Below are 113,620 nucleotides of genomic sequence, written 5' to 3'. Positions count from 1 at the left end.
CGCGCGACTCACCGACAAGATCGAGGAGTTCTCCGGCGTCCGCCCGGCACTCGGCTCGCTCGACATCACCCTCTATCGCGACGATCTACGCAGCCGCCCGCACCGCCCGCTCGAGCGCACCTCGGTGCCCGAGGGCGGCATCGAGGACGCACTCGTGGTCCTGGTCGACGACGTGCTCTTCTCCGGCCGCACCGTGCGCTCCGCCCTCGACGGTCTGCGCGATCTGGGCCGCCCCCGCGCCGTCCAACTCGCGGTGCTCATCGACCGCGGCCATCGCGAACTCCCGATCCGCGCGGATTTCGTCGGCAAGAACGTGCCGACCTCCCGCAGCGAGGACATCTCTGTATTGCTCACCGAACACGACGGACGCGACGGCGTCTACTTGCATCAGGAGGAAGCGCAGTGAACCGGCTCGCCGGAGCGAGTGCCAACGAGGTGCGGTTGTGAGACACCTTTTGACGGTGACCGACCTCGATCGTGCCACCGCCACCGAACTGCTCGACGAGGCCGAACGCTTCGAACAGGCGCTGCTGGGCCGCGAGGTGAAGAAGCTGCCGACGCTGCGCGGCCGCACCGTGATGACCGTCTTCTACGAGAACTCGACTCGCACCCGGGTCTCGTTCGAGGTCGCGGGCAAGTGGATGAGCGCCGATGTGATCAATGTCAGCGCGAGCAGCTCCTCGGTATCCAAGGGCGAATCCCTGCGCGACACCGCGCTGACTCTGCACGCTGCGGGCGCCGATGCGCTCATCGTCCGGCACCCGGCCTCCGGTGCGGCGCATCAGATCGCGCGCTGGATGGATGGCTGGGCGGTCGCCGAGGGGCGGCAGGGCCCGGCCATCATCAACGCCGGTGACGGTACCCACCAGCATCCGACGCAGGCGCTGCTGGACGCGCTGACCCTGCGTCAGCGGCTCGGCGATATCGAGGGCAAGCGGATCGTCATCGTCGGCGATATCCTGCACAGCCGGGTCGCGCGCTCGAATGTCTTCCTGCTCAATACTCTTGGCGCCGAGGTGGTACTGGTCGCGCCGCGCACGCTGCTGCCGGTGGGCGCCGACCTGTGGCCCGCCCGGATCTCGCCTTCGCTGGACGCCGAATTGCCCGGCGCCGATGCGGTGCTGATGCTGCGGGTGCAGCAGGAGCGGATGAACGGCGGTTTCTTCCCGTCTGCGCGCGAATATTCGGTCAACTACGGACTTTCCGAGCGCAGGCTCGCACTGCTCGACGAGAACGCGGTCGTCCTGCACCCGGGGCCGATGCTGCGCGGCATGGAAATCGCCTCGCCGGTGGCGGATTCCCCGCAGGCGGCGATCCTGCAACAGGTGACGAACGGAGTGCATATGCGGATGGCCGTGCTGTTCCGGCTGCTGGTCGGTACCCAGGAGGCAGTGGCATGAGCGAACGAAGTGAGCGAATCATGTGCCAGCGCGCATCGCGCATGCCGGGGCCGAGCGCCAGCGAGGTGAAGGCATGAGCCTGCTGCTCGAGGGTGTTCGGCCGTACGGGGAGGGCGAGCCGGTCGACGTACTCGTGCGCGACGGTGTAATCGCCGCCATCGGAACCGATCTCGGCATTATCGACGCCGAGGTCATCGACGCGCAGGGGCAGATCCTGCTGCCCGGCTTCGTCGATCTGCACACCCATCTGCGCGAACCCGGCCGCGAGGACACCGAGACCATCGAAACCGGTTCCGCCGCAGCGGCACTCGGCGGTTACACCGCCGTGTTCGCCATGGCCAATACCAACCCGGTCGCCGACTCGGTGGTCGTCACCGATCACGTGTGGCGGCGCGGTCAGGAAGTCGGCCTGGTCGACGTGTACCCGGTGGGGGCGGTCACGGTCGGGCTGGAAGGCAAGCAGCTCGCCGAAATGGGCACGATGGCCGCCGGAGTCGGCGCGGTGCGCATGTTCTCCGACGACGGCCACTGCGTCTACGACCCGCTGCTGATGCGCCGCGCACTGGAGTACTCGAACTCGCTCGGCGTCTTGATCGCACAGCATGCCGAAGAGCCGCGCCTGACCAAAGGCGCTGTCGCGCACGAAGGTCCGACCGCGGCTCGTCTGGGGCTGGCCGGTTGGCCGCGCGCCGCGGAAGAGTCGATCGTGGCTCGCGACGCACTGCTGGCCCGCGACGCAGATGCCCGCGTGCACATCTGCCACGCCTCCACCGCCGGTACCGTCGAGCTGGTGAAATGGGCAAAGGCCCAGGGTATTTCGATTACCGCCGAGGTCACCCCGCACCATCTGCTGCTCGACGACTCGCGCCTGGAGACCTACGACGCGGTCAATAAGGTGAACCCGCCGCTGCGCGAGGTCGCCGACACCATCGCGCTGCGGCAGGCACTGGCCGAGGGCATCCTCGACTGCGTCGCCACCGATCACGCCCCGCATGCCGAACAGGACAAGTGCTGCGAATTCGCCGCCGCCCGCCCCGGCATGCTCGGCCTGGAGACCGCGCTGTCGATCATCGTGCAGACCATGGTCGAACCCGGCCTGCTGGACTGGCGCGGTGTCGCCCGCGTGATGAGCGAGCGTCCGGCCGAAATCGTCGGACTCGACGGCCACGGCCGCCCGATCGAGGTCGGCGAACCGGCCAATCTCACGCTGGTCGACCCGGATGCGAGCTGGACGGTGCGGGCCGCCGAACTCGCCAGCATTTCGAACAACACGCCGTTCGAGGACATGACGTTCCCGGCTCGGGTGACAACGACGTTGCTCCGAGGCCGGGTAACCGCCCGTGAGGGCAAGGCGGTGGAGGTTCGTAAATGAGAGTGCTGTTGGTGGTCGGGCTGATCGCACTGTTCGTTCTGTGCGTCTGGCTGATGTACCGGGGCTGGCAGAACCGAGCGGCGCGCCAGGAGGCGCGCATCGGCGAACTACCGCATGTGCCGGGTGATCTCGGCGCTCAGGTGCTCGAGCCGACCACCGGACTGTATCTCGGCAGCACCATCGCGCCGAGCTGGCAGGACCGGATCGCGGTGGGCGACTTGGGTTTCCGGGCCACCGCGGAACTCACGCGGTTCGAACGGGGGATTCTGCTCGAGCGCGACGGTGCGACGGTGATCTGGATTCCGCAGGAATCCATTACCGCCGTGCGGACCGAACGCGGACATGCGGGCAAGGTGATGACGGAAGATGGTGTGCTGGTAATTCGCTGGAAGCTGCCGACCGGAACCGAGATAGATACCGGTTTCCGCGGTGACGACAAGACGGTGTACCCGGCGTGGGCCAGGGCGATGACGGGAGACGACGAGGGATGACACAAGAAGCTGCTGCATTGGTGCTGGAGGACGGCCGGGTTTTCCGCGGCACGGCCTTCGGCGCCGTGGGCGAAACACTCGGTGAGGCGGTGTTCTGCACCGCGATGACCGGGTACCAGGAGACCCTCACCGACCCCAGCTACCACCGCCAGATCGTGGTGGCCACGGCCCCGCAGATCGGCAATACCGGCTGGAACGACGAGGACGACGAATCCGGCAAGATCTGGGTCGCCGGATACGCGGTCCGCGACGCCTCGCGCGTCGCGTCGAACTGGCGCTCGACCGGCACCCTGCAGGACCAGCTGGACCGCCAGCAGATCGTCGGCATCGCGGGCATCGACACCCGCGCGCTGGTGCGCCACCTACGCACCCGCGGTTCGATGAAAGCGGGCATCTTCTCCGGCTCGGCGCTCGCCGACGCAGACGAACTGCTGGGCCGGGTCAACGGACAGGCCTCGATGCTGGGCGCGGATCTGGCCGAGGAGGTCAGCACCGACGCGCTGTACACGATCGAACCGAACGGCGACCCGCGCTTCACCGTCGTCGCGGTCGACCTCGGCATCAAGACCAACACCCCGCGCATGTTCGCCCAGCGCGGCATGCGGGTGCATGTGGTGCCGTCGACCGTCTCGCTGGATCAGATCCTGGAGCTGAAGCCGGACGGCGTCTTCCTGTCCAACGGTCCGGGTGACCCGGCCACCCAGGACGGCGCGGTCGCCATCACCCAGGGCGTGCTGGAAAAGGGGCTGCCGCTGTTCGGCATCTGCTTCGGCAATCAGATCCTGGGCCGCGCCTTCGGCCGCAAGACCTACAAGATGAAGTTCGGCCACCGCGGCATCAATATCCCGGTCGTCGAACACGAAACCGGCCGGATCTCGATCACCGCGCAGAACCACGGCTTCGCGCTGGAGGGCGAACAGGGCGAACAATTCGACACCCCGTTCGGCAAGGCCGAGGTCAGCCACGTGTGCGCCAATGACGGCACCGTCGAGGGCGTGCGCCTGGTCGACGGTCGCGCATTCTCGGTGCAGTACCACCCGGAAGCCGCCGCCGGACCCCATGACGCCGCCTATCTCTTCGACCGTTTCGCCGGTCTCATGGAAGGAGCCTGATGCCTCGCCGCGAGGATCTGAAGCACATCCTGGTGATCGGCTCCGGTCCGATCGTTATCGGCCAGGCCTGCGAATTCGACTACTCCGGTACCCAGGCGTGCCGGGTGCTGCGGGCCGAGGGCCTGCGGGTATCGCTGGTGAACTCCAACCCGGCAACCATCATGACCGATCCGGAATTCGCCGATTCGACCTATGTGGAACCGATTACGCCGGAATTCGTCGAGAAGGTCATCGAAAAGGAGCGCCCCGACGCCATTCTCGCCACCCTCGGTGGGCAGACCGCGCTGAATACCGCCGTCGCCCTGCACGAGCGCGGTGTGCTGCAGAAATACAACGTCGAGCTGATCGGCGCCGATTTCGAGGCCATCCAGCGCGGTGAGGACCGGCAGAAGTTCAAGGACATCGTCGCCAAGGTCGGTGGTGAGAGCGCGCGCTCGCGCGTGTGCCACACCATGGACGAGGTCCGCGAAACCGTCACTGAACTGGGCTTTCCGGTGGTCGTGCGGCCGTCGTTCACCATGGGCGGCCTCGGCTCCGGCATGGCCTACAACGACGAGGACCTCGATCGCATCGCGGGCGGCGGTTTGGCCGCCTCGCCGACCGCCAATGTGCTCATCGAGGAATCCATCCTGGGTTGGAAGGAATACGAACTCGAGCTGATGCGCGACGGCCGCGACAACGTCGTGGTGGTCTGCTCGATCGAGAATGTGGACCCGATGGGTGTGCACACCGGTGATTCGGTCACCGTCGCACCCGCCATGACCCTCACCGACCGCGAATACCAGCGGTTGCGCGACCTGGGCATCGACATCCTGCGCGAGGTCGGCGTCGATACCGGTGGCTGCAACATCCAGTTCGCGGTCAATCCGGCCGACGGACGCCTGATCGTCATCGAGATGAACCCGCGCGTCTCGCGCTCGTCCGCATTGGCTTCCAAGGCAACGGGTTTCCCGATCGCCAAGATCGCCGCCAAGCTGGCCATCGGCTACACCCTGGATGAGATCGTCAACGACATCACCAAGGAAACCCCGGCCTGTTTCGAGCCGACCCTGGACTATGTGGTCGTCAAGGCGCCGCGCTTCGCGTTCGAGAAGTTCCCCGGCGCCGACGCCACGCTGACCACCACTATGAAGTCGGTCGGCGAGGCTATGTCGCTGGGTCGTAACTTCGCCGAGGCACTCGGCAAGGTGCTGCGCTCGCTGGAGACCAAGGCCGCCGGCTTCTGGACCCAGGGCGACGGCAACTGGACCGATACCGAAGCCATCCTCGAAGATCTGCGCACGCCGACCGAGGGGCGCATCTACCAGGTCGAGCGGGCGCTGCGGCTGGGCGCGAGCATCGAGGACGTCGCCGCGGCCTCCGGCATCGACCCCTGGTTCGTCGCCGAGGTGGCCGGACTGGTCGAGCTGCGCCGAGAGGTCATCGACGCACCCGTACTCGACGAGCCGCTGCTGCGCCGCGCCAAGCACTATGGCCTCTCCGATCGCCAGATCGCCGCGCTGCGACCGGAATTGGCGGGTGAGACCGGCGTGCGCGCACTGCGTCATCGGCTCGGTATCCGTCCGGTCTTCAAGACCGTCGACACCTGCGCCGCGGAGTTCGAGGCCAAAACCCCGTATCACTACTCGACCTACGAGCTCGATCCCGCAGCCGAGTCGGAGGTCTCGCCGCAGCGTGAGCGCGAGAAGGTGATCATCCTGGGTTCCGGCCCGAACCGGATCGGCCAGGGCATCGAGTTCGATTACTCGTGTGTCCATGCGGCGCAGACGCTTTCGCGGGCCGGATACGAGACCGTCATGGTCAACTGCAACCCGGAAACCGTCTCCACCGACTACGACACCGCCGACCGGCTCTACTTCGAGCCGCTGACCTTCGAGGATGTGCTCGAGGTCTACCACGCCGAAACCGAGTCCGGCACCGTCGCCGGGGTAATCGTGCAGCTCGGCGGCCAGACCCCGCTGGGGCTGGCGCAGCGCCTCACCGACGCCGGTGTGCCGGTGGTCGGCACCAGCGCCGCCGCCATCGACCTGGCCGAGGATCGCGGCGAATTCGGCGACGTCCTGGTCGCCGCGGGCCTGCCCGCACCGAAGTACGGCACCGCGACCACCTTCGCGCAGGCCAAGAAGATCGCCGCAGGCATCGGCTACCCGGTGCTGGTGCGCCCGTCCTACGTGCTCGGCGGTCGCGGTATGGAGATCGTCTACGACGAGGACTCGCTGGAGGGCTACATCTCCCGGGCCACCGAACTCAGCCCGGAACATCCGGTGCTGGTCGACCGGTTCCTGGAAGACGCCATCGAGATCGACGTCGACGCGCTCTGCGACGGTGACGAGGTCTACCTCGGCGGTGTGATGGAGCACATCGAAGAGGCGGGCATCCACTCCGGCGACTCCGCCTGCGCACTGCCGCCGATCACCCTGGGCCGCAGCGATATCGAGGCGGTGCGCCGCTCCACCATCGCGCTGGCCAAGGGCATCGGCGTCAAGGGCCTGCTCAATGTGCAGTACGCGCTCAAGGACGATGTGCTCTACGTACTCGAGGCGAATCCGCGGGCGAGCCGCACGGTTCCGTTCGTCTCCAAGGCCACCGCGGTGCCGCTGGCCAAGGCGGCCGCACGGATCACCATGGGCACCACCATCGCCGAACTGCGCAAGGAGGGCATGCTGCCCGCCGAGGGCGACGGCGGCCATGTGCCGCTCGACGCACCCGTCGCGGTGAAGGAGGCGGTGCTGCCGTTCCACCGGTTCCGCAAGGCCGACGGCAGCGGTGTGGATTCGCTGCTCTCGCCGGAGATGAAGTCCACCGGTGAGGTCATGGGCATCGACGCCGATTTCGGCACCGCCTTCGCCAAGAGCCAGGCCGCGGCCTACGGTTCGCTGCCGACCGAGGGCACCGTCTTCGTCTCGATCGCCAACCGGGACAAGCGTGCCATGGTGTTCCCGGTCAAACGCCTCAACGACCTCGGCTTCCGCATCCTGGCCACCGAGGGCACCGCGGAAATGCTGCGCCGCAACGGAATTCCGTGCGAACAGGTGCGTAAACACTCCGAGGAGGGGCCGGCCGACCAGCCGACCATCGTGGAGCAGATCCGCGACGGCGAGGTCGATATGGTGTTCAACACCCCCTACGGCAACTCCGGGCCGCGCGTGGACGGTTACGAGATCCGCACGGCGGCGGTCGGTGTGAACATCCCGTGCATCACCACGGTGCAGGGTGCGGCCGCGGCCGTGCAGGGCATCGAGGCGAGCATCAACGGCGGCATCGGGGTGCGCTCGCTGCAGGAACTGCATTCGGTGCTGCGTGGCTGACGAAGGAGACGGTGCGATGAAGACCTTCGGTGCCCGGTTGCAGCACGCCATGCGGCATCTCGGGCCACTGTGCGTCGGCATCGATCCGCATCCCGGCCTGCTCGGATCGTGGGGTCTCACCGATGATGTCGACGGTGTCGAGGCCTTCGCCGAGATCTGCGTCGAGGCCTTCGACGGCCGGGTCGCGCTGATCAAACCGCAGGTCGCCTTCTTCGAGGCCTACGGTTCCGGCGGAATCGCGGTGCTCGAGCGCACCATCGAAGTGCTGCGCGCCTCGGGCACCCTGGTGCTCGCCGATGCCAAGCGCGGCGATATCGGCTCGACCATGGATGCCTACGCGCGGACCTGGCTCGCCGACGGCACCCTCGGCTCCGATGCGGTGACGGTCTCGCCGTATCTCGGATTCGGTTCCCTCGCACCGGCTTTGACGCTCGCGGAGGCGAACGGGCGCGGTGTCTTCGTACTCGCCGCCACCTCGAATCCCGAAGGTGCACAGGTGCAGCGGGCGGTGACGGCGGACGGTCGCACGATCGCGCAGACCATGGTCGATGCGGCGGCGCAGTGCAATGCGGGCCAGGAATTCGGCTCGGTCGGCATTGTGCTCGGCGCCACCCTCACCGAAGCGCCGGATCTCTCGGAGCTCAACGGCCCGATCCTGATGCCGGGCGTCGGCGCGCAGGGTGGCGGTCCGGAAACCGTGCGTGAGCTGGTGCCGGAACAGTTGTTGCACGCCGCGGTGCCGACCGTTTCGCGCGAGGTGCTCGGCGCCGGTCCGTCCGTGTCGGCACTGCGTGCCAAGGTGGGCGCGCTGCAGGAGGAGTTCGCCTTCCTGCGGCGTTGACGCGTGACGATCGCGATGGACCGACGCTTCGGCGTCGGTCCATTTCGCGTTTCGGGCCGGGGAGGGCACGTTGATCGGGGATGACATGTCATATCGAACAGCTGTGCGGCCCGCTGCGCCGATTTCCCCGCCATCCGGCACACCGGTGGCCGAGGCGGCGTCCTGATCGATCACGGAGCCAACTGGACCGGCACAGAGTGCCGTTCGCTCTCGCCGCGCTGCGGTCCAGGCGAATGCCAGGATTTTGTGACGATCCGCGAGTCCGGTGCCGGTTCGGGAGGTACGGAACCCTGAAATCGGTCATTTCGAGCCTCCGACACGCGCAAGAACAACGCGACACGCGGAAAAATCCTAGAAAATTCCAGGTCGGACACGTGACCGGTTGCTGGTCCGATGCGGGTTGGCGCCGCAACCACTCCGCTAACCCACTTTCGGTATGAAAAAGCCCTGCTAGCGGGGCATTTCGGGATTTCGGCGGTAGGATCACCGCAGCGATCGACGCGCTGTGCGCATCCCGCCGGGCCCACCCTTACGACATCGGCGAATCATGCGCTGACCTGGGGGGTGGGTTCGCAATCGGGCAACGTCGTGGGTACGGTCGCTGAGACTGCTGGGTTACCGGCAGGAGTTGATGCAATGAACGATGAGACGGAGGAACCGTGGCCCTTCCCCAGCTGACTGACGAGCAGCGCGCCGCTGCTTTGGAGAAGGCGGCTGCCGCTCGCCGTGCTCGGGCGGAGCTCAAGGAGCGCCTGAAGCGTGGCGGCACCGACCTGAAGCAGGTCCTCACCGACGCCGAAACCGACGAGATCCTCGGCAAGATGAAGGTGTCGGCGCTGCTGGAGGCCCTGCCCAAGGTGGGCAAGGTCAAGGCGGCGGAAATCATGAGCGAGCTGGAGATCGCCCCCACCCGGCGTCTGCGCGGACTGGGTGATCGGCAGCGCAAGGCGCTGCTCGCCCGATTCGACTTCGCCTGACCACCAAGGTGGTCGAACACACGCGGAAGGGTCGACTGGTAGTACTGGTCGGCCCCTCGGCCGTGGGCAAGTCGACCGTGGTCCGCTGCGTCCGCGAGCGACTGCCCCAACTGGTCTTCAGCGTGTCGGCGACAACCCGGGCCCCCCGGCCCGGGGAGGTCGACGGCCGCGACTACCGGTTCGTGTCCCGGGAGGAGTTCGACGCCATGATCGCGGCGGGCGAACTCCTCGAGTGGGCAGACATCCACGGGGGACTGCAGCGCTCGGGTACTCCGGCGAAACCGGTGCGTGACGCACTCGCCGCCAGCCTGCCGGTGCTCGTCGAGGTGGACCTCGAGGGCGCGCGGTCGGTGCGCAAGGCCATGCCGGAGGCGCTGCTGGTATTTCTCGCCCCGCCCAGCTGGGAGGAACTGGTTTCCAGGCTGACCGCGCGGGGTACCGAATCACCCGAGGTGATCGACCGCAGGTTGGAGACCGCCAGGACGGAATTGGCGGCCTGTGACGAGTTCGACATCGTCATAGTGAACGACGAGGTGACCAGCGCCTGTGAGCAGTTGGTATCGTTGTTCGTTAGCACAAATTCGAGTTCGTGACCCGCACTCTCGGAAAACCACCCAGCCCGAAGAACCGATCCCCGCAGGAGCCCTCTCAGTGAGCAGTACGGACATCAAGCCCGCGCCCGCATACGACACTCCGGTCGGCCTCACCAACCCGCCGATCGACGAATTGCTCGAGCGCACCTCGTCCAAGTACGCGCTGGTGATCTACGCGGCCAAGCGGGCCCGTCAGATCAACGACTACTACAACCAGCTCGGCGACGGCATCCTCGAATACGTCGGCCCGCTGGTCGAGCCGGGTCTGCAGGAGAAGCCGCTCTCGGTCGCGATGCGTGAGATCCACTCCGACCTGCTCGAGCACTCCGAAGGCGAGTAACAACCACATCTAGGCCGGAGGCGTAGTGACCACACGGATCGTCGTCGGCGTCGGCGGAGGGATCGCCGCCTATAAAGCCTGTTCGATCGTGCGCCGGTTCACCGAGACCGGGCACCAGGTACGGGTGATCCCCACCGAGTCGGCGCTGCAGTTCGTCGGTAAGGCAACCTTCGAGGCGCTGTCCGGGAATCCGGTGCACACCGATGTGTTCACCGATGTCCCCGAGGTGCCGCATGTGCGGTTGGGCCAGGAGGCGGACCTTGTGGTCATCGCCCCGGCGACCGCCGATCTTATGGCGCGTGCCGCACAGGGCCGCGCCGACGATCTACTCACCGCGACCTTGCTGACGGCCCGATGTCCGGTGTTGTTCGCGCCCGCGATGCATACCGAGATGTGGGAGCACCCGGCGACTGTCGCCAATGTGGCGACGCTGCGCGCGCACGGTGCGATCGTCATGGAACCCGCGTCGGGCCGGTTGACCGGTACCGACACGGGGCCCGGCCGGTTGCCCGAGCCCGAGGAGATCTTCGGGCTGGCGACGCTGCTGCTGGAACGCGCCGATGCCATCCCGCGTGATCTGGCGGGCCGCCGCGTGGTGATCACCGCGGGCGGCACCAGGGAACCGCTGGATCCGGTGCGTTTCCTCGGCAATCGCAGCTCCGGCAAGCAGGGCTACGCATTGGCCAGGGTCGCGGCGCAGCGCGGCGCCCACGTCACGTTGATCGCGGGCAACACGATCGAGATGGCCGCACCCGCTGCCGTCGATCTCGTGCACATCACCACCGCCGAACAGCTCAAGACCGCCGTCGAGAAGCATGCGCTCGGTGCGGACGCGGTGATCATGGCCGCGGCCGTCGCCGACTTCCGGCCGACCACCGTGGCCGCGGCCAAGATCAAGAAGGGCGCGCACGAGCCCGACGTGATCCCGCTGACCAAGACCGACGATATTCTCGCTGGACTCGTTCAATTGCGAGGCGATGGTCAGCTACCCGGAACCGCGATCGTCGGGTTCGCCGCCGAGACCGGTGACGAGCACGGCGATGTGCTCACGCACGCGCGGGCCAAACTGGCGCGTAAGGGCTGTGATCTGCTGGTCGTCAACGCGGTCGGCGAGGGCAAGGCGTTCGAGGTCGACACCAACGACGGCTGGCTGCTCGGTGCCGATGGCACCGAACAGGCGCTCGACCACGGATCGAAGGCATTGCTCGCGAGCCGGGTGCTGGACGCACTCGGTCCGCTGCTGCGCTGAGACCCGTTGCGGCGCTTGGTTTGTGCTGTGCATCGAGGATGTCCGGTGGATACACCGCCGCGTGATGGTTAGGCTGTTGTCGACCGCAACCCGGACTGGTCGATGTGTTGGAGGCTGGAGCCCCGGCCCGACATATCGACGGATTTCAATAGTCTGAGACAGTTGCCTGTCGTCAACCCCGTCGCGTCGGTGGTTTGGAATAGTCTGAATGAAGGGTTGTGCGGTGGCCACATCGCGTTACCGTCGCAATCCGATACGAGTAACCCGTTGAGGGAGAGGGAAGAACTGTGCCCACGTCTGGCAGCCGCCTTTTCACCAGTGAGTCCGTGACCGAAGGTCATCCGGACAAGATCTGTGACGCCATCAGCGATTCCATCCTCGACGCCCTGCTCGCGGCGGATCCGCGCAGCCGGGTCGCGGTGGAAACTCTCGTGACCACCGGCCAGGTGCACGTCGCGGGTGAGGTAACCACGTCGGCTTATGCGGATATTCCGAAAATCGTCCGCGAAAAGGTTCTTGAAATCGGATACGACTCGTCCGCAAAGGGGTTCGACGGAAATTCCTGCGGTGTGAATATTGCGATCGGCGCACAGTCGCCGGATATCGCACAGGGCGTCGACACCTCACACGAGGCGCGTACCGCCGGATCGGATGACGAGATCGAGCGGCAGGGCGCCGGCGACCAGGGCCTGATGTTCGGCTACGCCAACACCGACACACCTGAGCTGATGCCGCTGCCGATCGCGCTCGCGCACCGGCTCTCGCGTCGGCTGACCGAGGTTCGCAAGTCGGGTGTACTGCCGTACCTGCGTCCCGACGGTAAGACCCAGGTCACCATCGAATACGACGGCGACCGTCCGGTCCGCCTGGATACGGTCGTGATCTCCACGCAGCACGCCGCCGATATCGACCTGGACAACTTGCTGGCACCCGATATCCGCGAGAAGGTCGTCGACGTGGTGCTCGCCGATCTTGATCTGCCCGCGCCGCTGGATGTCTCCGATATTCGGCTGCTGGTGAACCCGACCGGCAAGTTCGTTCTCGGTGGTCCGATGGGTGATGCGGGCCTGACCGGCCGCAAGATCATTGTCGACACCTACGGCGGCATGGCTCGTCACGGTGGTGGCGCGTTCTCCGGTAAGGATCCGTCGAAGGTGGACCGCTCGGCCGCCTACGCCATGCGCTGGGTCGCCAAGAACGTCGTCGCGGCCGGACTCGCCGAACGGGTCGAGGTCCAGGTCGCCTACGCCATCGGCAAGGCCGCACCGGTGGGTCTGTTCGTCGAAACCTTCGGCACCGAGAAGGTCGATCCGGCGCGCATCGCCACGGCCATCACCGAGGTCTTCGATCTGCGCCCCGGCGCGATCATCCGCGACCTGGACCTGCTGCGCCCGATCTACGCGCCGACCGCCGCGTACGGCCACTTCGGCCGCACCGACGTCGACCTGCCCTGGGAGCACACCGACCGCGCCGACAAGCTGCGCGCGGCCGTCGGCCTGTAGGAAGTAGCCGATATGGACACGCCGACCGGCCACCTGCCCTGGGAGGCCCTGCCTGATGCGCGCGGACAAGCTGCGCGCGGTGGTCGGCCTGTAGGAGTAGCCGATATGGATACGCCGACCTGCCCTGGGAGGCCCCGCCTGATGCGCGCGGACAAGCTGCGCGCGGCCGTCGGCCTGTAGGCATATCGGGGCCCGCGTGCACGAACCCACAGCGGACCTCACCGCCGTGGCTTCCGCAGGCGCGGGAGCCACGGCGACGCACGATTCGACAGCAGCGGGACACCCGATCGCCCGGGTACTCCCGCTGCTGTCGCCTGCTCACCTGGACCGCGACTTCGATTATTTGGTTCCTCCTGAGCTGGACGAAATAGCCCAACCCGGCGTCCGAGTCCGCGTCCGTTTCGCGGGGCGACTCGTCGACGGGTATCTGCTGGCCCGTCTGTCGCACAGCGACCACACCGGGAAAATGGTCAAACTCGAACGCGTGGTCTCCGCCGAACGCGTCCTGACCCCGGAAATCCTGAAGCTGGCCACCGCCGTGGCGGCCCGCTACGCAGGTACCCGCGCGGATGTCCTGCGGCTCGCGATCCCGCCCCGGCATGCACGCACCGAGAACGGGGGCTCGAAGAAGGCGGCAGCATTGGCTGCTGACGCTGTCGGGCCAGCTGGAACTCCGAATGCCGCAGCGGCGGTGGCGGATTCGCGTGACCTGCCGACGGTACGTGATTCGGCGACTGGGGTCGACTCTGTCGAATCCGATGCGTCCGAAGATGCGGTCGCGGCGCTCGAGCATTCCGTCGATGTGCCAACGGAGGGTGGCGAGAACGAGGCGGTCGACGTTCGCGATCGGTTCGGTACTGCTCCGGTGCCCTCGCGCTCGGCCGATCATGTGACGGCTGCTGGTGTTGGATGGGAATCGGTGTCGGCGGATTCGATCGAATCGGTGGTGGATTCTGGCGCCGTGACGTCGGCGGGGCAAGACGGTGCCGCTGTCGCCGACGGAGTAGGGGACACGGAGTTCGAGGACGCCGACGCGCTGGTGGGTGAGCGCGCTGTCGTTGCTGCCGCGGCGAATGTTGTTGCGGTGCTGGCTGATTCGGGCGGCACGGGGATACCGGACGGTGTGGAACTGCGGCCGTGGGAGCGGTACGTCCATGGGGCGGCGTTTGTGTCGGCGCTGGGGCAGGGGAAAGGGGTGCGCGCGGGGTGGCAGGCGGTGCCTGGGGAGGATTGGGCGCGGCGGTTGGCGGAATTGGCGGCGGTTGTCGTCGGGCGGGGGCGCAGTGCGATTCTGATGGTTCCGGATCAGCGGGATCTGGATCGGGTGCTGGCGGAATGTGTGCGGCTGGTGGGGGATTCGGCGGTCGGGTTGGCTGCGGGGTTGGGGCCGGCCGCGCGGTATCGGCGGTGGTTGGCGGCATTGCGGGGGACCGCGCGGGTGATTGTCGGGACGCGCAGTGCGGTGTTCGCTCCTGCGGTTGATCTCGGGTTGATCGCGATCTGGGACGACGGCGACGACACCTATGCCGAACCTCGGGCGCCGTATCCGCATGCGCGCGAGGTCGCGATGCTGCGGGCGCATGACAGCGGGGCGGCATTCGTAGCGGCCGGATTCGCGCGGACGGCGGAGATCCAGGCAGTGGTCGATTCGGGGTGGGCGCACGATCTGGTCGCCGATCGTGCCGTGGTGCGCAAATTTTCCCCGCGCATCAGCGCACCGGGTGACTCCGATATCGCGATGGAGCGTGACCCGGTCGCGCGCGCGGTCCGCATTCCCGCCGTTGGATACGCTGCCGCGCGATCCGCGCTGAAGGAAGGTGCCGCGGTGCTGGTGCAGGTGCCGCGGCGTGGATACATTCCGGCGCTGGCCTGCGCGAAATGCCGTACGCCCGCACGATGTCGGCACTGCAATGGCCCACTTTCCTTGCCGGATGGGCGAGCTGGGCATCGCGGCGAGACCGCGCACAGTCCAGCCTGCCGCTGGTGCGGTATCACCGAGGCCGCCTTCCGCTGTCCGGCTTGTGCTTCCAGAGCGCTACGTGCGGTGGTGATCGGTGCGGCCCGTACTGCTGAGGAACTCGGTCGGGCCTTTCCAGGCGTACCGATTCGCGGATCCAGCGGCGGCGCGGTACTCGACACGGTGGAACCGGGACCGCAGGTGATCGTGGCGACCGTCGGCGCCGAACCGGTGCTGCGCGGCGGCTACGGTGTCGCACTGCTGCTCGACGGTTGGGCGCTGCTGAGCCGCGCGGACCTGCGCGCCGCCGAGGACACCCTGCGCCGCTGGATGTCGGCGGCCACCCTGGTGCGCAATCACGGCCAGGTCATCGTGATGGCCGAACCTTCGCTGCCGACCGTCCAGGCGCTACTGCGCTGGGACCCGGTCGGCCACGCCCGCGCCGAGGTCGCTGGCCGCGCCGAGGTCGGCTTTCCACCTGCCGTCCGCATGGCCGCCATCGACGGCACCTCCGGCTCCATCGCCGAATTGCTCTCCGCCGCAAAGCTTCCCGACAATGTCGACCTCCTCGGCCCGGTACCCCTCCCACCCGGCGCCCGCAAACCCTTCGACAGCGGCGATACCCCCGCCGAAGTCGAACGCATGCTTCTGCGCGTGCACCGCACCTCCGGTGCCGCTCTCGCCCGCGCCCTCACGGCCGCCCAGGCCGTCCGCAGCACCCACCGCTCCGACGCCCCCCTCCGCGTCCAAATCGACCCTGTCGACATCGGCTGATCCCCCCGACGAGACCGTGGCGCTCAGCGTCGCCGACGACCACGCCCAACTCGCCCCAGAGAACGAGCGCGAACAGTAAGAGCGCGGTCTGTGAACTTGTAAGCCGTCCGTGCAGGCTCGGCCGAGGGCGCTCCGTGCTGCGATGAATTTCGGCCGGTGGCGCGACTGTTCTGGTGAGCGTCCTAGGACGTCGTACGACGCTGCGCGACACTGGACCACGGAGGGACACATGACGACCACGCCGAACGACCCGACCACCGCGCTGCCCGGCTGCCCGCCCGTGGTTGAGACCACGGGCCGACGAGGTGGCTGCCTACGTCGAGTTCATGGGCTACACCTAAGCCTGGTACTCGGTGCGCGACATGGACGAGCCGGTCGGCGGCAGCATGCCTACCTCACCTACGTCCTTCGCGTCGGGATCGCGAGTTAGTCACCTACTCCACGACGGGCTGTGGCAACGAGCGGGTCAACGGGTCCTTGGGCCTGCTCGGCATGACGCCCCACGGCTGCGGCGAGGCGTGGGCGGACGCGGACGGGAACGCCACCTGGGGCCCGGCCAGCTCCCCCCGTACCGCACTCGCCCCGCCGCGACCCCCGTCCAGACCCTCGGCAGGCACGACCACCACCACGGACACGCCTTTGTCAGCGGCATCGGCACAAGGTGTGCCGGTACTCGTCATGCCCAGCTCGCGGCCAGGTGCGGTGATCGTCTCTTACGGCGGCACCTCTACCTCGACGACAAGCTGCTCGCCCTCGGCGTCGATGTGCGAGATCGCAAGGGCGAGCAGCAGATTCGAGTTGTTGGCAGGGGTTAGCCGAAGATGGCGCGATTGCGTTGCGCCCATTCGGCATACGATGTCGCGGGCCGTCCGAGCACCCGCTCGACATCGGTGCTGACCTGCTGCTCGGCAGGTGTCGGCGTGCCGAGGATGTCGAGCGTGCCATCCGCCACATCCTCCGGCATGAATCGCAACATGCCGGAACGCGCCTGTTCGCGGGTCAATTCGGCGAACCGCAGCGAAATTCCCAACGCATCTTCGACGGCTTGGGCCTGCTGGCGCGGACTGATCGCGGCGGGACCGGTCAGTTCATAGGTGCGTCCGGAGTGGCCGTCCGTGCGCAATATGGTTGCGGCGACCTCGGCGATGTCTTCGGGATCGATGGCGGGCAGTGCGGTATCGGCGAAGGGGGCGGCAATCACCTGTTCGGCCCGGATCGACTCGATCCACGCGTAGGTGTTGGAGAAGAATCCGGTGGGCCGCAGAATCGTCCAGTCGAACTCCGATCGCTGCAGCGCGGACTCGAACGCATGCAGTCGCGCATGTGAGGCCAGTCCGGGCCGGGTGCCCGTCGCCTGCGACGACAGCAGCACCACCTTCTTGACCCCGCCCGCCGCGGCGACCTCGACGAACCGCGCCGGATCGGGTCCGGTCACCAACTGCGGCCCGGTCAGCAACAGGAAGAGCGCATCCGCGTTTTCGACTGCGGGGGAGAGGCTTTCGGGATCGGCGAGATCGGCCCGCCGATGCCGCACGCCGTCGGGCACGGCGATGTCCTGATTCCCGCGGGATACGGCGGTCACCTGCTCACCGGCGGCGGCGAGGTGGCGCACGAGGGTGCGTCCGATATTGCCGGTCGCTCCGGTCACTACGATCACATTCACTCCTGAGTTAGTTGACTGACTTAAATGAAGGTAGCCGATGGACCCAACGCTTGTCTATAGTTAGTTGTATGACTAACTCAGTCGAAGGCCGGCGCGCGACGCCCAAGGCGGGCAAGCGTGAACGTCTCGCCGCCGCGGCCGCCCAGGTATTCCACGAGCAGGGCGTCGAGAAGACGACCATCGCCGATATCGCGCGGGTCGCCGAGGTTCCGCTCGGCAATGTGTACTACTACTTCAAGACCAAGGATCAGCTGGTCGAGGCGGCACTCGGCGCGCATGTGCAGACGCTGCGGGAGCTGATCACCGTGCTCGAGCAGTACGACGAGCCGCAAGACCGGCTGAAGGCGCTGGTCCGCGGCTGGGTCGACCAGCGTGACCGCGCCGTGCAATTCGGTTGCCCCACTGGAACTTTGGCCTCGGAGCTGGGTAAACGTGGCGACGGCCTGGAGTTGGCATCGGCGGCGAGCATTCGCACGCTGCTCGACTGGATCGAACAGCAGTTCACGGCAATGGGCCGCGTGGATGCGCGGGACCTCGCGGTTGCGCTGTTCGCCGCCTACCAGGGGATCTCGTTGCTGACCAATACCTTCCGCGATCCGGAACTCATGGTGACCGAGGGGCAGCGGCTCCAGCGCTGGATCGATTCGCTTGCGCCATAGTGGAGTTGCCTCGGGTCGATGAGCGGCTGGTCGGCAACTGGCGATCCTCGACGCGGCGACGCCGGAGACGATGGCGAGTGTCCGACTGCCACACCGTGTTCCGTCGGGCTTCCACGGAAATTGGGTGCCGACCGCCACTCAGTGCTTCGACCTTCCATGCGATTCGGTGGTGACTTGCTCCACGGGGCAACCCCTTGAATTGACAAGTCCTTACGCGGGCCGCGCATCGACCGATGTGCGGCCCATTCCTCGTTTCGGGACGCCCGGTCGGTTCGTGTCGCCGATCACCCTTGCGTGCGATGCATTGCCGATATATCGTCGATAGCGTGAGATATACACGAGAGCCCAAGGAGGCTGACATGGAGAACATCGAATACGGAGAATTCAGAGGTCGTGGTCGCTGGCGGAAGCCTGGTCACGACGAGGGCGACGCCGGTCGTCGCCAGCATCGCCGCGGTGGGCGGCACGGTTTCGGACCCGAGTTCGGACCGGGCTTCGGTCCTGGTTTCGGGCCCGGCTTCGGTCCGGGATTCGGACGCGGGCGCGGCCGCGGTGGCCGGGGCAGGCGCGGTGACGTGCGTGCCGCGGTGTTGTTGCTGCTCACCGAGCGTCCGATGCACGGTTACGAGCTGATCCAGCAGATCAGGGAGCGCAGCGACGATGTCTGGCGCCCGAGCCCGGGATCCATCTACCCGGCGCTCGCGCAGCTCGAGGACGAGGGTCTGGTGCTCATCGAGAAGGTCGCCGGTCGCAAGACCGCGAAGCTCACCGACGCGGGCGAGACCTACGTCGCCGAGCATCGGGACGAACTCGGCGATCCCTGGGCCGATGTCAAGGAGGACGTCGGCACTCAGGCGATGGATCTGCGCGCGCTGATCGGACAGCTGATGGGTGCGGCCGCTCAGGTCGCGGCGGCGGGTACTCCGCAGCAGGCGGCTCGGGCCGCGGAGGTGCTCACCGAGGCGCGTAAATCGCTATACCGCATTCTCGCCGAGGACGACGCCCCCGAAAAGTAATGGCAGTGTGAAACGCCGCCTGAGCGTGCACTTTTCGAGCGGATCGGGTACATCATTGTGATATGGAACAGCCGAGTGGTCAGTGGGGTTGGGGAGTATCACAGTTCAGGCGAGTGGTGTCTGCCGGTGTTTTGGCCGGAGCCGTCATCTTCGGCTCCGGCGCGGCACCCATAGCAAGTGCCGAACCAGCTGATCCAGCGCCCGTGAGTGCGCAGATCGCCGGATATCGCCCGCCGGATGTACCCACCCAAATCGGTCCGTCCCAATCGGACCACCTGGCCGCGGCGGTGTATCAGAAGGCGCACAAGAACGTGGCCCCGGCTGGTACCAACAACTTCGACTGCAAGCCGACCGCCGAGCATCCCCGCCCGGTCGTCCTGGCGCACGGCACCGATTCCTCGGCGTACTCCGACTGGGCGGCCATCGGCCCGCAGATCTCGGCGCTCGGCTTCTGTGTCTTCGCACTCAACTACGGCGGTGCACCCGGCAAAGACACCTGGGGTACCGAGGACATGTGGGTGAGCGCCTATCAGTTCGGCGCATTCGTCGACCAGGTTCTGGCTGCCACCAATGCCACCCAGGTCGATATCGTCGGATTTTCCCAGGGCGCCAACGTCACTCGCTACTACGTGAACAAGCTCGGGGGCGCGCCGAAGGTCGGTCAGTGGATCGGCCTCGCATCGCCGAGCTACGGCGGGGTGATGTACGGACTGGTGCCGGTAGCACAGTCGATTCCGGGTGCGCTGCAGGCCTTCGCGCAGGTCACCTCGCTCGCGGCGGTGCAGCAGGTGCAGGGCTCGCCGCTGATGGTCGAACTCAATGCGGGCGGTGACACCGTGCCCGGCCCGCACTATGTGACGATCGGCAGCCGAGTCGACGAGATGATCCAGCCGTTCAGCAATATCGCACTGCACGGCCCGAACGTCGAGAACATCGCACTGCAGGACGAATGCGCGATCGACCAGACCGGTCACTTCCACATGGTCTACGACCCATTCGTGCAGGAACTGTTGCTGCGGACGCTGGATCCGGTCCACGCACCGGCTCCGACATGTCGAGAGGTGCCGCTCGGCACCGGCATTCCCGAGGTCATCATCGCCGGACATTCCTGACGGCCGCGGTTCGGGCGACCGGGCGGAGGTGTCGACCCTCCGCCCGGCTCAGCTGTCCATGCCGGACTTACGCCGTATGGGAGGATGCGTAAGTGGCGGCCGAAGTCGAGTCTCGAATCCCATTGAGCCGGATGCGAGTACTTTCCACGGCGATCGACGTCGCTGACACGAGTGGTATCGAAGCGCTGACGATGCGTCGGTTGGCGGAACTGCTCGGGGTCGAGGCGATGTCGCTGTATCACCACGTGGCCAACAAGGAAGACGTGCTGGACGGCGTCGTCGACGTCATCGCGGGGGAGATCAACGAGGTCGTTGCCGACATCGATGTGCCCGCTGCCGGCGCCGCGTGGAAGCAGGCCGTGCGGCAGCGGATTCTGTCCGCACGCGAGGTGCTGCTCCGACATCCGTGGGCGCCCGGTGTTTTCCAGACACGGACCAATACCAGCCAGGTAGTGCTGCGCTACTACGACGGCCTGCTCGGGCTGATGCGCGAAGGTGGCTTCTCCTACGACCAGACCCACCACGCGATGCATGTGCTCGGTAGTCGGGCACTGGGTTTCACCCAGGAGTTGTTCGATCCCGGCGACGGACCGATGGATGCCGAAGCTATGGCCGCGCTCGACGGAATGGCCGAGGCGCTCCCGAATCTGGTCGGGATGCTGCGGGAGGTCGCCCACGACGATCCGGACTCGACGCTGGGTTGGTGTGATGACCAATTCGAATTCGAATTCGCGCTCGATCTGATTCTCGACGGTCTCGACCGTCTGCGTGAGACTGCTTGATCCATAACGACTTCGGTCGGCATGGCTCGCGGCAGCCATTGACGAGCCTTACAACGTAAGGGTACCTTACGTTGTAAGGCTCATGAGCGCGGGTGGCGTCTCGGTGCCGAGATCTGAGGAGAACATGATGAAGGCCTATGTCCTTCGCGCATTCGGACCACCGGAACAGCTGACTCTCACCGATATCGACCAGCCGGTACCCGCGGCCGACGAGGTGTTGGTTCGGGTGCGTGCCACCTCGGTGCAGCCCTATGACTGGCACTTCCTGCGCGGCGAGCCGTATGTCGCGCGACTGATGGGTGGCGGCGTCGGATTGCGCAAGCCGTCCATCGCCATCCTTGGCGCGGACGTGGCGGGGCTGGTCGAAGCTGTCGGCAAGGCGGTGACCGGATTCCAGCCCGGCGACGAGGTATTCGCGATGCTCAAAGGGGGAGGCTTCGCCGAGTACGTATGTGTCCGGGAAAGTGAATTGGCGCCGAAGCCGAAGAACCTGTCATTCGAGCAGGCGGCCGCGGTACCGCTGGCGGCCAATACCGCGCTGGTGGCCCTTCGTGACGAGGGACGGATCCAACCCGGGCAGCGGGTATTGATCAACGGCGCGTCGGGAGGTGTCGGCACATTCGCCGTACAACTCGCGCATGCGTTCGGCGCGGTGGTCACCGGTATCTGTGGCACGCGGAACATGGAGCTGATCCGCTCGCTCGGCGCGGATGCGGTAATCGACTACACCGCAGCGGATTTCACGCGCAACGGGCAGCGCTACGACCTTTTGGTGGACATCGCGGGAAGCCGCTCGATGTCGGCATGTCGCCGTGTGCTGACCGCCAAGGGCACCTATGTCGCGGTCGGCGGGCCGGCGGGTCGTTGGGTGCAACCCGCCGGGCGGATGTTCGCCGCGTTGGCGCTCGCGCCGTTCATCTCGCAGCGAGTCGCGCTGGCGGAGGTGACCCGATGCACTCGGAACAGGGAAAACCTCATGGCGCTTACCGAACTCATCGAGGACGGAAAGATCACCCCGGTCATCGACCGGACCTATCCGTTCACCGAAATACCTGCGGCCGTGCGCTACCAGGAGGAAGGCCACGCCACGGGAAAGGTGGTCGTGGTCGACGACTAGCGGATCAACCGCGCCTGCCGTGCAGGTAGTCGCTGACCACCGCGGCGCCGAGTCCGTCCAGGTCCGGGGCGACGACGCGACCGCCGCTGCGGCGGGCCACCAAATCGACGAATGCGGCCAGGCTCGGGTCCTCGCCGAGCATGAAGACGGTGACCGATGCCCCGAGCTTTGCCAGGGCGTCGACCTGGGCCATTGTCACGGCCAAGGTGCGCGGTGCCGTCGGCCAATTGAAGTACGCCGCACCGCTCGGTTCCAGGTGCGCGGTCGGCTCGCCATCGGTCACGACGAGCACGACGGGCACCGCGTCCGGATGTCTGCGCAAATGGCGTGCGGCCAGCAGCAATGCGTGGTGCAGGTTGGTGCCCTGTTCCCAAACACCTTCCAGCGCAGTCAGTTCGCCGATATCGACGGTGGTGGCGTGCCGGCCGAAGGTGATCAGGCTCAGTGCGTCGGAGCGGAACCGGGTGCTGATCAGCTGATGTACCGCGAGGGCAGTGCGCTTCATCGGTAGCCATCTGCCCTCTTGCACCATCGACCACGAGGTGTCGACGCAGAGCGCAACGGCGGCCCGGGAGCGCTGTTCGGTTTCCATGATCTCGACATCGGACACGTCGAGCGTGACGCCGCGACGGCCGACCGACATCGACCGCAGCACCGCATTGCGCACGGTCCTCGGTACGTCCCACGGTTCGGTATCGCCGAACTGCCATGCCCGGGTGGCGCCGGTCGGCTCGCCCGCCGCACCGGCCAATCGGGTATCCCGCTCGCCGCGTCGGGACCGCAACTGCCCGATGACATCGCGCAGCGCGGTCTCGCCGAGCCGTCGTAAAGCCTTGGGTGTCAACCGAAGTGAGCCGTCCGGTGCCCGTTCGAATACGCCCTGTCTGCGCAGTTCGCGTTCCAGTTCGGCCAACCGGGCGGCATCCACGCTCGCGCCGTCGCCGAGTTGGCGGGCCAGGGCGTCCAGATCGATATCCTCGAGGCTGGCGCCCGGATAGGACTGGCTGAGCTGTTCGGCGAGCGCGTCGAGTTCGGCGAGATCCTGCAGGGCTTGGGTGCCCGCGCCCAGGCCCAATGGATCGTTGCCGCGAAACCGCTGGGCGGAGTCCCAGTCCTCGCCCGGCCGCAGCGCCCGCAGCGCGGCGTCGAGGGCGGCGACCTGCTGGGCAATGCGCGGATCGCCGAACGCCTGCCCGATCAGCTCGGCCAGTTCGGCTTGCTGCTCGGCGGACATCGAATTCAACATGCGTTGTGCGGCGGCGGACCTGGCTGCGAGCGCGTCGATCAGCTCGTCGGTATTGCGCGGATTCTCCGGGAAGAATTCGCCGTGCTCGGCCATGAACTCGGCGAATTGCTGTTCGGTGTCCTCGCCTCTCGCATGCGCCGCGAGCAGGTCGTTCAGATCGGACAGCATCCGTCCGACGCGCTCGACATCCTCGGGAGTGGTGTTCTCCAGGGCCTGTTTCATGCCCTGGAACCGGGATTCGAGCAGCTCCTGACCGAGCAGGTCCCGAATCTTCTGGTAGTTCTCCTTACCGGTCTCGGATCGCCACTGGTATTCGGCGAGCTCGTTGACGGCGGCCGCGGTGCTCGGCGGCAAAGCGTCCAGCTGTGCCTCGGCGAACCTGGCGTCGTCGGAGGGATCCGGAAACAGTTCGCGGCGTTCGGCTTTCAGGGCCTGTTCCAGCAGTTCACGGACCTGTTGCAGGGTGCCGTCGAGCCGGTGTCTGCTACTGATCTCGGCGCGGCGCTGCCACACCTGCCGGGTGAGCTCATCGAGCCCCCGCATTTCGCGCATACCGCGACGCAACAACTCCTCCAGTGCGGTGCGGGGGGAGCTGCCCTCCATCACGTCGCGCCCGATCTGGTCCAGCGCCTCGCGCAGATCGAGCGGAGGCGCCAGTGGGTCGGGTCCGTCGTGATAGGGCCCGTAGGCGTAGCGGTCGGGCGCGGTCATGAGCCGTACACCGCGACGCCGTCGTCGGAATCCTTGGCTATCTGACGAGCCAGATAAAGGGCTTCCAGCGCGAATTCGACCGCAGCCGCGATGCGGGCCGGCGGTTCGTCGGCGCCGACGCCGAGCCGACGCGCGACCTCGTGCAGGACAGGCAGCTCCGGCAACGCGGAGAGCACATCCTTGCCCGGGACGCGTTCACCGGTGGTGACCAGATGGCCGTCGCCGACCGCCTCCGCCAACGGTCGCAGATTCAGCCCACCGAGCAGCGCACTCCCGGCCTCGGCGAACGAACGCCGCATCAGGTGCGTGAGATGTTCCTGCTCACGGCCTTCCTCCCCGGACTCGAATTCCAGCTTGCCGCGCAATACCGCTGGCACGGATTCGAGGTCGACGGGCCGCGCGACGGCGGGACGCTCGCCGGTGAGCGCCGATCTGCGCAGTGCGGCAGCGGCCACCGTCTCGGCGGCGGCCACCGCGAATCGCGCGGATACGCCGGAGCGCTGGTCGATCGCGGACGATTCGCGCAGGTGCCGCACGAATCGGGCGAGCACCTCGATCAGCGGGTCCCCGACCTCGGCCACCAATTCGGCCTCCTGCCGGACCAGCGCCACCTCGGCCGGCACGCTCAGCGGGTAGTGGGTGCGGATCTCCGCGCCGAACCGGTCCTTCAGCGGGGTGATGATCCGGCCGCGGTTGGTGTAGTCCTCTGGGTTGGCGGTGGCGACGAGCAGCACGTCGAGAGGTAGTCGCAGGGTGTAACCGCGGACCTGGATATCGCGCTCCTCCATCACATTCAGCAGCGCGACCTGGATGCGTTCGGCGAGATCGGGCAATTCGTTGATGGCGACGATGCCGCGGTGCGCGCGCGGTACGAGCCCGAAGTGGATGGTCTCGGGATCGCCGAGGCTGCGGCCCTCGGCCACCTTGACCGGGTCGACATCGCCGATCAGGTCACCGACCGAGGTGTCCGGAGTTGCGAGCTTCTCTGCGTAACGCTCGGAGCGGTGCCGCCAGGTGACCGGCAGGTCGTCGCCCAACTCCTCGGCCAATCGGCGACCGGCCGGGCTGATCGGCGCGAGCGGATGCTCGCCCAGTTCGGTACCCGCGATGACGGGTGTCCACTCGTCGAGCAGGCCGATCATGGTGCGCAGCAGCCGGGTCTTGCCCTGGCCGCGCTCACCGAGCAGTACGACATCGTGGCCGGCCAGCAGCGCACGTTCCAGCTGCGGCAGGACGGTCCGATCGAAGCCGACGATGCCCGGCCACGGATCGTCGCCGGAACCCAACCGGGACAACAGGTTCTCGCGAATCTCGGACTTCACGCTGCGCGGCAGATGGCCGCCCGCGCGCAACTCGCCGACGGTGGTCGGCAGGTGCTCAGGAACAATCACCCCATCGACGCTACGTCGGTTCGGCGACGCGGTCGACGTTCAGCGTGCTTGGAAACAAGCCGGAAATAAGCTTGACAAGCACAGGCGGCCGGGCGGAGGGGTGAACACCCCGCCCGGACCGCACTGGAGTTCTACCAGCTTTTTCCCGTTCGGTCGGGGAGATCGGTGTGAACGGTGTCTCTCTCTAGAATGAATCGACCGTGTTCATCGTTTTGGGGAGCCGCCGCCGTGACCATTCAGCCCGTTCGCCTCTTCGGCGATCCCATCCTGCGATCACGTGCGGCGGAGGTCACCGAATTCGATCGTGAGCTGCGGCAGTTGGTCACCGACCTGACCGAGACCATGCACGATGACGGCGGGGTCGGGATGGCCGCGCCGCAGATCGGCGTCGGGCTGCGGGTTTTCGTCTACGACACCGAGGACGCCAGGGGGCATCTGATCAATCCGACCTACGAGGTAGTGGGGGCGGAGGAGCAGGTCGGGCCCGAGGGCTGCCTGTCGATCCCCGGGCTGCGCTATGACACGCGCCGAGCGCTGCGGGTGCGGGCCGCCGGTGTCGATGTGAACGGTAAGCCGGTGGAATTCGCGGCCGAGGGCCTGCTGGCCCGCTGCGTACAGCACGAGACCGATCATTTGGACGGTGTGCTGTTCATCGATCGTCTCGATCCCGCGCAGCGCAAGGAGGCGATGCGCACCATTCGCGAATCCGATTGGTTCAGCGCGGGTATCACCGTGCGCAGTTCGCGTGCGCTCGGCTCGACCGAGGCCGGACCGTTCGGACGGGGTCGCTGATGCGCATTGTCTTCGCGGGCACACCGGAACCGGCGGTCCCGTCGCTGCAGCGTTTCATCGATTCGGAGCGGCACGAGGTGCTCGCCGTGCTGACCCGCCCCGATGCCATCGCGGGGCGCGGACGCAAGGTGCAGCGGTCGCCGGTCGGGCGGCTCGCCGATGAGCACGGCATTCCCGTGCTGACGCCGCGGCGCCCGGCCGAGCCCGAATTCATCGAGCAGCTCACCGAACTGGCGCCCGACTGCTGTCCGGTCGTGGCCTACGGTGCGCTGCTGCCGCAGCAGGTGCTCGATATTCCGCGCTTCGGCTGGATCAACCTGCACTTCTCGCTGCTGCCCGCATGGCGCGGCGCGGCTCCGGTGCAGGCGGCGATCGATGCGGGCGACGAGATCACCGGCGCGTCCACGTTCCAGATCGAGGCGGGCCTGGACACCGGCCCGGTCTTCGGCGTGGTGACCGAGAAGGTCGCGGTGACCGATACCGCGGGCGCGCTGCTCGACCGGCTCGCGAGTACCGGGGCGGTGCTGCTGGAGAAGACGCTGGACGGCGTGGAAGACGGGACGCTGCAAGCGGTTCCACAAGCGCATGACGGAGTTTCCTACGCACCCAAGTTGCCGGTCGAGGCCGGGCATATCCGCTGGGATCAGCCCGCGCTGGCGATCAACCGCCGCATTCGCTCGGTTACTCCCGCACCCGGTGCCTGGACCGAGGTGAACGGCACTCGCCTGAAGGTCGGTCCCGTCGAGATGGTCGAGGAAGTCCTGCCGGAACGGACGATCGAGGTCCGCAAGTCCGGCGTCTTCGTCGGCACCGCAACCACCGCGGTCCGCCTCGATCAGGTTCAGCCGCAAGGCAAACGCATGATGTCGGCCCTCGACTGGGCCCGCGGTGCGCGCCTGCAGGCCGGCGCGGTGGTCGAGTGACCACGCCGAATCGCAAGTCCGCCGTCGACGCTGGTTGGCTCGCCCGCGCGACGTCAGCGAAAAGTGGTGCACAACAGAAGAATGCGCAGTCCATACGGCGCGACGACGAAGCCCGGCCGTGGCGCACCGACCAGCTCCGCGGCGATGCGCCGCGGACCCAATCAGAGCGGCGGAATATGACCGATCAGCGCAAGTCCGCATCACCGGGGGACGGTTCGTCGCGGCATAAAGGTTCGACTTCGGCGCAGGGCAAAGACGCGGTGCGAGGTGGATGGCAGGGCGGTACCGCGCGGGTCGATCGGGAAGGTACCGCTGCCGGACAAGGGGATCGGGCGAAGCGCGGTGATGCGTCGAAACGATCCGCACAGGGGAATGACAGCCCCCGGAACACCGAAGCGAGGCAGTCCGGCGGTGTCCGCCGCGGGGCCTCGTCGGCCCCGGCAGGACGGCGCGGGAGTTCGGCGGCCTCGCCAGACCAGAGTGCGCACTCGCGGGACAGCGCTGCGGGATCCGGCGGGCAGCGACGGGGTAATCGCTCGGATGCTGCGAAGTCCGGTTCGGCGGGAGGAATCCAAGGGCGGCCGGGGAAGCGGTCTGCGGGCAGTGATGAGCGACGGTCGAATCGTGCGGGGAGTTCGGCCGCGACCGCAGGTGGTACTTCGGATCGGCGTGCAGATGCGCCGAAAGGTCGTCCTGGGCGGCAAAAGGATTCGGTAGCACACGGCGATCCGGTGCGGCTGGTGGCGCGGGATGTGTTGCGGGCGGTGCGGGAGCGGGACGCTTACGCGAATCTGGTGCTGCCAGGGCTGCTGCGCGACCGGCGGATTTCGGGGCGGGATGCGGCGTTGGCGACTGAACTGACCTACGGGGCCTGCCGTTCGCTCGGACTGCTGGATGCGGTGATCGCGGCGGGTGCTGGGCGGCCGGTTGCGGAGATCGATGGGCCGCTGCTGGATGTGCTGCGGCTCGGGGTGTATCAGTTGCTGCGCACCCGGATCGGGGCGCATGCGGCGGTGGATACCTCGGTGGCATTGGCCCGCACGGAGTTCGGTGCGGGTAAAGCGGGTTTCGTCAATGCGGTGCTGCGGCGGGCGGGGGAGAAGTCCGTCGACGAGTGGGTGAATGAACTCGCGCCGCGAGATCCGGTGGGCCGGTTGGCATTCGAATTCGCGCATCCGGTGTGGATCGCGCAGGCATTCGCGGACGCGCTCGGCGCGCGGGCCGGGGAGCTGCGGGACGTGCTGGCAGCCGACGATGCTCGTCCGATCGTGCACCTGGTGGCTCGTCCCGGCGATATCACCGCCGAGGAGCTGGCCCTGGTGACGGGCGGCGAAGAGGGTAGGTGGTCGCCGTACGCGGTCTACCTCGACGGCGGCGGCGATCCCGGCAAGCTGGAGCCGGTCCGCGAAGGCATGGCGGCAGTACAGGACGAGGGCAGTCAACTCGTCGCACTCGCGCTGACCCGAGCGGAACTGGAAGGTCCGGACAACGGCCGCTGGCTCGACCTGTGCGCCGGACCCGGTGGCAAGGCGGCACTGCTCGGCGCGATCGCCGCAATCGACGGTCATCGCGTCGACGCGGTCGAACCTGCAGAACATCGCGCCGAACTCGTCCGCAAGACCGTCCGCGACCTACCCGTCGACGTGCACGTCGCCGACGGCCGCAACAGCGGCCTCACTCCTGGCTACGACCGCATCCTCGTCGACGCACCGTGCACCGGTCTCGGCGCACTGCGTCGCCGCCCGGAGGCCCGCTGGCGGCGCACGCCCGCCGACGTCGCCGAACTGGTCGTCCTGCAACGCGAACTCCTCGCCGCCGCATGGGATCTCCTGCGCCCCGGCGGCGTAGTCCTCTACTCGACCTGCTCCCCACACCTGCTGGAGACGGTCGCTGTTGTCGCCGACGCCGCCCGCCGCACCGGCGGTGTCCAACTCGACACCCGCGACCTCCTCCCCGGCGTCACCGATATCGGCGACGGCCCAGGCGTCCAACTCTGGCCGCACCGCCACGGCACCGACGCCATGTTCCTGGCCGCCTTGCGTAAGCCTCTGGAGTAGCACCTGATCGGAGGCGCGACCAGCGGCCTGCGGCATTCGGCTCGGCAATAGAGCGGCGACGGGTCGCAAGTTCGTGCCAGGTGCGGCACGTGATCCGCACCGCCGGGTGGCGACGCCATGTTCGTGGCCGTGCTGCGTAAGCCTGTCGAGTAGCACCTGATCCGAGGCACCTCTGGGCTCGCTGCATCGCCGCACGCGTGCCGCATCAACATCGGCGGGCCTTGCATCGCTCGGCCTGGAAAGACCATAGAAGGTCCACCCTCGGAGGCGACATTCGTCCAAGTCGTAGCTGAGTCGGCGGCGCAGACTGATCGCATGGCGATGACATGGGAGCAGGTGGTGGCGCTGGCGATCGCACTGCCCGAGGTGGCGGAATCGACGTGGTGGCGCAGTCCCGCGCTGAAGGTGAGCGGTAAGGGGTTCGCGCGGTTGCGGTCGGAGGCCGAGGGTGGACTCGTGCTGCTGTGCGAGATGGCGGAGAAGGAGGCCATGCTCACCTCCGGTGACCCGGCCTTCTACACCACCCCGCACTATGACGGATATCCCTACATCCTCATCGACCTCGACCGGATCGAGCCCGATCAACTCCGCGAGCTGCTCGACGCCGCCTGGTGGTTGTCGGCGCCCGCGAAACTCCGCAAACAGCGGGCACGCTGACTCTGCTCAGTCGCGGGCCGACTGTTCGCGCAGGCGGGCAAGGGTTTTCGCGAGAATGCGCGAGACGTGCATCTGTGAGATACCCATGCGCTGGGCGATCTGGGTCTGCGTCATCGATTCGAAGAACCGCATGGTGAGGATGCGGCGTTCGCGTTCCGGGAGTCCGGCCAGCAGCGGACGGATCGCGACATACTCCTCGACCCGGTCGAATTGAGATTCCTCCTCGCCGAGAGTGTCCAGCAGCGATGCCTCGGTATCGCGCCCGAGTGAGGCGGCATCGATGGAGCTCGGCTGATAGGCGTTGCCCGCGATGACGGCTTGGGTCACCTCGTCGGGATCCACATCGAGTTCGGCCGCAATCTCTTTCGCGGTCGGGGAGCGGCCGAGGGATTGCGAGAGCGCGTCGATGGCCGCGCCGATGCGCAGATGGGTCTCCTTCACCCGTCTCGGTACCCGCATGGCCCAGGTGTTGTCGCGGAAATAGCGACGCACCTCACCCATGATCGTCGGCACCGCGAAGGACAGGAAGTTCGAGCCGCGCGAAATATCGAAACGGTCCACCGCGTGCACCAGACCGACCCGCGCCACCTGCGTGAGATCGTCGAACGGCTCACCGCGCCCACTGAATTTGCGGGCGATGTGATCCGCGAGCGGAATGCACCGGCCGATCAGCTCGGCACGCAGTGCGGTATGCCGCGCGGTACCCGGTGTACTGGCGGCGAGCTGCTCGAAAAGCGCGCCGACATCGTCGTACCCCGCGCCGGACGCCTTGAGGGTTTCGACTTCCTCGGCGGCCTCTTCGGTCAGCACGGGTTCGGCCTCGTCGTCTCGCGCGGCGTCGGACACGGTGTTCTCGTCCGCCACTACGCTTTCCCCCGGACCCGACGGAACTCCACCGTCGTCGGATATCCGGATGCGGCCGAGTCGAATGGGTCCTGTGTCGCTTGTACTTCATCTGTGAGGGTGCGCAGCACATGCCAGCCGAAGCTGCGCTGATCCGGCAGCCCCTCCGTCCCGGCGAGGCCGGTGACCTTGACGAGCAATTCGGTGTCACCCACGGTGAACCGGCAGTGCAGGCTGGTCGCCGGTGCTGCGACCGCGATCAGCGTCGAGCACACCTCGTCCACGGCCAGCCGGATGTCGGCCACCTCGTCGAGGGTGAAATCGCTGAGCAGCACCAGTGTTTCGGCGAGCCCGCGCACGATCGGCAGCTGCGTCACCGACGCAGCCACCCGAATCTCCACCGGGGTGCTGTAGAGCCCCTGTTCCGCCGAAATGTTGATCACCCTATGCAGGCTACCCACTCCCGGCCGGAGCAACCCTAGGTACCGGTAAGCTCCCGCGATGTGTCCTCTTCGACGTTTACGCGCCCGACCACGCCGATGATCGCCCCGTCCATCCTCTCCGCCGACTTCGCACGCCTCGCGGATGAGGCGAATGCAGTGCATGGCGCGGATTGGTTGCATGTCGATGTGATGGACGCACACTTCGTGCCGAATCTCACTCTCGGACTCCCGGTGGTCGAAAGCCTGTTGAAGGCCACCGATATTCCGCTCGACTGCCATCTGATGATCGACGATCCGGCGCGCTGGGCTCCGCCCTACGCGGAGGCGGGTGCGTACAACGTCACCTTCCATGCCGAGGCGACCGACGATCCGATCGCGGTCGCGCGCGATATTCGCGCGGCCGGCGCCAAGGCCGGTCTTTCGGTGAAGCCGAATACGCCGATCGAGCCGTATCTGGAAATCCTGCGCGACTTCGACACACTGCTGGTGATGAGCGTGGAGCCGGGCTTCGGTGGCCAGTCGTTCATCACGCATGTGCTGGAAAAGGCGCGCATCGTGCGTCGACTGGTGGACGCGGGCGAACTGCGGTTGATCGTGGAAATCGACGGTGGCATCAATGCCGATACGATCGAGGCCGCAGCGGAGGCGGGCATCGATTGTTTCGTCGCCGGATCCGCGGTCTACAACACCACCGATCCGGGTGCGGCCGTGGAAAAGCTGCGGCAGCAGGCTGCGGCGCTGCGCAACTCCTAGGTCGCGAATCTCCTAGCGGGCAGGCACTTTCCGGCTGCCGATGGCGCGCGTCGCCTCGATCACCGCGCCGAGCGGTGGCAGGGTCGTCGCGTTCTCCGGCGGCTGGATCCAAGTGCGATAGCCGGTTCGCTCGTCATCCGGTGAGGGCAGCACGACCTGGCTCCCGGTGCAGGCGACGGTCGCGTAGAGCCGGAACAGCTCCGCGGAGATGGCCGCGCTGAGGGTATCGGGCCGGGTGGGGCCGGTGATGAAGGTCCAGCGCCTGGCTCGCGGATGGTGCACCACCGGTGCCGGGATCTGCGCCTGGGTGAGCTGCTGCTGCACCTGTTCGCCCAGCTCTGCGGGCATCGTTATAGCGCCGTAATGGGTGCCGATATGGAGCAGGATGCGGCGTGACGTCGGGTCGATCGATGCCGGCATATGGAATTCGCGCCGATACTGCACACAGCGAACTTCCAGCGTCGAATCGACAAGAGTGGTCACGCAGCACCCCCATTGGTGTCGAACCTGATTTGACCCACTGCTGTCTCTGGCTTCCTCGAGTGGTGGATTTCCCTGGGTCGAACTCGCCGGACCGCGTCGGACCGGGTTGAACCGTTCCGCACTGCACTGCTCGGGTCGAAGTTGAACGATAGGAATCAACAACATAACAATCTTGCGACCGTTTTCGGCCCCGCGCAAGGTTTTGGTGTAATCGTGTCTCCGCTGGGTATTAAGAACCGTTCGACACTATGCGCCACAGATAAAATCCATTCGTGTGGTTCCGGAAATAGGAATAAATAATTGTCGTCGCCGGAGAAACGACGATATTTCCGCACGGATGCGTACTATTTCGCTTCGAAAAATAACTGCCGCTGGTTCGGTGCCGCTCGCGCTGCCCTGCGGTCCGCTTCCCGGGGGACTTGCCGAACCGCGGTATCGACCGACCGCTGGTTGGAACCGCGATGTCGTCTACGACCCGGCGTCGTTAGGCTGAGGTGAGATCGGCGTACCGGCGGGAATAGTCGCCGGATCCCGGCTGTTCGGCAACCGTAGAAACGACGCGACAGGGAGTCAAGGCATGTTCACAGGCATCGTCGAGGAACTCGGCGAGATCGTCGCCACCGAAGAGCTGGCCGATGCCGCTCGGCTGACGATCCGGGGCAAGCTGGTCACTTCCGATGCCGGACACGGTGATTCGATCGCCGTCAATGGCGTCTGTCTGACCGTTGTCGACGTGGTCGACGGCGATTCGTTCACCGTGGACGTGATGAAGGAGACGCTGAACCGCTCCAGCATCGGCGGACTCGGCACGGGTTCGCGGGTGAATCTCGAGCGCGCGGCCGCGCTGAACAGCAGGCTCGGCGGCCATCTGGTGCAGGGCCACGTCGACGGCACCGGCACCGTGCTCGCGCGCACGCCCTCGGAGAACTGGGAGGTCGTGCGGATCTCGCTGCCCGATGCGATCGCCCGCTATGTAGTGGAGAAGGGGTCGATCACCGTCGACGGCATCTCACTGACCGTCTCGGGTCTCGGCATCGCCGACGTGCCCGCCGCGGACGGAAACCGCGACTGGTTCGAGGTCTCGCTGATCCCGACCACCCTGTCCATGACGAACCTCGGTGCTGCCGCCGTCGGCACCAAGGTGAACCTGGAAGTCGATGTCATCGCCAAATACGTCGAACGCCTCCAGCAGCGCGGCTGATCCGGCCGGGCGGCGGCGACTCGCGATCGACGCCGTACTGTATGGGGGCACCTATTTCGAGATGGAGCACAACAGACGTGACCAGGTTCGACACCATCGAGCGCGCAGTCGCCGATATCGCTGCCGGTAAGGCGGTTGTCGTCGTCGACGACGAGGACCGCGAGAACGAGGGCGACCTCATCTTCGCGGCGGAAAAGGCGACCCCCGAGCTGGTCGCCTTCATGATTCGCTACACCTCGGGTTATATCTGTGTGCCGCTCACGGGTGAGGACTGCGATCGGCTCGGCCTGCCGCCGATGTACGCGCAGAACCAGGACAAGCACGGCACCGCCTACACCGTTTCGGTCGATGCCAGGGAGGGCATCACCACCGGTATCTCCGGCGCCGACCGTGCCACCACCATGCGACTACTCGCCGATCCGAACGCCAAGGCCGACGATCTGACCCGGCCAGGTCACGTGGTTCCGTTGCGCGCCAAGGAGGGCGGCGTGCTGCGCCGTCCCGGGCACACCGAGGCCGCGGTCGATCTGTCGCGGATGGCCGGATTGCAGCCGGCCGGTGTCATCTGCGAGATCGTCAGCCAGAAGGACGAGGGCCATATGGCCCGCACCGAGGAACTGCGCGTCTTCGCCGACGAGCACAACTTGGCGCTGATCTCCATCGCGGAAATGATCGCCTGGCGGCGCAAGCACGAGAAGCAGGTCATTCGGGTCGCCGAGGCCAGGATCCCCACAGCGCACGGCGAATTCAAGGCCGTCGGCTATCAGAGCATTTACGACGATGTCGAACATGTCGCGCTGGTCCGCGGCGATATCGATGACGGCGACGATGTGCTGGTGCGGGTGCATTCCGAATGCCTCACCGGTGACGTCTTCGGTTCGCTGCGCTGCGACTGCGGTCCGCAGCTGGACGCCGCACTGGAGATGGTGGCCCAGGAGGGCCGCGGTGTCGTGCTCTACATGCGCGGACACGAGGGTCGCGGCATCGGGCTGATGCACAAGTTGCAGGCCTACCAGCTGCAGGATTCGGGGCACGACACCGTCGACGCGAATTTGGAGCTCGGTCTGCCCGCCGACGCACGCGACTACGGCACCGGCGCACAGATCCTGGTGGATCTCGGGATTCGGTCGATGCGCCTGCTCACCAACAATCCGGCCAAGCGCGTCGGACTGGACGGGTACGGGCTGAAGATCACCGAGCGGGTGCCGATGCCGTTGCGCGCCAACGCCGAGAACCTGCGGTACCTGCGCACCAAGCGGGACCGGATGGGTCACGACCTGATCGGGCTGGACGAACTCGATCTCGGCGAGACCGCCCAGTGATTTCTCACCTCGACGCAGCCTGGAAAGGACACCGATGAGCGAGCGCAGCGAGCGAACCATGTCACAGCGTGCTTCGCGCATGCCGGAGTTGAGCGCCAGCGAGGCGCAGGCATGAGTGGCACTGGCGTACCCAGCTTCGAGCTGTCGGATGCCAAGGATCTGAAGCTCGGCATCGTCGCCTCGCGCTGGCACACCCAGATCTGCGACACGCTGGTCGCGAATGCCGAGCAGGTGGCCAAGGATGCGGGCGTCGAGCACATCACCGTGGTCCGGTGCGCGGGTGCGATGGAACTTCCGGTGGTCGCTCAGGAATTGGCCCGCTCACATGACGCGGTGGTCGCGCTCGGTGTGGTGATCCGCGGTGGCACACCGCATTTCGAATACGTCTGTGATGCGGTGACCGCCGGTCTTACGCGGGTGTCGCTCGATGCGGGTACGCCCGTGGCCAACGGTGTACTGACCACCAATAACGAGGCGGAGGCGCTGGACAGGGCCGGATTGCCGGGCTCCGCCGAGAACAAGGGCGAACAGGCCGCTGCGGCAGCGCTCGATGCCGCGCTGACGCTGCGCGCGCTGCGGCCGTAGACCATGCCGGTCGTTCGCATCTGGCGTAGAGGCCCGGCAGCGGCTGCCGAATCGGGCTCCGGCGAGTGGGAGCTCGAGGTGCGGCCGCATCGCGCGGTGCGGACCGCATGGACCGTGGCGGTGCTGCTCGTCGCTGGTTTCACTGCGGGCGGCATCCTGTTGCGCCACGGTTCGACCGGTGTGAACTTCCGCCTCGCGGACCAATTCGCGATGATCGGTATCGGCGTGCTCGGTGCGGCGGCGGTACTCCTGCTGACCCGGCCGCGCGTCCGTGTCGGCAAGCGCGGCATCTCGGTGCGGAACATCCTGGGGGACACCGAATTCCCCTGGGAATACATTCGCGGCGTCTCCTTCCCGGACCGAAAGTCCTGGGCCCGCCTCGAGCTCGTCGACGACGACTACGTCCCCCTCATGGCAATCCGCTCCAACGATAAGCAACGCGCCGTCGAGGCCTTGGACAAGCTGCGCGCACTCGGTGCGAAATACACCACCGCCGAGGAGTAGTCGGCAGCCGGATGTCAGCGTGTCGCCGAGGCATTCGCTGATGATCCGCTCATGACCTCCTTCCGGCCGAAATGCGTTTCGCCGTCGAAATGTGTTACCGCTGTTCTGGGATTCATGCAGGGCGAGCTGGCGCTCGACGACGGCCGGGTGCTCTATCCGATGCCGCAGACCGGATAGAGCAACCGCAGGTCAGCGGGTGTCGCCGAGGACGGCGCCTTCGCGTCTGGGATCCGCGCCGCCGATCCAGCCTTCGGCACCGTCGCGTTGCAGTGCGCTGAGGCCGCTGGATTGGGGAGCGACCGAGACCTGGTGGCCGAGTTCGCGCAGGCGTAGGACCAGTGGGTCGTGATCGCCGTTGTCGGTCGCGTTGATGGCGGGATGTTCGCCGCCAACGCCGGTCGCCGGACTGTTTCCGGCGCCGAACGCGACCGCGGAGACCGCCTGCTGCGGGTCCAGGCCCCAATCCAGCACGCCGACAAGGGCTTTCACAACGAACTGGATGATCACCGAACCGCCGGGAGAGCCGGCGACCTGGGTCAGATCGCCACGTGAGCCGTCGGCATTGTGGTCGAAGACCAGGGTCGGGCTCATCGAGCTGCGGGGCCGCTTACCTGGCTGCACACGATTGGCGACGGGGGCGCCGTCGGTGCCGAGCGGATCGGCGGAGAAGTCGGTGAGCTGGTTGTTCAGCACGAATCCGTCGACGAGATGGAATGACCCGAAGGCCGATTCGACCGTGGTGGTCATCGAGGCGGCATTGCCGTACTTATCGACGACCGAGATATGGCTGGTGCCGTGCTCGGGCGGCTGCGGACCGACACCGAGTGGCACCGGGCCGAAATCGCCCGGCTGCGCGGTGCCCATGCTGTGGCCGGGATCGATGAGACCGGCGCGCTGCTTCAGATAGTCCCTGTTCAGCAGGGTCTGCGGTGAATTACCCGGCAGCGGAATGAAATCCGTATCGGCGACGTACTTGTTCCGGTCGGCATAGGCGAGCCGCTCGGCCTCCGAGATCAGATGCACCGCTTCGGCCTTCGGCTTGCCGCCGTTGCGGTCGATATTGTCCGGCTTCAGCGCGGACAGATCGAAGTTCTCCAGAATGCCGAGGGTGGCCGCGACAGTGATGCCGCCCGAGGACGGGCTCGGCATACCGCAGATCTCGTGCGTGCGGTAGGTCGTGCAGAGCGCGGTCCGCTTCTTGGCCTGATATCCGGCGAGGTCGTTGGCGGTGATGAGGCTCGGGGTTCGCCCGCCAGCGGTGGATCCGGCCGCATCGACGATGTCGTGGGCGACAGCGCCGGTGTAGAACGCATTCGCGCCGTCGGTGGCAATGGCGTTCAACGTCTTCGACATTGCCGGGTTGGTCAGTACGGTGTCGGCCCGTTTCGGGGTGCCGTCCGGATTGAGGAAGTAGGCCTTCGCGGACTCGTCCACCGCGAGATCCTTGGCGGATTCGGCGATCTGACCGGCCAGGCGCGGACTGATCGGGAAGCCGCGATCGGCCAGTCCGATGGCCGGATCGAACAGGTCCCGCCAAGCGGTCTTGCCGTGGTCGCGATGCGCCAGTTCCAGCATGCGCAAGACGCCTGGCACGCCGATCGAGCGTCCACTCGCACGGGCACTCGGCTTCGGCTCGGTGCGATCGGTATCGCTGACCCAGCGCAGATAGTTCTCGGTCGCCGCCCCGGGGGCGATCTCCCGACCGTCGTATGCTTCGACGCTCTTGCTGGCCGCGTCGTAATAGAGCATGAACGAGCCACCGCCGATGCCGGAGGCCTGCGGCTCCACCAACCCGAGCACCATCTGCGCCGCGATGAGTGCATCCGCGGCCGTGCCGCCGTTGCTCAGCACCTCGCAGGCGGCTCTGGTGGAGACCGGGTTGGCCGTCGACACTGCGTAGGTCTTGGTGCGCACCGCCGTCATATCGGACCGGTAGCCGGTCGCGATCTCGGGATTGGTGCTCAGATCCTTGGTCGCGCCTGGAGCCGCACCCGCTGAGGTCGCGACCACCGGGGTCCCGTTCGGCGTCGCACTACACGCCGCGTTCGCCGGTGTGTCGTCGGATGAACATCCGCTGACAACGCCGACGATGAGCGTGAGCGCCGCCGCGGCGCTGACCCAGGTTCTTCGCGTGCCACTCATGGACGGCACTGTATCGCCGATCGCCGAGCGTCGCGGCAAATCCGGCGCTGTGGGCTCCCAGTACTGGTAAGTTCAGCGAAAATGGTTAGCGGGCAATTGCATTGAGCGCCCATTCGGACGCGATTTCAGTGAAATCGCGGAGGAATAGGCGCTGAGGCCAATTCCGCTCGCCCCCAATGACAACCGTCGTCATCGGTAGGCTGTCCCAGTGGCGATCGAGGCAGTTCTCTTCGACTTCTCCGGCACGCTGTTCCGGCTGGAACCCGATGAAACCTGGGCCGATATGGCCGGGGCCGATGGCAAACCCCTGGACCGGTCGCAGCAGGACGCGATCCTGGATCGGATGACGAGGCCGGTCGGTGACGGTGCGGTCTTCGACGCCGAGGGGCGGCTCGCATGGGAGCGGCGAGATCTGGATCCGGCCATGCATCGCACGGCCTACCGCGAGGTGATGCGACAAGCCGGGGTACCGACACCGGCGCTGGTCGCGCGACTCTACGACTGGATGCTCGACCCGCTCGCGTGGACGCCGTATCCGGACACCGGTGCCGTGCTGAAAACCTTGGCGGCACAGGGCATCCCGGTCGCCGTCGTCAGCAATATCGCCTTCGATATCCGTCCGGCGTTCGCCGCCAACGGTTGGGATCGGCTCGTCGCCGCGCACACGCTGTCGTTCGAAGTCGGTGCGGTGAAGCCGGATCCGCGGATCTTCCTGGCCGCGGTGGAACAGCTCGGTGTGCGTCCCGAGTCGGCGCTCATGGTCGGCGACAGTGCCGAGGCCGATGGCGGCGCGGTCGCGGCGGGCTGCGGTTTCGCGCTGGTCGATCCATTGCCGACGGTGGAGCGTGCCGAAGGTCTGCTCGAGGTATTGCGGCGGCACGAACTGGCCTAGCGCCCAGTATGTGATCTGCGACACACTCTGCTGGTCCTGAATGTCGATGTCCTCGAACTGAATTAGCTTGCTGTGACGCCCACCACATCGCGGTGCGCAAGCTCGACGGGGAGTGGCCATGGATGATGCCGAGGCATATTTCGAATCGTCGGTCGTGCGGACGGCGCGGCCGGTCGACCTGCCCGAATCGGTCCGCGAGGCCAGAGAGGCCGCATTGGGACTTGCGGGCTTCGGCCTCGCATATCCGGTTGTGATGGGTCTGATCGCCGGGGACGAGGCGGCCGGCTCCGCGGCACTGCAATTCGGCTGCAGTTGGGTGCTCGGTCTCGCGGTCCTGGTCCTCGGCCGTGGGCCGCGGGTGCGTCGCGTCGCGATCGTTTCGGTCATGCTGCAGTCCGTCGCGGTACTGCGGATTCACGTCGAGGCTGTCCCGGACTCGGCCCGGCTGGTCGTCGTCTTCTTCACGCTGGGCGCGTCGGCGACGATCCTGTACCAGCTTTCGCGACCGGAAGCCAAGGCGTGGTTCGACAACCGGGTCGCCGACGCCGAGTGGTGAACAGCTCGGATCAGGCGGGTTGTACGGATGGCTCGGCTGTCGGGAGATCGGACTGTGCTGATCGCGTGTAGCGCTGAGCGAGCACGGTGCAGGTCAATAGCTGGATCTGGTGGAAGACCATGAGCGGCAACACGATCAAACCGACCTGATGTCCCGCGAACAGGACCGAGGCCATAGGGAGACCGGTGGCCAAGCTCTTCTTCGAACCGCAGAATACGGTGACGATCTGATCGGGGCGGGCGAAGCCGAGGAGGCGACTGCCGACGGTGGTAATCGTCAGGACTACCGCGAGAATGCCTGCGCAAACCGCGACGATCGCCAGAAGCGCCCGCGGCGAGATGCCGCTCCAGATGTGTTCCACCATGCCCGCGCTGAAGGCGGCATAGACGACGAGGTAGACCGAGCCACGATCGACGGCCTTGGTCACCGTGGCATGCCGCAGCAGCCAGGTCATCCTGGGGCGCAAGAGCTGGCCCGCCAGGAACGGCAGCAGCAACTGAACGACGATCGCGAGGATCGCGGTAGGGGAGACGGTCGCATTGCCGGTGGTGTCCATCAGCAGCATGACCAGTAACGGGGTCGCGAAGACGCCGATCAGATTCGACAGCGAGGCACTGACCACCGCGCCCGCCACATTCCCGCGGGCAATCGAGGTGAAGGCGATCGATGACTGCACGGTCGACGGCACCAGACACAGGAACAGCACGCCGGTGTAGAGATCGTCGGTCAGCACCGATGGCACCAGCACATGCAACGCCAGCCCGATCAGCGGGAAGATCAGATACGTCACCGCCAGCACCGTCGAATGCAACCGCCAATGCCGCAACCCGGCGAGCGCCTCACGAGGCTCGAGCCGGGCGCCATAGAGCAGGAACAGCACACCGATCGCGATCTTGGTTATCCAGTCGAGCGCATCGGCCGCGACGCCCCGCGCGGGCAACAGCGCGGCCACCGCGACGCTGGCCAGGATGCCGAGCATGAACGCATCGATCCGGAGTTTGGCGAGGAACTTCACCGGTCGACCGTACGACTCGGCCAATTGAACGCGAAAGGCGTTCAGAACGATATCTGTAAACGCAAATAGTGATAATTGGGGGTGTGTTCGAACCCGAACTGCTACGCACCTTCCTTGCCGTCGAGCGCGCGGGCGGATTCACCGCCGCCGGTCGCATCCTCGGCCTGCGCCAGTCCACCATCAGCGGCCACATCGCCCGATTGGAGAAGGCCGCGGGTCGCGAATTGTTCCGCCGCGATACCCGCAATCTCGCGCTGACCGCCGACGGTGCGGCCATGGTCGGCTTCGCCCGGACCATCCTCGACGCGCAGGGCCAGGCCGAGCGCTACTTCTCCGACTCCACCCTCACCGGCCTGATCCGGCTGGGCGCTTCCGATGATGTGATGGCCCGCGAACTCCCCGACGTACTCCTGGAATTCCAGCGCACCCATCCGGGGGTCGACCTGGAACTCACCGTCGGCCTGAGTGAAAACCTCAAAACCCGCATGGAGACCGGTGAACTCGACCTGGTCGTCGGCAAACGCCTGCCCGGTGAACGGCACGGCGAACTGCTCTGGCGCGACCGCCTGGTGTGGGCGGGCCGTTCGGTCACAACGGAATTCGACGATCCGGTCCCGCTGGTGACCTATCCGCCGCCCAGCCTCACCCGCCGCATCGCATTGCAGGCGCTCGAACGCGACGCCCGCACCTGGCGCGTGACCTGTACGAGCGACAGCCAGCTCGGCTTGCGCGCTGCGGTCCTCGCCGGTCTCGGCGTCATCGTGCATGCCGAAACCCTGATCCCGGACGGTCTGCGCGTGCTCGCCGACCCGCGGCTTCCGGTGCTCGGCGACCTCGAATTCGTGCTGATCCGGCGGCGTACGACCCTGTCCGCGCCGGAGCAGGCGCTGTGCGACGCGATCGTCGCCAGTGCCCGCCGCTTCGGCTGAGCCGCGCCCGTGCGGATGTGTCGGAGCCGGTCGATAGGCTTGGATTCGTGGCAGATCCCGCGACCTACCGGCCGAAGCCGGGCACGATTCCCGTTGAACCCGGTGTCTACAAATTCCGGGACGCGCACGGGCGTGTGATCTATGTCGGCAAGGCGAAGAGCCTGCGCAGCAGGTTGAATTCGTACTTCGCCGATGTGGCGTCGCTGCATCCGCGGACCAAGCAGATGGTCACGACGGCGGCAGGCGTCGAATGGACCGTGGTCTCCACCGAGGTGGAAGCCCTTCAACTGGAATACAACTGGATCAAGGAGTTCGATCCGCGATTCAACGTGCGGTACCGGGACGACAAGTCCTATCCGGTGCTGGCGGTCACCTTGAACGAGGAGTACCCGCGGCTGTTCGTCTATCGCGGCGCGCGCAAGAAGGGGGTGCGGTACTTCGGGCCGTACGCGCACGCCTGGGCCATTCGGGAGACCTTGGATCTGCTGCTGCGGGTCTTCCCCGCGCGCACCTGCTCCAACGGAGTCTTCAAGCGGCACAACCAGATCGGGCGGCCGTGCCTGCTCGGCTATATCGACAAATGCTCGGCCCCGTGCATCGGCCGCGTCGATGCCGACGAGCATCGCCGGATCGTCGAGGACTTCTGCGACTTCCTGGCCGGACGCACCGATCGGATGGTGCGCGACTTGGAGCGCCGGATGCACGACGCCGCCGAGGACCTGGACTTCGAAACCGCCGCCCGGCTGCGCGACGACGTCCAAGCGCTGCGCCGGGCACTGGAGAAGCAGGCCGTCGTCCTCGGCACCGGCACCGACGCCGATGTGGTCGCCTTCGCCATCGATGAGCTCGAGGTGGCGGTCCAGATCTTCCACGTCCGCGACGGCCGGGTGCGTGGTCAGCGCGGCTGGGTGGTCGACAAATCGGGCGACGCCATCGACGGCCAGGAGGCCGGTGGCGAAGTCGCCGCACTGGTCGAGCAGTTCCTCACCCAGTTCTACGGCGAGCAGGCAGCACAGGCAGAACAGGGCGAGGGCGAGCAGGGCGAGGCCGAACAACCGGCCACCGCGGTGCCGCGCGAGGTGCTGGTGCCGGAACTGCCCGCTGATGCCGAACAGGTGGAGGAATGGCTGAGCAAACTGCGCGGCTCGGCGGTGCGGCTACGGGTGCCGCAGCGCGGTGACAAGAAGGCGCTCGCCGAAACCGTGCAGCGCAATGCGATGGAGGCGCTGGCCCAGCACAAACTCAAGCGCGCCGGCGATCTGACCTCGAGATCCGCTGCACTGCAAGACATTCAAGATGCCCTCGATCTCGACAGCGCGCCGCTACGAATCGAGTGTGTGGATATCAGCCACGTGCAGGGCACCGATGTGGTGGCGTCGCTGGTGGTGTTCGAGGACGGCCTGCCGCGCAAGTCCGAGTATCGCCACTACACGATCAAAGAGGCCGCGGGCGAGGGCCGCTCCGACGATGTCGGCAGCATCGCGGAGGTGACCAGACGGCGGTTCTATCGTCTGCGCCGCGAACGCGACGAGCTGGCGGCCGAGGAACTGACCTCCGGCCAGGAGAACGGACACGCCGCCGACGACCTCGCACTGACTTCACGCCCCGGCATCGACCCACGCACCGGCCGCCCGCGCAAATTCGCCTACCCGCCCAATCTCTATGTGGTCGACGGCGGCGCGCCCCAGGTCGCGGCCGCCGCGGAGGTCCTCGACGAACTCGGCATCACCGATGTCGCGGTGATCGGCCTGGCCAAACGGCTGGAGGAGGTGTGGGTGCCGGGGGAGAGCGATCCGGTGATCATGCCGCGCAACAGTGAGTCGCTGTATCTGCTGCAACGGGTGCGCGACGAGGCGCACCGCTTCGCCATCACCTTCCACCGCAGCAAACGCTCCCGCCGGATGACCGCCTCCGCACTGGACTCGGTGCGCGGCCTCGGCGAGTCCCGCCGGACCGCGCTCGTCACCCATTTCGGGTCGGTTGCCAAACTGAAGGAGGCCACGGTCGAGCAGATCACCGAGGTGCCCGGCATCGGTGTGGCGACCGCGAGGGCCGTTTTGGCCGCTTTGCGGGAGGAATAAGACACCTACGTTGTGTGTCTGCGCCCGATACCGGAACCGGTGCGGGATGATCGACACGCACCCTGACACAGATCCGGTAGGACATGACACGCGTCGAATCGAACAACAGTGCGGGCAGCCCGCGGTCGACCGCTGGGCGGACCGGCCCCGCGGGCACCCTCGGCGCACCTGTCGAACGCGGCGACGGCAACCCAGGGCAGCCAAAGGTCGAGGTGGTCATCGTGACCGGCCTATCCGGCGCGGGTCGCGGTACCGCGGCTCGTGTACTCGAGGATCTGGGCTGGTATGTCACCGATAATCTGCCACCCGAGCTGATCGGGCGGATGGTCGAACTCGGCGCCTCCGCCGAACCGCCGATTCGCAGGCTCGCGCTGGTCATGGATGTGCGCAGCCGTTTCTTCACCGGCGATCTCTCGGCCGTCACCGATCAGCTGCGGTCCGCGGGCGTGCCGACCAGGATCCTGTTCCTGGAGGCCTCCGATGACGTGCTGATCCGGCGCTTCGGCTTCGCGCGCCGACGCCACCCGCTGCAGAGCGAAAGCGCTGACGGTACGCTCTCGGCGGGCATCGCAGCCGAACGGATCCGCCTCTCCGCCGTGAAAACGGCGGCCGACCTGGTGATCGACACGACCGAACTCTCGATCCACCAGTTGCACCGCAAGCTGGAAGAGGCCTACGGCGGCGGCGCGCCCACCGCACTGCAGTTGACGGTGCAGTCGTTCGGATTCAAGTACGGGGTTCCACTCGATGCGGACATGGTGTTGGATGTGCGTTTTCTACCCAATCCGCATTGGATACCGGAACTTCGGGAACATTCGGGACAGGAGACAGTGGTCAGCGAGTATGTATTGTCGCGTCCCGGCGCGGCTGATTACTTGAGCACCTGCCACCATCTGGTCGACCTGACGACGAATGGTTACCGCCAAGAGGGGAAGCGATACATGACGGTGGCAGTGGGCTGCACCGGAGGTAAACACCGCAGCGTGGCGATAGCCGAGGCGCTCGGCGAACTGATCGGCTCGGCGGTGTTCGATTCACTGCAGGGAGAGAAATCCGGCCCGGCCGATGTCGTGCGGGTCGTGCATCGGGATCTGGGGCGCGAATGACGGGGTGGGAATCGGATCCCGCCATAGTTGCACTCGGTGGCGGGCACGGGCTGTATGCGACGCTCACCGCGGTGCGGCGGCTGACCAGAAAGATCAGCGCGGTGGTGACCGTCGCCGACGACGGCGGATCATCGGGCCGACTGCGCGCCGAACTCGGTGTGCCGCCGCCCGGCGATCTGCGCATGGCCCTGGCCGCGCTCGCCGCGGACGGCGACGATGTGTGGACGCGCACCGTACAGCACCGCTTCGGTGGCACCGGCGCGCTGGCCGGACATTCGGTCGGCAATCTGATCCTCGCGGGACTGACCGAGGTGCTCGGCGATCCGGTCGCCGCGCTCGACGAGGTCGCCAAGATGTTGCGAATCACCGGCCGGGTGCTGCCGATGTCGCCCATCGCCCTCGATATCGAGGCGGATGTTTCTGGGCTGGAAGCGGATCCGCGGGTGAGCCGCTGCATCCGCGGCCAGGTCGCCATCGCGACGACACCTGGCAAGGTGCGGCGGGTGCGGCTGATTCCGTCCGATCCGCCTGCCAGTCCGGAGGCAACCTCGGCCATCGAACACGCCGATGTCGTTGTGCTGGGCCCAGGTTCCTGGTTCACCAGCGTAATTCCGCATGTGCTGGTGCCCGAATTGCGTGACGCGCTGGTCTATACCAGAGCACGCAAGGTCTTGGTGCTGAATCTGGCCGCGGAGCCCGGAGAAACGGCGGGTTTCTCCGCGGAACGCCATCTACATGTATTGTCCCAGCACGCACCGGAATTCGTGGTCGACGAGGTACTGGTCGATTCCGGGTCGGTGCCTGAGGGTCGCGAAAGAGAACATGTGGCCAGGGCTGCCGAACAATTGCGGGCGCGAGTAACCTTCTCCGATGTCGCCGAAGCGGGAACCGACCGGCATCACCCCGGAAAGCTTGCCGCCGCACTGGATCAGCTGATCCGGCAACCTCGGCCACATATGGCAGGGCTTCGAGTCGAGGGACGGCACATGGGTCAGGATGTGCGTTCCGGGTTGGGTGGAAAGGAGCGCGTCTCGTGGCGATGACAGCCGAAGTGAAGGACGAGCTGAGCAGGCTCACGGTCTCGCAGGTGAGTTCTCGCAAAGCGGAATTGTCTGCGCTGCTGCGGTTTGCGGGCGGCCTGCACATCGTCGGCGGGCGGGTGATCGTCGAGGCCGAGGTGGATATGGGTTCCATCGCGCGTCGGCTACGGCGTGAGATCTTCGAGCTGTACGGCTACGGCTCCGATGTGCACGTGCTCGGCGCGGGCGGTCTGCGCAAGACCTCGCGCTATGTGGTACGGGTGTCCAAGGAGGGCGAGGCGCTGGCCAGACAGACCGGTCTGCTCGATGTGCGCGGCCGTCCGGTGCGCGGTCTGCCCGCACAGGTGGTCGGCGGCAGCATCGGCGATGCCGAAGCCGCTTGGCGCGGAGCGTTTCTCGCGCACGGCTCGCTCACCGAACCTGGTCGCTCCTCGGCGCTCGAAGTCAGCTGCCCCGGTCCGGAGGCCGCGCTGGCACTCGTCGGCGCGGCGCGGCGGCTCGGCATCACCGCGAAGGCGCGTGAGGTGCGCGGCACCGATCGGGTCGTGGTGCGCGACGGCGAGGCCATCGGCGCACTGCTGACCCGGATGGGCGCGCAGGACACCCGGATCGTCTGGGAAGAGCGCAGGCTGCGTCGCGAGGTGCGTGCTACCGCGAACCGTCTGGCCAATTTCGACGACGCCAACCTGCGCCGATCGGCCCGTGCCGCGGTCGCCGCGGCCGCGAGAGTCGAACGCGCACTGGAGATTCTGGGCGATGAGGTGCCCGACCATTTGGCCGCGGCGGGCAAGCTGCGAGTGCAGCACCGCCAGGCGTCCCTGGAGGAGCTGGGCCAGCTCGCCGATCCGCCGATGACCAAAGACGCTGTGGCAGGCCGGATTCGGCGGCTGCTGTCGATGGCGGACCGCCGGGCCAAGGAGTTGGGCGTACCCGATACCGAATCGGCCGTCACCGCCGAACTGCTCGACGAAGCGTGAGCCGAATCGCCGCCCCACGGGGCGGCGATTCGCTTTTCCGAGGCCGGGCTTGTCCACCCGGCTTACGGTCCGAAGCCCGCCGTGGCAGCGCCTGCCGGCCCGCTCGGAATGCAGGTGGCCGCAGTGGGGCACTGGATTCCATGGTGAGCCGAGACAAGGACACGGACGGCGGATTTGTGCACCGAAACCACATCCGCGGGCGTCTGCGCAGGTCCCGCGTTCTCAGGAATGTCAGGTGCGTGTCGGAGAGGCTACGGTCGGGCACTACTGTGGTCTATGGCATCGGAATGAATCCGCTTGAAAGCTGAGGAGCGATAACGTGACTGTCCGGGTAGGCATCAACGGCTTCGGCCGTATCGGACGTAACTTCTTCCGGGCGGTGGAGGCGCAGAAGGCGCTCGGCACCACCGACATCGAGATCGTCGCGGTCAACGACCTCACCGACAACGCGACGCTGGCCACTCTGCTCAAGTACGACTCGATCCTGGGCCGGTTGCCGCAGGAGGTGTCGCTGGACGGTGACGACACCATCGTGGTCGGCGACCAGCGGATCAAGGCGCTGGCCATCAAGGAGGGCCCGTCCGCGCTGCCGTGGGGTGACCTCGGCGTCGACGTGGTCGTCGAATCCACCGGCATCTTCACCGACGCGACCAAGGCGAAGGGTCACATCGCCGCGGGCGCCAAGAAGGTCATCATCTCCGCGCCTGCCAAGGGCGAGGACCTGACCGTCGTCATGGGCGTCAACGACGACAAGTACGACGGCAGCCAGAACATCATCTCCAACGCGTCGTGCACCACCAACTGCCTCGGTCCGCTGGCGAAGGTGCTCAACGACAGCTTCGGCATCGAGCGTGGTCTGATGACCACCATCCACGCCTACACCCAGGACCAGAACCTGCAGGACGGCCCGCACGCCGACCTGCGTCGCGCCCGCGCCGCCGCGCTGAACATCGTGCCTACCGGCACCGGCGCCGCGAAGGCCATCGGCCTGGTGCTCCCGGAGCTCAACGGCAAACTCGACGGCTACGCGCTGCGCGTCCCGGTCCCGACGGGCTCGGTCACCGACCTCACCGTGACCCTGAGCAAGTCGGCCTCGATCGATGACATCAACGCCGCCTACAAGGCCGCCGCCGAAGGTGCGCTGAAGGGCATCCTGAAGTACAACGTGGACCCGATCGTGTCCAGCGACATCGTCACCGACCCGCACTCGTGCATCTACGACGCGCCGCTGATCAAGACCATCGATGACCAGGTGAAGGTCGTCGGCTGGTACGACAACGAGTGGGGCTACTCCAACCGCCTGGCCGACCTCATCGGCCTCGTCGGCAAGTCGCTCTGACGCGCATGGCAGTCAAAACACTTCAGGATCTGCTGAACGAGGGTGTCGAGGGCCGGGGCGTACTCGTGCGCTCCGACCTGAACGTCCCCCTCGACGGGAACGGCGAGATCACCGACCCGGGCCGCATCATCGCCTCGGTGCCGACGCTGCGTGCGCTGGTCGAGGCCGGCGCCAAGGTCGTCGTCACGGCGCATCTGGGCCGTCCGAAGGGCGAGCCGGATCCGAAATTCTCCCTCGCTCCGGTCGCGGTGAAGCTGGCCGAGCTGCTCGGCCGCAATGTCCAGTTGGCCGGTGACGTCGTCGGCTACGACGCGCTGTCGCGCTCGGAGGGCCTCACCGACGGCGATGTGCTGCTGCTGGAGAATGTGCGCTTCGATGCGCGCGAAACCAGCAAGGACGATGCCGAGCGGACCAAGCTGGCGGCGGCGCTGGTCGAACTGGTCGGCGATGACGGCGCGTTCGTCTCCGACGGCTTCGGTGTGGTGCACCGCAAGCAGGCCTCGGTCTACGACGTGGCGAAGCTGCTGCCGCATTACGCGGGCACGCTGGTCGCCGCCGAGGTCGAGGTGCTGGCGAAGCTGACCGAGAACTCGGAGCGCCCGTACGCGGTTGTGCTCGGCGGTTCCAAGGTCTCCGACAAGCTGGCCGTCATCGAGGCACTCGCCCCCAAGGTCGACACCCTGGTTATCGGCGGCGGCATGTGCTTCACCTTCCTTGCCGCACAGGGCCTTTCAGTCGGCGCCTCGCTGCTGCAGGAGGAGATGATCGAGACCTGTAAGGGGCTGCTGGAGCGCTACGGGGACGTCATCCATCTGCCGCGCGATATCGTCGTCGCGAATAAGTTCGCGGCCGACGCGGACTCGAAGGTGGTGCCCGCCAACGAGATTCCGGACGGCTGGCTCGGCCTCGATATCGGTCCCGAGTCGGTGGACCGGTTCGCAGCACTGCTCACCGAGGCGAAGACGGTGTTCTGGAACGGCCCGATGGGCGTGTTCGAGTTCGAGAACTTCGCCGCGGGTACCCGGGGTGTTGCCGAGGCGATCGTGACCGCGACAGGCAAGGGTGCCTTCACCGTTGTCGGCGGAGGCGATTCGGCCGCGGCCGTGCGCGCGCTCGGCCTGCCCGAGGACGGTTTCTCGCACATCTCCACCGGTGGCGGGGCATCCCTGGAATACCTCGAGGGCAAGGAACTGCCCGGTATCGCGGTACTGGAGGACTGAACCATGGCACGCAAACCGCTCATCGCGGGCAACTGGAAGATGAACCTCAACCACCTCGAGGCCATCGCCCTGGTGCAGAAGATCGCCTTCGCGCTGCCGGAGAAGTACTTCGCCAAGGTCGACGTCGCGGTGATTCCGCCGTTCACCGACATCCGCAGCGTGCAGACCCTCGTCGAGGGTGACAAGCTGCTGCTCACCTATGGTGCGCAGGATGTTTCGACGCACGATGAGGGCGCGTACACCGGCGAGATCAGCGCTGCCATGCTGGCGAAGCTCGGCTGCACCTTCGCGGTCGTCGGCCATTCGGAACGGCGGCAGTACCACTCCGAGGACGACGCCACCGTGCTGGCCAAGGCCAAGCAGGCGCTGAAGTACGGGATCACCCCGATCGTGTGCATCGGCGAGGGTCTCAATGTCCGCGAGGCGAAGACCCATGTCGAGTACAACCTCGAGCAGTTGCGTGGTTCGCTCAAAGGTCTGACGGCCGAAGAGATTTCGAAGATCGTCATCGCCTACGAGCCGGTCTGGGCCATCGGCACCGGTAAGGTCGCCACCCCCGCCGACGCGCAGGAAGTCTGCGGTGCGATTCGCGCGGAGCTCGTCGAACTGGCCTCGCCCGAGGTCGCGGCGGGTGTGCGGGTGCTCTACGGCGGTTCGGTGAATGCCAAGAACGTCGGCGAGTTGGTGGCGCAGACCGATATCGACGGCGCGCTTGTCGGCGGTGCGTCGCTCAAGGGCGACGAATTCGCCACGCTGTCCGCGATTGCCGCGGGTGGTCCGCTGCCCTGACGGGTGAACGTTCGAATCAGCCCGGTAGCACGCTCGAGCGCGTGTTGCCGGGCTGATTTGCGTCGGGCCTTCCCGCTCGGGGCGAGGCATACCGGCGCCCGGGGATGCGATGCTGTTCGAGTCTCTGATCCGTAGGCCGACAAGGACTTTCACGTGAGATCAACGAAGGCGCGCGCACTCGTGACGGTTGCGCTCATGGCGTTCACCGCGTTCGGGGCCGGATGCTCCGACGATGCGGGTGGTACCGCGGACAATCCGATCAAGAGCGATATCACCTCGCGCTGGCATTGGATTGGATGATCGGCAAGACGGGCAACAACTTCATGCAGGAGGAGGCCGAGGGGACCTTCGGCGGCAAGCCGTACTACCGGCTCGGCACGCTCGGCTATTCGCCGACCGACGACCGCTACGAATGGTAGACGGTGGACAGCGTGACGCCGATGATGATGACCTACAAGGGCGCCAAGGCCAGCGGCAGCGCCGCCGACATCGAGGTGGCGGGGGAGTTCACCGATCCGGGTGTGCTCGGTCCGCAATTCGTCGGCAAGACGATTCCGATGCGGACGGTGCTCGAGCTGGAGTCGGCCGATCGGGTGACCATGGAGCTCTACTTCGCCCCGCCCGGGGAGGCGGAGCGGATTGCGGACCGGGTGATCCTGACGCGGAAGTAGTTGGGATCAGAGGTGATTCACGATGAAACCGCTGGCGGTGAGTGCCAGCTCGAGTGGCTCGTCGTGCGGGTCCATCGAGATCTCCGCAGTCCGCACGCCCGGATAATGCACATGTAACCGGTACAGGGTGCCGCGCAGGAGGTGGGCGAGTTCGGCGGGCTGCTTGGTGGCGTGCACGATGTACAGCCTGGCAGTGGTACCGGAAATGCCGACCGAGCATTCGGCCAGGAGTGCGCCGTCGGGGTCGATGAAGCCCAAAGTGAAGGTGGTGTGCAGGAATTCGTCGCGCGCAGCGAGTAGCGCGGCGACGGTATCCATATCCAAGCCGCCGTGTTCGGTGCGGCGGATGCGGCCCGCGGCGGTGTAGAGCTCGGCGTAGCGGACGAGGGTTACCGGGGACGGCGGCGCGGGCAGCTTCTCGATGTGGGCGGATGGAAGATCTGGCCACGGGCCGATCTCGGTATGCCAGGTGCGTTTGCGGTCCGGGTGGCGGAGATCCGGTGTGCGGGAGGCGTTTTGGTTCACGGCTGTGCCGCGCGCAGGGTCAGGCCGAAGCCGTTGGTATTGCGCAGGATCAGCGTGTCCGCGTCGATGGTCGCTGTTGTCTTGCCATCGAGGGCCTTCAGCACCGCCTGCTCGACCTCCATGATCTCCGGCGCGCACGCCATCCTCGTGGTGCCGATCTGGAACGTGACGTCCGGACCGTTGGCGGTGGGCGATGCGGTCGCGTGGCCGGTCATGCGATTGCATCCGGCGCTTCCGGCGATCCCACCGTCCGCCGTGATGGTGAGCGTCGGCTTCACATCGTCCAGCGTCTGGGAACGGATCTGCGCATCGGGCGTCATCAGGGCGGAGACGATCCATGTCGTGCCGATGAGCGGTTTGTCGGGCTGGGCGACCTTCTTGTCCAGCAACGTGACCGTTGTTTCCTTTCCGGTCAGCGTCAGTGTCGAATCCTCGACCCGCCATTTGGGCAGCGACGTCAGCACCTTGTCCTGCCAGCTATCGGCCTGGCTCCGTTCATCCGGACAGGCCACCAGGGTGCTCGAGAGCGTGCCGACATGCAGGATCCCATCGGTCAGATCCACCGTGCCATCGGCCGTATTGCAGCCGGAGTTCGCCGAGATCTTGCCATCGGTAAAGGCGAGCGTCATCGGTCCGCCGCCCGGAATCTGCTGCCCCTCGACCCCGATCGAGACAAATGTGCGCCCCATCGGCGACCTTGCCGGTTGGTTCTCCTTCTCATCGTCCCCCGAACATCCGGCTATCAGAGCGGCCGCCATAGCCAGAAGAATCCCGACGCGCACCGTTGTAGCCGACATGTAGCCGATGGTACGGGCGTTGCCGCTGGAAACCGTGCAATTCAGCTGGTCGCTGCGGCGGGTGCGACCGTCGAAACAGGTAGTGGGTTACTCATGCCGGTGTGTCGGGGCTGGGCGCAGACTTGGTTCCGGGGCAAGGATCGATGCGCGGCGATCCGCGTTTCGGAGAGGCGGTTATGAGAAGTGAGGCGCGAGCGTTTCTTGTCGCGGTGGCCGCGGCGGGTGTGCTCGGCGCGGTGACGGTACCGATGGCGGTGTCGGCGCCTACGACAACCACACCTGCGCCGACGACATCTTCGCCGACCACATCTTCGACAACCGCAGGACAGGCGGGACCGTGCACTACGGCTCGCACGGCGGTGGGGGAGACTTGCCCGCGTTCCGATCCCACTTTCGACGTCGCGCCAACCCGCGCGGAACGCGGCACACAGATCGCAGTGAACGGCACCTACTGGCCGTGTACTGTGGTTCGGCTTACCCCGAGCTGGTCCGGTTCGCCGCAGAACGCGTCGGTCACCCAGGGGACGTTCGCCACTTCCATTGCCGTGTCCAATCAGGCCGCAACCGGCCCGCAGACGATCAGCGCGGCCTGTGGCGAGGCATCTGCGGTCCGGCAGATCACGATCGCCCCTCGCTCCGGCACGACCGCCTCCACGACCACCAAGCCGATCCCGATGACCACCAAGCCGATCACGACGACCACCACACAAGCAGCTGTCGCGCAAACATCCGACACGCCGACCGCGGGGTCAGCGGTGGACAATCGGCAGCGGGGCAACCACTTCGGTGCAGTGTTGGGAACCGGCATGTTTCTCCTCGTCGTCGGTGTGGCGACGCTGGCACTGCGCCCGTGGCGTAGGCTGCCGCTCGGTCGCGCGTGACGAGGTCGTAGTCATCAGATCCGCACCAATGGCGAACGGCACGTAGTTCGACCCGTAGCTATGCTCGGGCCAGTGACCACTGCTGATGCGACGACACCTTTATCCACCTGGGCGCCGTTACGGTCGCGAATCTATCGGGCGCTCTGGATCGCGCAGCTGGTCTCGAACCTGGGTACCTGGATGCAAACCGTTGGGGCGCAGTGGATTCTGGTCGATGCGCCCAATGCCGCGACGTTGGTGGCATTCGTGCAGACGGCGACGACATTGCCGGTGATGCTGTTGTCGATTCCGTCGGGGGTGTTGGCGGATCTGTTGGATCGGCGCAGGTTGCTGGTCGGGGCGCAGTCGGCGATGGCGGTGTTGGCGGCGGTGCTCGCGGTGTCGACGGCGACCGGGCACACCACTCCGGGCGTGCTGTTGACGTTGCTGTTCCTGCTCGGATGCGGGCAGGCGTTGACGGCGCCCTCTTGGCAGGCGATTCAGCCGGAACTCGTTGCGCGCGAACAGATCCCGTCCGCCGCGGCGCTGGGCAGTATGAATATCAATATCGGGCGCGCGGTCGGGCCCGCCATCGCGGGCGTACTGGTCTCCGTGTCCGGGCCGACGCTGGTGTTCGCGCTGAACGCGGTGTCGTTCGTCGGCATCGTGGCGGTGCTGCTCAGCTGGCGAAGACCGGCGAAGGAACGGAAGCTGCCCAGTGAACGTCCGCTGGCGGCGCTGCAGGCGGGCACCCGGTTCATTCGCGCCGCGCCCGCGATCCGGCGGGTGCTGCTGCGCTCGATTCTGTTCATCGCGCCGGCGAGCGCGGTGTGGGCGCTGCTTCCGGTGATCGCCCGCGACGAACTCGGCTTGTCCTCATCGGGCTACGGCCTGCTGCTCGGCGCGCTCGGGCTCGGCGCGGTGACGGGTGCGGTCGGCTTGGGGCAGGTCCGTGCCCTGCTGACACCCACGCAGCGCTTGACCGCGGCAGCGATCCTGTTCGGCATCGCCTCGGCGGGTGCGGCGGTGCTGCACAGCGTGCCGGTGGTGCTGGTGCTGCTGGTCGGGGCCGGATTCGCCTGGCTGCTCGCGATGTCGACGATGAACTCGACCATGCAATTGCTGCTGCCCGCATGGGTGCGGGCGCGCGGGTTGTCGGTGTACATGCTGGTGTTCATGGGCGGTCAGGCGCTCGGTTCGCTGGTGTGGGGTCTGGTCGCCGGCGCGGTGGGTCCGGTGGCCGCACTGCTGGCGGCGGCGGTGCTGTTGGCAGGTTCCGCGCTGAGTTCGGTCTGGCTGCCGATCCGCCACAACGCGGAGGAGGTGGATCTGAGCCCGAGCGTCTTCTGGCCGGAACCGCAGCTCGTGGTCGAACCGGATCCCGAGGACGGGCCGGTGCTGGTGTTGCGCACCTACGATGTCCCGCCGGAGAAGATCGACGAATTCCTGGCCGCGATGGTGTTCGTCGGCCGGTCCATGCAGCGCACCGGCGCGATGGAATGGCGGCTGTACCGCGACGTCGGGGTGATCGATCGCTATGTCGAGGCCTTCGTGGTGCGCTCCTGGTCGGAGCATATGCACCAGCATCAGGTGCGGCTGACCGCTCAGGACCAACTGCGCGAACGGGCCGTCGCGGAGTTCATGATCGGCCAGGACACCGCCACGCACCTGGTTGCGGTAGACACACCGTAGGTCGTGTCGAGCCGGGGTGATTATGCGGGTACCGACCCGCACCCATAGACTGTCCGGCATGCGGATGTTCCTGGATATCCTCCTGATCGTCACCAGCGTGCTGCTGGTGCTGCTGGTGCTGCTGCACCGCGCCAAGGGTGGAGGTCTGTCCAGCTTGTTTGGTGGCGGCGTGCAGTCCAGCCTGTCGGGTTCGACCGTCGTCGAGAAGAACCTCGACCGCATCACCATCTTCACCGGTTTGATCTGGCTCATCGCCATCCTCGGCATCGGCCTGGAGATCAAGTTCGCCTGAGTTGCCCGGCGACGATGACGGCTGCCGCTGTCGCCGCCGCCAGCACGAGGGTCGCGATTACGAAGGCCATCGCATAGCCGTCGCCGATTACCGGTGCGACGACCAGCGGACCCAGCATCTGCCCCGCGCCGTAGACCGCGGTGAGTGTGGCCGCGGCCCGATGGTCGGTCAATTCGATGCCGATCTGGATCGCGAGCATGCAGATGCCCATGAACGTCCCACCGAACAGTGCCGCCGCGATAACCGCCGACCACATGGTCGTCGACCAGGCGAGCAAAGCCGACGAGGCGCACTGCGCGAGCAGCGCGAAGACCAGGGCGGTTGTCGGTGTCCAGCGATGTGCGGCAAGGCTCCAGAGCACCGCCGGTGCGGCGGCCGCGCCGACGATCACCCACATCGCCGAGCCCACGGTCGCGTTGTGTGCGCCGACGGCGGCGACCAAGAAGGTGCCGATCACGATATAGCCGACGCCTTCGAGCGAGTAGGAGATGAGCAGCGCGCGCCAAGCCGTGCTTTTCCGTTTCGCGTGGACCACCTCGGCACTCCGCCCGTCGTGAATATCCAGTCGGAAGGCGGGCAGCAGTAGTAAGGCGGTCAAACCGGCGGCACCGAGCCACATGCCCTGCCAGGACAAGACCGGCTGCGCGGCCAACGCGAGCAATCCAGTGAGCGCGATACCGAACCCGACCCCGCCGAAGGCGATGCCCGCAGCGTGCGCGCGGCCACCGAGCCGAGCGATCGCGCCCGCGCACCCGACGAATATCACCGCGCTGGCCAAGCCCGCGATGAATCGCAGCAGCGCGGGGATCACGGTCGGGCCGGGCAATACGACCAATGCTTCGCTGACCACCAGGACCACGGCCGAAATGCGAAAGATATTGCGGCTGTTCATCTCCGGACGGCGCGCGAGCAGCACCGCGCCCACCAGATAGCCCGCGTAGTTGGCGGCGGCGATGAGCGCGCCATCGTGGGCGTCGATGCGGTGCGCGTCCACCATCGCGGGCAGCATCGGTGTGTAGGCGAAGCGCCCGACACCGACGGCGCCTGCGAGGCCCGCACCTGCGGCTAGTGCCGGTGCCAGGGCGCGGCGCGGGGTGTCGAGGAGAGCTGATGCGGTCACAAGATCCGACGGTATGGCCCGCTGACAAGCCTGTGAAATGCTTTCTGCGCACGATGTATACGCTCGACGCATGGATATCGAGCTGCGGCACCTGCGGGCATACGTCGCGCTCTGCGAGGAAGCGAACTACACCCGCGCCGCCGCCCGGCTGCACCTCAGCCAGCCCGCGCTGACCCGAACCATCCAGCAGTTGGAGGGCCTGGTCGAATGCCGGTTGATCGAGCGCACGTCCCGGCGCTTCGAGCTGACCGAAGAGGGAGCCGAGTTGCTCGAACACAGCATGCGCATCATCGGCGATATCGAGACCGTCCAGGCGGATCTGCGCATGCGCGCCACGATCGAGGTCGGATTCTCCTGGCTGCTGCCCGATGCCTGGTTCGCCGCGATCCGCACCCGTTACGAGGCGCTCGGCGGCGGGATTTCGCTACGCCGCGTGGAGGATCCGATGGCGGCACTGGACGACCGCTCGATCGATATCGCCATCCACCGCAACGATATCTGGCTGCCGCACCATCTCGAATCCCGCGAAATAGGTTCGGAGCAGCGGGTGCTGGCGGTTTCGGTGCATTCGCCGCTGGCAACCGCGGGCGAGTTGCGCTGGGCCGATCTCGGACACTTTCCGCTGGTGGCCAATACCGTTTCCGGCACAACCAATGCTGAATCATGGGACGCTCCCGATCCGAACCGCACTGTCATCACCTGCACGAATTTCGACGAATGGATCGAACTCGTCGTGGCGGAACGCGGTATCGGTATCGTGCCGGTGCTGGCGCGCACTCGTGCACCGCATCCGGGTGTGGTCTATGTCGACATCGTGGATGCGCCGCGCTCGCATATCTATCTGACCTGGCGGGCCAAGCCGACGCCGTTGCGGTCGGTGCAGCGCTTCCTGAGCCTGGTCTGAATCTCAGTCGTTGCGCGGGATGCGGCCATCGACGTCGGTGAAACCGTATTCTTCGGCGAGATCCGCTATGCGCCAAGCCGATCCGGAGCGTTGGCTGCGGTCCGGATCGGCGGCCAGTGCGACGACAGCGCGGCCCGGAAAGCGGGGGGATTCGGCGTTGTCGAGGTCGTAGGTGCCCTCACCTGGCAGCGTAACGACGCGGCGGCCGTCCCTATCGCGTGGAACCATTTGCAGCAGTTCGGTGTCGACGATTCCGGGCCACAGCGAGACCACCGTGACGCCCGAGTCGGCGAGATCGTCGGCCATATCCGAGGTGAGCCGGTCCAGCGCGGCCTTGGCGACGCCGTAAACCGCGTTGTGCATATAGCGCTCGGCGCCGGGGGAGGAGATATTGGCGATCAGGCCCGCCGTTTCGATCAGCAGGGGAGCGGCGAAAGCGCTTGCGACGTAATGTGATCGGAGGCCGACGTCGAATGTCTCATCCCAAGCCTGCGGCGGCACCTCCCAGAACGGTTTGCCCAGCCAACGCGCGGCAGCGGGGGCGTTGTAGACGTTGTTCACCAGCACATCGAGTCGTCCGTGCTCGTTGCGGATCCGCTCGAATAGTCGCTCGACCGCATCGTCGTCGCGGTGATCGCAGACCACCGGAACCCCGACGCCGCCGAGCAGGTCGATCTCGGCCGCGGTCGCGTGCACGGTCCCCGGCAGGCGTCCCGGTGCGGCCGAGCGCCCGGTAACGAAGACGGTGGCGCCCGCCGCGCCCAACTCCAGCGCGATGCCCTTGCCGATGCCGCGGCTCGCGCCGGTCACCACTGCGACCCGGCCGCCTAGAACCTGAGGTATTCCGTTCACGATCCCGGGACATTACCGTGAAACAAGAACACGTTCTAGCAATTGGAGGCCGTAGTGGAATTGATCCATCGGTTCGTTACGAGCAACGGCATTCGCATGCATGTCGCCGAGCAGGGCGAGGGGCATCCGGTGATCTTCTGCCACGGCTTTCCGCATACCTGGTTCATGTGGCATCGCCAGCTCGCGGCCGTCGCCGCGGCGGGTTACCGGGCCGTTGCGCCGGATTTGCGCGGATATGGGCGCACGGATGTGCCTACCGATATCGAGGACTACAGCAACCGCGCTGTCATCGGCGATCTGCTCGGCCTGCTGGACGAGATGGGTGTCGAGCAGGCGGTCTTCGTCGGTCTGGACTTCGGGGCCGCGCTGGTGTGGGAGCTGGCGTTGCGCGCGCCGGAGCGGGTGAGCGGTGTCATCGTGCTCAATAATCCGTTCGCCCCGCGGCCACCACGCGCGCCATCGCAGCTGTGGGCCAAGGCCGCTCAGCGTCACTTCCTGCATCTGGACTATTTCCAGAAGCCTGGCGTGGCCGATGCCGAACTGGGCGGCCGCACAAGGGAATTCCTGGCTCGCGTCTACTACTCGCTCAGCGCCGACTACCACTATCTCGACACTTGGCGCTTCCCGGCCGAGGGCACCGGCTACCTCGACGTTCTCCCCGAAGCCCCGCTGCTGCCGTGGCGCTGGCTCTCCATCGCCGAATTCGACACCCTGGCACAGGATTTCGAGCACACCGGCTTCACCGGCGGTCTCAACTGGTACCGGGTGCTCGATCGGAACTGGGAACTCACCGCCGAATTCGCCGACGCCGAGATCTCCGTTCCGACGTATTTCCTCTACGGTGACCGAGACCCGGATATGGAGGGCTTCAGCGGGCGCGACCCGCTCGCAACTCTGCGTGCGAACGTTCCCGATCTGCGCGCCGTCACCAAGATCGCGGACGCGGGTCACCTCGTGCAGTTGGAACGCACCGAGGAGGTCAACGCTTTGATCACGAGCCACCTGCGTGACCTGGTCCCGAATCCGGCCCTCACGCAATAGCCGGTCAGCGGTATTCGTTGGTCAATTCGGGGTAATCGGCCCAGCTGGGGAGGGGGCGTCGGTCCAGGTAGGCGGTGAGTCGATCCAGCAGGTACTGCCAGCGCGGGCCGACCGAGGAGGCGTCGGCGGGGCAGATGTGGCGGCGGATCAGTTCGAGATTGGTGACGACGCCCACCTGGGTCATATGCATTTCGAGGATGCCGCCATCGATATGGATCACCAGATCATGTGGTGCGCGGCAGTCTTCGACACGGATTGCGATGGGGCCGGGGACCGGACCGTCGAACGGTTCGATGGTCAGGTTGCCATTGCCCCCGGTGACCTTGCCGAACCAGCGATCCAATTGCCTGCGTTCGGCGCAGGCGGACCATACGTCGAGTACGGGCATGCGGAACGACCGCAGGAAGTGCAGTAGCACCCGGCCCTCCTCGATCGCCCGATCGTGTTCGGGTCGTACCTCGCCGAGCATGGACATCGTGGTCATAGCCGTGCCCTTTCGCCGCTGGTCACCGTATGTCCACTGTATTTCCCCGGTGGCGCCCCCGAATCGGATTCGCCGGAAGTCGGCTACCGCGTGTCGGATCGTCGGCGCCACCGGGATAGATCTCAGGCCGCGATGAATCGCGTGCAATCGAATTCGTTGTTCAGCACACCCTGTCGAAAGGCATCGAACTCATCCTCGTCGAACAGTAGTTCCACGCCATCGATCGGCTGGGGAATGGCGGCGCGGAAAACATATCCGCCGTCGCGGCGCGATATCGCCAGATACCGATCTTCGACGTGACCCGCCCGCATTCCGGCCTGGAAAGCGTCGAACTGCTCATCGGTGAAGACGAGAATTTCCTGGTCGCGCAACGACATTCCGGGCGTGTAGCGTTCGTCGGCGAGCTTGTCGTCCCAGACCGCAGTCCACCCGTTCTTGCGTGCGATGCACACGCAATTCTGGTTGGGTGAGCTGAAGGTCGCCTTGCGGAATTCGGCGACGGTGAAGGTGGGCTGCGTCATTGCATGTCCTTTCAACAGTAGAGCAGGAGCCGCACGGGGTTGGCAGACCCGTTGCTCGTCCTTCAAGGCTTATAGCCAACGGCGGCGAAATTACACGCCCGCGCCGTATCTGCCCGGTCGACAGGTTGGTCCGGGCGCCAGTCCGGTGCGTAGGTGATACCGGGCTCGACCAGGTCCAGGCCGTCGTAGAGCGCGGTGAACTGGGCGCGGGTGCGCAAGGACACCGGATCGGAGGTCTCGTCATACAGTGCGGCGGCCGCGGCCATTTGCTGCTTGATCTCCGGACCGGCGTCGTCCAGGGACACGTGGGTCATCGCGGCATAGCTGCCCGAGGGGAGCCGGTCGCGTAGCCGCGCCATCAGCTCGTGCGGCTGGTCGGCGTCGGGCACGAACGGCCAGACGCTGACGATCAAGAGGCCGAGCGGCTGCCCGAAGTCGATCAGCCGCCGGGTATCCGGATGGTCCAGAATCAGGTCGGGATAACGCAGGTCGGCCTCGATGATGGCGGTGTTGTCGAGGGCATCGCCGTGCAGCAGGAGGTCGTGGGCGCGATTGACCGCTTCCAGATCGTTGTCGACATAGACCACGCGCGAATCCGGCGCGCATTCCCGCGCGACCTCGTGCGTATTGCCGACGGTGGGGAGTCCGGAACCGATATCGAGGAATTGCCGGATGCCCTGCTCCACCATGAATCGTGTTGCGCGGCGCAGGAATCCGCGGTTGTGATGCGCCCACACATCGAGGAACGGAAGTATTTCGAACAGTCGCTCACCGAAGATCTTGTCGACCTCGAAGACGGCTTCACCGGACAGGTAGTAGTGGTACATGCGGGCGGCGGATGGTCGGCTCGCATCAATTTCACGAGGCTCGAAGTCGGCGGACATCCGGGTGCTCCTGATTCGTCAAGTACTGGTGAATGTCTTGCGGCGCAACGATCGTGCGACGTGCTCCATGAACTTCCGGGAGTCCGCGGCGCCGAGAGCGGCGGCACTGAGCCGAGACCATACGGTTTCGCGGGCGGCCACCGCGGGTTTGTCATCGATGTAGCGGATATCGCCCTGGCTCTCCACGATCGCCATCTCGAGGTCGCCCGCGGCACCCGGCGACGGCACCCGGACCAGGGTGTACCGGTCCTCCATCCCCGCCCCGCGGGTGGTGACGGTGAATGGGAGTACCTGGATCAGGATGTTCGGCCGTCTGGACAGACTCGACAGATGTTCGAGTTGTTCGAGCATCACCTCGCGCCCGCCGTACTCGCGGCGCAGACAGGATTCGGACAGGATCGCGCGGAACTCCGGCGGGTCCGCCGCGGTCAGGACCTGTTGCCGGGCCAGCCGCGCCTGCACCGACTCCTCGACGGTGACCCGGTCGGCCACGACCGGAGTGACCGGTTCGTGTAGTGCGCGAATGTAGGACTCGCACTGGACGAGTCCCGGCATGATCTCCGCCTCGGCGGTGCGCAACAGACTGGCATGCGCCTCCAGATCGACGAGCAGCCGCAGGTCCTCGACGTAGGCGCGGCGATGGCCGGTGGTCCAGAAGCCGCGCTTGTGGTTGTCGCGGCGCAGTTCCTTGAGCGTCTCGACGTAACCGGGATCGGTGAAACCCAGTGTGGTCGTGAGGAGTTCGAGATCGCCGACGCTGATGGCCCCGACTCCGTTGATCAGCTGGTTGATTCGGCTCTGGGTCGACTCGATGATTTTGCCGGCCTCGGTCTGGCTGACACCCGCGGTGCGCACCATATGGTCGATCTCGCGTCCCAGCAACAATTTTCGCGCGGTCCGTAATCGAGTTCCCATGGCTCCCCAGCGTATCGGTCTGACGCTACTCATCCGATTCACTTCCTGGAGCGTGATAATCACGCTAGCATTACCACACCAAAGATATCACGGCACGCCGAGGCAGTGGGTGTCATCGAGGACCGTCCCCTGCGTCGCGGTTTGAGGGGGCGTCGGGGATGACGACAGCCACGAACGATCGTCGGATGGTGCGAAATGCCCAGTAGCGCAGAGACAACCGCGCAGCGCTGTCGGCACTACCAACGCGATCTGGGACTGCCCGCGGTGATAATGCCCGACACCGAGACGCGGATCATCGTGCAGACCGGACCCGTCAGTGCGGTGATGATGCCCTCGAGGCTGGCAACGGAAGTCGTCGCGGAGCAGCAGGGGCCGTTGGGGCCGGTGATCGAGCATCCGGCGTCGCGACGGTGGACCTTTCTGACCGGACCGTCCGGACCGTTTCCGGAGAGTCTGACGCCCGCGCTGCTGCGCTGGAATATCGGCGTCGCGTCGAAATACATTGTGCTGCCGTCTCCCGCTGATGAGCGGCGCGGATTTCGGCGCTGGATCCACGAGCCGCACAACAGGTTTCGGCCGTCGATGCGAGAAATCCTGGAAGCGGTGCTGCGGTTGCGGCGATAACGGTTCCAGCGGGCGCGCGGTACTCGCCGACACGAGGGGTCGGCGAGTGACGCGCGGTCCGCAACGGTTAGCGGGTAAGGAGTTTCGTGGCTGCGGATTCGATTCGGGATTCGTCGAGGAGGACGGTAGTGGCGGCCGGGCCCAAGGGGATGAAGGAGTCTTCGCTGGTTACGCGGGTTACGGGGCCGTTGAAACCGGCGTCGATCAGGGCGGTGCAGAGGGATTCGGAGACACCGCCCGTGTGGCGGGTTTCGTCGGCGATGAGGACTCGGCCGGTGGCGTGGGCGTGGTGAAGTAGGTCGTCGAGGGGGAGGGGCGAGAGCCAGCGGAGGTCGAGCACGCGGGCTCGGATGCCACGAGATGAGAGGCGTTGGGCCACACGCAGACTCATGGGGACGCCATTGGCGAAGGTGACGATGGTGAGGTCGCTGCCGTCGCCGTAGCTGCGGGCGCGGCCGATGGCGATATGGTCGGTGTCGGAAGGTGTTGCGAGCCAGGCGTTATCGCCAGGCCGGTGCAGGTCGCGGGTGTGGTAGAGGGCGATGGGTTCGAGGTAGAGGCACACGCGGCCGTCGACGCGAGCGGCGGAGACGCAGGTGCGGAGCATGGCCGCGGCATCATCGGCGCGAGCGGGGGAAGCGATGATCAAGCCCGGGATATCACGCAGTGCCGCAATGGAATTGTCGTTGTGGAAGTGGCCGCCGAACCCCTTCTGATAGCCATAACCGGCGACGCGGACAACCATCGGATTGCGGTATTGCCCCTGGGAGAAGAACGACAGTGTGGCAGCTTCCCCGCGCAACTGGTCCGCGGCATTGTGCACGTAGGCGAGGTACTGGATCTCCGGAATCGGCACGAATCCGGCGAGCCCGGCGCCCAGAGCCGTGCCCAGCACGCTCTGTTCGTCGAGCAGCGTATCGAAGACGCGGCGCACCCCGAACTGCTTCTGCAGCCCCTTGGTGACGCCGTACACGCCGCCCTTGCGGCCGACATCCTCGCCGAATACCAGGACGTCTTTGTCCCGGTCGAGCAGCGCGGCGAGCGTCTGATTGATCGCCTGCGCCAATGTCACCGAATCACCTCGTATAACTGAGTGCCCTCGACGCAAAACATCGGCCTGCACGAGGTCCGGGCGCGGCGGGGCCAGCGGTGCCATCACCGCAGCGGCAGAAGTCAATTTCGGTTCACGACAAACCAATTCGGCCATGGCGGCGACTCGGCCACCGATTTCGTCGTAGCGTGCGATGACTTCGGCCGGCGTGGCGACACCGGAAGTGACCAGGAGGCGGCCGGTTGCAACCACCGGGTCGCGGCGCAGGTCGGCGGTGATATCGGTGGGGCTGCGGTAGGCGGATTCGACATCGGATCCGGCGTGTCCCATGAGTCGTACGGTGCTCAGGTGGAGAAAGGCGGGCTTGCGGTGTTCGCGCACCCAGTCGACCACCTGGGTCGCGGTTGTCGCGACGTCGAGGAGATCGCAGCCGTCCGCGTCGAAATACTGCAGCCCGAGGCGGATGCCGTAGGACTGTTCGATCCAGCCCGGCGGGGTCGGGACGCTGATGCCGATGCCGTTGTCCTCGCATACGAACAGCAGCGGTAGTGGAACCCCTTGGTGCGCAGTGTGAATCGCGGCATTGATGGCACCGGCGGCAGTGGAGTGATTGGCCGACGCATCGCCGAAACTACAGAGCACCACCGAATCCGACGGCCATTCGCAGGTGACGCCGAGCCGAGCCGCGCGCTCGATCGCGAAGGCGAGTCCGACGGCGCGCGGCAGATGTGATGCGATGGTGGAGGTCTGCGGGATCACCGCGGCCGGTTTGCTGCCGAAAACCTTGTGACGGCCGCCGGATATCGGTTCGGTGGCAGCCGCGACCACGCCGAGCAGCACATCGCGGATCGGATCGAGACCGGGCACCTGCCTGGCCCGGTGCACGAAGAATGCCCCGGAGCGATAATGCAGCAGCGCCGGATCGGTGGGGCGCAGAGCCGCCGCAACCGCCGCATTGCCCTCGTGCCCGGACGACCCGATGCTGTAAAAGCCACGCTTGGCGCTGCCCAACCGGCGCGCCGCCAGATCGAGATGTCTACTGGTCGCCTGTGATTCGAACAGGTCCAGGCACTGGGCTCCGGTGAGCCCTACCTCCTCGAGCGGCTGTTCGACAGGACGGCTGGGCCGCGGCTCCAGCGCCGATAGCTCGGCACGGAACCGCTCCTCGAGGTCGACTCGCTGTTCGGTCACGCTGTGATCATCTCCGACAAACGCTGCTCCGGGGACGTGATTTCGGCGCCATTTCCGAAAGTATTCTGATCACCTCGGTAGTTGCGAGAAAATTCTTCGAGTACCTCGGTGTCGAATCGCGGATTTATCGGCCGCAGTCAGAAGGGTGCACAGCATCAGCCGGACTGCTCGGTCTCCTCGATCGTCTGCCGCAGCAGATTGCGCGCGGTATCCAGCTCAGCCGCCCGACGATCCAACTCCGCCAGCCGATCCCGCAACGCGGGCAACACGCTAGGACAGGCCCGCAACGCACCGTCGTCGACAGCGCACGGCAGCAACTGCCCGATCACCCGGGTCGAGAGCCCCGCCGCGAGCAATGCGCGAATCTGCCCGACACGCTGCTCGGCATCCGCGTCGTACTCGCGATACCCATTGTGGCGGCGTTCGGCCGACAGCAGCCCGACCCGCTCGTAGTACCGCAGCAGCCGCACGCTGGTGCGGGTACGGCCGGCCAGCTCACCGATCAGCATGATTTGACCTTCCCATGGTGTCAGGGATCAACACTCGAGCCCGCAACTCGATTCCATAAGGAGAGATGTTGATCATCGACGCACACAGCCACGTCCACGACCCGCTCACCGACCACATCGCACTACTCGATGAGGCAGGCGTGGACAAGACCATCCTGTTCATGACCCGACCACATCCCGAACGAGCCGGAAACCTCACCGAACTACGCGAAGAGATGGACCTGCTGACGCAGGCGCTCGCCGGCGGCGGCGCCCTCGGCCGCGAAACGGCCCGGCGCGAACTCGATGCCGCAATCGCCGCCTACCCGGAGCGCTTCATCGGATTCGCCTCGGTGCCGCTCGACACGCCCGATGCCGACGCGATCGTCGAACGCGACGTAGTCGGGCGCGGACTGCGCGGCATCGGTGAGTTGACCCCGCCGCCGGACCGAGCGGCCCTGATCGAGCCGGTACTCCGCGCCGCCACCGACCACGATGGACTTCCTGTCGTCGTCCACGGCGCCGCACCCACGACCGCCGCCGACCTGGGCACCCTGACCGACCTCGCGCGACGCTACCCAAGAGTACCGCTCGTGGTCTCCCAACTCGGCGGCGCGCACTGGATGGACGCGATCGAACTGGTCCGCGACACCCCGAACATGTACCTGGAACTGTCCACTGCCAGTATCGTTTTCGCGGTCCGCCTGGCCATAGCCGAAATTCCCGAGCGCACCCTCTTCGGCTCGGATGCCCCCTATGGCGACCCGGTCATCGCACGCATCACCGTCGAACGCGCTACCCGCTCACCACACGTGCGTGAACTGGTCCTCGGCGCAACCGCGCAGCAGCTGCTGAGTTAGCTCGCGGTATCCGGCAATGCCGCGGCGGCATCCCGATCCAACAGCCACGTAGTGGATTCCGACCCAAGTGCACCCGCCGAGGGAATCTCCACCGGATCCGCACCGGCAACCGCGGCGGCAACGGCTTCGGCCTTGGCGGCACCACCGACAACCAGCACAACATGGCGACTGCGCCGCACTGCGGGCAGCGTCAGCGTGACCCGCACCGGCGGCGGCTTCGGCGAATCCGGTACCGCGACAACGAGTTCGTGCTGTTCGCGCACCGCGTCGGTATGCGGGAACAGCGAATTCACATGCCCTTCGCCACCCATACCGAGCAGATGCAGATCGAAGGCCCCGTGCTCGGCCAGGTGCGCGTGCACTGCCGCCGCATACTCGGCGGCGGCTTCGACCGGATCCGGATACTCACCATCGGAGGTGGCAACCGGATGCACCCGCGACGGATCAACCGGCACATGATCCAGCAGCGCCTGTCGCGCCTGCAGATCATTGCGCTCCGAATCGCCCGCGGGCACGAATCGTTCGTCACCCCAGAACACATCGAGCCGCGACCAGTCGATATCGCCCGGTGCCTTACGGACCAGTTCCAACAGTCCGATCCCGGTCCCACCGCCGGTCAACACCACCGATGCGGAGCCACGTTCGGCCTGCGCCGCCACCACGACCGCGACGAATCGCGCGGCCGCGGCGGCGATCAAGGCATCGGTGTCGTCGTGTACTTCGACGGTGCTCGCGGGAACGTTCGCACGCTCACTCATAGGTCACCTTTTCGATTCCGGCGAGCGCCTCGGCATAGATCTCGTCGGCATCCAGCCGTCGCAGTTCCTCGGCGAGGCAGTCGCGAGTTTCTCGGCGCGCCAAGGCGATTCGCTGATCCGGATCACCGGTGCGGGTGAGCGTCGCGGTGCGCCCGGTCTGCGGCCGCTCGATCGCGATCGACACCGTCGGGCGATGCACCTCCACCCGCAACGCACCCGAGCGGCGACGCACCGGACAGTTGAGCCGGGCGGCCAACCAGCCCGCGAGCATATCCAGCGCGGGTTCTTCGCGCAGTCCGGAGATGATCACCGAATCCACCGGCTCGAACGGCGGTTCGTCCATGGCGGCCGCCAACAGCGCCCGCCAGTAGGTGATGCGACTCCACGCCAGATCGGTATCGCCGGAGGCGTAGGAGCCGAGCCGCTTCTTGATCGTCGCCTGCGGATCGGCGGCGAAGGTGGCGTCGGTGATGCGGCGAGTCGCCAAGCGCCCCACCGAATCCTTGGACGGGAACTCCGGGGCACCACGCGGCCACCACGCCACCACCGGGGTGTCCGGCAGCAGGAACGGGATGACGACGCTGCTCTCGTGGTTGATCAGATCCCCCTGCAGCCGCAGCACTATCACTTCGGCTGCTCCGGCATCACCGCCGACGCGGATCTGGGCATCCAACCGGGTCTCGGCCTCGCGATCCCCGCGCGCCAAAACGACCACACGGCAGGGATGTTCGCGGCTGGCGTCATTGGCGGCGTCGATGGCGTCCTCGGCCTCGGAACTGTCCAACGTGCACACGACCAGGGTCAGCACCCGGCCCATGGTGATCACACCATTGCTCTCCCGAAGGCGCACCAGGCGTTTGGTGACCTCGGAGGTGGTGGTCTGCGGCATATCGACGATCATGGCCGCCGCCATTCGCGCCCGGTGCGGGCCAGCATCTCGTCGGCCGAGGCCGGACCCCAGGTCCCCGCCTCGTACTGTTCGGGTTTACCGTCGGCGGCCCAGTGCTCGAGCACCGGATCCAGGATGCGCCAGGACAATTCGACCTCCGCGTTCACCGGGAACAGGGACGGCACCCCGAGCAACACATCGAGGATCAGGCGTTCATAGGCCTCGGGGGAGGATTCGGTGAACGCCTCGCCGTAACTGAAATCCATATTGACGTCGCGCACTTCCATGCTCGACCCCGGCACCTTCGAACCGAATCGGGTGGTGATGCCCTCATCGGGCTGCACCCGGATGACCACTGCGTTCTGTCCGAGTTCCTCGGTCATGGTCTGGTCGAACGGCAGATGCGGGGCCCGCTTGAACACCACCGCGATCTCGGTCACCCTGCGGCCCAGGCGTTTTCCGGTGCGCAGGTAGAACGGCACACCCGCCCAGCGCCGGGTGTCGATCTCGAGGGTGATCGCCGCGTAGGTCTCGGTGCGCGATTGCGGGTCGAAACCCTCCTCGTCGAGCAGTCCGACCACATGCTCGCCGCCCTGCCAGCCTTCCGCATACTGTCCGCGCGCGGTGGTTTCATCGAGGGGCTCGACGAGTTTGGTCGCCGAGAGCACCTTGATCTTCTCCGCCTGCAGCTGCTTGGGTTCGAAGCTGATCGGCTCCTCCATGGCGGTCAGCGCGAGCAACTGCAGCAGGTGGTTCTGGATGACATCGCGGGCCGCGCCGATACCGTCGTAATAGCCTGCGCGCCCGCCCAATCCGATGTCCTCGGCCATGGTGATCTGCACATGGTCGACGTAATTGGCATTCCAGATCGGTTCGTAGAGCTGGTTGGCGAAGCGCAGCGCCAGGATGTTCTGCACCGTCTCCTTGCCGAGATAGTGATCGATGCGGAATACCGTCTCCTCCGGGAACACCCGATTGACCAGCGCGTTGAGTTCGACCGCACTGTCCAGATCGTGGCCGAACGGCTTCTCGATCACCACCCGGCGCCACGGTTTGCGGCCCTCGCCCTCGGTTTTCGTCGCCTGGGCCAGTTTGTGCTCGGAGAGCTGATCGAGCACCACCGGGAACATATTCGGCGGAATCGACAGGTAGAAGGCGTGATTGCCGCCGGTGCCGCGGTCCTTGTCCAGCTTCGCCAGCACGTCGGCGAGTTTGGCGAAGGCGGAATCGTCGTCGAAGGAGCCCTGCACGAAGCGGATGCCCTCGGCCAGGTGGTCCCAGACCTCCTGCCGAAAGGGTGTGCGGGCGTGCGCTTTTACCGCATCGAGCACGACATTGGCGAAGTCCTCGTCCGCATAGTTCCGGCGCGCGAAGCCGACCAGCGCGAAGCCCGGGGGCAGCAGCCCCCGGTTCGACAGATCGTAGATGGCCGGCATCAGTTTCTTCCGGGACAGATCGCCGGTGACGCCGAAGATCACCATGCTGCACGGTCCCGCGATGCGGGGGACCCGCTTATCCCGCTCGTCGCGGAGCGGGTTCTTCCAGGTATTCGTCTGAGTGCCGGCCATCGGGTCAGTTATCCCCGGACTTGGCCAGTTCGCCTGCCGTGGCGGAAAGCAGCTCCTCCCACGACTTCTCGAACTTCTCCACACCCTCGCGCTCGAGCACGTCGAACACGTCGTCGAGGTCGATGCCGACTGCGGTGAGCTTGTCGAAGACCTCCTGCGCGGCCCCGGCGGTACCGCTGACGGCGTCGCCACGGATCTCGCCGTGATCGGCGACGGCCTCGAGGGTCTTCTCCGGCATCGTGTTCACCGTATTCGGTGCGACCAGTTCGGTGACATACAGCGTGTCCGAGTACTCCGGATTCTTCACACCCGTCGAAGCCCACAGCGGCCGTTGCCGATTCGCACCGGAGGCGGCCAGATGCGCGTAGGTCGAGGTGTGCGCTCCACCGTCGAAGACATCCTGGTATTCGGCATACGCCAGGCGCGCGTTGGCGACACCCGCCTGTCCGCGCAGTGCCAATGCCTCCGGTGTACCGATCGCCTCGAGTCGCTTATCGATCTCGGTGTCCACGCGGGAGACGAAGAACGAAGCGACCGAATGGACCTTGGCCAGGTCGTGGCTGGTGGCCTTGGCTCCGCGCAGACCGTCGAGGTAGGCGCCCATCACCTGGCGGTAGCGCTTGACCGAGAAGATCAGGGTCACGTTGACGCTGATGCCCTCGGCGATCACCCGGGTGATCGCGGGCAGGCCCGCCTCGGTGGCCGGAATCTTGATGAACAGGTTGGGCCGATCCACCGTCTTCCACAGGTCGATGGCCTGGGCCACCGTCTGCTCGGCGTCGAAGGCCAGGCGCGGGTCGACCTCGATGGAGACCCGGCCGTCGACGCCGTTGCTGGCCTCGTAGACCCCGGCCAGCACGTCGCAGGCCGCACGCACGTCGTCGGTGGTGATGGTCCGGATCGCGGAATCCACATCCGCGCCTTGGGCGGCAAGCTCTTTCACCTGGCCGTCGTAGGCGTGGCCCTGGCTCAGGGCGCCCTGGAAGATGGTCGGATTGGTGGTGACGCCGACGACGCTGCGGGTTTCGATGAGCTCGGCCAGGTTCCCGGACTGGATCCGGTCCCGCGACAGATCATCGAGCCACACCGAGACGCCCGCGGCGGAGAGGGCGGCGAGGTTTTCGTTCTGTGCCATGAGCTCTTATCCCTTCACGTTTTCCAGGGTGCGCTGCGCGGCAGCGACTACGGCTTCCGCGGTGATACCGAACTCGCGGAACAGGGTCTTGAAATCGGCCGAGGCACCGAAGTGCTCGATCGAAACGATCTCGCCCGCGTCACCGGTGAACCGGTACCACGGCATCGCGATACCGGCCTCGACGGCCACCCGAGCGGCGACCGCCGGCGGCAGCACCTCGTCCCGATATGCCTTGTCCTGCGCGTCGAACCACTCCACACACGGCATCGAGACCACGCGGGTGCCGATGCCCTGCGCCTCCAGCGTAGTGCGGGCGGCGACCGCGAGTTGGAGCTCGGATCCGGTCGCGATCAGGATTACCTGCGGGGTGCCGGTGGACGCCTCGGCCAGCACGTAGCCGCCCTTCTTGACGCCCTCGTAGCTGGTGCCTTCGACGATCGGCAGATCCTGGCGGGTCAGCGCGAGCGCGGACGGCCCGTCCTGGTGGGCCGGTTCGGAGACCGAGAAGTGCGAGGTGTGCTCGCTGCTGTCGCGCTCGAGGATGGTGCGCCAGGCGTAGGTGGTCTCGTTGGCGTCGCCGGGGCGGACCACGTTCAGGCCCGGAATCGCGCGCAGCGCGGCCAGATGTTCGATCGGCTGATGCGTCGGGCCGTCTTCACCGAGGCCGATGGAGTCGTGCGTCCACACGTAGATCGCGGGCACCCGCATCAGGGCGGCCAAGCGCACGGCCGGGCGCATGTAGTCGGAGAAGACCAGGAAGGTGCCGCCGTACGGACGGGTCGGTCCGTGCAGGGCGATGCCGTTCAGGATCGCGCCCATGGCGTGCTCGCGCACACCGAAGTGCAGGGTGCGGCCGTACGGGTTGGCCTTCCACATGCCGGTCGAGATCGACTCCGGACCGAAGCTCGGCGTGTCGGGCATGGTGGTGTTGTTGGATTCGGCGAGGTCGGCCGAACCGCCCCACAGCTCCGGCAGCACCGGCGCCAGCGCGGCGAGCACCTTGCCGGAGGCCTTGCGGGTGGCCATACCTTTCGGATCCGCCTCGTAGGTCGGCAGATTCGCGGCCCAGCCTGCGGGCAGCTCACGCTTGGCGAGCCGATCGAACAGCGCCTTGTTCTGCGGGTTCGCGGCGGCCCACGCGTCGAACTGCTGCTGCCAGGCCGCATGCGCCTGCTGGCCGCGCTCGACGACCTTGCGGGTGTGCGCGATCACGTCGTCGTCGACCTGGAAGTTCTTTTCCGGGTCGAAGCCGAGGATCTTCTTGGTGGCAGCCACTTCGTCGGCCCCGAGTGCGGCACCGTGCGCGGCGCCGGTGTTCATCTTGTTCGGGGCGGGGAAGCCGATGATGGTGCGCAGCACGATGATCGACGGCTTACCGGTCTCGGCCTTGGCCGCGGCCAGCGCCGCCTCGATGGCGACGACGTCCTCGCCGCCCTCGACCACCTGCACGTGCCAGCCGTAGGCCGCGTAGCGCTCGGCGACATCCTCGGTGAAGGCGATGGTGGTGTCGTCCTCGATGGAGATCTTGTTGTCGTCGTAGATCACGACCAGGTTGCCCAGCTGCTGGGTGCCCGCGAGCGAGGATGCCTCGGAGGTGACGCCCTCCTCCATATCACCGTCGGAGGCGATGACGTAGATGAAGTGGTCGAACGGGCTGGTGCCCGGTGCGGCGTCCGGGTCGAACAGACCGCGCTCGCGCCGTGCCGCCATCGCCATACCGACCGCGGCGGCCAGACCCTGCCCCAGCGGGCCGGTGGTGATCTCGACGCCGTCGGTGTGGCGGAATTCGGGGTGGCCCGGGGTGAGCGAGCCCCACTTGCGCAGGTGCTCGAGATCGTTCAGCTCCAGACCGTATCCGGCCAGGTAGAGCTGGATGTACTGGGTGATGCTGGAGTGACCGCAGGACAGTACGAAGCGGTCCCGGCCGACCCAGCTCGGATCGCTCGGGTCCAGGCGCATGGTGCGCTGGTAGAGCGTGTAGGCCAGCGGTGCGAGGCTCATCGCGGTGCCGGGGTGCCCGTTCCCGGCGTTCTGCACCGAATCGGCGGCTAGAACCCGAACGGTGTCGACGGCCTTGGTGTCCAGATCCGTCCAGTCGTCCGGGTGATGCGGCTGAGTGAGGGCGCGGATGTCGTCTGTGACTGACACGACCGAGGTTCTCCTGACATTGTTTCGTCGACGGTGGCGGAGGGGTGCGCGCACGGCAGCTGTGGAATGCGAACCGGGTTTACCCCAACCACCCTAGATGTGCTCGATGACCGGCATGTGAGGAACCCGGCTTAGTTCGGGTGTCGAATCGCTCCGACAGTGTGCCGGAGCGAGGGGCTATGGAAAGAAGGCTGTGCGGCTGGGTCTACCATCGTGTGTAGTAGTTGCCGCCTCGCACCAGCTCGAGAGGGGAGTGCGGCGGCGGTTTCATGCCGGATGCGATGCACAGCGTGCGAGGAGAGACAGTGCGGATTGGGCAACAGCCGGGTGGCAATAGTGCACACGGCTCCTCCGCGACGGCGCTGGCCGACCGGTTGACCGGCGACGGCCTGCTGTCCCGACTACTGCGGCGACCCCTCGCCTACATCGCGTTGACCAAGCCGCGCGTCATCGAGTTGCTGCTGGTCGCGACCATTCCGACGATGCTGCTGGCCGACCGCGGCCATGTCGACATCCGGCTGATCCTGGTCACGCTGTTCGGTGGTTGGATGGGCGCCGCGAGCGCCAATACGCTCAACTGCGTCGCCGATGCCGATATCGACAAGGTGATGAAGCGGACGGCGAAGCGGCCGCTGGCCAGAGCGGCGGTGCCGACCTCGCACGCCTTCGTCTTCGGTGTCACGCTCGGCATCGGCTCCTTCGCCTGGCTGTGGTGGCAGGCGAATCTGCTCAGCGGCCTGCTGGTCGTCGCGACGATCCTGTTCTACGTCTTCGTGTACACCCTCGGCCTCAAGCGCCGCACCTCGCAGAATGTGGTGTGGGGCGGCGCGGCCGGATGTATGCCCGCGCTGGTCGGCTGGTCGGCGGCGACCGGAAATATCGGCTGGCCCGCGATCGCGCTGTTCGGTGTCATCTTCTTCTGGACGCCGCCACACACCTGGGCTTTGGCCATGCGCTACAAGGAGGACTACCGCGCGGCCGGTGTGCCGATGCTGCCGGTCGTGGCCACCGAGCAGGCCGTCACCAAGCAGATCGTCATCTACACCTGGCTCACCGTGCTCACCACCCTCGCGCTGGTCCCCGCGACCGGTGTGGTCTACGCGTCCGTCGCGCTGGTGGCCGGGGCGTGGTTCCTGCTCATGGCGCACCAGCTGTACTCCGGTGTGCGGCGCGGTGAATCGGTGAAGCCGCTGCGACTGTTCCTGCAGTCCAACAACTATCTGGCCGTGGTGTTCTGTGGTCTGGCGGTGGATTCGGTGCTCGGGTGGGACACGATCGGCAGCTTCTTCGGCTAGGTCAGCCGATATATCCATCGGCTGCCCATCGCGCGGCCGCCACCGCAGTAGGTGATCCGTCGATACCGGCGAGGATCGACCGCCGGTTGGCGAGCGTTGTCATCCTTCCAAGGTCTCACCCGAGGCGCAGGTGTGCAGCGGGCCGCCGGGCACCGGAGTCGAGGAGCAATGGCCTCACTGCTGTTGATCGCCGGTTACGGCAGCAGGACGATCGAGCCGGTGGTCTTGCGGCCCTCGAGATCGCGGTGCGCCTGCTCGGCCTCGGCCAGCGGATATGTAGCGCCGATCCGCACATGCAGCGTTCCGTCGGCGATCGCGGTGAGGATATCGGTTGCGCGCCAGAGTAATTCGGCACGGTCGCGGGTGTAGTGCACCAGCGTGGGACGGGTGACGAACAGCGACCCTGCCGGGTTGAGGCGCTGCAGATCGAAGGGTGGTACCGGCCCGCTGGCCGCGCCGAAGAGGGCCAGCATGCCGCGCACCCGCAGAGATGCGAGGCTGGCCTCGAAAGTGGCCGCGCCGACGCCGTCATATACGGCCGCGACGCCGACGCCCTCGGTGCGTGCACGAACCTGATCTGCGAGATCATCGCTGTAGCGCAGCACCTCGCTCGCGCCCGCCTCGCGGGACAGTTTTTCCTTCGCGTCCGAGGAGACGGTGGTGATCACCCGCACGCCGCGCGCCGCGGCGAGCTGGGTGAGCATCAGGCCGACGCCGCCCGCGCCCGCGTGCACCAGCACGGTTTCGCCGGGTTCGGGCTTGTAGATCGATTCGATCAGGTAGTGCGCGGTCATACCCTGCAGCAGCGCCGAGGCGGCTACCGGTGCGTCGACACCGTCGGGCACCTTGACCGCGACCGCCGCAGGTACCGCGACCCGCTGGGCATAGCTGCCGGGTGCGGCCGCCCAGGCGACCCGGTCACCGACTGCGAATTCGGTCACATTCGTGCCGATCTCGGCCACCACGCCGGTGCCCTCGGCGCCGGGAATATAGGGCACCGCCTGCGGGTAGCGGCCGGTGCGGATATAGGTATCGATGAAGTTGATGCCGATCGCCTCGGTGTCGACGAGCAGCTGATCCGGACCGATCTGCGGATCGGGCACCTCGACGTAGTTCAGGACTTCGGGACCACCGTGCTCGGAAACCTGAATAGCGCGCATGAGATCCGTTCTACACCCACGGGGGCTGGACCCGAACGTACCGGTCAGTAAACTAACCGCCATGAGTGTTGAAGCCGCCGCCCCAGTCCAGCTGTCGGGTTCCCTGGTGGATTCGGTCAAGGGATTCGTCGCCGAGCACGGCGGCTCCGCCACCGCTGTACTGCAACCGATCGGCCGCGCGGGCGTGCGCGTCACCCTGGTCGGCTCTGACGGTGTCCTCGGTGACCGCGTGGTCGACGATCTGGCGACCGCCAAGGAATTGGTCGAGACCATCAATGGCCTGACCGAGGCCGATGAATGGGACCGCGAGCTGATCTCGGTGGTCACTCCGCGCAAGGGGCACTGGGCCAAGATGGCCGGTTGGGTCGCCCGGCAGACCCGTTTTCCCAAGGCGCGCAACGAGAACTGAACCGTTCAGCCTTCCTTGGTCGCGCCGTCCAATTCGCGAGTCTCGCCTGGGACGGCGCGCAGGATCCGCCGCACGACCGGGCCCGCGAAGATTCCCGCGAGCCGGGTAAATGGCCAGATGCCGAGGATCAGCAGCAGGATCAGACCCCGCGCCTGGTAGATGAGCGGTGCATGCTGCATGGCTTCGGGATACGGATCGATGGTGACCAGCGAGCGGAACCACGCGAAAAGCGTTTCGCCGGTTCGATATTCGCGTGCCACCGTGGTCGGATCGTATTCGATGATCACCCCGGACAGCAGCGCGGCCGTCAGGGCCGGGAAGGTTATGCGGTCCAGCGGGGTGATCACCGGACGCGACGGGCCCGCTATCAGATCCGGTAGGAACAGCAATACCGCCCCGATCGTGGCCGCGGCGACGCCGCCGATCTGCACGATCGTGGTGACCACGTGCAGCGCACCGGAGGGGCGGGCATGCGGTTCGGCGGTGATCACATTGATCAGGCGGGTGAGGACTATGAGGCACACCCCGGACCGAAATGCCGTCGATCCGAACCGCTGGCTGCGGTCCATGTCCGGATAACGGGTGTAGCTGCGGAAACCGTCGCGCCGGTAGCGCCACACATGACCGAGCACGAACAGCACGAACGCGCCGTAGGGCAGCGCGATCCACAACAGCGATGTCACGGCGAGTTCGCTTTCCGCTTGCCGACGATCGGACGTATCACGGTCGCAGAGACACCGAATGTCGAACAAGGGACCAACGGCCCTTACCGAAGGGTACTTCGCGCGTAGGCGGCGAATCGTTCGAGGATCGCCGCCGACTCGCGGCCTACTTCGGGAGCTCGACCTCGCCGTTCTGGTGCCCATTCGTACTGAGATTCATTGCGGGCAGCAGAGATTCGCGTGCGATCGAGGTGAGCGCACCTGCCTGCTGAATGATCTCGGCCAATGCCGAGGTGACACCCTGTGCGCCGTTCAACACCGTGAACTGATCGACGTGCTCGAACGGCGCCGCCGCCGCGGCGACGATCTGCGGGAGCTTCTCCGCGATCTGCTGTGCGATGACGGCCTCCTGGTTCTGGCTCATCGCCTCGGCGCGCTGCTGGATACCCGCGGCCTCGGCGGCCATATGCGCGCGCACCGCGTCTGCCTCGGCCAGCCCCCTGGCCTTGATGGCGTCTGCCTCGGCCTGACCGGTGAGCCGGGTGGCCTCGGCCTCGGCGGCGGCCCGCAGTTTGATCGCCTCGGCCTCGGCGAGTGCCTGCATTTTCGTCTGTGCCGCAGCGGCTTCCGCTCGCAAACGGGTCTCCTGGGCGTCTGCCTCGGCCTGGCTGATCCGCGCGTCACGGCCCGCGGTGGCCAGTGTGGTCTGGCGATAGGCCTCGGCATCCGCCGGCTTGCGGATCTCGACCTGCAGCTGCTGTTCCTTCTGCTGTGCTTCTAGTTGTGCGACGCGCGTTGCCATTTCGACGACTGCCTGGCGAGCCTTGGCATCGGCGAGCGGGCCCTGCTGGGCGGCTTCCTGACTCGCGCTGTCCACCTCGGCCTGATAGCCGGCCTTCTTGATCTGGGTGTCACGCATCGCCAGTGCGATCTGGGCCTGTGCTGCCTGCTCCTGTTCGATGGCCTCGCGCTCGGCATTGGCGCGGGCGATGCGGGCCTGCTGCTCGACCGCGGCCTGATGCGGAATCGCAAGATTGGCGATGTAATTCGAGCCGCTGGCGATGGATTGAATCTGGAAGCTGTCGATCACGAGGCCGAAGGACTCCATTTCCTGCGAGCACCGGTCGCGGACCTGCTCGGAGAATTTGTCCTGGTCGCTGATCATATCCTCGACGGTCATCGAACCCGCGATCGCGCGCAGATGGCCGACGAAGACATTCTGCACCTTGGTTTCCAGCTCCTCGGCCGGGCGGTCCAGGAACCGGCGGGCCGCATTCGCGATGGAGCGGTAGTCGTCACCGACCTTGTAGACCACCACACCGGCCAGCTGCAGACTGATCTTCTGCTGACTCACACAGGGGACGGTGATCTGACTTTCGTGCGCCTCCAATGAGATTCGGCGCACCTTGGTCAGTCCGGGTGCCACCAGACTGCCGCGTCCAGTGACGATCCGGAAGCCCATGCTCTCGCCGAAGGACTGTTCTTCGCCCGCGCGGAATCCGGAGATGATCAGTGCCTCATCGGGTTCGGCGACCCGCCAGGACAGCCGGAACAGCACGGCGGCCAGGAACAGCACAACAGCGGCGATGCCGACGACGACCAGTATCAGGACGTCCATGATGAACCTTCATTTCAAGGGAGTGACTTCAACCGTGCGCCCACCCAGGCTCCCGACCACGAGCACCTGGGTATGCCTCGGAATGGTTGTCGCCCCGTCGGCAGGGCGTGCGAGAAATCGCTCGGTGCCCGCCCGCACCTCGATCAGAACTTCGCCGAGATGGTCCGGCTTGATCGTCGCGGTGACGCGGGCGATCTTGCCGATCACGTCTGTCGCCACCGACACCTCCCTGCCGCGGTTCGACCACTCCACGGTAGACCGCGCGGTTTCCGAGAGCCGTTGGCGCAAGCGATCTTTACGTTTCCCTTATGCCCTCTGGTCTCGTGCCTGTCTCGAGTCAGCCCAGCGCCTTGACAATCTCCGCGGCCAGCGGCGCCGACGATGCGGGATTCTGGCCGGTGTAGAAATTGCGATCGATCTCGATATGCGGTGCCCACGGCTCGCCCTCGCGGAAATCGACGCCGAGCTCGACCAGCCGATCCTGCAGCAGCCACTTGGCCTTATCGGCGAATCCGGCTTGTGCCTCTTCGGCATTGGTGAATCCGGTGACCTGGTAACCGACGAACGGGGAATCGCCGCCGATGGCGGTCGCGAGCAGCGCGGCGGGCGCGTGGCAGACGACGCCGAGCGGTTTGCCCGAGGCCAGCGCGGCATTGAGCAGGGCGCCGGAGTCGGCATTCACCGACAGATCTTCCATCGGTCCGTGTCCGCCGGGGTAGTAGACGGCGTCGTAGTCGGCCAGGTCGACATTCTCGAGCCAGATCGGGGTGCGCAGTTCTGCCGCATCGGCCAGGGTCTCGGCGATCTCCGCGGCACCGTCGGCACCGCCGTTGACCTCGGGTGCGAGACTGCCCTGGTCGACCGTGGGTACGACGCCGCCGGGAGTGGCCACCACAATCTCATGACCCGCCGCCTTGATGGCCTTGTACGGAGCCACGACCTCTTCGGCCCAGTAGCCGGTCGGATGTTTCGTGCCATCGGCGAGCGTCCAGTAGTCGACGCCGGTCATGACGAAAAGAACCTTCGACATCGTGTGCCTCCTGATCGGGGATTAGGGTCGACGCGCTGACGCATGCGGCGTGTCAGTCCGTCGCGATGTCGACGTTAGGCACCCGTTCATCGAAGCGCCAATAGGATCGCCAATAAGAGACATCGGAATATTGATGGGTCTCCGGTTCCGGGTGCGGGCGCCGTCCGGATCGTAAAGTAGGGGACGATGAACGCGGATAAGGCGAGCGAGCTGGCGGCTCGGCGGGTCGGCACCGCGCATGCCGACGCGCAGCACCGCGTCGCGCTCGCCGAGAGCTTCTATCCGCCGGAACTCCGCGCCTACCGTCGGGCCGAAATCGCTTTTCTGCAATGGGAACTCGCTCGCGGTGTGCTGCACGCCGATACCGGCAGCCCGTGGTGGCGGGCCATCAACGACCGCTTACTGCACGACAAACTGGAGGCCGCGCTGCTGCATCACGCCGATGCCCGGGACGCGTCGACGCCCGGTGCCCGGCTGTGGCTCGAGTTCCTCATCGCCCCTTCGCCCGCGGCGTGGTACCGGGCGCACAATCGCAGCATCGTCGCCGGTTATCTGGAACATCAGGAGTTGGCCGCGGCCGAATTGCCCGCCGAGCGGTTGATGATCAATGTGACGCTCATGCGGGTGCTGTTCACCCACGTCCTGGTGGCGCGGCCGACGCTGGCGCTGGGCCGGTTCGGGGCCCTCGGCGGCTGGTCGGCCGATCCGCGCCGCAGCTCGGTTCGGCTGTTCCTCGACCTGCGGAATGTTTTTCCCGAGGTGTATCCGCTGGCGAATATGTCCGTCGATGCGGTGCTCGCGCTCGAGGGGCGCGTGGCGCGGGCGCTCGATTACGGTCTGATCGTGCCCAAGTTGGAGCAGATTTATGCGTTCGCCGCGGAGCAATTGGATGAACCGACGATCGTCGGGCTCGTCGAGAACGGCGATCCGTGCTATGCGGGATTGCGCATCGAACGTGGGCAAATGGCATCGGATGCTTTGATCCGAACACTCGCGCGCGTCACTCGGCCGCGGTTCGGGTAGCCGTCGTTCATCCGTGAGCGACTCAATAGTCCCCGCGCACAAGGTTTTTCGGCGACTCACCAGCCGCGAATCGGACGATCTCCGCAGCGACAACAGCATAGGCTCGTTCGAGACTGCCTCGGCTACTTCCCGCGACATGAGGTGTCAGCAACAGACCAGGCGCTGTCCAGAGCGGATGCTCGGGCGGAAGGGGCTCCGGGTCGGTGACATCAAGGGCTGCGCGCAATCGCCCCGAAACCAGTTCGGCCAGTAGCGCTTCGGTCCGCACGATCGGTCCGCGCGCGACATTCACCAGCACCGCGCCGTCGGCCATCTCGGCCAGGAATTCGGCATCGACCATGCCGATGGTCTGATCGGTCACCGGAACCATCAGCACGACGACGTCGAATTCGCTCAGCAGCCGCGGCAATTCGTCGACACCGTGCACGCCGTCGCGGGCGGTCGTGCCGACCAGCGTCAAAGTCGCGTCGAAAGCTTCTACCCTGCGGCGCAATTCGATACCGAGATCACCCGCGCCGATGCCGAGGATCCGCTTACCCGCCAACGTATCCGTCCGATGCTGATACCAGCGCTGCTCGCGCCGCAAATCGGCGAACTCCGTCAGCTCGCGATAAATCGTGAGCAGCGCCGCGACCACCCACTCCGCGGAACTGCCGCCGTGCGCACCCCGTGCATTCGACAGCACCACCCCATCGGGCAGCCGACCGATCCACCGTTCGGCGCCGGCCGTCAGCATCTGCACCAACCGCAACTTCGGCAACCCGGCCATATCGATCGAATCGGGCCGAGCCAGAAACGCCGGAACCAGCACCTCCGCCAACTCCGCCTCCGCGGGCAGCGGTTCGCCGGGCGAATACCGCACCGGGCGAATCCCATCGAGCCGGGCCAATACCCCGACTCCATAATCATCTGGCACAAGGACAGTGACCGGCATGTCTGCCAGGTTAGCCGCGTCCGCCGCCGAATTGCATCCGATCATCGGACCATTCACCGTGGCCGCCGCCGCCGAAGCGCGCCAACGCCTCGAGTATCGCGTTGCGCATGGCCGGGCTGCCGGTATGGCCGGAATCCTCGATGACCCGCAGTTCCGCACTGGGCCAGGCCTGCGCCAATTGCCAAGCGGTGTAGAGGGGGCCGGACAGATCGAGAGGTCCCTGGATCAGCACCGCCGGAATTCCCACGAGCTTGTGTGCCTCACGCAGCAGGACACCATCGTCGAGCCATACGGCTCGATATCCGGGAACGGTTGTGGCGCTTCGGTACTCGACGCTGATGGGCGCATCGGAACAGTGTGCGCTATGCCAACTGTTCGGCGGAGTTGGAGATCGACGCCGTGACGCGTTCGCGGGTGCGCAGGGAAGCCCAGAGGGCGGCGGTGGCGGCGGTGCAGGCTGCGGCGCCGCCGACGTGGGTGGCGACCAGGGCGGCGGGCACGTCGGTGAAGTACTGGACGACGCCGACGAGAGACTGGGCGCAGACCAGGCCGAGCAGGACGAACAGCCGGGTGCGGACGGCGGGGGTGATACCGACGGCGAAGAGGCCGAAGGCCAACCCGATGAGCAGTGCGAGATAGCCGACGAGCAGTTGCGAGTGCAGATGCACCAACGTGACGATCTCGACCTGTAGGCGTTCGACCGGTCGCTCGATGCTCTTATCGCCCGCATGCGGTCCGGCCCCGGTGACCAGCGTGCCCGCGATGAGGACCCCGGCGAGCGCGACCCCGCTCAGCCCGGTGAGCCAGCGCAGCGGCGCGGGCGCCTGGATTACTTCGATGCCGTCATCGGGTTCGCTGACCTTTGCGAACATGACCACCGCGACCCACACCATCAGCATCGACGCCAGCAGATGCACCGACACCGTCCACCACAGCAGACCGGTGCGCACGGTGATACCGCCGATGACCGCCTGCAGCACTGTGCCGCCCGGCATCAACCACGCGTACACCAGCACCTCGCGCCGGCGACGGGCGCGGGTGACGGCGAGCACGATGAGCGCCGCGCACAGCGTCACCGCGAAGGTCAGCATGCGGTTGCTGAATTCGACCGTCTGATGCAGCACCGGAACCTCGGCCACACCGGTCGGGGTGAAGCTGCCCGGGAAGCACTGCGGCCAGGTCGGGCACCCGAGTCCGGACGCCGTGACCCGCACGATCGCACCGGTGACGGCGATACCCGCCTGGGAGACGATGACCGCGATGGCGATCAGTCGCTGCACCCGCAACGAGGGCAGCGGGAGCAGATCGACGAGTCGCAGGAATGCGCGATACAGCACCCAACGATCGTAGCCGGGCCACTTCGGCCACCCGCACCCGGTCTACTACATCCCGTCGTTGCCCCGACTAGTCGAAGCGGAAGAAACGGATGGCGAGGAAGCCGGAGACGCCGCCCCAAGCGGCGAGGACGGCGATGCCGAACCAGTCGATGCTGGTGCGCATGGCGTCTTCCAGCGTGACGGCCAGCGCCCCGGACGGCACCAACCGTACGAGCACATTCACCGCCGAAGGTAGATCGTCGGATGCGAACACGATGCTCGATATACCGAGCATGACGAACCACAAAATATTCGCCAGCGCCAGCACGATTTCCGCCTTGAGGGTGCCGCCGAGCAGCAGACCCATTGCCGCGAAAGTGGCTGTGCCGAGCGCGATCACCAGCGCGCCGAGCGCGAGCCCGGCGAGTTGCGGTCGCCAGCCGAGCGCGAATCCGATGGCCCCCAACAGAATTGCCTGCATCACCACCACGATCAGCACCGCGGCGCTCTTGCCCGCCACGATGCCCCAGCGGGGGAGTGGGGTAGCGCCGAGGCGTTTCAGCGCACCGTAGCGCCGGTCGAATCCGACCGCGATGGCCTGTCCGGTGAAGGCGGTCGACATGACCGCGACCATCATGACCGCGGGCACGATCTTGTCGACCCGGTCCTCGCCGAGGTCTCCGAACGGCAACAGGCTGAGCCCGACCAGCAGCGTGATCGGAATGAACATGGTGAGCAGCAACTGTTCGCCGTTGCGCAGCAACAGGATCAGCTCGAGCCGGGTCTGCGCAGTCATCATGGCGAGGCGGCTGCTCGGGCGCGGATCGGGCGTGAAAGTGCCCGGCGCGAAGCGGTTCCCGGCGAGATTTGGCTGATTCATCCGCGTAGGTCCCGTCCGGTGAGTTCCAGGAAGACGTCCTCGAGGCGACGCTGATCGATCCGGATATCGGTGGCCAGCACATTCTGCTGCGCACACCATGCGGTCACCGTTGCCAGTACCTGCGGATCGATCTCACCCTCGACCAGATATTGACCGGGCATTGTCTCGCGCGGCGAGAAGCCTTCCGGTAGAGCGGTTTTCAACAGTCGCAGATCGAGTTTCGGCGGGGCGGTGAAGCGCAGCTGCCCGGCCGCGCCGTGTGCGGTGACCTCGGCGGGTGTTCCGGAGACGACGATCTGTCCGTGATCGATGATCACCAGTTGGTCGGCCAGTTGCTCGGCCTCGTCCATCATGTGCGTGGTGAGCAGCACGGTGACCCCGTCACGGCGCAGCGCGTCGATCAACTCCCACACGATCAGCCGGGCCTGCGCGTCCAAGCCCGCGGTCGGTTCGTCGAGGAAGACGATCTCCGGCTTCCCGGCCAGCGCGCAGGCCAGGGCGAGCCGCTGCTGCTGGCCGCCGGACAGCCGTCGGTACGGAGTGCGCCGGTTGTCCTGCAGGCCAAGGGTTTTCAGCAACCACTCGGGATCGAGCGGGTCAGCCGAGTAGGCGGCTACCAGATCGAGCATCTCGCCCGCGCGCGCACCCGGGTACGCGCCACCGCCCTGCAGCATGACGCCGATGCGCGGCCGCAGCCGGTCGGAGTCGGCGATCGGATCGAGTCCGAGCACCCGGACCGAACCGGCATCCGGAGTTTTGAACCCCTCGCACATTTCGACCGTCGTGGTCTTGCCCGCGCCGTTCGGGCCGAGCAGGGCCAGCACCTGTGCCTGTTCGACCGCGAAGCTGATCCCGGCGACGGCGGCGGTTTCGCCGTAATGCTTGACGACGCCGTCGATACAGACGGCGGGTTCCGAGGCTGCGCTCACCATCGCGCCTCGGTGCTCGGCTCCGTCGCGTCCAAGGGTGCTGTGCCCATTGTTCGCTCGCTTCGCTCCCTCACGGTGTCACACGGTAAGCCGTCGACGGATGTGACCCGGACGACACCCCTGCCTCGTCAACTCCGCGGTCCGGAAGAACCGGCCGCGGTGGGCGCGGTGTCGGCGCCGAGTTGGTGTAGCCGCCACGGCAGCGACTTGCGGGTGGCGAGGATCATCAGCGTGCAGGTGAGGATGGTGATGCAGGCCGCATAGATAAGGACGAAAGGCTGGATTTCGCTGCCGGAGGGCATGAGCATGACGCTGATCGCCGCCGAGGCAATCGTGGCCGGGACCCGGAAGGCGGGTCGGCTGGCCCACGCCGCGAGCGGGACGATGCCCCAGAGCAGATACCAAGGCTGCACCACCGGAAACAGCAGGACGACCGCGCCGAAGGCGACGCCGAGCGCACCGACCGGATGCAGCCGCCCGCGCCAGGTGGCCACCATCAGCCGCACCACGATCAGCGAGGCCGCGACCGCCGCGATCGGCCGGGTGATGCTCAACAGGGCAGTGGTGTGGTCGCCCAATCCCAGTAGAACGCCGCCGAATCCGGTGACGACCCCGAGCGCGGTGGGCAGCGACATCCAGCTGCGTACCGAGTTGGCCATGGTCAGGGTGTCTATCCAGCCGAAACCGAGACCGCTGCCCAGGCATACCGCGAGCATGACGGTGCCGGTGACGCAACCGAGGAATAGCGCGGATCTGAGCACGGCACGCCAATCGCCGCCCCATTTTCGGCTCAATGCCATCCACACGAATGCCAGTGCCAGCATCGATGGAATCTTGACCATGGCGGACAGTGCGATCAGCGTGGTACCCGATAAGAGCAGCACGAGTGCGTGTCCGCGCGTCGGTCCGATATTGCTCAGGGCCGCCAGACAATATTCCAACCCGACCAGCATCAGGCCGAGCATCATGGCCTCGTTGTGCACACCGGATACCAGGTGGAATATCACCAGTGGGTTCACGGCGCCGAGCCACAATGCGGCTACCGGCGATACTCGACAGCGCTGGGCCAGTCGCGGCAGCGCCCAAACGATGCAGGCCACCCCGAGCAACGCCAGCATTCGGTGCAGCAGCACTCCGGCGAGCATATTGTCGCCGACGATTTCGGCGATGCCCTTGCCCAGCCAAATCGAGAGAGGCCCGTATGGCGCGGGCGAATTCTGCCAGATATTGGGGACGCTGCGCGTCAGAATATGGTCCTGGCCGAGTCCCTGTACCGGGCCGACGTCGTAGGGATCGAGTCCGCTCGCCGCGATCTCACCCTGGGCCAGATAGGAGTAGACATCCTGGCTGAACATCGGCGGTGCGACCGACAGCGGGATGATCCACAGCAGCAGTGTGCGGTCGAGTTGTGATCGGCTGATGCGGCGAATGCGGTTGGACTGCAAGCCGAGTGCGAATCGGCCGAGCAGCAGCCAGGCCAGCATGACGATGACCGTGCCGACCATGGTCGTCGCCAGTCCCGAATTGTGCACCCGCGCGGGCAGTCCGAGAATCGCCTTGCCGTAGGTCGGATTCTGGAGCGTGGGCTGGGCGCCGAGGCCGAGCGCGCCGATGGCCATCATCACCGCACCCGTCGCGCCCAACAGGCGGACGCGGCGCAGCTGTGCGGTCTCCTGCGGGTTGAGTTCGGCGGCTTCGGGTTCGTTGATGTGCAGGGTGTCGCCGACGGTGTGGTCGGGCGCGACATCCAGACCGATGATCCGACGCCCCAGCGCAACGGCGGTGCTGATGGGCGCGGTCCGACGCAGGCGAATCAGGGTGGTCGACCGGCTGCGTTCGACACCTGGTTCGCCGTGTTCGCCTGACATCACGCGGTCAGCGTAGCCGATACCACCGGGGTGTCCGGTGCCCCGCGGAACCGACCGCTGGGCACGTTCGGACCAGGCACAGGCGCGACCGCGGAAGTTCGAACCGGGCCCGCTGTCAGGTGTCGATGAAGCTGGTCACGGTGCGCTGACGGATTTTCGGCACCGAGGTGTGGCCTAAATCGCACTCGTAATTTCGTCGGGTGCTCGGGCCGGTCGTCGCGCGAGACCCGCAGGTAACGAACGTGTCGCGTCCCAACGCGGCCGGAAAAGCGCTCCCGTGCAGGTCATCGGCCCGTTCAGCTCAGGGCACCCTTATTGGATTCCGGGAACGAATTCCGTCACACTGGTGTTGTGAAAACCGTGGGTTTGCCGCACGACGAGGATCGAGGGGCCGGTCGCCGTACCGGTGCCGGGTCCGTTGCTGCGCCCGCGCCCCTGGTCACGGGCGGTGAAGGACATACTCGCGCCGCCGTGGTCCAGCTGCTGCTCGAAGAGGGCCCGATCACCGCGACCGCGATCGGCACCAAGCTCGGCCTGACGCCGGCCGGTGTCCGTCGGCACCTGGACGCGCTGATCGAATCCGGTCAGGCGCGGGCCAGCCGCTCGGCGCCGTGGCAGCAGAAGGGCCGCGGCCGCCCCGCCAAGCAATATCAGCTGACGGCCGTCGGCCGGGGACGGCTCGGCCACGCCTACGACGATCTGGCCGGCGCGGCCATTCGCCAGCTGGGTGAGGTCGGCGGCGAGCAGGCCATTGCCGATTTCGCGCGCAAGCGGGCGAGGACCATCGTCGAGGGCATCGAACCGGTCACCGAACACACCCCCGAGACCACCACCGCCAAGGCGGACGAGATCGCCGAGGCTTTCACCGACGCCGGATTCGCCGCGTCCACCCGCAAGGTCGGGGCGGGCGTGCAGATCTGCCAGCACCACTGCCCGGTGGCCCACGTCGCCGAGGAATTCCCGCAGTTGTGCGAGGCCGAACTCGAGGCTTTCCGGGACCTGCTCGGAACCCACGTGCAGCGACTTGCGACGATCGCCAACGGCGACTGCGCGTGCACTACCCATGTGCCGCTGTTCGTTCTCCCTATCACCGATAACGCTTCCCATAAAACCGCTGCACAGCCCGCAGCGGTACGTACGAACGACTCCGGAAGGAGTGCCGAATGACGACGACCACCGACCAGGTGCAACCGCTCACCCAGGAAGAAACCATTGCTTCGCTGGGCAAATACGGTTACGGCTGGGCCGATTCGGATGTGGCCGGTGCCAGTGCACAACGAGGCCTGTCCGAGGCTGTCGTCCGCGACATCTCGGCCAAGAAGAACGAGACCGAGTGGATGCTCGAGCACCGGCTCAAGGCCCTGCGCATCTTCGATCGCAAGCCGATGCCCAACTGGGGCTCCAACCTCGACGGCATCGACTTCGACAACATCAAATACTTCGTGCGCTCGACCGAGAAGCAGGCCGAGAGCTGGGAAGATCTGCCCGAGGACATCAAGAACACCTACGACAAGCTCGGCATCCCCGAGGCGGAGAAGCAGCGCCTCGTTTCCGGTGTCGCCGCGCAGTACGAGTCCGAGGTCGTCTACCACCAGATCCGTGAGGACCTCGAGCAGCAGGGCGTTATCTTCCTCGACACCGATACGGCGTTGAGGGAGCACCCGGAGATCTTCCATCAGTACTTCGGCTCCGTGATCCCGGCCGGTGACAACAAGTTCTCCGCGCTGAACACTGCCGTGTGGTCGGGTGGTTCGTTCATCTATGTGCCGCCGGGCGTGCATGTCGACATTCCGCTGCAGGCCTACTTTCGGATCAACACCGAGAATATGGGCCAGTTCGAGCGGACCCTGATCATCGTCGACGAGGGCGCCTACGTGCACTACGTCGAGGGCTGCACCGCGCCGATCTACAAGTCCGATTCGCTGCACTCGGCGGTGGTCGAGATCATCGTGAAGAAGGGCGGCCGCTGCCGCTACACCACCATCCAGAACTGGTCGAACAACGTCTACAACCTGGTCACCAAGCGTGCCAAGGCCGAGGCCGGCGCGACCATGGAGTGGATCGACGGCAATATCGGCTCCAAGGTCACCATGAAGTACCCGGCGGTCTGGATGACCGGCGAGTACGCCAAGGGCGAGGTCCTCTCGGTCGCGTTCGCCGGCGAGGGCCAGCACCAGGACACCGGCGCGAAGATGCTGCACCTGGCGCCGCACACCTCCTCGACCATCGTGTCGAAGTCGGTGGCGCGCGGTGGCGGCCGGGCCTCCTACCGCGGTCTGGTCCAGGTCAACAAGGGCGCACACGGTTCCAAGTCGACCGTGAAATGTGATGCGCTGCTCGTCGATACGATCAGCCGCTCCGACACCTACCCCTACGTCGACATCCGCGAGGACGACGTGACCATGGGCCACGAGGCCACGGTCTCGAAGGTATCGGAAGACCAGTTGTTCTACCTGATGAGCCGCGGCATGACCGAGGACGAGGCGATGGCGATGGTGGTGCGCGGCTTCGTCGAGCCCATCGCCAAGGAACTGCCGATGGAATACGCATTGGAACTGAACCGGCTCATCGAGCTGCAGATGGAAGGGGCCGTCGGCTGATGGCGACTGGTGTCATTGGAGCGATTGAAGGCGAAAACCCTTCGGTCAAGCCGATTCAGAACCCGGGCGCCGGGGCCGCGGTCAACAAGGGCGAGGTGTTCTCCTCGTTCGATGTGAACGCCTTCGAGGTGCCCTCGGGCCGCGATGAGGTGTGGCGGTTCACCCCGCTGCGCCGCCTGCGCGGCCTGCACGACGGCACCGCAGTGTGCGACGGTAAGGCCACGGTCGAGGTCGGTTCGGTCGACGGTGTGCACGTGGAGACCGTGGCGCGCACCGACTCTCGCCTCGGTTCGGCCGGCGTGCCGTCGGATCGTGTTGCGGCCCAGGCCTACTCGGGTTTCGAATCGGCCACGGTCGTATCGGTCGGTGCCGAGACCGAGGTCGCCGAACCGGTCGTCATCACGGTGACCGGTCCGGGTGAGGGCAAGACCGCCTACGGCCACCTGCAGATCCGGCTCGGTAACTTCGCCGTCGCCACCGTGGTCATCGACCAGCGGGGCAGCGGAACCTACGCCGAGAACGTGGAATTCGTGCTCGGTGACAGCGCGAAGCTGACGGTCGTCGCGGTGCAGGACTGGGCTGACGACGCCGTCAACGTGACCGCGCACCACGCGAAGCTGGGTCGCGACACCACGCTGCGGCACATCGCCGTGACGCTCGGCGGCGACCTGGTGCGCTTGACCGGCACCGTCCGCTACGACGGTCCGGGTGGCGACGCCGAACTGCTCGGCCTCTATTTCGCCGACGCGGGTCAGCACTTCGAGCAACGCCTGCTGGTCGATCACGCGGTGCCGAACTGCAAGTCGAGGGTGCTGTACAAGGGTGCGCTGCAAGGTGATCCGCATTCGCCCAAGGGCGATGCCCGCACGGTATGGGTTGGCGACGTGCTCATCCGCGCCGCCGCCGAAGGCACCGATACCTTCGAGGTGAACCGCAACCTGGTCCTGACCGACGGCGCCCGCGCCGATTCGGTGCCGAACCTGGAGATCGAGACCGGTGAGATCGCCGGCGCCGGCCACGCCAGCGCCACCGGCCGTTTCGACGACGAGCAGCTGTTCTACCTGCGCGCCCGCGGTATTCCGGAGGATGCGGCGCGACGCCTCGTGGTGCGCGGCTTCTTCCACGAGATCATCCAGAAGATCGCCGTCCACGAGATCCGGGAGCGGCTGGAGTCGGCCGTCGAGGCCGAACTCGCCGCGATCGGCGTCTGACCGCCGCCAGCGATTGCTTGCAGGTCGGTCGAAACAACACAGCCATATACCCCCACGAAGGAATCCACATCGATGACCACCCTGGAAATCAAGGACCTGCACGTCGAGGTCGCCAACCCGGACGAGTCCGGTGCGCCCATCAAGATCCTCAAGGGCGTGAACCTCACCATCAAATCCGGTGAGACGCACGCGATCATGGGCCCGAACGGTTCCGGCAAGTCGACGCTGTCCTACGCGATCGCCGGGCACCCGAAGTACACGGTGACCTCCGGTTCGATCACCCTCGACGGCGAGGATGTGCTCGCGATGTCGGTCGACGAGCGGGCGCGCGCGGGTCTGTTCCTCGCCATGCAGTACCCGGTCGAGGTCCCCGGTGTCTCGATGTCGAACTTCCTGCGCACCGCCGCTACCGCGGTCCGCGGCGAGGCCCCCAAGCTGCGCACCTGGGTCAAGGAGGTGAAGGAGTCGATGAACGAGCTGGAAATCGACGCCGCCTTCGCCGATCGCAGCGTGAACGAGGGTTTCTCCGGTGGTGAGAAGAAGCGCCACGAGATCCTGCAGCTGGGTCTGCTCGAGCCGAAGATCGCCATCCTGGACGAGACCGACTCCGGCTTGGACGTCGACGCGCTGCGCATCGTCTCCGAGGGCGTCAACCGCTACAAGGAGCGCGAGAACGGCGGCATCCTGCTGATCACGCACTACACCCGCATCCTGCGCTACATCGAGCCCGAATTCGTGCACGTCTTCGTCGGCGGTCGTATCGTCGCCGAGGGCGGCGCCGAGCTGGCCGAAGAACTCGATGCCAATGGCTACGTCCGCTTCACGCACGGCTCACCCGCCCCGTCGGCTGCGCCGACTGCCGTCCCCCAGTCCGCTACCGCTGGAGCCTGATATGACCGCCACGGTCCGCACCCTCGATGTCGCCCGGATCCGGGCCGACTTCCCGATCCTGAGCCGCACGGTTCGGGACGGGAAGCCGTTGGTGTACCTGGACTCCGGCGCGACCTCGCAACGTCCCCTCGCCGTGCTCGACGCGGAACGTGAATTCCTCACCGAGCGCAATTCGGCCGTGCACCGCGGTGCGCACCAGCTGGCCGAGGAGGCCACCGACGCGTACGAAGGCGCGCGGGCCGATATCGGCCGGTTCGTCGGCGTGGACGCGGACGAGATCGTATTCACCAAGAATGCGACGGAATCGCTGAATCTGGTGACGTACGCGTTCGCCGATGACCGCTTCCCGTACCACGTCGGTCCGGGCGACGAGATCGTCATCACCGAGCTCGAGCATCACGCGAATCTCGTGCCCTGGCAGGAGCTCGCCCGCCGGACCGGTGCGACCCTGAAGTGGTACGGCATCACCCACGACGGCCGGATCGACCTCGATTCGCTCGAATTGTCTTCCGACACCAAGGTTGTCGCGTTCACACATCAGTCGAATGTGACCGGTGCGGTCAGCGACGTCGCCGAATTGGTCCGCCGGGCAAAGGAAGTCGGCGCGCTCACCGTGCTGGATGCCTGCCAGTCGGTGCCGCATATGGCGGTGAACTTCCGTGAGCTGGGCGTCGACTTCGCCGCGTTCTCCGGGCACAAGATGCTCGGCCCGTCCGGTGTCGGGGTGCTCTACGGGCGGCGTGCGCTGCTCGAGGAGACCCCGCCGTTCATCACCGGCGGCTCGATGATCGAGACCGTCACCATGGAGGGCAGCACCTACGCGCCGCCGCCGCAGCGGTTCGAGGCCGGTGTGCCGATGACCTCGCAGGTGGTCGGATTGGGCGCGGCCGTGCGGTATCTCGAACAGATCGGCATGGATGCCGTTGCGGCGCATGAGCACACGCTCACCGGTGCCGCGCTGGAGGGACTCGCGGCGATCGCGGGTGTGCGGATCATCGGACCGAACGAGAATATCGATCGCGGCGGCGCGGTGTCGTTCGTGGTCGAGGGCATCCACGCCCATGACGTCGGGCAGATTCTCGACGATGAGGGCGTCGCCGTGCGAGTCGGTCACCACTGCGCCTGGCCGCTGATGCGTCGTCTCGGCGTGCCGGCCACCGCCCGTGCGTCCTTCGCGGTTTACAACACCCTCGATGAGATAGACCAGCTGGTAGCCGCCGTGCGGAAGGCCCAGAGCTTCTTCGGAGTTGCATAAGACATGCGCATGGAGCAGATGTACCAGGAAGTGATCCTGGATCACTACAAGCACCCGCATCACCGCGGGCTGCGGGAGCCGTTCGGTGCCGAGGTGCACCACGTCAACCCGACCTGCGGTGACGAGGTGACGTTGCGCGTCCAGCTCGACGACAACGGTGATGTCGCCGATGTGTCCTACGACGGTCAGGGCTGTTCGATCAGCCAGGCCGCCACCTCGATCCTCACCGATCAGGTGATCGGGCTGCCGGTGCAGCAGGCGCTGAAGGTCGTCGACTCGTACAACGAGATGATCTCCAGCCGCGGCACCGTCGAGGGCGACGAGGACATGATCGGCGACGGTATCGCGCTGAGCGGAGTGTCCAAGTACCCGGCACGGGTCAAATGCGCACTGCTGGGCTGGCTGGCGTTCAAGGATGCGGTGATCCGGATATCCTCCGCGGAAGAGGCCAAGCGGACCATGGGCAGCGACATCTCCACGAATGGAAAACGGCATGAGTGAGACACCAGTCACCGAAACGACCGAGCAGGTCGAACTTTCGGCCGAGGACATCAAGCAGCTCGAGGACATCGAGGAGGCGATGCGCGACGTCGTCGACCCCGAACTCGGCATCAATGTCGTCGACCTCGGCCTGGTCTACGGCTTGAGCGTCGACCAGGACAATATCGCCACCCTCGATATGACCCTCACCTCGGCGGCCTGCCCGCTGACCGACGTCATCGAGGACCAATCCCGCAACGCCCTGGTCCGCTCCGGCTTGGTCGAAGACCTCAAGATCAACTGGGTCTGGATGCCCCCGTGGGGCCCCGACAAGATCACCGAAGACGGCCGCGAACAACTCCGCGCCCTCGGTTTCACCGTCTAGCACCACGAATCCGGCCGCGCCCGAACCCATTCGCAGCGACCCCGACCATCGGTCGGGGTCGCTGTGTTTCGCGCCCCGTCGTCACATTTCACGGCCGGGGGTGGTCATAGCGATGGCGGGCAGATGTCCGTCGCCGCCGCATCGCGGTGGATGACCTGCGGAAGAGGGAACATGTCGCAACGCTTGCGGTCGGAGCGGATACGTACCGGGCTCTATTGGTTTCTCGGATTCGAGTTCTTCGTCGGCTTCGCAACCAAGTTCTGGCCCGGGTCTACTTTTTTCGGGCCCGCCTATTCGGAGAAGTTCGCGGAGTGGGGATTTCATCCGAACATGCGGTTCGTGGTCGGTGGGCTGGAGTTGATCGCCGCCGTGCTGCTGGTGCTTCCGCGCCGGGAGAGCAGATTCCTGGGCGCGGCCATGTTGGTGCTGGTGCTGACCGGGGCGGTGACCACACACCTCATCGATGACGCGCCGTTCTGGCAGGGCACGTCGGCGCCGATTCATCTGGTGATCATGATGGTTGTCGCGCTGGCGAATTGGCCGGTGGACTGGCGAGATGTGGTGCCGCCTTGGGGCTCGTCGGCGTTGGCGGCACGAGGAGCCGTGGCGCTGGGGGATCGCTGACCGACGGGTTGTCCAGCTCTGGTGATACAAAGATTTGGACAATTCGGATCGGAACGGTCAGGATTCGATCCGCAGCTATTTTCGGAACTGGGGAGCGCAACACATGTCACTATCGTCCAAGGCTGCCATGGGTCTGGTGGCCGCGTCCGCGGGTGCGTTCGTCGCCGCCGGTGCCGGTACCGCACAGGCGGACGATGGCCTCTACGGCTCATTGGCGATTTCGGTCTCGTCGCGCGGCGACGCGACTCTCGGATGGGCGTACAACTACTCGAACTGGGCGGATTCGGACCGCGCGGCGGTGCAGCAGTGCGGACTGTCCAGCTGCCATGTCATCGTGCAGTTCGCCAATGCGTGTGCCGCGGTGGCCCGCAATGGCGACGATCACCTGGGCTGGGCGTGGGCGCCGACACGGGCCGAGGCCGAGCAGCAGGCGATCGCCAATGCGGGGCCGACCGCACCGCCGCCGCTGCTGAACTTCGGCAGTTCGGCGCCGCGCGAACCGCGCATCGTCGATTCGCAGTGCACCGCGAACGCGGGCTGAACGGAAAACCGAGTGCGCTCTCGACACGATCGGCGTCGAGAGCGCACCTGGTTGCGGCCGCGCCGAGGATCAGCGGCGCAGTACCTTTCGGGCAATGGTATTGACCAGTAACTGAATCCCCTGCACGCCGACGATAATGATCAATGTCGCGACCAGGGTGACCTGCCAGTCGAAGCGCTGATCGGAGAAACGTAGCGCGCTAACTCCCGGTTTCAGCCGTCGGGTTAGCGCATCGTCGCGCGACCTATTGGGCCCGGGTTCGAACATGATGGCGATAGTTGGCGAGTCGCGGTATGACTGTCAATGTGTCCGTGGCACTTCGCGGCAACTCGAATGTCATGTCCCAGTGCGCATTTCACCTCATCTGGTGCCTAGGGTACCGGCGCGGTGTCTCGGTGGACACATGGGGGAGCGAGGAGATGAGCGAATGATGCGGCGGATCTGCACGCCGCACTTGCCGAGCCGGAGACCGAATTCCGCAGGTGGGTGGCGCTTACTCCGAAATGCGTTCGGTGCTCGCCGCGGCGAAGGCCCGTGCGGCTTCGCGGGTGGCATCGGTATTGGGTTGCAGGGCACGGGAACCGGCGAGTTTCGTGCGCAGGTGTTCGGCGACGGTGATCGGGGCGTATTTACTTCCCGCGCCGAGGCAGGAGGGGAGTGTTTCGATGACGGCGTCCGGATTGCCGTCGTGGAAAAAGGCTGCGCTGCGACGTCTTTGGATGGTTCCGTCGGTGATCGGCGGCGTGACGCGGTGCAGGGTGGACAGCCAGCGTTCGTTGGTCCAGCGCGCCATCACGTCGCCGAGATTGACCAGTAGGGCGTTGTCGGCGGGTTGTACATCGTGCCAACGGTTATCGGCGCCGACGACCTGGAGACCGGGGACCTGGTCCGCCCACAAGACGGTGACGATGCCGTAGTCGGTGTGTTCGCCCATCCCGGTGAGTTCGTCGTCGAGATCCACGGTGCCCGACGGCAGCGCGTAGTTGTTCATCCGCAGGACGTCGAGGGAATGGTCGGTGAACCTGGTGAAGTAGCCCGGTGGCAGTTCGAGGGCGTCGGCGAAAATGGTGGTGAGGGTTCGCGCGATCCGCGCGGCGTGTGCGAAATAGGTCTTCACGGGGGCGCGGAAGCCGGGAACCTCTGTCGGCCACAGATTTTCGGCGTAGTCGTCGGCAGACAACTCGACCTCCGGATAGGCGGCCGCGGAGATGCCCACATTGAATGCCTCGAAGTAATCGTTCATGCGGGTGGCGTACGCGCCGCCGAGGCTCAGGCTGAGGCTCTCGCTCTTGGGCGGTGAATAGCCGCGATTGATTTCGGGCGGGGTGCGATAGCCCTGTTTGGTCACGGGTTCGAGGTCGAAGAAGCTGTCGAGTGCGGCCGCGAAGTCGTCGAGCACCGGCTGCGGGATGGCGTGGCCGGTGATCTGCATGAAGCCGACCGTGCTCGCGGCGGCGTCGATCGCGCGGGCAACAGTCCGGCGTTCGGCTGCGGAACCATCGCCGACATATGACGAGATATCGATGACCGGCACTTGGAATTCCACGGCAGTGTCCTTCCCTCGACAACACCTTGATGATAGGCGACAGCAATGAATCCGCATCGAGCCCGGTCAGCGCATCGGTGAGTGGTTCGAATCGACCGGTGTGAGCAGCCTCCATCTCATCTCCGAGGCGCTCCAGGTGGAGGTTGCCGGTCATCGCCCATCCGCCCTGATTGCGCTGGTGCGATTCGGCAGCGCGGGCGGCCCGCAGCGGCGATGATTTCCGGGTGGACGACATCACGTATCGGGACACCCGGCTCGCACTGCACGCGGTGGGGGAGTTGTTGATCGCGGGCCCACAATATCGGCGCTTCGGGACCATCCGGCTACGGGTGGTGCACGGTGGTTTCGGCGGTGCGCAGTGGCCGGTCTCTGTGGTCGGCACCGATCTGGTGTGGCCGGAGGGCCGGGTCGCGCTCGCGGGCACCTTCGACAAGGTCGCCGCCGCCGCGGGCTTCGAACCCGAGGCACCGGCCAATGTCTACGCCGATACCACCGGAGTCGACCCCGGCGACCAGCTCGCTGTCGATGCGGAGGCGGCGGGGCTCATCGCGGACTGGTTCGCGCTCGGGGATTCGACACTGCGCTGCACAGCGCCCGATGTCATCCCGGTGCTGTGGCCGGAGCATTTCGATCTCTCCAGCACCGTCAATGAAGTCAATTACGGTGTGTCACCGGGTGATTCGGCGCATCCGGGTCCGTACGCCTATGTCGGCCCGTGGACGCCGCGCACCGGCGAATTCTGGAACGCCTCGTTCGGCGCGCTGCGCTCGCGCGAGGAGGTGAACAACGCCGCCGCCCTGCTCGATTTCTTCGAAGAAGGCAAAGCGCGGGCCGCCGAGTCCTGACGCTCACCTTGCGAGTGAGTGCAGGTAGGCGCTGGTGGTTTGATCGGCAGGAAAGTAGGACTCGATGGCGATCTCGTCGAGGGTCACGTCGAAGGCCGCGCCGAACCGCATGATCGTATTGAACAGCGACAGCTGCGTGCCGCGGTGGTCGAGATGGATGGGCAGTGCGACCTCGGACGGATCTACCTGCGGGAAAACGCCTTCCGACGCGAAAGCGCTCAATTCCGTGTGTAGCGCGGCCAATTCGGGATCGCCGGATAGCGCCGCCTGCCGGGCGAGCCGAGGCAGCAGGAACCCGCGCACCTGCTCGATATTCCGCACGCGCGGCGCGAACCCCTTGGGATGCAGACCGATTCGCATCATGTTTATCGGCGGCTCCAACAGCTCCGCGGCCACACCCTCGAAGAACATCTCAGCCGCCGTGTTGGCGAGCAACAGATTCCACTGCCGATCGATGGCCAGCGCGGGAAACGGTTCGTGGGCATCGAGTACGCGCCGGACCGCGGCGCGCGCCTGCGCAAGATCCGGATCGTCGAGTGCGCGATGCCGGTACGTCGGCGCATATCCGGCCGCGACCAGCAGCCGATTGCGTTCGCGCAACGGGATGCCCAGATGTTCGGCGAACCGCTCGACCATCGCCGGGCTGGGAATGGTGCGCCCGGTCTCCACGAAACTCACATGCCGCGTGGAGATGCCCGACTGCACGGACAATTCGAGCTGGCTGAGTCGGCGCCGCAGCCGCCACTCGCGCAGCAGCGCTCCGACGGGGCGTTCGGTATCCACCCGGCCAGTATCACCACATCACGCGAGCAGTCGCCATTACATGCCTGGTAATCGACAGGCTTACCGTGCGCTTGCGATGGTTACCGCCATGACGAACAACCTGGCAACCCGCAATAGGGATCTCTTACTGCACGGCCTCGCCGAGTTCAGTGCGGGCAATATCGAGATACTGCGAGACCTGTTGCACGAGAACTTCATCGAGCACAGTCCGGGCAATCCGTCCGGCCGTGACGCCTTCATCGAATTCATCGCGAACGCGCCGGTGGCCGCGGCCCGACTGGAGATCAAACGGGTCATCACCGATGACGAATATGCGGTCGTGCACTACCACATGATCGCGCCCGACGATGCCAACGGTGTGGCGGTGGTGGATATCTGGCGGCTGGTCGACGGCGTGATCACAGAGCACTGGGATGTCGTACAACCGGTGCCCGACGCCGACCAGCTCCCGCACGGCATGTTCTGATCCGGGCTAGCGGGCGCCGCGCCCCTCACCGGCCAGTCGGCCGCGGCGGATCAGCGCCCGCTCGGTGCCCGGCGGCACCGCAGGCAGGGCGTCGTCCGTGGAATCCAGTTCGGGCTCATAGGGCGACCCAGCACGCGTTATCCGGGCTGTCCAGATGTTCGGCCACCGAGGTGAGCGACCACGAGGTGTACGGCTTCGTGGTGGTGAGTTGTCGGTTATGCGCCCTTGCGGGCCGCTGCTTTCTTCGCGGTCTTCTTGGCGGGCTTGGCGGCGGTCTTCTTGGCCGCAGACGTGGTGGCCGCAGACTTGGTGGCCGCTGCCTTGGTAGCCTTCTTCGCCGGTTCGGCCTTGGCCTTGGGCTTGGCGGCTGTCTTGCCCGAACTCTCGGCGGTCCGTCGTCCACTGGCCTCCAGGCTGCGTTGCAGTGCAGCCACCAGGTCGACGACCTCGGCGTCCATCGCGGCGGGCGCCTCCTCGGGCTGACTGACCACCTTCCCGGTGCCGCTGGCGATGGCCTCGTCGAGCACCTTCTGCAGCTCGATCTGGTACTCGTCGGTGTATTGCTCGGGATCGAAATCATCGGACATGGTCTCGACCAGCGTCTCGGCCATCTTGATCTCCTGTGGCTTCGGCTCGGCGACGCCGTCCAGGGATTCGAAATCGACGGCGCGGACCTCATCGGGCCACAGCAGCGTCTGCAGCACCAGTACGCCGTCGCGCACCCGCAGTGCCGAGAGCCGGGTCTTCTGTCGGAGCGTGAAGTGTACGAGCGCGGTCCGATCGATGCGTTCCAGTGTGGTCGCCAGCAGGACGTAGGCCTTGGGGGTATTCGAGTCGGGTTCGAGGTAGTAGCTCTTCTCGAACAGGATCGGGTCGATCTGGTCGTTGGGTACGAACTGCAGCACCGGAATCTCGTGCTTCTCGGCGGCGGGCAGCTTCGAGAAGTCCTCGTCGGTCAGGATGACCTTGTCACCCTCGGGGGATTCATAGGCCTTATCGATATCGGCGTATTGCACGGACTTGCCGCAGACCGTACAGACGCGGTCGTACTTGATCCGGCCACCATCCTTGGCATGCACCTGGTGGAACCGAATGTCGTGGTCCTCGGTAGCCGTATAAACCTTGACAGGGACGTTTACCAGCCCGAACGCAATCGAGCCCTTCCAGATAGCTCGTGCCATTACTCCATCATGGACGAACCCATTCGAATAGGCGAGCGAATCGGAATCCCGAGTGTCGCGGTCGCGACGCGCCGACGCAGCGGTGCGGGCAGGGCGGCGAAGAGGGTGCGCATGGCGGCGACGGTGCCGCCGAGATCGGTGCGGCCCGATAGATAGGCCCGTTGCTGTTCCGGTGGCAGGGTGAAGAAGGCGTCGAAGAAGACGGGAAGGTCGGCGGGCGGCAGTGCGAGCAGTGCGCGCAGGCCCGCCGACCGCAACGCGTGTACCGCTCGCGCCCGGGCAGGCCATGCCGTCGCATCGAGGGCGACGGTGTCGGCGGCGGCGAGCGAGGCGGTGACGCTGTAACCCGTTGCGGGATGGGTGAATGCGCCCGCCGCGCCGAATCGTCGCTGTCCGGGGTGGCCGCCCTGCACCGGAAAACGCACGCGCTCGATCGGTTCGGTGCCGGTGAGTTCGATTCCGCGCGAGCGCAACCGGTGGTGCAGCCGGTCGCGCAGTACCGCGGTGTCGAGGGCGGGGCGTCCGGCGAGGCAGGTCTCCTCCAGCAGCATCGTCTCCGCGCTCAGTGGCACCGCGTACAGAAACGACCGTGGCGCATCGGGTTCCGCGCCGTTGTCCATGCGCCAGTCCATGAACAGTGGTTCGATGTCGGCGTCGCGTCGCACGACCATGCCGTACGCGGTTTGCTCGGCGAGTTCGGGAGAGCGGGCAATTCCTCGTGCGTCGATAACACGTTTTGCGCTGAATATTGTTTCCGAAGCCAAAGTCACTGTGTTGTGCCGAATTTCGACAACCCGATCGGTAACTATTTGTGCACCGTCGAGATTCAGCGAATCCCGTAACCGCGCGGAGTCGAAGACGACATAGGTTCGGTCGAGTCGATGCGACCTCGTACCCCAGGCCTTCGGATGCTCCACGGTGGTGGCGATGACCGAAGGATCCAGCCATCCCGGCAGCTCGTCGTACCACCCCGCATACGTTGCCGACCAGCGTCGATCCGGCACCGGATCGATTGCGGTGACCGACATTCCGTGCGCGAGACAGCGGTGCGCGAGCGCGCGGCCGGCGGGTCCGAGTCCGCAGACGATGAGGTCCGCGGTCATCGCATTTCCCATGCGGAACGCGGATGCCGGTGTGGCACAGCGAGTTCGGTGGTGTGCAGGGCGGACCCCTTCGTTGTCGGCGCGGTTCGTCGGTCGTGCGGAGCTTACTGCCGGGCGGCCGGGTCACCGTTGCGCTGTGATAGTTCACGGATATCGACGGTGACATTCTTCATAATGCGATCATGTCAGATCTCGCTTTTCCAGCAGCGATGTGACTCGCCAGTAGCACCCGTGCTGTCATCTGGCTGGTCACATTGTCCGGTGCGCCGTATGCTCGGCGTTGTCAGTCGGATTGCCCAGGGTCGGGCAATCCGGATCCGATTACCGAAATCAATGTTGTTTTCGGAACCTTCTGTTCTCGCGATCGCGTGGAACGGAATTCCCGCATCATCTGCCCGCGGCCATTGTCATGCCAGCCGGGGAGTTCGTGCTGCCCGTCTCTGTCGAAAGGACCGCTACGGTGAATTCTTCCCGATTACGCGCCCTGGGAGCCGCCCTTCCGGCCGGCGAATACACCACTTCGGAAGTACTGAGTCGGATGACGAGCGGCGGCGAGTTCGACGTCGAGCGAATTACCGGCATCGGTCATCGCTATATGGTCGACCGCACCAGCGAGGACACCCTGACCCTCGGCGCGCGGGCCGCGCATGACGCGCTGGCGAAGTCCGGATTGGCTGCCGCCGACCTGGACATCATCATCTGCGGCGGCACCACCGTGCACGACGGATTCCACATGGTCTTCGAACCGTCGGCGTCACAGGAGATCGCCCGGCGCATCGGCGCGGTCAATGCGTCCGGTTATGACGTGGCGAATGCCTGCGGCGGCACCATGACCGGAATCTATCTGCTGGACAATCTGATTCGCGCGGGGGTGGTGCGCAATGGCATGGTCGTCACGCCCGAGGTGATCTCGCCGGTGACCGAGGGTGCACTCGCCGAGGCCGTCGATGTGCGCGATCCACAGTTCGCCGCACTCACGCTCGCCGATGCCGCGGTCGCGATCATTCTGGATCCCGCGGTGGACGAGGAAGACGTGCTGCACTACGTCGATCTGACGACCTGTGCCGAGTTCTCGCCATTGTGTATTGCCAAACCGAGCGATGCCAGCGAGAACATGATCATGTTGACCGATAATCTCACCATGCAAGCCGCGCCGCGCCGGGAAACATGGGCGAAATTCCATCGCGACATCCTCGCAAAGCGCGGCACCACATTCGCCGACGAGAAGTTCGACTTCATCGTGTTCCACCAGCTCGGCGTCGGATTCACCGAGAAGCTCGCCGAATCCGGCGGCAAGATTCACGGCACCGCGATGCCGCCTCGGCTGGCGACCGTCGAAAAGTATGGCAACACCGGGGCAAGTACGCATTTCCTGGTGCTGCACGACTACATTTCCCGAGGCGAGATCCCGAAGGGCGCCAAAATCTGTTTCGTGCCGACGGCCTCCGGAATGGTATTCGGTGTCCTTTCGGCAACTGTCAGCGCATTGGTGGGATGAAATGACGTTCATTATTCGGCGGTCCGCCGTCAGCGGCGACCCCACCCTGGGTTCCATCGACCACGCCGTGCGGGCGGCCGGGGCGTGCCTCTCGGGCGCGGGCGTCGAGCCGAACGATATCGACGTGCTGATCAATGTCGGCGTCTACCGCGACAGCAACATCGTCGAACCGTCCAATGCGGCGCTGATCCAGAAGGAATTGGGGATGCACCTGGACTACCAGGCCGGCTCCTCGCGGGCGGGATTCTCGCTCGATCTGCGCAATGGGGCCTGCGGCGTGCTCAACGCATTGCAGGCCGCGGGTGCGCTGCTGGAGAACGGCACGGTCGAGCAGGTGCTGATCGTCGGCAGCGACGCCCACCCCGGCGGCGTCGAACACGCATCGGCCGGCTTCCGCTATGCCGCGGTCGGTGCCGCCTTGCTGGTGACCAAAGGGATCGATGAGGGCACCGGCTTCGACCGCGTGCATATCCCGGCGCCGCTGCCGCGCGCGGTCGGCACCCATCCCGGTATCGCCGGGTACCTCGATCTGAAGGCAATGGGTAACGACGGACAGCGCTCGATCACTGTCGATATCGCCGACGATTACGCCGAATTGGTCAGCGGCGCAGCGTTTGCCGCGGTCCGCCCGTACCTGGCCGAACGTCCGGAGAGGCAGCGCGTGCTGGTCACCAATAACCCAGCGCCCGACTTCGCGACCACCCTGGCGAGCGAATTCGGTTTCGTCCGAACCCATCAGGCCGCGACCGGCGACTTGGACGCGGGCAGCTCGGGTTTGATCATCGGCTACCACCAGCTGCTCGAGGCCGGTGAACTGTCGGCCGGTGACGAATTGCTCCTGGTCGCCGCGGGATCCGGTCCGATCGCCGGCTGCGTGAGCTACACCGTTCCCGCCGGCGGTGCGGGGTGAGCCAGGAGCCCGCAGATCTGAGCGCGCTGCTGGAGCACCAGATCCGGCAGCGCGCCGACCTGCCCGCCATCAGCTATCCGACCGTCGCGCATCCCGAACGTGCCGGGTGCGCAACGGATCTCGGATTCGCGGTGCTGACCTTCGCTGAACTCGGCGCGCGGGTCGAGGCCTATGCCGCGGCCTTCGAACGGATCGGAATCAGCAAGGGTGTCAAGACCATTGTCATGGTCAGACCCGATCCCGATCTGTTCGCGGTGATCTTCGCGCTGTTCCGGGTCGGCGCGGTGCCGGTGGTGGTGGATCCGGGTATGGGCGTGCGTCGCATGCTGCACTGCTTCCGCAGTGTCGGTGCGGAGGCGTTCATCGGCATACCGCTGGCTCATCTGGTGCGGCTGGCGGCGCGGCGCACCTTCGGTTCGGTGCGGGTGCATGTGACGGCCGGACGTTCGTTCTGGGGTGGGCACACCTTGCTCGCCATGCGGCAGACGCCCGGTGCGGCCGCACCCGAAATCGCCCATGCGCCCGACGATCTGCTGATGATCGCTTTCACCACCGGCAGTACCGGACCGGCCAAGGGGGTGGAGTTCACCAGGGCCGGATTCGCGGCCTCGCTGCGGGTGATCGAGCAGTTGCACGGCCGCCCAACGGGTTTCGTCTCGCTGACCTCGGTACCCCTGTTCGGCATCTTCGATCTGCTGCAGGGTGCGCATGTGGTGCTCGGGCCGGTCGATCCGGTGCGGGTATCCAAGGCCGATCCGGCACTGCTCACCGATGTGGTCCAGAGTTTCCATGCCACCGATATCACCGCATCGCCCGCCCTGCTCGGTCCGCTCGGCGAATATCTGACAAGAACCGGGATCACGCTGCCGAGTCTGGTTCGGGTGATCTCGATGGGTGCGCCCGCGAACCTCGATGCGCTGGTAGGGGTCAGGGCCGCTCTCGGTGAGTCCGCGCGCGTCTTCACCACCTACGGTGCGACCGAGGCATTGCCGCTGACCACCCTCGAATGGTCCGAACTCGACGAAACCCGCAAGCAGACCGCCGAGGGCGCGGGCACCTGCGTCGGCCGCCCGATCGCGGAATCCGACAGCGATACAAGAGTGCGGATCATCGCCGTCTCCGATGACGAAATCCCCACCTGGCGTGAAGATCTCGTGCTGCCGCAGGCGCAGATCGGCGAAATCGTCGCCACCGGTGCGCAAGTCAGCACCGCCTATCACCGCGACCCGGCCGCCGATGCCCGCAACAAGATCGACGAAACCTGCCCGGACGGCTCTGTGCGCCGCTGGCATCGCGTCGGCGATCTGGCCTGGCAGGACGAGTCCGGTCGGCTATGGTTCTGTGGCCGCTCGGCGCAGCGGGTCCGCACCGCGGCCGGTGACCTGTTCACCGTCCAGTGCGAGCAGATCTTCAATACCCACCCGGACGTGCACCGCACGGCGCTCGTCGGTGTCGGCGAGCCGGGTGCGCAGATCCCGGTGCTGTGCTTCGAATTGCGGTCCGGGGTGGCGGAATCCGAGATCTCGCGGGTCCAGCGGGAGCTGTGGTTCATCGCGCGCGAGCGCGAATTCACCAGGTCCATCAAGGTATTCCGCGCCCATCCCGGGTTCCCGGTCGACATCAGGCACAACGCCAAGATCGGGCGCGAGGAGTTGGCCGTATGGGCCGGAAAGGGGATGACGCCATGAAGGCATTGGTCACCGGGGCAACCGGATTTCTCGGCAGCCATCTCGTCGACGCCGCGGTGGCGGCCGGTGATGAGGTACGTGCCATCGTCCGGCCGTCGAGCGATCTCGGCTACCTCTCGACGGTGCCCGAACTCGAAACGGTGGCAGGCGATCTCGGCGACTACGAAGCGCTGGTCACCGCGTGTAAGGGTGCCGATGTGGTGTATCACAGTGCCGGACTGGTCGCCGAGGTCGGCAGTCGGGCGCAGTTCTGGGAGGCCAATGTCGAGGGCACCCGGCGGCTGATGAAGGCCGCGCAGGAGGCCGGTGTCGGCCGGTTCGTCTTCGTCAGCAGCCCCTCGGTGGCGACCTCCTATGACACCGACCGCTTCGGCATCGACGAGTCCGAGCCGTACGTGACCGCCCCGAAGAGTCTGTACGTGCAGACCAAGGCCGCCGCCGAACAGCTCGTCCTGGCCACCAACACCCCGGATTTCGTGACCTGCGCGCTGCGACCGCGGATGATCTGGGGACCGCGTTCCTCGGGTTGGATGACGCTGCTGCTTCGAAAGTTGAAGTCCGGCAGGCTGCCCGACCTCTCCGGCGGCAAGAACGTCATGGTGTCGATCACCTACTGCGAGCATGCCGCGCAGGCCTGTCTGCAGGCGGCGCGCTCGGATCAGGTCGCGGGAAATGCCTACTTCCTCGCCGATCTCGAGGATGTCGATCTGTGGAGGTTCGTCAAGGATCTCGCCGTCGCCTTGGACCTGACGCCGCCGACCCGCACCATTCCCAAACCGGTATTCGACGCCGCCATCGTGGTTTTCGACACCATATGGCGAGTGCCGGCGATCAAGGAGCGCTTCGCGCCGCCGCTGTCCAGCTGGACCACCGCGGCACTGACCGTCTCCAGTACCTATGACACCAGCGCGGCCACCCGGGATTTCGGCTACGCGCCGACGGTCTCGCTAGCCGACGGACTGGCGGCCTACGTCGACTGGGTCGGCCAGATCGGCGGCGTCGACGCCGTCATCGCTCGCGGATGACCAGGAGACTCGCATGATGACCACCCGGCTCACCAACCGCCCGACCGGCACGAATGCGGTGCCGACCGCACCGGGGGCCCTACCCCTCATCGGCCATTCTCACCGCCTCGCGCGCAGGCCGTACCGCTTCCTGCAGACGCTGTCGGACCTCGGACCCGTGGTGCGAGTGAAGATTCCGGGCTACGACACCTACGTCGTCACCGAACCGGACCTGATCCGCGAGGCCTTCGTCGGTCTGTCCGATCAGGGGGCGATGATCGATCGCGCGGAGGCGCTGCTCGGCGCCGGCGTCACGGTGCTGTCGGGCCCGCAGCACAAGCGGGAACGCCGAATGATCGCCCCGGCCTTCGCTCGCGGCCGCATCGCGCAGTACGCCACCGTGATGACGCGTCTGGGCGCGGAGCAGGCCGATGCCTGGCGCGACGGTCAAATGGTGGTCGTCAATACGGAGATGCACGATCTGGCACTGCGCACCGTCGCGGGGGCGCTGTTCAGCGGCGACCTCGGCGCGGAGACCGGCGCGGAAATCCACGAGATGCTCACACCGGTCATGACGCTGCTTGCCCGCCGCGTCACCCGCCCGGCCTGGATCGACAAGCTGCCACTGCCCGGCAACCGCCGCTTCGAAGGCCTTGTCGCCGGGATGAAGTCGGCGACCAGCAAGATCATCGCCGCCTACCGTGCGGACCTGGCCGCCGATCCGAACCTGGATCACGGCGATCTGCTGGACACCCTGATCAAGGCCCGTGACGAGGACGGTGTCGCGCTCACCGATGCCCAGGTGCACGACGAGCTGATCAACTTCCTGGTCGGCGGCACCGAGGCGACCGGCATGACGCTGTCCTGGGTCTTCCATGAGCTGGGCCGAAATCCCGAGTTGGAGGCCACTTTCCACGCGGAGATCGACGCGGTGCTCGGCGGTCGTCCGGCCGAATTCGCCGATCTCGGCCGGCTCGATCTGACCAAACGGATCGTCACCGAAACTCTGCGCATGTACTCGCCGTGGCTGACCGTCCGCGATGTGCCCGCGAACTATGAACTCGGCGGCGAGGCGTTGCCGGAGGGTGCCATGTTGCTGGTGTGTCCCGTTGCGGTGCACCGGGATCCGGCGATCTTCCCGAATCCCCACAAATTCGACCCGGCCCGCTGGCTGCCTGCGGCAATGGAGTCCCGGCCCAAGGGCGCGTACCTGCCGTTCGGTATGGGCACTCGGCAGTGTCCGGGAAACGTGTTCTCGCTCACCGAGGTTGCCCTGCAGGTTGCTACGATCGGCGGGCGCTGGCGCCTGCGCCCGATGCCCGGTATCGCGGTGCAAGAGACGGTGATCGGCGCTCTGGTGCACCCGAAGTATCTGCCGATGCGGGTGGTGGCCAGGAAGGTGCAAACCGGGCACGTCGCGGATTCGTCAGGGAGCGAGCGCGGCGCGGCTTAACGAGTGATGAGGGTGTGGCGGTGTTCGAACTGACCAAGCTGACCATTTCGAGCGACCTGCAAGCAGTCGCTACGCAGCGCAGCAAGTGGATTCTCGGCGTCTTCGCCGGTCTCGCGCTGATACTGGGGATGCTCAGCTCGACGTTGTTCCACAAAGTGCAGGGCGGTGGCTACAGCGATCCCGGCGGCGAATCCAGCCGGGCCACCGAGATTTTGCGCGATACCTTCGGGCAGGCGCCGCCGAACTTCGTGCTGCTGGTGCACACCGACACCTCCGTCGACGATCCCGAATCGGCAACGGCCGCAGTGAAATTGGCGCTGAAGCTGAAGGATGAGCCGGGTGTCGCGGGTGTCATGTCGTACTGGATGGACAAGTCGCCCGCGCTGCGCAGCGCCGACGGCAAATCAGGGCTGATCGTCGCGAGCATTCTCGGCGAGGAGGGTGCGGTCGACCAGAAGGTCGGCGGTCTGGCGGATCGTTACGGTGGCACGCACGGGCCGGTGCAGGTGCGCGTCGGCGGTTACGCGATGTTGTTGCACGAGACGGTGCAGCAGAGCGAGAAGGACGCCGTCCTCGGCGAATCCATCGCCTTCCCGATCACCCTGATCGCCCTGCTGTTCGTATTCGGCGGTTTGGTGGCGGCCAGCCTGCCGCTGGTCGTCGCGGCGGTGACCGTGATGATCACCATGGGCGCGCTGTGGATGATCACCCTGGTCACCGATCTCGCCGCGACCGCGACCAATGTCGCCACTCTGCTCGGCCTCGGTCTCGCGATCGACTACAGCCTGCTGATCATCAGCCGCTACCGCGACGAATTGGCCGCCGGCGCCGCAACGGGTCCTGCCGTCGCCGCGACCATGCGTTCGGCCGGACGTACCGTGGCTTTCTCGGCGGTCACCGTCGCGGTCGCGCTGTCAGGACTGCTGTTCTTCCCGCTGCTCGCGGTGCGTTCCATGGGTTATGCGGGTCTGGCGGTCGCGGCGATCGCCGCGACGGTGTCGCTGACGGTGCTGCCCGCGATTCTGCTGCTGCTCGGCAGCCGCATCGATAGCGGCCAACTGGGCTGGTTCTTCCGTCCGCAGCGTCCCGCGCCCGGTGAGGGTTTCTGGCATCGGCTCGCGGTGTTCGTGATGCGCAAGCCGATGCCCATCGGCTTGGCGGTCGCGGCCTTCCTGCTGCTGCTCGGGACCCCGTTCCTCGGTGTGAAACTCGGCTTCCCGGACGAGCGGGCATTGCCGGAGTCGATGAACAACCGGCAGATCACCGAGACCATCCAGCGCGACTTCGCCGCCACCGACACCAATGGACTTTTCGTCGTACTGCCCGAGGGCAAATCCGGGCTGGACGCCTACGCCAGGAAACTCTCCGAAATCGACAATGTCCGTCGCGTCGACACCGCCACCGGCAGCTACGCCCACGGCGGGCAGCTCGCCCCGGCCATGGCGCAGCACGCGCGCTTCGAAACCAAGGACGCCGCATACCTTTCGGTGACACCGGACACCAGCGATCCGGCGCTGCTGGATCGGGTGGCCAAGGAGTTGCGCGCCGTGCCCGCACCCGCACAGCGGTTGGTCGGCGGTATCGCGGCCGCGAGCGCCGATTCCCTCGATGCGGTGACCTCGGCGCTGCCCATCGCGCTGGCCTACGTGGTGATCATCATGCTGGTCGTACTTTTCCTGCTGACCGGCAGCGTGGTGCTGCCGCTGGTCGCGATCGTGCTCAGCGCACTCAGCCTCACCGCCACCTTCGGCGCGCTGGTCTGGATCTTCCAGGACGGGCACCTGTCCGGCCTGCTCGATTTCACCGTGACGGGGGATCTGCCGCCGACCGTGCCGGTCATGCTCTTCGGTGTCGCCTTCGGTCTGGCCATGGACTATCAGGTATTCCTGCTGTCACGGATCCTCGAAGAATACGAACGCACCGGCAAGAACGAATCCGCGGTTGCCCATGGGCTCGAGAAGATCGGCCGGATCGTCACCGCCGCCGCAGTCCTGATCTCCCTGGTGTTCCTGGGATTCCTGGCCTCGGACATCACCTTCATGAAGTCCTTCGGCATCGGACTGCCGCTGGCGGTGCTGGTCGATGCGACCCTGGTTCGCGGTTTCCTGCTGCCCGCGGTGATGAAACTGCTCGGGGACTGGAACTGGTGGGCGCCCGGCCCGCTCGAAAAGCTGCACGAGCGTTTCGGATTCGACGAAGGACCGTCCGCGCCGTCACTGCCCGATCCGGAAGATCTGCGCCAGCCCGCCAGGGTATAGAAACGCCGACGGCCGTGCGGTATTCGCCGCACGGCCATCAGTTCTGTTGGGACGGTTCAGATTCCGCCGGTAGACAGCAATCCGCCGTCGACGCGGATCGTCTCACCGGTGATCCACTTGGCCTCGTCCGAGACCAGGAATCCGATCAGCTGCGCCACATCCTCCGGCGCGCCGAGTCGCTTCATCGGGTACACGCTCGCGGCCCGCTCCTCATCGGCCGAGTACAGCGCATCGGCGAACTTGGTCTTGATCACGCCCGGCGCCACCGCGTTCACCCGGATATTCGGACCCAGCTGCCAGGCCAGTTCGTCGGTGAGCCGGATCAGCGCGGCCTTCGACGCGCCGTACGCCGCGATCACGCCGGTCGAACGCAGACCCGCGACACTGGCCACATTCACCACCGCACCGCCGTGATCGCGCATCCAAGCCTTGTAGGCCTCCTGCACGTAGCCCAGTGCGGCGACGACATTGACGTCGAAGATCTTGCGCACCGCCTCCAGATCCGCATCCATGAGCGAGCCGTAGACCGGGTTGATACCGGTGTTGTTGATCAGGATGTCCAGCGAGCCGAACTCCGAGACCACCCGACTCACCGCGGTGGCACGGCTGTCCGGATCACCCGAATTGCCCGCCAGCGCGCTGACCTCGCCCCGATGGCCGAGCGCCCGCAGCTCGGCGGCCGCCTCCTCGAGCGGTTCCGGCTTGCGGGCGGTGATCAGCACATTTGCGCCGCGGCGAAGCAGCTCCGCCGCGACGGCCTTGCCGATGCCCCGGCTGGCCCCGGAAACGAGTGCGCTCTTGCCCAACAGATCGGTCGTCATGTGATGGCACGCTACCGCAGTAGCTGGATCGTCGAGCTCTCGGACACCGGACCCGCTCGAGCTCGGTGTTCCCAACCGCGGGAGTACGGACAACAGTCGTCGGTGCGCATCGGATTACGCTGCCGGACAGGGTTTCGGCGGAAAGGTGTGGAGCATGACGGACGATACATCTGTCGATACGTCGCTGCCCTCGCGTCCGGATGCGCCTATCGTCGACTCCTACGTCAGCCACGTGGAGACGGTACTGGCGAAGTTGGTGAAGCCGGTGGGTAACGGTTCAGCGAAGTCGATTACGGTCGAGGATCTGAAGGGCCTAGGGGAGTCGCAGCTGAAGTCCGGCGATCTCGTCTCGAAGTACGATGCCAAGCAAAGCGACGACACAAAATACCGAGACGACCTGAACTCGCTGGACAGCAATATCGCCGAGATCGCCTCGAAATCGGCCGACGTATCCAACACCGTGACCAAAGAAGTAAAAAGCCTCGTGGCCACAATCAAACAGGAGCTGAGTTACGAGAATCTGCCGAATCTGACTGATATGCCGCCGAACTCCAGCATCGAGCTGCAGTTGAAAGCCATCGACAAGATCGGCAAGGCCGTCGAAAAAACGGCGAAAACGGTGTCGGACGCGCAAGACGCATTGGATGACAACGCCGGAAAGGTCACCGACCCGGAGTCGGACCACAGCGGAAGTGCCCCGAATTCGATCGGTAGCGGTAACCAGTTCCCCGCCTATACCGGGAGCGGTGGGAACAGCCGTAATAGCAGCGGACCCGCAGGTCTCGGCAACAGCGCGAGTGCGCAACCCATTGGCAAAGGTCAGAAAGCGACAGCCAGCGAGATCTATCAGTACCTGCTCAGCAAGGGCTTCACCCCGGCCCAAGCGGCGGGCATCTTGGGCAATATGCAGGTCGAATCGGGCTTCGATACCGGCGCCTACAATCCGGGCGAAGGCGCCATCGGCCTGTGTCAGTGGGAGGGTGGTCGACGAGCGAATCTCGAGGCGTTCGCCGCCGCGCAAGGCAAATCGGTCACCGACTGGCATACCCAAGTCGATTTCATGATGCACGAACTGCAGGGCACCGAATCGAACGCGTATGCACACCTCAAGTCGGCGAACTCGGCAGGTGCCGCGGCGGCGGCCTTCGATCAGTACTACGAACGAAGCTCCGGCGAGGCCCGCGGACAGCGCGTCGCGAATGCCTCCAGCATCGCCTCCAGCATGGCCGGCGTGGCTGCCTAGCGCCGATCGCGGAGTTAGCGCGGTCACACCTGGATCGTGGGGTGTCGGAAGCACCGCTGGCACCAGGTAAAATCGGTGGTTCTTGTGCGGGTTCGCGTCGCACAATCGAACAGCAACCGACCAGCACCACGTACCCGTAGGAGAAGCCTGTGATCACCGCGACGGACCTGGAGGTCCGGGCCGGAGTCCGCACCCTGCTGTCGGCCCCCGGGCCCGCGCTGCGGGTGCAGGCCGGCGACCGGATCGGACTGGTCGGACGCAATGGCGCGGGCAAGACGACCACGCTGCGCATTCTGGCGGGTGAGGGTGAGCCCTACGCCGGAAAGATATTGCGCTCCAGCGATATCGGCTATCTCCCGCAGGATCCGCGCGAGGGCAATCTGGACGTACTCGCCCGCGATCGCGTGCTCTCCGCCCGCGGCCTGGACACCCTGCTGCGCGATATGGAGAAGCAGCAGGCGCTGATGGCCGAGGTGGTCGATGACGCCGAACGCGAGAAGGCGGTGCGCAAATACGGGCGGCTGGAGGAACGCTTCTCGGCGCTCGGCGGCTATGTGGCCGAGAGCGAAGCGGCGCGCATCTGCAATAGCCTCGGCTTGCCCGATCGGGTACTCGGCCAGGCGCTGCGCACGCTCTCCGGTGGTCAGCGCCGCCGAATCGAGTTGGCGCGCATCCTGTTCGCCGCCTCCGATGGCAGCGGCGGGCGCTCGGACACCATCCTGCTGCTCGACGAGCCCACCAACCACCTCGACGCCGACTCCATCACCTGGCTGCGCGGCTTCCTGCAGAACCACGACGGCGGCCTGATCGTGATCAGCCACGATGTCGAACTGCTCGGCGATGTGGTGAACAAGGTCTGGTTCCTGGACGCGGTGCGCGGTGAGGCCGACGTCTACAACATGGGCTGGCAGAAATATCTGGACGCGCGTGCCACCGATGAACAGCGCCGCCGCCGCGAACGCGCCAATGCCGAGAAGAAGGCCGGCGCCCTGCGCGCCCAGGCCGCCAAACTCGGCGCCAAGGCCACGAAAGCCACTGCGGCACAGAACATGGCCAAGCGCGCGGACCGCTTGATGGCCGAACTCGACGAGGTGCGGGTGGCCGACAAGGTCGCGCGGATCAAATTCCCCGAACCCGCCACCTGCGGCAAGACCCCGCTGATGGCCGAGAACCTGACCAAGGTCTACGGCTCGCTGGAAATCTTCACCGGCGTCGATCTGGCCATCGACCGCGGCAGCCGCGTCGTGGTGCTCGGTCTCAACGGCGCGGGCAAGACCACGCTGCTGCGTCTGCTCGCGGGGGTGGAGACGCCGACGGCGGGCGGTCTCGTGCCCGGTCACGGGCTCAAAGTCGGCTACTTCGCCCAGGAGCACGACACCCTCGACGATCAGGCCACGGTGTGGGAGAACATCCGCCATGCCGCGCCGGATGCGGGGGAGCAGGAGCTGCGCGGACTGCTCGGCGCGTTCATGTTCTCCGGACCGCAGCTGGAGCAGCCCGCGGGCACCCTCTCCGGCGGTGAGAAGACCCGTCTCGCGCTGGCGGGGCTGGTCTCCTCGGCGGCCAATGTGCTGCTGCTGGACGAGCCGACCAATAACCTGGACCCGATCTCGCGCGAACAGGTCCTCGACGCGCTGCGCACCTATGCGGGCGCGGTCGTTCTGGTCACCCACGACCCGGGTGCCGCCGAGGCGCTGTCCCCGGAACGGGTGATCTTGCTGCCGGACGGCCAGGAAGACCACTGGTCGGCGGAATATTTGGAACTGATTCAGCTGGCCTGATCCGGGGTGATCCGGCCGGAGTTTCGTTGCGGGCGGTGGGTTTTCGCCTCCCCGGGATCGGATCTCCGGTGATATTCATCACAAAGACCCGTTGATCACAGCTCCCCGAGTGTCTAGCCTGGAAAGACGCGGCTCGGCGACTCGGAGGAAGCCATGAGCGACAGGCCCACACAAGTCAAGGCCACACTGGGTAAGGGCACACGCGTCACGGGGAAATCACGAGACCGTTTGCAAACCCAGCTGAAGAAGCAGTACGAGGCGGGTGCCAGTATTCGATCGCTGGCCCGGACCACCGGCCGCTCCTACGGCTTCATCCACAACGTGCTGGTGGAGTCGCACGTGCAGCTCCGCAGTCGTGGCGGTGCGAACCGCCGCAAGAGCCAGTAGCGTTCCTGGATCTGGATGCCGGTGTCGGCGAATGGATTTCGCCGACACCGAGCGAGATCGTGCGCGCTAATAGCCCGGCACCGCGCCGTCGCCGTTGACCAGCAGGTTGGCGAGGCTGCGGAACATCGGCAGGCCCGTCTTGATCTCCAGATACGCGAACTGGCCCTGTGGGTTGACCTCGAGGAAGTAGTACTCACCGTCGAGGCCGAGGCGTAGATCCAGCACGCCGAAGCTCAGGCCGAGTGCGCCCATCAGCGTGGCCAGCGACTTGCTGACCGAGGCGGGCAGATGCTCCGGTACGAAGTCGACAGTGGTGTCCAGCCGGGAATCGACCCGGCCGACCCCGGACTGCGAGTCGATGCGCACCGCCCATTCGACGCCGTCCATCCACACCACACGCAGATCGCACTGTGCCTCGACGTAGTCCTGGAAGGTGGTCGGCGCGGAGCGGATGCCCGCGAGGCGGCCGAAGTCAGCCCTGGTAATCAATCGGGTTTCGGCGAATTCGGCGCGTCCGGTGCCGGTTCGCTTGTAAACCACCGAGCCCGAACGTGATTCGACGAAGCTGCGCGCCTCGTCCGGATCGTTGGTGATGAGCGTTTCCGGGATTACGAAACCGGCTCGCCGTGCGGTCTCCAACTGCACGATCTTGCGGCTCGCGGTGCGATCGGCGCCGGGGTCATTGACCCAGTACGCCGGTATCGACCACAGCAGACCCTGGATGAAGCCATCGCATTCGGCTTGGCGGTAGGCGTCATCCGAGGCGCGCACGCCGGCCGGGACCTGTGCGGGATGCGGTCTGCGCCACCAGACCGAGCGGACGTCGTCGAGTCCGATCACGTGCGACAGCGACCGCGTGGTGCCGTGCCGATCGAGCCGGAAACTTCCGGATTCGCGCGGGAAGTCGCGCAGGTCGAGGTGAATCGGGCTGAGCCCGTGGTGTTCTCGCAACGTCGCCGCCATCGCGGTCCCGTGCAGATCATCGGATTCGGAGACGATGAGGACCGAAC

General features: G+C 66.2%; 113 protein-coding genes and 1 pseudogene (2 of these 114 cut by a window edge). 72 read left to right on the top strand and 42 right to left on the bottom strand.

What is annotated here, in order from left to right:
- From pyrR to ACZ60G_RS07230, 13 genes are all read left to right on the top strand, one after another.
- Positions 1–406 carry the 3' portion of a bifunctional pyr operon transcriptional regulator/uracil phosphoribosyltransferase PyrR gene (gene pyrR, locus ACZ60G_RS07290; RefSeq protein WP_327099935.1) on the top strand. Its footprint begins 230 nt before the window's first position, so 406 of the gene's 636 nt are visible here — the last part of the coding sequence; the start codon falls outside the window, past its left edge; the stop codon is at positions 404–406.
- 37 nt (positions 407–443) lie between these two features.
- Positions 444–1,400, top strand: a complete 957-nt coding sequence (locus ACZ60G_RS07285; RefSeq protein WP_465808069.1) for an aspartate carbamoyltransferase catalytic subunit — start codon at positions 444–446, stop codon at positions 1,398–1,400.
- 73 nt (positions 1,401–1,473) lie between these two features.
- Positions 1,474–2,772, top strand: a complete 1,299-nt coding sequence (locus ACZ60G_RS07280; RefSeq protein WP_465808067.1) for a dihydroorotase — start codon at positions 1,474–1,476, stop codon at positions 2,770–2,772.
- A complete protein-coding gene (locus tag ACZ60G_RS07275) occupies positions 2,769–3,263 on the top strand; it encodes a PH-like domain-containing protein (RefSeq protein ID WP_387284567.1) in 495 nt (164 codons plus the stop codon). Before ACZ60G_RS07280 ends, ACZ60G_RS07275 begins: the two co-directional genes overlap by 4 nt.
- Complete coding sequence (gene carA, locus ACZ60G_RS07270) at positions 3,260–4,375, top strand: glutamine-hydrolyzing carbamoyl-phosphate synthase small subunit (protein ID WP_465808064.1); 1,116 nt, start codon at positions 3,260–3,262, stop codon at positions 4,373–4,375. The genes ACZ60G_RS07275 and carA overlap by 4 nt, the downstream gene beginning before the upstream one ends.
- Positions 4,375–7,683 (top strand): carbamoyl-phosphate synthase large subunit, encoded by a 3,309-nt coding sequence (gene carB / locus ACZ60G_RS07265; RefSeq protein ID WP_465808062.1) that lies wholly within the window; start codon positions 4,375–4,377, stop codon positions 7,681–7,683. Before carA ends, carB begins: the two co-directional genes overlap by 1 nt.
- A 16-nt stretch (positions 7,684–7,699) precedes the next feature.
- Positions 7,700–8,524 (top strand): orotidine-5'-phosphate decarboxylase, encoded by an 825-nt coding sequence (pyrF, locus tag ACZ60G_RS07260; protein ID WP_465808060.1) that lies wholly within the window; start codon positions 7,700–7,702, stop codon positions 8,522–8,524.
- Between the two features lie 659 nt (positions 8,525–9,183).
- The gene (gene mihF / locus ACZ60G_RS07255; RefSeq protein ID WP_062993489.1) at positions 9,184–9,501 is read left to right on the top strand and encodes an integration host factor, actinobacterial type; all 318 of its coding nucleotides are present in this window, start codon (positions 9,184–9,186) and stop codon (positions 9,499–9,501) included.
- An 8-nt stretch (positions 9,502–9,509) separates the two neighbouring features.
- Positions 9,510–10,094, top strand: coding sequence for a guanylate kinase (gmk, locus tag ACZ60G_RS07250; protein WP_465808057.1), 585 nt, complete (start codon positions 9,510–9,512; stop codon positions 10,092–10,094).
- A gap of 58 nt (positions 10,095–10,152) precedes the next feature.
- Positions 10,153–10,434, top strand: a complete 282-nt coding sequence (gene rpoZ / locus ACZ60G_RS07245) for a DNA-directed RNA polymerase subunit omega (RefSeq protein WP_040692158.1) — start codon at positions 10,153–10,155, stop codon at positions 10,432–10,434.
- Positions 10,435–10,459: 25 nt separating this feature from the next.
- Positions 10,460–11,683 (top strand): bifunctional phosphopantothenoylcysteine decarboxylase/phosphopantothenate--cysteine ligase CoaBC, encoded by a 1,224-nt coding sequence (coaBC, locus tag ACZ60G_RS07240; RefSeq protein WP_465808055.1) that lies wholly within the window; start codon positions 10,460–10,462, stop codon positions 11,681–11,683.
- Between the two features lie 287 nt (positions 11,684–11,970).
- Positions 11,971–13,185: a methionine adenosyltransferase gene (metK, locus tag ACZ60G_RS07235; protein ID WP_387284559.1), complete on the top strand. Its 1,215-nt coding sequence runs from the start codon at positions 11,971–11,973 to the stop codon at positions 13,183–13,185.
- Positions 13,186–13,411: 226 nt separating this feature from the next.
- Positions 13,412–15,916: a primosomal protein N' gene (locus ACZ60G_RS07230; protein ID WP_465808391.1), complete on the top strand. Its 2,505-nt coding sequence runs from the start codon at positions 13,412–13,414 to the stop codon at positions 15,914–15,916.
- Between the two features lie 434 nt (positions 15,917–16,350).
- Here ACZ60G_RS07230 and ACZ60G_RS07225 read toward each other — a convergent pair whose 3' ends face one another.
- Complete coding sequence (locus ACZ60G_RS07225) at positions 16,351–16,545, bottom strand: hypothetical protein (RefSeq protein ID WP_465808052.1); 195 nt, start codon at positions 16,543–16,545, stop codon at positions 16,351–16,353.
- Between the two features lie 182 nt (positions 16,546–16,727).
- Positions 16,728–17,573, bottom strand: a complete 846-nt coding sequence (locus ACZ60G_RS07220) for an NAD(P)H-binding protein (protein ID WP_465808050.1) — start codon at positions 17,571–17,573, stop codon at positions 16,728–16,730.
- A gap of 74 nt (positions 17,574–17,647) precedes the next feature.
- Here ACZ60G_RS07220 and ACZ60G_RS07215 point away from each other — a divergent pair, with 74 nt between their 5' ends.
- The 6 genes and pseudogenes from ACZ60G_RS07215 (at position 17,648) to ACZ60G_RS07190 (ending at position 22,265) form a co-directional block, all read left to right on the top strand.
- Entirely contained in the window at positions 17,648–18,238 is a 591-nt protein-coding gene (locus ACZ60G_RS07215) for a TetR/AcrR family transcriptional regulator (RefSeq protein ID WP_465808048.1), read from the top strand.
- A 34-nt stretch (positions 18,239–18,272) separates the two neighbouring features.
- Positions 18,273–18,377: pseudogene (locus ACZ60G_RS07210) on the top strand (carotenoid oxygenase family protein); the annotation flags it as partial.
- A gap of 220 nt (positions 18,378–18,597) precedes the next feature.
- Complete coding sequence (locus ACZ60G_RS07205) at positions 18,598–19,254, top strand: PadR family transcriptional regulator (protein ID WP_327099924.1); 657 nt, start codon at positions 18,598–18,600, stop codon at positions 19,252–19,254.
- Between the two features lie 203 nt (positions 19,255–19,457).
- Positions 19,458–20,366 carry an esterase/lipase family protein gene (locus tag ACZ60G_RS07200; protein ID WP_465808046.1) on the top strand — a complete coding sequence of 303 codons (909 nt, stop codon included), beginning with the start codon at positions 19,458–19,460 and terminating at the stop codon, positions 20,364–20,366.
- 92 nt (positions 20,367–20,458) lie between these two features.
- Positions 20,459–21,148 carry a TetR/AcrR family transcriptional regulator C-terminal domain-containing protein gene (locus ACZ60G_RS07195; RefSeq protein WP_465808044.1) on the top strand — a complete coding sequence of 230 codons (690 nt, stop codon included), beginning with the start codon at positions 20,459–20,461 and terminating at the stop codon, positions 21,146–21,148.
- A gap of 82 nt (positions 21,149–21,230) precedes the next feature.
- Positions 21,231–22,265, top strand: coding sequence for an NAD(P)-dependent alcohol dehydrogenase (locus tag ACZ60G_RS07190; RefSeq protein WP_465808042.1), 1,035 nt, complete (start codon positions 21,231–21,233; stop codon positions 22,263–22,265).
- 4 nt (positions 22,266–22,269) lie between these two features.
- Here ACZ60G_RS07190 and ACZ60G_RS07185 read toward each other — a convergent pair whose 3' ends face one another.
- Both ACZ60G_RS07185 and ACZ60G_RS07180 read right to left on the bottom strand, forming a co-directional pair.
- A complete protein-coding gene (locus tag ACZ60G_RS07185) occupies positions 22,270–24,222 on the bottom strand; it encodes a vWA domain-containing protein (protein WP_465808040.1) in 1,953 nt (650 codons plus the stop codon).
- On the bottom strand, positions 24,219–25,613 hold the full coding sequence (locus tag ACZ60G_RS07180) for an ATP-binding protein (RefSeq protein WP_465808038.1): 1,395 nt from the start codon (positions 25,611–25,613) through the stop codon (positions 24,219–24,221). The genes ACZ60G_RS07185 and ACZ60G_RS07180 overlap by 4 nt, the downstream gene beginning before the upstream one ends.
- A gap of 228 nt (positions 25,614–25,841) precedes the next feature.
- Here ACZ60G_RS07180 and def point away from each other — a divergent pair, with 228 nt between their 5' ends.
- From def to ACZ60G_RS07160, 4 genes are all read left to right on the top strand, one after another.
- Positions 25,842–26,405, top strand: coding sequence for a peptide deformylase (gene def, locus ACZ60G_RS07175; RefSeq protein ID WP_040692128.1), 564 nt, complete (start codon positions 25,842–25,844; stop codon positions 26,403–26,405).
- Positions 26,405–27,328, top strand: coding sequence for a methionyl-tRNA formyltransferase (gene fmt, locus ACZ60G_RS07170; protein ID WP_465808036.1), 924 nt, complete (start codon positions 26,405–26,407; stop codon positions 27,326–27,328). The genes def and fmt overlap by 1 nt, the downstream gene beginning before the upstream one ends.
- 569 nt (positions 27,329–27,897) lie before the next feature.
- The gene (locus tag ACZ60G_RS07165) at positions 27,898–29,385 is read left to right on the top strand and encodes an RsmB/NOP family class I SAM-dependent RNA methyltransferase (protein ID WP_465808389.1); all 1,488 of its coding nucleotides are present in this window, start codon (positions 27,898–27,900) and stop codon (positions 29,383–29,385) included.
- Positions 29,386–29,700: 315 nt separating this feature from the next.
- Positions 29,701–30,042, top strand: a complete 342-nt coding sequence (locus ACZ60G_RS07160) for an MmcQ/YjbR family DNA-binding protein (RefSeq protein ID WP_465808034.1) — start codon at positions 29,701–29,703, stop codon at positions 30,040–30,042.
- Positions 30,043–30,048: 6 nt separating this feature from the next.
- Here the strand turns inward: ACZ60G_RS07160 and ACZ60G_RS07155 are convergent, their stop codons facing one another.
- Both ACZ60G_RS07155 and ACZ60G_RS07150 read right to left on the bottom strand, forming a co-directional pair.
- Entirely contained in the window at positions 30,049–30,852 is an 804-nt protein-coding gene (locus ACZ60G_RS07155) for an RNA polymerase sigma factor SigF (protein ID WP_465808387.1), read from the bottom strand.
- Between the two features lie 53 nt (positions 30,853–30,905).
- On the bottom strand, positions 30,906–31,328 hold the full coding sequence (locus tag ACZ60G_RS07150; protein WP_040692115.1) for an ATP-binding protein: 423 nt from the start codon (positions 31,326–31,328) through the stop codon (positions 30,906–30,908).
- A gap of 96 nt (positions 31,329–31,424) precedes the next feature.
- On the opposite strand from ACZ60G_RS07150, the gene rpe reads away from it, so the two are divergent.
- On the top strand, positions 31,425–32,081 hold the full coding sequence (gene rpe, locus ACZ60G_RS07145) for a ribulose-phosphate 3-epimerase (protein ID WP_465808385.1): 657 nt from the start codon (positions 31,425–31,427) through the stop codon (positions 32,079–32,081).
- Between the two features lie 12 nt (positions 32,082–32,093).
- Here the strand turns inward: rpe and ACZ60G_RS07140 are convergent, their stop codons facing one another.
- Positions 32,094–32,564 (bottom strand): hypothetical protein, encoded by a 471-nt coding sequence (locus tag ACZ60G_RS07140; protein WP_465808032.1) that lies wholly within the window; start codon positions 32,562–32,564, stop codon positions 32,094–32,096.
- Between the two features lie 577 nt (positions 32,565–33,141).
- On the opposite strand from ACZ60G_RS07140, the gene ACZ60G_RS07135 reads away from it, so the two are divergent.
- The 5 genes from ACZ60G_RS07135 (at position 33,142) to ACZ60G_RS07115 (ending at position 36,353) form a co-directional block, all read left to right on the top strand.
- A complete protein-coding gene (locus tag ACZ60G_RS07135; RefSeq protein ID WP_465808030.1) occupies positions 33,142–33,765 on the top strand; it encodes a riboflavin synthase in 624 nt (207 codons plus the stop codon).
- 77 nt (positions 33,766–33,842) lie between these two features.
- Positions 33,843–35,087: a bifunctional 3,4-dihydroxy-2-butanone-4-phosphate synthase/GTP cyclohydrolase II gene (locus ACZ60G_RS07130; protein ID WP_465808028.1), complete on the top strand. Its 1,245-nt coding sequence runs from the start codon at positions 33,843–33,845 to the stop codon at positions 35,085–35,087.
- Between the two features lie 111 nt (positions 35,088–35,198).
- Positions 35,199–35,672 carry a 6,7-dimethyl-8-ribityllumazine synthase gene (gene ribH / locus ACZ60G_RS07125; protein WP_063043207.1) on the top strand — a complete coding sequence of 158 codons (474 nt, stop codon included), beginning with the start codon at positions 35,199–35,201 and terminating at the stop codon, positions 35,670–35,672.
- A gap of 3 nt (positions 35,673–35,675) precedes the next feature.
- Positions 35,676–36,176, top strand: coding sequence for a PH domain-containing protein (locus ACZ60G_RS07120; protein ID WP_465808026.1), 501 nt, complete (start codon positions 35,676–35,678; stop codon positions 36,174–36,176).
- 51 nt (positions 36,177–36,227) lie between these two features.
- Positions 36,228–36,353 (top strand): hypothetical protein, encoded by a 126-nt coding sequence (locus tag ACZ60G_RS07115; protein ID WP_465808024.1) that lies wholly within the window; start codon positions 36,228–36,230, stop codon positions 36,351–36,353.
- 12 nt (positions 36,354–36,365) lie between these two features.
- Here the strand turns inward: ACZ60G_RS07115 and ACZ60G_RS07110 are convergent, their stop codons facing one another.
- Complete coding sequence (locus ACZ60G_RS07110) at positions 36,366–38,318, bottom strand: gamma-glutamyltransferase family protein (RefSeq protein WP_465808022.1); 1,953 nt, start codon at positions 38,316–38,318, stop codon at positions 36,366–36,368.
- A 208-nt stretch (positions 38,319–38,526) separates the two neighbouring features.
- Between ACZ60G_RS07110 and ACZ60G_RS07105 the strand changes: the two genes are divergently transcribed.
- Positions 38,527–39,210 carry an HAD family hydrolase gene (locus ACZ60G_RS07105; protein ID WP_465808020.1) on the top strand — a complete coding sequence of 228 codons (684 nt, stop codon included), beginning with the start codon at positions 38,527–38,529 and terminating at the stop codon, positions 39,208–39,210.
- A gap of 118 nt (positions 39,211–39,328) precedes the next feature.
- Positions 39,329–39,766, top strand: a complete 438-nt coding sequence (locus ACZ60G_RS07100) for a hypothetical protein (protein ID WP_465808018.1) — start codon at positions 39,329–39,331, stop codon at positions 39,764–39,766.
- 10 nt (positions 39,767–39,776) lie between these two features.
- Here the strand turns inward: ACZ60G_RS07100 and ACZ60G_RS07095 are convergent, their stop codons facing one another.
- Positions 39,777–40,781 (bottom strand): bile acid:sodium symporter family protein, encoded by a 1,005-nt coding sequence (locus ACZ60G_RS07095; RefSeq protein WP_465808016.1) that lies wholly within the window; start codon positions 40,779–40,781, stop codon positions 39,777–39,779.
- A gap of 83 nt (positions 40,782–40,864) precedes the next feature.
- Here ACZ60G_RS07095 and ACZ60G_RS07090 point away from each other — a divergent pair, with 83 nt between their 5' ends.
- From ACZ60G_RS07090 to ACZ60G_RS07040, 11 genes are all read left to right on the top strand, one after another.
- Positions 40,865–41,710: a LysR family transcriptional regulator gene (locus ACZ60G_RS07090; protein ID WP_465808014.1), complete on the top strand. Its 846-nt coding sequence runs from the start codon at positions 40,865–40,867 to the stop codon at positions 41,708–41,710.
- A gap of 47 nt (positions 41,711–41,757) precedes the next feature.
- Positions 41,758–43,791, top strand: coding sequence for an excinuclease ABC subunit UvrC (gene uvrC / locus ACZ60G_RS07085; protein ID WP_465808013.1), 2,034 nt, complete (start codon positions 41,758–41,760; stop codon positions 43,789–43,791).
- An 83-nt stretch (positions 43,792–43,874) separates the two neighbouring features.
- Positions 43,875–44,897: an RNase adapter RapZ gene (gene rapZ, locus ACZ60G_RS07080; RefSeq protein WP_465808011.1), complete on the top strand. Its 1,023-nt coding sequence runs from the start codon at positions 43,875–43,877 to the stop codon at positions 44,895–44,897.
- The gene (locus tag ACZ60G_RS07075) at positions 44,894–45,940 is read left to right on the top strand and encodes a gluconeogenesis factor YvcK family protein (protein ID WP_063043214.1); all 1,047 of its coding nucleotides are present in this window, start codon (positions 44,894–44,896) and stop codon (positions 45,938–45,940) included. Before rapZ ends, ACZ60G_RS07075 begins: the two co-directional genes overlap by 4 nt.
- Positions 45,931–46,914, top strand: coding sequence for a DNA-binding protein WhiA (gene whiA / locus ACZ60G_RS07070; RefSeq protein WP_040692075.1), 984 nt, complete (start codon positions 45,931–45,933; stop codon positions 46,912–46,914). The genes ACZ60G_RS07075 and whiA overlap by 10 nt, the downstream gene beginning before the upstream one ends.
- A 319-nt stretch (positions 46,915–47,233) precedes the next feature.
- A complete protein-coding gene (gap, locus tag ACZ60G_RS07065; RefSeq protein WP_465808008.1) occupies positions 47,234–48,253 on the top strand; it encodes a type I glyceraldehyde-3-phosphate dehydrogenase in 1,020 nt (339 codons plus the stop codon).
- 5 nt (positions 48,254–48,258) lie between these two features.
- The gene (locus ACZ60G_RS07060; protein ID WP_465808006.1) at positions 48,259–49,473 is read left to right on the top strand and encodes a phosphoglycerate kinase; all 1,215 of its coding nucleotides are present in this window, start codon (positions 48,259–48,261) and stop codon (positions 49,471–49,473) included.
- A 3-nt stretch (positions 49,474–49,476) separates the two neighbouring features.
- Positions 49,477–50,262 (top strand): triose-phosphate isomerase, encoded by a 786-nt coding sequence (tpiA, locus tag ACZ60G_RS07055; RefSeq protein ID WP_465808004.1) that lies wholly within the window; start codon positions 49,477–49,479, stop codon positions 50,260–50,262.
- A gap of 153 nt (positions 50,263–50,415) precedes the next feature.
- Positions 50,416–50,562 (top strand): hypothetical protein, encoded by a 147-nt coding sequence (locus ACZ60G_RS07050; protein WP_465808002.1) that lies wholly within the window; start codon positions 50,416–50,418, stop codon positions 50,560–50,562.
- Positions 50,559–50,681, top strand: coding sequence for a hypothetical protein (locus ACZ60G_RS07045; RefSeq protein WP_465808000.1), 123 nt, complete (start codon positions 50,559–50,561; stop codon positions 50,679–50,681). Before ACZ60G_RS07050 ends, ACZ60G_RS07045 begins: the two co-directional genes overlap by 4 nt.
- A 21-nt stretch (positions 50,682–50,702) precedes the next feature.
- Entirely contained in the window at positions 50,703–50,933 is a 231-nt protein-coding gene (locus ACZ60G_RS07040) for a hypothetical protein (protein WP_465807998.1), read from the top strand.
- 6 nt (positions 50,934–50,939) lie between these two features.
- Here ACZ60G_RS07040 and ACZ60G_RS07035 read toward each other — a convergent pair whose 3' ends face one another.
- Both ACZ60G_RS07035 and ACZ60G_RS07030 read right to left on the bottom strand, forming a co-directional pair.
- Complete coding sequence (locus ACZ60G_RS07035; RefSeq protein ID WP_465807996.1) at positions 50,940–51,458, bottom strand: hypothetical protein; 519 nt, start codon at positions 51,456–51,458, stop codon at positions 50,940–50,942.
- Positions 51,455–52,255 carry an META domain-containing protein gene (locus ACZ60G_RS07030; RefSeq protein ID WP_465807994.1) on the bottom strand — a complete coding sequence of 267 codons (801 nt, stop codon included), beginning with the start codon at positions 52,253–52,255 and terminating at the stop codon, positions 51,455–51,457. The genes ACZ60G_RS07035 and ACZ60G_RS07030 overlap by 4 nt, the downstream gene beginning before the upstream one ends.
- 176 nt (positions 52,256–52,431) lie before the next feature.
- Here ACZ60G_RS07030 and ACZ60G_RS07025 point away from each other — a divergent pair, with 176 nt between their 5' ends.
- From ACZ60G_RS07025 to secG, 3 genes are read left to right on the top strand one after another with little or no spacing between them, the layout of a single operon-like run.
- Entirely contained in the window at positions 52,432–53,136 is a 705-nt protein-coding gene (locus tag ACZ60G_RS07025; RefSeq protein ID WP_465807992.1) for a hypothetical protein, read from the top strand.
- A 60-nt stretch (positions 53,137–53,196) separates the two neighbouring features.
- Positions 53,197–54,807 carry an MFS transporter gene (locus ACZ60G_RS07020; RefSeq protein WP_465807991.1) on the top strand — a complete coding sequence of 537 codons (1,611 nt, stop codon included), beginning with the start codon at positions 53,197–53,199 and terminating at the stop codon, positions 54,805–54,807.
- Positions 54,808–54,865: 58 nt separating this feature from the next.
- Positions 54,866–55,099 (top strand): preprotein translocase subunit SecG, encoded by a 234-nt coding sequence (gene secG, locus ACZ60G_RS07015; RefSeq protein WP_063043223.1) that lies wholly within the window; start codon positions 54,866–54,868, stop codon positions 55,097–55,099.
- On the opposite strand, the gene ACZ60G_RS07010 is transcribed toward secG, so the two are convergent.
- The gene (locus tag ACZ60G_RS07010; RefSeq protein WP_465807989.1) at positions 55,086–56,219 is read right to left on the bottom strand and encodes a YbfB/YjiJ family MFS transporter; all 1,134 of its coding nucleotides are present in this window, start codon (positions 56,217–56,219) and stop codon (positions 55,086–55,088) included. The two genes, secG and ACZ60G_RS07010, sit on opposite strands and share 14 nt — an antisense overlap.
- 70 nt (positions 56,220–56,289) lie before the next feature.
- Here ACZ60G_RS07010 and ACZ60G_RS07005 point away from each other — a divergent pair, with 70 nt between their 5' ends.
- A complete protein-coding gene (locus ACZ60G_RS07005) occupies positions 56,290–57,123 on the top strand; it encodes a LysR family transcriptional regulator (protein ID WP_465807987.1) in 834 nt (277 codons plus the stop codon).
- Between the two features lie 3 nt (positions 57,124–57,126).
- Here the strand turns inward: ACZ60G_RS07005 and ACZ60G_RS07000 are convergent, their stop codons facing one another.
- Entirely contained in the window at positions 57,127–57,975 is an 849-nt protein-coding gene (locus ACZ60G_RS07000) for an SDR family NAD(P)-dependent oxidoreductase (protein WP_465807985.1), read from the bottom strand.
- A gap of 54 nt (positions 57,976–58,029) precedes the next feature.
- Between ACZ60G_RS07000 and ACZ60G_RS06995 the strand changes: the two genes are divergently transcribed.
- Positions 58,030–59,016 carry an alpha/beta fold hydrolase gene (locus ACZ60G_RS06995; protein ID WP_465807983.1) on the top strand — a complete coding sequence of 329 codons (987 nt, stop codon included), beginning with the start codon at positions 58,030–58,032 and terminating at the stop codon, positions 59,014–59,016.
- A 4-nt stretch (positions 59,017–59,020) separates the two neighbouring features.
- Here ACZ60G_RS06995 and ACZ60G_RS06990 read toward each other — a convergent pair whose 3' ends face one another.
- From ACZ60G_RS06990 to ACZ60G_RS06975, 4 genes are all read right to left on the bottom strand, one after another.
- Positions 59,021–59,500, bottom strand: a complete 480-nt coding sequence (locus tag ACZ60G_RS06990; protein WP_465807981.1) for an SRPBCC family protein — start codon at positions 59,498–59,500, stop codon at positions 59,021–59,023.
- 122 nt (positions 59,501–59,622) lie between these two features.
- Entirely contained in the window at positions 59,623–60,021 is a 399-nt protein-coding gene (locus ACZ60G_RS06985; protein ID WP_465807979.1) for a DUF397 domain-containing protein, read from the bottom strand.
- Between the two features lie 62 nt (positions 60,022–60,083).
- Positions 60,084–60,905 (bottom strand): SAM-dependent methyltransferase, encoded by an 822-nt coding sequence (locus ACZ60G_RS06980; RefSeq protein WP_465807977.1) that lies wholly within the window; start codon positions 60,903–60,905, stop codon positions 60,084–60,086.
- 18 nt (positions 60,906–60,923) lie between these two features.
- Positions 60,924–61,820 carry a Scr1 family TA system antitoxin-like transcriptional regulator gene (locus ACZ60G_RS06975; protein WP_465807975.1) on the bottom strand — a complete coding sequence of 299 codons (897 nt, stop codon included), beginning with the start codon at positions 61,818–61,820 and terminating at the stop codon, positions 60,924–60,926.
- A gap of 195 nt (positions 61,821–62,015) precedes the next feature.
- Between ACZ60G_RS06975 and ACZ60G_RS06970 the strand changes: the two genes are divergently transcribed.
- Positions 62,016–62,444 carry a hypothetical protein gene (locus ACZ60G_RS06970; protein WP_465807973.1) on the top strand — a complete coding sequence of 143 codons (429 nt, stop codon included), beginning with the start codon at positions 62,016–62,018 and terminating at the stop codon, positions 62,442–62,444.
- Between the two features lie 67 nt (positions 62,445–62,511).
- On the opposite strand, the gene ACZ60G_RS06965 is transcribed toward ACZ60G_RS06970, so the two are convergent.
- Positions 62,512–64,686 carry a thiamine pyrophosphate-dependent enzyme gene (locus ACZ60G_RS06965; protein ID WP_465807971.1) on the bottom strand — a complete coding sequence of 725 codons (2,175 nt, stop codon included), beginning with the start codon at positions 64,684–64,686 and terminating at the stop codon, positions 62,512–62,514.
- 155 nt (positions 64,687–64,841) lie between these two features.
- On the bottom strand, positions 64,842–65,195 hold the full coding sequence (locus tag ACZ60G_RS06960; RefSeq protein WP_465807969.1) for a MerR family transcriptional regulator: 354 nt from the start codon (positions 65,193–65,195) through the stop codon (positions 64,842–64,844).
- Positions 65,196–65,260: 65 nt separating this feature from the next.
- Between ACZ60G_RS06960 and ACZ60G_RS06955 the strand changes: the two genes are divergently transcribed.
- Complete coding sequence (locus tag ACZ60G_RS06955) at positions 65,261–66,034, top strand: amidohydrolase family protein (RefSeq protein WP_465807967.1); 774 nt, start codon at positions 65,261–65,263, stop codon at positions 66,032–66,034.
- On the opposite strand, the gene pgl is transcribed toward ACZ60G_RS06955, so the two are convergent.
- From pgl to tkt, 5 genes are read right to left on the bottom strand one after another with little or no spacing between them, the layout of a single operon-like run.
- Complete coding sequence (pgl, locus tag ACZ60G_RS06950) at positions 66,031–66,792, bottom strand: 6-phosphogluconolactonase (RefSeq protein ID WP_465807965.1); 762 nt, start codon at positions 66,790–66,792, stop codon at positions 66,031–66,033. The two genes, ACZ60G_RS06955 and pgl, sit on opposite strands and share 4 nt — an antisense overlap.
- Positions 66,785–67,693, bottom strand: coding sequence for a glucose-6-phosphate dehydrogenase assembly protein OpcA (gene opcA / locus ACZ60G_RS06945; protein ID WP_465807964.1), 909 nt, complete (start codon positions 67,691–67,693; stop codon positions 66,785–66,787). Before opcA ends, pgl begins: the two co-directional genes overlap by 8 nt.
- Positions 67,690–69,249, bottom strand: a complete 1,560-nt coding sequence (gene zwf / locus ACZ60G_RS06940; RefSeq protein ID WP_465807963.1) for a glucose-6-phosphate dehydrogenase — start codon at positions 69,247–69,249, stop codon at positions 67,690–67,692. The genes opcA and zwf overlap by 4 nt, the downstream gene beginning before the upstream one ends.
- Positions 69,250–69,253: 4 nt before the next feature.
- Entirely contained in the window at positions 69,254–70,384 is a 1,131-nt protein-coding gene (gene tal / locus ACZ60G_RS06935; RefSeq protein ID WP_465807962.1) for a transaldolase, read from the bottom strand.
- Between the two features lie 6 nt (positions 70,385–70,390).
- A complete protein-coding gene (gene tkt / locus ACZ60G_RS06930) occupies positions 70,391–72,532 on the bottom strand; it encodes a transketolase (protein WP_465807961.1) in 2,142 nt (713 codons plus the stop codon).
- 305 nt (positions 72,533–72,837) lie between these two features.
- Between tkt and ACZ60G_RS06925 the strand changes: the two genes are divergently transcribed.
- Positions 72,838–73,827 (top strand): heme o synthase, encoded by a 990-nt coding sequence (locus ACZ60G_RS06925; protein ID WP_465807960.1) that lies wholly within the window; start codon positions 72,838–72,840, stop codon positions 73,825–73,827.
- A gap of 194 nt (positions 73,828–74,021) precedes the next feature.
- Here the strand turns inward: ACZ60G_RS06925 and ACZ60G_RS06920 are convergent, their stop codons facing one another.
- Entirely contained in the window at positions 74,022–74,987 is a 966-nt protein-coding gene (locus ACZ60G_RS06920) for a quinone oxidoreductase family protein (protein WP_465807959.1), read from the bottom strand.
- Positions 74,988–75,048: 61 nt separating this feature from the next.
- On the opposite strand from ACZ60G_RS06920, the gene ACZ60G_RS06915 reads away from it, so the two are divergent.
- Entirely contained in the window at positions 75,049–75,396 is a 348-nt protein-coding gene (locus ACZ60G_RS06915; RefSeq protein WP_040692025.1) for a hypothetical protein, read from the top strand.
- 5 nt (positions 75,397–75,401) lie between these two features.
- Here the strand turns inward: ACZ60G_RS06915 and ACZ60G_RS06910 are convergent, their stop codons facing one another.
- From ACZ60G_RS06910 to ACZ60G_RS06895, 4 genes are all read right to left on the bottom strand, one after another.
- Positions 75,402–76,079, bottom strand: coding sequence for a respiratory nitrate reductase subunit gamma (locus ACZ60G_RS06910; RefSeq protein ID WP_465807958.1), 678 nt, complete (start codon positions 76,077–76,079; stop codon positions 75,402–75,404).
- A 145-nt stretch (positions 76,080–76,224) separates the two neighbouring features.
- On the bottom strand, positions 76,225–77,676 hold the full coding sequence (locus tag ACZ60G_RS06905) for a flotillin family protein (RefSeq protein ID WP_465807957.1): 1,452 nt from the start codon (positions 77,674–77,676) through the stop codon (positions 76,225–76,227).
- 9 nt (positions 77,677–77,685) lie between these two features.
- Positions 77,686–77,895: a hypothetical protein gene (locus ACZ60G_RS06900; protein WP_218007608.1), complete on the bottom strand. Its 210-nt coding sequence runs from the start codon at positions 77,893–77,895 to the stop codon at positions 77,686–77,688.
- A gap of 118 nt (positions 77,896–78,013) precedes the next feature.
- A complete protein-coding gene (locus ACZ60G_RS06895) occupies positions 78,014–78,706 on the bottom strand; it encodes a type 1 glutamine amidotransferase domain-containing protein (protein WP_465807956.1) in 693 nt (230 codons plus the stop codon).
- A 186-nt stretch (positions 78,707–78,892) separates the two neighbouring features.
- On the opposite strand from ACZ60G_RS06895, the gene ACZ60G_RS06890 reads away from it, so the two are divergent.
- Positions 78,893–79,729, top strand: coding sequence for a hypothetical protein (locus tag ACZ60G_RS06890; protein ID WP_465807955.1), 837 nt, complete (start codon positions 78,893–78,895; stop codon positions 79,727–79,729).
- Between the two features lie 22 nt (positions 79,730–79,751).
- Here ACZ60G_RS06890 and ACZ60G_RS06885 read toward each other — a convergent pair whose 3' ends face one another.
- The 6 genes from ACZ60G_RS06885 to mptB form a co-directional block, all read right to left on the bottom strand.
- On the bottom strand, positions 79,752–80,663 hold the full coding sequence (locus ACZ60G_RS06885; RefSeq protein WP_465807954.1) for an NAD(P)-dependent oxidoreductase: 912 nt from the start codon (positions 80,661–80,663) through the stop codon (positions 79,752–79,754).
- Between the two features lie 10 nt (positions 80,664–80,673).
- Positions 80,674–80,910, bottom strand: coding sequence for an alpha/beta fold hydrolase (locus ACZ60G_RS06880; RefSeq protein WP_465807953.1), 237 nt, complete (start codon positions 80,908–80,910; stop codon positions 80,674–80,676).
- 115 nt (positions 80,911–81,025) lie between these two features.
- Complete coding sequence (locus ACZ60G_RS06875; protein ID WP_063043257.1) at positions 81,026–82,000, bottom strand: COX15/CtaA family protein; 975 nt, start codon at positions 81,998–82,000, stop codon at positions 81,026–81,028.
- 67 nt (positions 82,001–82,067) lie between these two features.
- Positions 82,068–82,859: an ABC transporter permease gene (locus tag ACZ60G_RS06870; RefSeq protein WP_465807952.1), complete on the bottom strand. Its 792-nt coding sequence runs from the start codon at positions 82,857–82,859 to the stop codon at positions 82,068–82,070.
- Positions 82,856–83,791, bottom strand: a complete 936-nt coding sequence (locus ACZ60G_RS06865; protein WP_465807951.1) for an ABC transporter ATP-binding protein — start codon at positions 83,789–83,791, stop codon at positions 82,856–82,858. Before ACZ60G_RS06865 ends, ACZ60G_RS06870 begins: the two co-directional genes overlap by 4 nt.
- 125 nt (positions 83,792–83,916) lie before the next feature.
- Positions 83,917–85,656: a polyprenol phosphomannose-dependent alpha 1,6 mannosyltransferase MptB gene (gene mptB / locus ACZ60G_RS06860; protein ID WP_465808383.1), complete on the bottom strand. Its 1,740-nt coding sequence runs from the start codon at positions 85,654–85,656 to the stop codon at positions 83,917–83,919.
- Between the two features lie 351 nt (positions 85,657–86,007).
- On the opposite strand from mptB, the gene ACZ60G_RS06855 reads away from it, so the two are divergent.
- The 9 genes from ACZ60G_RS06855 (at position 86,008) to ACZ60G_RS06815 (ending at position 93,643) form a co-directional block, all read left to right on the top strand.
- On the top strand, positions 86,008–86,823 hold the full coding sequence (locus tag ACZ60G_RS06855) for a helix-turn-helix transcriptional regulator (protein WP_465807950.1): 816 nt from the start codon (positions 86,008–86,010) through the stop codon (positions 86,821–86,823).
- On the top strand, positions 86,820–88,256 hold the full coding sequence (gene sufB, locus ACZ60G_RS06850) for a Fe-S cluster assembly protein SufB (protein ID WP_465807948.1): 1,437 nt from the start codon (positions 86,820–86,822) through the stop codon (positions 88,254–88,256). Before ACZ60G_RS06855 ends, sufB begins: the two co-directional genes overlap by 4 nt.
- Entirely contained in the window at positions 88,256–89,467 is a 1,212-nt protein-coding gene (sufD, locus tag ACZ60G_RS06845; protein WP_465807946.1) for a Fe-S cluster assembly protein SufD, read from the top strand. The genes sufB and sufD overlap by 1 nt, the downstream gene beginning before the upstream one ends.
- Positions 89,468–89,539: 72 nt before the next feature.
- Positions 89,540–90,358: a Fe-S cluster assembly ATPase SufC gene (sufC, locus tag ACZ60G_RS06840; RefSeq protein WP_465807944.1), complete on the top strand. Its 819-nt coding sequence runs from the start codon at positions 89,540–89,542 to the stop codon at positions 90,356–90,358.
- 1 nt (position 90,359) lies between these two features.
- Positions 90,360–91,613 carry a cysteine desulfurase gene (locus ACZ60G_RS06835; protein WP_465807942.1) on the top strand — a complete coding sequence of 418 codons (1,254 nt, stop codon included), beginning with the start codon at positions 90,360–90,362 and terminating at the stop codon, positions 91,611–91,613.
- A 3-nt stretch (positions 91,614–91,616) separates the two neighbouring features.
- A complete protein-coding gene (gene sufU, locus ACZ60G_RS06830) occupies positions 91,617–92,114 on the top strand; it encodes a Fe-S cluster assembly sulfur transfer protein SufU (protein WP_465807940.1) in 498 nt (165 codons plus the stop codon).
- On the top strand, positions 92,107–92,478 hold the full coding sequence (locus tag ACZ60G_RS06825) for a metal-sulfur cluster assembly factor (protein WP_433597717.1): 372 nt from the start codon (positions 92,107–92,109) through the stop codon (positions 92,476–92,478). Before sufU ends, ACZ60G_RS06825 begins: the two co-directional genes overlap by 8 nt.
- A 171-nt stretch (positions 92,479–92,649) precedes the next feature.
- Positions 92,650–93,102, top strand: a complete 453-nt coding sequence (locus ACZ60G_RS06820; RefSeq protein WP_465807937.1) for a DoxX family protein — start codon at positions 92,650–92,652, stop codon at positions 93,100–93,102.
- Between the two features lie 103 nt (positions 93,103–93,205).
- A complete protein-coding gene (locus ACZ60G_RS06815) occupies positions 93,206–93,643 on the top strand; it encodes a DUF4189 domain-containing protein (protein WP_084508735.1) in 438 nt (145 codons plus the stop codon).
- A 69-nt stretch (positions 93,644–93,712) separates the two neighbouring features.
- Here the strand turns inward: ACZ60G_RS06815 and ACZ60G_RS06810 are convergent, their stop codons facing one another.
- A complete protein-coding gene (locus ACZ60G_RS06810; protein ID WP_465807935.1) occupies positions 93,713–93,910 on the bottom strand; it encodes a hypothetical protein in 198 nt (65 codons plus the stop codon).
- Between the two features lie 226 nt (positions 93,911–94,136).
- The gene (locus tag ACZ60G_RS06805) at positions 94,137–95,189 is read right to left on the bottom strand and encodes an isopenicillin N synthase family dioxygenase (protein WP_465807933.1); all 1,053 of its coding nucleotides are present in this window, start codon (positions 95,187–95,189) and stop codon (positions 94,137–94,139) included.
- Between the two features lie 224 nt (positions 95,190–95,413).
- On the opposite strand from ACZ60G_RS06805, the gene ACZ60G_RS06800 reads away from it, so the two are divergent.
- Positions 95,414–96,034: a hypothetical protein gene (locus ACZ60G_RS06800; RefSeq protein WP_465807931.1), complete on the top strand. Its 621-nt coding sequence runs from the start codon at positions 95,414–95,416 to the stop codon at positions 96,032–96,034.
- Positions 96,035–96,037: 3 nt separating this feature from the next.
- On the opposite strand, the gene ACZ60G_RS06795 is transcribed toward ACZ60G_RS06800, so the two are convergent.
- Entirely contained in the window at positions 96,038–96,817 is a 780-nt protein-coding gene (locus tag ACZ60G_RS06795; protein ID WP_465807929.1) for an MmyB family transcriptional regulator, read from the bottom strand.
- A gap of 88 nt (positions 96,818–96,905) precedes the next feature.
- On the opposite strand from ACZ60G_RS06795, the gene ACZ60G_RS06790 reads away from it, so the two are divergent.
- Positions 96,906–97,283, top strand: coding sequence for a nuclear transport factor 2 family protein (locus tag ACZ60G_RS06790; protein WP_465807927.1), 378 nt, complete (start codon positions 96,906–96,908; stop codon positions 97,281–97,283).
- Between the two features lie 215 nt (positions 97,284–97,498).
- On the opposite strand, the gene ku is transcribed toward ACZ60G_RS06790, so the two are convergent.
- Both ku and ACZ60G_RS06780 read right to left on the bottom strand, forming a co-directional pair.
- On the bottom strand, positions 97,499–98,464 hold the full coding sequence (gene ku, locus ACZ60G_RS06785) for a non-homologous end joining protein Ku (RefSeq protein ID WP_465807925.1): 966 nt from the start codon (positions 98,462–98,464) through the stop codon (positions 97,499–97,501).
- Entirely contained in the window at positions 98,464–99,567 is a 1,104-nt protein-coding gene (locus tag ACZ60G_RS06780; protein ID WP_465807923.1) for a lycopene cyclase family protein, read from the bottom strand. Before ACZ60G_RS06780 ends, ku begins: the two co-directional genes overlap by 1 nt.
- Positions 99,568–100,027: 460 nt before the next feature.
- Here ACZ60G_RS06780 and ACZ60G_RS06775 point away from each other — a divergent pair, with 460 nt between their 5' ends.
- From ACZ60G_RS06775 to ACZ60G_RS06750, 6 genes are read left to right on the top strand one after another with little or no spacing between them, the layout of a single operon-like run.
- Positions 100,028–101,065, top strand: coding sequence for a 3-oxoacyl-ACP synthase III family protein (locus ACZ60G_RS06775; protein WP_465807921.1), 1,038 nt, complete (start codon positions 100,028–100,030; stop codon positions 101,063–101,065).
- A 1-nt stretch (position 101,066) separates the two neighbouring features.
- Complete coding sequence (locus tag ACZ60G_RS06770) at positions 101,067–101,975, top strand: hypothetical protein (protein WP_465807920.1); 909 nt, start codon at positions 101,067–101,069, stop codon at positions 101,973–101,975.
- Entirely contained in the window at positions 101,972–103,663 is a 1,692-nt protein-coding gene (locus ACZ60G_RS06765) for a fatty acid CoA ligase family protein (RefSeq protein WP_465807918.1), read from the top strand. Before ACZ60G_RS06770 ends, ACZ60G_RS06765 begins: the two co-directional genes overlap by 4 nt.
- Positions 103,636–104,688 carry an NAD-dependent epimerase/dehydratase family protein gene (locus ACZ60G_RS06760; RefSeq protein WP_465807916.1) on the top strand — a complete coding sequence of 351 codons (1,053 nt, stop codon included), beginning with the start codon at positions 103,636–103,638 and terminating at the stop codon, positions 104,686–104,688. The genes ACZ60G_RS06765 and ACZ60G_RS06760 overlap by 28 nt, the downstream gene beginning before the upstream one ends.
- A 13-nt stretch (positions 104,689–104,701) precedes the next feature.
- The gene (locus ACZ60G_RS06755; RefSeq protein ID WP_465807914.1) at positions 104,702–106,120 is read left to right on the top strand and encodes a cytochrome P450; all 1,419 of its coding nucleotides are present in this window, start codon (positions 104,702–104,704) and stop codon (positions 106,118–106,120) included.
- Between the two features lie 20 nt (positions 106,121–106,140).
- Positions 106,141–108,378: an MMPL family transporter gene (locus ACZ60G_RS06750; RefSeq protein ID WP_465807912.1), complete on the top strand. Its 2,238-nt coding sequence runs from the start codon at positions 106,141–106,143 to the stop codon at positions 108,376–108,378.
- A 56-nt stretch (positions 108,379–108,434) separates the two neighbouring features.
- Here ACZ60G_RS06750 and ACZ60G_RS06745 read toward each other — a convergent pair whose 3' ends face one another.
- Positions 108,435–109,199 carry an SDR family oxidoreductase gene (locus tag ACZ60G_RS06745; protein WP_063043279.1) on the bottom strand — a complete coding sequence of 255 codons (765 nt, stop codon included), beginning with the start codon at positions 109,197–109,199 and terminating at the stop codon, positions 108,435–108,437.
- A gap of 154 nt (positions 109,200–109,353) precedes the next feature.
- Here ACZ60G_RS06745 and ACZ60G_RS06740 point away from each other — a divergent pair, with 154 nt between their 5' ends.
- The 3 genes from ACZ60G_RS06740 to ACZ60G_RS06730 all read left to right on the top strand — a co-directional run bounded on the left by ACZ60G_RS06740 (position 109,354) and on the right by ACZ60G_RS06730 (position 112,610).
- Positions 109,354–110,442, top strand: coding sequence for a phage tail tip lysozyme (locus ACZ60G_RS06740; RefSeq protein ID WP_465807910.1), 1,089 nt, complete (start codon positions 109,354–109,356; stop codon positions 110,440–110,442).
- A 149-nt stretch (positions 110,443–110,591) separates the two neighbouring features.
- Positions 110,592–112,223 (top strand): ABC-F family ATP-binding cassette domain-containing protein, encoded by a 1,632-nt coding sequence (locus ACZ60G_RS06735; protein ID WP_465807908.1) that lies wholly within the window; start codon positions 110,592–110,594, stop codon positions 112,221–112,223.
- Positions 112,224–112,376: 153 nt separating this feature from the next.
- The gene (locus ACZ60G_RS06730; RefSeq protein ID WP_465807906.1) at positions 112,377–112,610 is read left to right on the top strand and encodes a helix-turn-helix domain-containing protein; all 234 of its coding nucleotides are present in this window, start codon (positions 112,377–112,379) and stop codon (positions 112,608–112,610) included.
- 66 nt (positions 112,611–112,676) lie between these two features.
- On the opposite strand, the gene ACZ60G_RS06725 is transcribed toward ACZ60G_RS06730, so the two are convergent.
- On the bottom strand, positions 112,677–113,620 hold the 3' portion of the coding sequence (locus tag ACZ60G_RS06725; protein ID WP_465807904.1) for an MvdC/MvdD family ATP grasp protein. Its footprint extends 19 nt past the window's final position; 944 of the gene's 963 nt are visible here — the last part of the coding sequence; its start codon lies off the right edge, out of view — the gene reads right to left on this strand; the stop codon is at positions 112,677–112,679.

The organism is Nocardia sp. NPDC102475 (genome assembly GCF_055584605.1).
The sequence above is the reverse complement of the archived record's forward strand: the minus strand, read 5'-3'. Positions and strand labels throughout refer to the sequence as shown.

Excerpts from the sequence above, each read along its gene's own strand:
- ACZ60G_RS07280 (WP_465808067.1), top strand. The coding sequence starts at position 1,474 with ATGAGCCTGCTGCTCGAGGGTGTTCGGCCGTACGGGGAGGGCGAGCCG.
- ACZ60G_RS07275 (WP_387284567.1), top strand. The coding sequence starts at position 2,769 with ATGAGAGTGCTGTTGGTGGTCGGGCTGATCGCACTGTTCGTTCTGTGC.
- carA (WP_465808064.1), top strand. The coding sequence starts at position 3,260 with ATGACACAAGAAGCTGCTGCATTGGTGCTGGAGGACGGCCGGGTTTTC.
- carB (WP_465808062.1), top strand. The coding sequence starts at position 4,375 with ATGCCTCGCCGCGAGGATCTGAAGCACATCCTGGTGATCGGCTCCGGT.
- pyrF (WP_465808060.1), top strand. The coding sequence starts at position 7,700 with ATGAAGACCTTCGGTGCCCGGTTGCAGCACGCCATGCGGCATCTCGGG.
- ACZ60G_RS07215 (WP_465808048.1), top strand. The coding sequence starts at position 17,648 with ATGACTAACTCAGTCGAAGGCCGGCGCGCGACGCCCAAGGCGGGCAAG.
- ACZ60G_RS07205 (WP_327099924.1), top strand. The coding sequence starts at position 18,598 with ATGGAGAACATCGAATACGGAGAATTCAGAGGTCGTGGTCGCTGGCGG.
- ACZ60G_RS07190 (WP_465808042.1), top strand. The coding sequence starts at position 21,231 with ATGAGCGCGGGTGGCGTCTCGGTGCCGAGATCTGAGGAGAACATGATG.
- ACZ60G_RS07185 (WP_465808040.1), bottom strand. The coding sequence starts at position 24,222 with ATGACCGCGCCCGACCGCTACGCCTACGGGCCCTATCACGACGGACCC.
- fmt (WP_465808036.1), top strand. The coding sequence starts at position 26,405 with ATGCGCATTGTCTTCGCGGGCACACCGGAACCGGCGGTCCCGTCGCTG.
- ACZ60G_RS07160 (WP_465808034.1), top strand. The coding sequence starts at position 29,701 with ATGGCGATGACATGGGAGCAGGTGGTGGCGCTGGCGATCGCACTGCCC.
- rpe (WP_465808385.1), top strand. The coding sequence starts at position 31,425 with ATGATCGCCCCGTCCATCCTCTCCGCCGACTTCGCACGCCTCGCGGAT.
- ACZ60G_RS07135 (WP_465808030.1), top strand. The coding sequence starts at position 33,142 with ATGTTCACAGGCATCGTCGAGGAACTCGGCGAGATCGTCGCCACCGAA.
- ribH (WP_063043207.1), top strand. The coding sequence starts at position 35,199 with ATGAGTGGCACTGGCGTACCCAGCTTCGAGCTGTCGGATGCCAAGGAT.
- ACZ60G_RS07120 (WP_465808026.1), top strand. The coding sequence starts at position 35,676 with ATGCCGGTCGTTCGCATCTGGCGTAGAGGCCCGGCAGCGGCTGCCGAA.
- ACZ60G_RS07115 (WP_465808024.1), top strand. The coding sequence starts at position 36,228 with ATGACCTCCTTCCGGCCGAAATGCGTTTCGCCGTCGAAATGTGTTACC.
- ACZ60G_RS07110 (WP_465808022.1), bottom strand. The coding sequence starts at position 38,318 with ATGAGTGGCACGCGAAGAACCTGGGTCAGCGCCGCGGCGGCGCTCACG.
- ACZ60G_RS07100 (WP_465808018.1), top strand. The coding sequence starts at position 39,329 with ATGGATGATGCCGAGGCATATTTCGAATCGTCGGTCGTGCGGACGGCG.
- rapZ (WP_465808011.1), top strand. The coding sequence starts at position 43,875 with ATGACACGCGTCGAATCGAACAACAGTGCGGGCAGCCCGCGGTCGACC.
- ACZ60G_RS07075 (WP_063043214.1), top strand. The coding sequence starts at position 44,894 with ATGACGGGGTGGGAATCGGATCCCGCCATAGTTGCACTCGGTGGCGGG.
- ACZ60G_RS07060 (WP_465808006.1), top strand. The coding sequence starts at position 48,259 with ATGGCAGTCAAAACACTTCAGGATCTGCTGAACGAGGGTGTCGAGGGC.
- tpiA (WP_465808004.1), top strand. The coding sequence starts at position 49,477 with ATGGCACGCAAACCGCTCATCGCGGGCAACTGGAAGATGAACCTCAAC.
- ACZ60G_RS07045 (WP_465808000.1), top strand. The coding sequence starts at position 50,559 with ATGATCGGCAAGACGGGCAACAACTTCATGCAGGAGGAGGCCGAGGGG.
- ACZ60G_RS07040 (WP_465807998.1), top strand. The coding sequence starts at position 50,703 with ATGATGATGACCTACAAGGGCGCCAAGGCCAGCGGCAGCGCCGCCGAC.
- ACZ60G_RS07030 (WP_465807994.1), bottom strand. The coding sequence starts at position 52,255 with ATGTCGGCTACAACGGTGCGCGTCGGGATTCTTCTGGCTATGGCGGCC.
- ACZ60G_RS07025 (WP_465807992.1), top strand. The coding sequence starts at position 52,432 with ATGAGAAGTGAGGCGCGAGCGTTTCTTGTCGCGGTGGCCGCGGCGGGT.
- ACZ60G_RS07020 (WP_465807991.1), top strand. The coding sequence starts at position 53,197 with ATGCTCGGGCCAGTGACCACTGCTGATGCGACGACACCTTTATCCACC.
- secG (WP_063043223.1), top strand. The coding sequence starts at position 54,866 with ATGCGGATGTTCCTGGATATCCTCCTGATCGTCACCAGCGTGCTGCTG.
- ACZ60G_RS07005 (WP_465807987.1), top strand. The coding sequence starts at position 56,290 with ATGGATATCGAGCTGCGGCACCTGCGGGCATACGTCGCGCTCTGCGAG.
- ACZ60G_RS06990 (WP_465807981.1), bottom strand. The coding sequence starts at position 59,500 with ATGACCACGATGTCCATGCTCGGCGAGGTACGACCCGAACACGATCGG.
- ACZ60G_RS06985 (WP_465807979.1), bottom strand. The coding sequence starts at position 60,021 with ATGACGCAGCCCACCTTCACCGTCGCCGAATTCCGCAAGGCGACCTTC.
- ACZ60G_RS06980 (WP_465807977.1), bottom strand. The coding sequence starts at position 60,905 with ATGTCCGCCGACTTCGAGCCTCGTGAAATTGATGCGAGCCGACCATCC.
- ACZ60G_RS06975 (WP_465807975.1), bottom strand. The coding sequence starts at position 61,820 with ATGGGAACTCGATTACGGACCGCGCGAAAATTGTTGCTGGGACGCGAG.
- ACZ60G_RS06970 (WP_465807973.1), top strand. The coding sequence starts at position 62,016 with ATGCCCAGTAGCGCAGAGACAACCGCGCAGCGCTGTCGGCACTACCAA.
- ACZ60G_RS06960 (WP_465807969.1), bottom strand. The coding sequence starts at position 65,195 with ATGCTGATCGGTGAGCTGGCCGGCCGTACCCGCACCAGCGTGCGGCTG.
- ACZ60G_RS06955 (WP_465807967.1), top strand. The coding sequence starts at position 65,261 with ATGTTGATCATCGACGCACACAGCCACGTCCACGACCCGCTCACCGAC.
- pgl (WP_465807965.1), bottom strand. The coding sequence starts at position 66,792 with ATGAGTGAGCGTGCGAACGTTCCCGCGAGCACCGTCGAAGTACACGAC.
- opcA (WP_465807964.1), bottom strand. The coding sequence starts at position 67,693 with ATGATCGTCGATATGCCGCAGACCACCACCTCCGAGGTCACCAAACGC.
- zwf (WP_465807963.1), bottom strand. The coding sequence starts at position 69,249 with ATGGCCGGCACTCAGACGAATACCTGGAAGAACCCGCTCCGCGACGAG.
- tal (WP_465807962.1), bottom strand. The coding sequence starts at position 70,384 with ATGGCACAGAACGAAAACCTCGCCGCCCTCTCCGCCGCGGGCGTCTCG.
- ACZ60G_RS06920 (WP_465807959.1), bottom strand. The coding sequence starts at position 74,987 with ATGCGCGCTATTCAGGTTTCCGAGCACGGTGGTCCCGAAGTCCTGAAC.
- ACZ60G_RS06915 (WP_040692025.1), top strand. The coding sequence starts at position 75,049 with ATGAGTGTTGAAGCCGCCGCCCCAGTCCAGCTGTCGGGTTCCCTGGTG.
- ACZ60G_RS06905 (WP_465807957.1), bottom strand. The coding sequence starts at position 77,676 with ATGGACGTCCTGATACTGGTCGTCGTCGGCATCGCCGCTGTTGTGCTG.
- ACZ60G_RS06895 (WP_465807956.1), bottom strand. The coding sequence starts at position 78,706 with ATGTCGAAGGTTCTTTTCGTCATGACCGGCGTCGACTACTGGACGCTC.
- ACZ60G_RS06890 (WP_465807955.1), top strand. The coding sequence starts at position 78,893 with ATGAACGCGGATAAGGCGAGCGAGCTGGCGGCTCGGCGGGTCGGCACC.
- ACZ60G_RS06885 (WP_465807954.1), bottom strand. The coding sequence starts at position 80,663 with ATGCCGGTCACTGTCCTTGTGCCAGATGATTATGGAGTCGGGGTATTG.
- ACZ60G_RS06870 (WP_465807952.1), bottom strand. The coding sequence starts at position 82,859 with ATGAATCAGCCAAATCTCGCCGGGAACCGCTTCGCGCCGGGCACTTTC.
- ACZ60G_RS06865 (WP_465807951.1), bottom strand. The coding sequence starts at position 83,791 with ATGGTGAGCGCAGCCTCGGAACCCGCCGTCTGTATCGACGGCGTCGTC.
- mptB (WP_465808383.1), bottom strand. The coding sequence starts at position 85,656 with ATGTCAGGCGAACACGGCGAACCAGGTGTCGAACGCAGCCGGTCGACC.
- sufB (WP_465807948.1), top strand. The coding sequence starts at position 86,820 with ATGACGACGACCACCGACCAGGTGCAACCGCTCACCCAGGAAGAAACC.
- sufD (WP_465807946.1), top strand. The coding sequence starts at position 88,256 with ATGGCGACTGGTGTCATTGGAGCGATTGAAGGCGAAAACCCTTCGGTC.
- sufC (WP_465807944.1), top strand. The coding sequence starts at position 89,540 with ATGACCACCCTGGAAATCAAGGACCTGCACGTCGAGGTCGCCAACCCG.
- ACZ60G_RS06835 (WP_465807942.1), top strand. The coding sequence starts at position 90,360 with ATGACCGCCACGGTCCGCACCCTCGATGTCGCCCGGATCCGGGCCGAC.
- sufU (WP_465807940.1), top strand. The coding sequence starts at position 91,617 with ATGCGCATGGAGCAGATGTACCAGGAAGTGATCCTGGATCACTACAAG.
- ACZ60G_RS06825 (WP_433597717.1), top strand. The coding sequence starts at position 92,107 with ATGAGTGAGACACCAGTCACCGAAACGACCGAGCAGGTCGAACTTTCG.
- ACZ60G_RS06820 (WP_465807937.1), top strand. The coding sequence starts at position 92,650 with ATGTCGCAACGCTTGCGGTCGGAGCGGATACGTACCGGGCTCTATTGG.
- ACZ60G_RS06815 (WP_084508735.1), top strand. The coding sequence starts at position 93,206 with ATGTCACTATCGTCCAAGGCTGCCATGGGTCTGGTGGCCGCGTCCGCG.
- ACZ60G_RS06810 (WP_465807935.1), bottom strand. The coding sequence starts at position 93,910 with ATGTTCGAACCCGGGCCCAATAGGTCGCGCGACGATGCGCTAACCCGA.
- ACZ60G_RS06790 (WP_465807927.1), top strand. The coding sequence starts at position 96,906 with ATGACGAACAACCTGGCAACCCGCAATAGGGATCTCTTACTGCACGGC.
- ku (WP_465807925.1), bottom strand. The coding sequence starts at position 98,464 with ATGGCACGAGCTATCTGGAAGGGCTCGATTGCGTTCGGGCTGGTAAAC.
- ACZ60G_RS06780 (WP_465807923.1), bottom strand. The coding sequence starts at position 99,567 with ATGACCGCGGACCTCATCGTCTGCGGACTCGGACCCGCCGGCCGCGCG.
- ACZ60G_RS06770 (WP_465807920.1), top strand. The coding sequence starts at position 101,067 with ATGACGTTCATTATTCGGCGGTCCGCCGTCAGCGGCGACCCCACCCTG.
- ACZ60G_RS06760 (WP_465807916.1), top strand. The coding sequence starts at position 103,636 with ATGGGCCGGAAAGGGGATGACGCCATGAAGGCATTGGTCACCGGGGCA.
- ACZ60G_RS06755 (WP_465807914.1), top strand. The coding sequence starts at position 104,702 with ATGATGACCACCCGGCTCACCAACCGCCCGACCGGCACGAATGCGGTG.
- ACZ60G_RS06745 (WP_063043279.1), bottom strand. The coding sequence starts at position 109,199 with ATGACGACCGATCTGTTGGGCAAGAGCGCACTCGTTTCCGGGGCCAGC.
- ACZ60G_RS06740 (WP_465807910.1), top strand. The coding sequence starts at position 109,354 with ATGACGGACGATACATCTGTCGATACGTCGCTGCCCTCGCGTCCGGAT.
- ACZ60G_RS06730 (WP_465807906.1), top strand. The coding sequence starts at position 112,377 with ATGAGCGACAGGCCCACACAAGTCAAGGCCACACTGGGTAAGGGCACA.